Source organism: Streptomyces sp. DH24 (assembly GCF_029813775.1).
In the GTDB taxonomy this organism is placed as follows: domain Bacteria; phylum Actinomycetota; class Actinomycetes; order Streptomycetales; family Streptomycetaceae; genus Streptomyces.
In genome coordinates, this window is sequence record NZ_JARVKW010000016.1 from 1 (window position 1) to 111,912 (window position 111,912).

108 protein-coding genes and 2 pseudogenes (1 of these 110 only partly in view) are annotated in these 111,912 nt (G+C 73.5%); 60 read left to right on the top strand and 50 right to left on the bottom strand.

Annotated features, from left to right (window positions below):
* The 4 genes from QC282_RS15055 to QC282_RS15070 all read left to right on the top strand — a co-directional run.
* On the top strand, positions 1-296 hold a 296-nt coding region (locus tag QC282_RS15055), incomplete at its 5' end, for an alpha-glucosidase C-terminal domain-containing protein (RefSeq protein ID WP_279549863.1).
* A 29-nt stretch (positions 297-325) separates the two neighbouring features.
* Complete coding sequence (locus QC282_RS15060; RefSeq protein WP_279549864.1) at positions 326-1,687, top strand: maltokinase; 1,362 nt, start codon at positions 326-328, stop codon at positions 1,685-1,687.
* 3 nt (positions 1,688-1,690) lie between these two features.
* Positions 1,691-3,898, top strand: a complete 2,208-nt coding sequence (gene glgB, locus QC282_RS15065; protein ID WP_279549865.1) for a 1,4-alpha-glucan branching enzyme — start codon at positions 1,691-1,693, stop codon at positions 3,896-3,898.
* 112 nt (positions 3,899-4,010) lie between these two features.
* The gene (locus QC282_RS15070; protein WP_279549866.1) at positions 4,011-5,099 is read left to right on the top strand and encodes a glutamate--cysteine ligase; all 1,089 of its coding nucleotides are present in this window, start codon (positions 4,011-4,013) and stop codon (positions 5,097-5,099) included.
* 26 nt (positions 5,100-5,125) lie between these two features.
* Here QC282_RS15070 and QC282_RS15075 read toward each other — a convergent pair whose 3' ends face one another.
* Positions 5,126-5,359, bottom strand: a complete 234-nt coding sequence (locus tag QC282_RS15075) for a DUF6480 family protein (RefSeq protein WP_279549867.1) — start codon at positions 5,357-5,359, stop codon at positions 5,126-5,128.
* A gap of 153 nt (positions 5,360-5,512) precedes the next feature.
* Between QC282_RS15075 and QC282_RS15080 the strand changes: the two genes are divergently transcribed.
* Positions 5,513-7,426: an AMP-dependent synthetase/ligase gene (locus QC282_RS15080; protein ID WP_279549868.1), complete on the top strand. Its 1,914-nt coding sequence runs from the start codon at positions 5,513-5,515 to the stop codon at positions 7,424-7,426.
* A gap of 114 nt (positions 7,427-7,540) precedes the next feature.
* The gene (locus QC282_RS15085; RefSeq protein ID WP_279549869.1) at positions 7,541-7,975 is read left to right on the top strand and encodes an ATP-binding protein; all 435 of its coding nucleotides are present in this window, start codon (positions 7,541-7,543) and stop codon (positions 7,973-7,975) included.
* Positions 7,976-7,993: 18 nt separating this feature from the next.
* Here QC282_RS15085 and QC282_RS15090 read toward each other — a convergent pair whose 3' ends face one another.
* A complete protein-coding gene (locus QC282_RS15090; RefSeq protein WP_336621072.1) occupies positions 7,994-8,464 on the bottom strand; it encodes an ATP-binding protein in 471 nt (156 codons plus the stop codon).
* A 375-nt stretch (positions 8,465-8,839) separates the two neighbouring features.
* Between QC282_RS15090 and QC282_RS15095 the strand changes: the two genes are divergently transcribed.
* The 6 genes from QC282_RS15095 to QC282_RS15120 all read left to right on the top strand — a co-directional run bounded on the left by QC282_RS15095 (position 8,840) and on the right by QC282_RS15120 (position 13,956).
* Positions 8,840-9,247: an STAS domain-containing protein gene (locus QC282_RS15095; protein ID WP_279549870.1), complete on the top strand. Its 408-nt coding sequence runs from the start codon at positions 8,840-8,842 to the stop codon at positions 9,245-9,247.
* Between the two features lie 165 nt (positions 9,248-9,412).
* On the top strand, positions 9,413-10,312 hold the full coding sequence (locus QC282_RS15100; RefSeq protein WP_279549871.1) for an STAS domain-containing protein: 900 nt from the start codon (positions 9,413-9,415) through the stop codon (positions 10,310-10,312).
* Positions 10,309-10,734, top strand: coding sequence for an STAS domain-containing protein (locus QC282_RS15105; protein WP_279549872.1), 426 nt, complete (start codon positions 10,309-10,311; stop codon positions 10,732-10,734). Before QC282_RS15100 ends, QC282_RS15105 begins: the two co-directional genes overlap by 4 nt.
* On the top strand, positions 10,734-11,174 hold the full coding sequence (locus tag QC282_RS15110; RefSeq protein WP_279550022.1) for an anti-sigma regulatory factor: 441 nt from the start codon (positions 10,734-10,736) through the stop codon (positions 11,172-11,174). The genes QC282_RS15105 and QC282_RS15110 overlap by 1 nt, the downstream gene beginning before the upstream one ends.
* A complete protein-coding gene (locus QC282_RS15115; RefSeq protein ID WP_279549873.1) occupies positions 11,174-12,235 on the top strand; it encodes an ATP-binding protein/SpoIIE family protein phosphatase in 1,062 nt (353 codons plus the stop codon). Before QC282_RS15110 ends, QC282_RS15115 begins: the two co-directional genes overlap by 1 nt.
* Positions 12,232-13,956 (top strand): PP2C family protein-serine/threonine phosphatase, encoded by a 1,725-nt coding sequence (locus tag QC282_RS15120; RefSeq protein WP_279549874.1) that lies wholly within the window; start codon positions 12,232-12,234, stop codon positions 13,954-13,956. The genes QC282_RS15115 and QC282_RS15120 overlap by 4 nt, the downstream gene beginning before the upstream one ends.
* A 9-nt stretch (positions 13,957-13,965) precedes the next feature.
* On the opposite strand, the gene QC282_RS15125 is transcribed toward QC282_RS15120, so the two are convergent.
* Positions 13,966-14,664 (bottom strand): fibronectin type III domain-containing protein, encoded by a 699-nt coding sequence (locus QC282_RS15125; protein ID WP_279549875.1) that lies wholly within the window; start codon positions 14,662-14,664, stop codon positions 13,966-13,968.
* 10 nt (positions 14,665-14,674) lie between these two features.
* Positions 14,675-15,277 (bottom strand): hypothetical protein, encoded by a 603-nt coding sequence (locus QC282_RS15130; RefSeq protein WP_279549876.1) that lies wholly within the window; start codon positions 15,275-15,277, stop codon positions 14,675-14,677.
* 323 nt (positions 15,278-15,600) lie between these two features.
* On the opposite strand from QC282_RS15130, the gene QC282_RS15135 reads away from it, so the two are divergent.
* A complete protein-coding gene (locus QC282_RS15135) occupies positions 15,601-16,980 on the top strand; it encodes an NAD(P)/FAD-dependent oxidoreductase (RefSeq protein ID WP_279550023.1) in 1,380 nt (459 codons plus the stop codon).
* 107 nt (positions 16,981-17,087) lie between these two features.
* On the top strand, positions 17,088-19,334 hold the full coding sequence (locus QC282_RS15140; protein WP_279549877.1) for an FUSC family protein: 2,247 nt from the start codon (positions 17,088-17,090) through the stop codon (positions 19,332-19,334).
* A gap of 56 nt (positions 19,335-19,390) precedes the next feature.
* On the opposite strand, the gene QC282_RS15145 is transcribed toward QC282_RS15140, so the two are convergent.
* The 4 genes from QC282_RS15145 to QC282_RS15160 form a co-directional block, all read right to left on the bottom strand.
* Complete coding sequence (locus QC282_RS15145) at positions 19,391-19,825, bottom strand: hypothetical protein (protein WP_279549878.1); 435 nt, start codon at positions 19,823-19,825, stop codon at positions 19,391-19,393.
* A gap of 44 nt (positions 19,826-19,869) precedes the next feature.
* Positions 19,870-20,718 (bottom strand): DUF1206 domain-containing protein, encoded by an 849-nt coding sequence (locus QC282_RS15150; RefSeq protein ID WP_279549879.1) that lies wholly within the window; start codon positions 20,716-20,718, stop codon positions 19,870-19,872.
* 85 nt (positions 20,719-20,803) lie between these two features.
* Positions 20,804-21,691, bottom strand: a complete 888-nt coding sequence (locus QC282_RS15155) for an RNA polymerase sigma factor SigF (protein WP_279549880.1) — start codon at positions 21,689-21,691, stop codon at positions 20,804-20,806.
* Positions 21,692-21,862: 171 nt separating this feature from the next.
* Complete coding sequence (locus tag QC282_RS15160) at positions 21,863-22,306, bottom strand: ATP-binding protein (protein WP_279549881.1); 444 nt, start codon at positions 22,304-22,306, stop codon at positions 21,863-21,865.
* A gap of 222 nt (positions 22,307-22,528) precedes the next feature.
* Here QC282_RS15160 and QC282_RS15165 point away from each other — a divergent pair, with 222 nt between their 5' ends.
* The 3 genes from QC282_RS15165 (at position 22,529) to QC282_RS15175 (ending at position 25,336) form a co-directional block, all read left to right on the top strand.
* Positions 22,529-22,750: a hypothetical protein gene (locus tag QC282_RS15165; protein ID WP_279549882.1), complete on the top strand. Its 222-nt coding sequence runs from the start codon at positions 22,529-22,531 to the stop codon at positions 22,748-22,750.
* A 347-nt stretch (positions 22,751-23,097) separates the two neighbouring features.
* Positions 23,098-24,576 (top strand): ornithine decarboxylase, encoded by a 1,479-nt coding sequence (locus tag QC282_RS15170; RefSeq protein ID WP_279549883.1) that lies wholly within the window; start codon positions 23,098-23,100, stop codon positions 24,574-24,576.
* A gap of 304 nt (positions 24,577-24,880) precedes the next feature.
* Complete coding sequence (locus tag QC282_RS15175; protein WP_279549884.1) at positions 24,881-25,336, top strand: cyclic nucleotide-binding domain-containing protein; 456 nt, start codon at positions 24,881-24,883, stop codon at positions 25,334-25,336.
* Positions 25,337-25,438: 102 nt separating this feature from the next.
* Here QC282_RS15175 and QC282_RS15180 read toward each other — a convergent pair.
* Together QC282_RS15180 and QC282_RS15185 are read right to left on the bottom strand one after the other, a co-directional pair.
* Positions 25,439-25,711, bottom strand: a pseudogene (locus tag QC282_RS15180) (MFS transporter); the annotation flags it as partial.
* Between the two features lie 80 nt (positions 25,712-25,791).
* Positions 25,792-26,406: a LysE/ArgO family amino acid transporter gene (locus QC282_RS15185; protein WP_279549885.1), complete on the bottom strand. Its 615-nt coding sequence runs from the start codon at positions 26,404-26,406 to the stop codon at positions 25,792-25,794.
* A 69-nt stretch (positions 26,407-26,475) separates the two neighbouring features.
* On the opposite strand from QC282_RS15185, the gene QC282_RS15190 reads away from it, so the two are divergent.
* Positions 26,476-27,378 (top strand): LysR family transcriptional regulator ArgP, encoded by a 903-nt coding sequence (locus QC282_RS15190; RefSeq protein WP_279549886.1) that lies wholly within the window; start codon positions 26,476-26,478, stop codon positions 27,376-27,378.
* A gap of 15 nt (positions 27,379-27,393) precedes the next feature.
* Here the strand turns inward: QC282_RS15190 and QC282_RS15195 are convergent, their stop codons facing one another.
* Positions 27,394-28,110, bottom strand: a complete 717-nt coding sequence (locus tag QC282_RS15195) for a TetR/AcrR family transcriptional regulator (protein ID WP_279549887.1) — start codon at positions 28,108-28,110, stop codon at positions 27,394-27,396.
* 131 nt (positions 28,111-28,241) lie between these two features.
* Between QC282_RS15195 and QC282_RS15200 the strand changes: the two genes are divergently transcribed.
* Positions 28,242-29,462, top strand: a complete 1,221-nt coding sequence (locus tag QC282_RS15200) for a saccharopine dehydrogenase family protein (RefSeq protein WP_279549888.1) — start codon at positions 28,242-28,244, stop codon at positions 29,460-29,462.
* Positions 29,463-29,621: 159 nt separating this feature from the next.
* Positions 29,622-32,015 carry an excinuclease ABC subunit UvrA gene (locus tag QC282_RS15205; RefSeq protein ID WP_279549889.1) on the top strand — a complete coding sequence of 798 codons (2,394 nt, stop codon included), beginning with the start codon at positions 29,622-29,624 and terminating at the stop codon, positions 32,013-32,015.
* A gap of 52 nt (positions 32,016-32,067) precedes the next feature.
* Here QC282_RS15205 and QC282_RS15210 read toward each other — a convergent pair whose 3' ends face one another.
* A complete protein-coding gene (locus QC282_RS15210; RefSeq protein WP_279549890.1) occupies positions 32,068-32,517 on the bottom strand; it encodes a DUF6098 family protein in 450 nt (149 codons plus the stop codon).
* Between the two features lie 174 nt (positions 32,518-32,691).
* Between QC282_RS15210 and QC282_RS15215 the strand changes: the two genes are divergently transcribed.
* A complete protein-coding gene (locus QC282_RS15215; RefSeq protein ID WP_279549891.1) occupies positions 32,692-33,042 on the top strand; it encodes a DUF488 domain-containing protein in 351 nt (116 codons plus the stop codon).
* Positions 33,043-33,061: 19 nt separating this feature from the next.
* Here the strand turns inward: QC282_RS15215 and QC282_RS15220 are convergent, their stop codons facing one another.
* Entirely contained in the window at positions 33,062-34,735 is a 1,674-nt protein-coding gene (locus QC282_RS15220) for an FAD-binding dehydrogenase (RefSeq protein ID WP_279549892.1), read from the bottom strand.
* A gap of 16 nt (positions 34,736-34,751) precedes the next feature.
* Entirely contained in the window at positions 34,752-35,378 is a 627-nt protein-coding gene (locus tag QC282_RS15225; protein WP_279549893.1) for a TetR/AcrR family transcriptional regulator, read from the bottom strand.
* Positions 35,379-35,501: 123 nt separating this feature from the next.
* Here QC282_RS15225 and QC282_RS15230 point away from each other — a divergent pair, with 123 nt between their 5' ends.
* From QC282_RS15230 to QC282_RS15240, 3 genes are all read left to right on the top strand, one after another.
* Positions 35,502-36,128, top strand: a complete 627-nt coding sequence (locus QC282_RS15230) for an alpha-ketoglutarate-dependent dioxygenase AlkB (protein ID WP_279549894.1) — start codon at positions 35,502-35,504, stop codon at positions 36,126-36,128.
* Between the two features lie 89 nt (positions 36,129-36,217).
* A complete protein-coding gene (locus QC282_RS15235) occupies positions 36,218-36,979 on the top strand; it encodes an MBL fold metallo-hydrolase (protein WP_279549896.1) in 762 nt (253 codons plus the stop codon).
* A gap of 37 nt (positions 36,980-37,016) precedes the next feature.
* Positions 37,017-38,252, top strand: coding sequence for a DUF4032 domain-containing protein (locus QC282_RS15240; RefSeq protein ID WP_279549897.1), 1,236 nt, complete (start codon positions 37,017-37,019; stop codon positions 38,250-38,252).
* Positions 38,253-38,285: 33 nt separating this feature from the next.
* On the opposite strand, the gene QC282_RS15245 is transcribed toward QC282_RS15240, so the two are convergent.
* Positions 38,286-39,161, bottom strand: a complete 876-nt coding sequence (locus QC282_RS15245; RefSeq protein WP_279549898.1) for a universal stress protein — start codon at positions 39,159-39,161, stop codon at positions 38,286-38,288.
* Positions 39,162-39,220: 59 nt separating this feature from the next.
* Here QC282_RS15245 and QC282_RS15250 point away from each other — a divergent pair, with 59 nt between their 5' ends.
* Positions 39,221-39,577, top strand: coding sequence for a VOC family protein (locus tag QC282_RS15250; RefSeq protein ID WP_279549899.1), 357 nt, complete (start codon positions 39,221-39,223; stop codon positions 39,575-39,577).
* A gap of 263 nt (positions 39,578-39,840) precedes the next feature.
* Here QC282_RS15250 and QC282_RS15255 read toward each other — a convergent pair whose 3' ends face one another.
* Positions 39,841-41,037, bottom strand: a complete 1,197-nt coding sequence (locus QC282_RS15255; protein ID WP_279549900.1) for an SGNH/GDSL hydrolase family protein — start codon at positions 41,035-41,037, stop codon at positions 39,841-39,843.
* A 347-nt stretch (positions 41,038-41,384) separates the two neighbouring features.
* Here QC282_RS15255 and QC282_RS15260 point away from each other — a divergent pair, with 347 nt between their 5' ends.
* The 9 genes and pseudogenes from QC282_RS15260 (at position 41,385) to QC282_RS15300 (ending at position 49,576) form a co-directional block, all read left to right on the top strand.
* Entirely contained in the window at positions 41,385-42,740 is a 1,356-nt protein-coding gene (locus QC282_RS15260) for a CAP domain-containing protein (protein ID WP_279549901.1), read from the top strand.
* A gap of 59 nt (positions 42,741-42,799) precedes the next feature.
* The gene (locus QC282_RS15265) at positions 42,800-43,477 is read left to right on the top strand and encodes an AIM24 family protein (RefSeq protein ID WP_279549902.1); all 678 of its coding nucleotides are present in this window, start codon (positions 42,800-42,802) and stop codon (positions 43,475-43,477) included.
* 219 nt (positions 43,478-43,696) lie between these two features.
* Entirely contained in the window at positions 43,697-44,872 is a 1,176-nt protein-coding gene (locus QC282_RS15270) for a tetratricopeptide repeat protein (protein WP_279549903.1), read from the top strand.
* Positions 44,869-45,915, top strand: coding sequence for a polyprenyl synthetase family protein (locus QC282_RS15275; protein ID WP_279549904.1), 1,047 nt, complete (start codon positions 44,869-44,871; stop codon positions 45,913-45,915). Before QC282_RS15270 ends, QC282_RS15275 begins: the two co-directional genes overlap by 4 nt.
* Before the next feature lie 92 nt (positions 45,916-46,007).
* Complete coding sequence (locus QC282_RS15280) at positions 46,008-46,967, top strand: threonine/serine dehydratase (RefSeq protein WP_279549905.1); 960 nt, start codon at positions 46,008-46,010, stop codon at positions 46,965-46,967.
* 178 nt (positions 46,968-47,145) lie between these two features.
* Entirely contained in the window at positions 47,146-47,415 is a 270-nt protein-coding gene (locus QC282_RS15285) for a hypothetical protein (RefSeq protein ID WP_279549906.1), read from the top strand.
* A gap of 181 nt (positions 47,416-47,596) precedes the next feature.
* Positions 47,597-48,568 (top strand): LLM class F420-dependent oxidoreductase, encoded by a 972-nt coding sequence (locus QC282_RS15290; RefSeq protein ID WP_279549907.1) that lies wholly within the window; start codon positions 47,597-47,599, stop codon positions 48,566-48,568.
* Positions 48,569-48,893: 325 nt separating this feature from the next.
* Positions 48,894-49,088 (top strand): annotated as a pseudogene (locus QC282_RS15295) (hypothetical protein); the annotation flags it as partial.
* 62 nt (positions 49,089-49,150) lie between these two features.
* Positions 49,151-49,576, top strand: coding sequence for an SsgA family sporulation/cell division regulator (locus tag QC282_RS15300; protein WP_279549921.1), 426 nt, complete (start codon positions 49,151-49,153; stop codon positions 49,574-49,576).
* A gap of 41 nt (positions 49,577-49,617) precedes the next feature.
* On the opposite strand, the gene QC282_RS15305 is transcribed toward QC282_RS15300, so the two are convergent.
* Positions 49,618-50,088: a DUF6328 family protein gene (locus tag QC282_RS15305; protein ID WP_279549922.1), complete on the bottom strand. Its 471-nt coding sequence runs from the start codon at positions 50,086-50,088 to the stop codon at positions 49,618-49,620.
* 174 nt (positions 50,089-50,262) lie between these two features.
* On the opposite strand from QC282_RS15305, the gene QC282_RS15310 reads away from it, so the two are divergent.
* The gene (locus tag QC282_RS15310) at positions 50,263-50,622 is read left to right on the top strand and encodes a hypothetical protein (protein ID WP_279549923.1); all 360 of its coding nucleotides are present in this window, start codon (positions 50,263-50,265) and stop codon (positions 50,620-50,622) included.
* A gap of 69 nt (positions 50,623-50,691) precedes the next feature.
* Here the strand turns inward: QC282_RS15310 and QC282_RS15315 are convergent, their stop codons facing one another.
* Both QC282_RS15315 and QC282_RS15320 read right to left on the bottom strand, forming a co-directional pair.
* Positions 50,692-51,675, bottom strand: a complete 984-nt coding sequence (locus QC282_RS15315; protein WP_279549924.1) for an aldo/keto reductase — start codon at positions 51,673-51,675, stop codon at positions 50,692-50,694.
* A gap of 12 nt (positions 51,676-51,687) precedes the next feature.
* Complete coding sequence (locus QC282_RS15320; protein WP_279549926.1) at positions 51,688-52,941, bottom strand: FAD-dependent monooxygenase; 1,254 nt, start codon at positions 52,939-52,941, stop codon at positions 51,688-51,690.
* Between the two features lie 158 nt (positions 52,942-53,099).
* Between QC282_RS15320 and QC282_RS15325 the strand changes: the two genes are divergently transcribed.
* A complete protein-coding gene (locus QC282_RS15325; RefSeq protein ID WP_279549927.1) occupies positions 53,100-53,552 on the top strand; it encodes an SRPBCC family protein in 453 nt (150 codons plus the stop codon).
* A gap of 13 nt (positions 53,553-53,565) precedes the next feature.
* Here QC282_RS15325 and QC282_RS15330 read toward each other — a convergent pair whose 3' ends face one another.
* From QC282_RS15330 to QC282_RS15340, 3 genes are all read right to left on the bottom strand, one after another.
* Positions 53,566-54,258, bottom strand: coding sequence for a ribonuclease HI (locus QC282_RS15330; protein ID WP_279549928.1), 693 nt, complete (start codon positions 54,256-54,258; stop codon positions 53,566-53,568).
* Between the two features lie 42 nt (positions 54,259-54,300).
* Positions 54,301-55,098 carry a VOC family protein gene (locus QC282_RS15335; protein ID WP_279549929.1) on the bottom strand — a complete coding sequence of 266 codons (798 nt, stop codon included), beginning with the start codon at positions 55,096-55,098 and terminating at the stop codon, positions 54,301-54,303.
* A gap of 272 nt (positions 55,099-55,370) precedes the next feature.
* Positions 55,371-55,853 carry a VOC family protein gene (locus QC282_RS15340; protein ID WP_279549930.1) on the bottom strand — a complete coding sequence of 161 codons (483 nt, stop codon included), beginning with the start codon at positions 55,851-55,853 and terminating at the stop codon, positions 55,371-55,373.
* A 128-nt stretch (positions 55,854-55,981) separates the two neighbouring features.
* Between QC282_RS15340 and QC282_RS15345 the strand changes: the two genes are divergently transcribed.
* From QC282_RS15345 to QC282_RS15355, 3 genes are all read left to right on the top strand, one after another.
* Positions 55,982-57,187: an epoxide hydrolase gene (locus QC282_RS15345; protein WP_279549932.1), complete on the top strand. Its 1,206-nt coding sequence runs from the start codon at positions 55,982-55,984 to the stop codon at positions 57,185-57,187.
* A gap of 149 nt (positions 57,188-57,336) precedes the next feature.
* On the top strand, positions 57,337-57,990 hold the full coding sequence (locus QC282_RS15350) for an ATP-dependent Clp protease proteolytic subunit (RefSeq protein ID WP_279549933.1): 654 nt from the start codon (positions 57,337-57,339) through the stop codon (positions 57,988-57,990).
* Positions 57,991-57,992: 2 nt separating this feature from the next.
* On the top strand, positions 57,993-58,595 hold the full coding sequence (locus tag QC282_RS15355; protein WP_279549935.1) for an ATP-dependent Clp protease proteolytic subunit: 603 nt from the start codon (positions 57,993-57,995) through the stop codon (positions 58,593-58,595).
* 21 nt (positions 58,596-58,616) lie between these two features.
* On the opposite strand, the gene QC282_RS15360 is transcribed toward QC282_RS15355, so the two are convergent.
* On the bottom strand, positions 58,617-59,042 hold the full coding sequence (locus tag QC282_RS15360) for a helix-turn-helix transcriptional regulator (protein WP_279549937.1): 426 nt from the start codon (positions 59,040-59,042) through the stop codon (positions 58,617-58,619).
* A 194-nt stretch (positions 59,043-59,236) separates the two neighbouring features.
* Between QC282_RS15360 and QC282_RS15365 the strand changes: the two genes are divergently transcribed.
* Positions 59,237-60,124, top strand: coding sequence for an RNA polymerase sigma factor SigF (locus QC282_RS15365; RefSeq protein WP_279549938.1), 888 nt, complete (start codon positions 59,237-59,239; stop codon positions 60,122-60,124).
* 253 nt (positions 60,125-60,377) lie between these two features.
* On the opposite strand, the gene QC282_RS15370 is transcribed toward QC282_RS15365, so the two are convergent.
* Positions 60,378-60,830 (bottom strand): ATP-binding protein, encoded by a 453-nt coding sequence (locus QC282_RS15370; protein ID WP_279549939.1) that lies wholly within the window; start codon positions 60,828-60,830, stop codon positions 60,378-60,380.
* A 218-nt stretch (positions 60,831-61,048) separates the two neighbouring features.
* Here QC282_RS15370 and QC282_RS15375 point away from each other — a divergent pair, with 218 nt between their 5' ends.
* Entirely contained in the window at positions 61,049-61,633 is a 585-nt protein-coding gene (locus QC282_RS15375) for a PRC-barrel domain-containing protein (protein ID WP_279549940.1), read from the top strand.
* Entirely contained in the window at positions 61,633-62,043 is a 411-nt protein-coding gene (locus QC282_RS15380) for a PRC-barrel domain-containing protein (protein WP_336621073.1), read from the top strand. Before QC282_RS15375 ends, QC282_RS15380 begins: the two co-directional genes overlap by 1 nt.
* A 10-nt stretch (positions 62,044-62,053) precedes the next feature.
* On the opposite strand, the gene QC282_RS15385 is transcribed toward QC282_RS15380, so the two are convergent.
* Positions 62,054-63,268, bottom strand: coding sequence for a DUF6777 domain-containing protein (locus tag QC282_RS15385; RefSeq protein ID WP_279549942.1), 1,215 nt, complete (start codon positions 63,266-63,268; stop codon positions 62,054-62,056).
* Between the two features lie 205 nt (positions 63,269-63,473).
* Between QC282_RS15385 and QC282_RS15390 the strand changes: the two genes are divergently transcribed.
* Positions 63,474-64,754, top strand: coding sequence for a streptophobe family protein (locus tag QC282_RS15390; protein ID WP_279549943.1), 1,281 nt, complete (start codon positions 63,474-63,476; stop codon positions 64,752-64,754).
* 20 nt (positions 64,755-64,774) lie between these two features.
* Here the strand turns inward: QC282_RS15390 and QC282_RS15395 are convergent, their stop codons facing one another.
* From QC282_RS15395 to QC282_RS15410, 4 genes are read right to left on the bottom strand one after another with little or no spacing between them, the layout of a single operon-like run.
* Entirely contained in the window at positions 64,775-65,764 is a 990-nt protein-coding gene (locus tag QC282_RS15395) for a serine/threonine-protein kinase (protein ID WP_279549944.1), read from the bottom strand.
* On the bottom strand, positions 65,764-66,336 hold the full coding sequence (locus tag QC282_RS15400) for a hypothetical protein (RefSeq protein WP_279549945.1): 573 nt from the start codon (positions 66,334-66,336) through the stop codon (positions 65,764-65,766). Before QC282_RS15400 ends, QC282_RS15395 begins: the two co-directional genes overlap by 1 nt.
* A 6-nt stretch (positions 66,337-66,342) precedes the next feature.
* On the bottom strand, positions 66,343-68,682 hold the full coding sequence (locus QC282_RS15405) for an FHA domain-containing protein (protein ID WP_279549946.1): 2,340 nt from the start codon (positions 68,680-68,682) through the stop codon (positions 66,343-66,345).
* A 50-nt stretch (positions 68,683-68,732) separates the two neighbouring features.
* On the bottom strand, positions 68,733-69,143 hold the full coding sequence (locus QC282_RS15410; RefSeq protein ID WP_279549948.1) for a hypothetical protein: 411 nt from the start codon (positions 69,141-69,143) through the stop codon (positions 68,733-68,735).
* A 387-nt stretch (positions 69,144-69,530) separates the two neighbouring features.
* On the opposite strand from QC282_RS15410, the gene QC282_RS15415 reads away from it, so the two are divergent.
* Complete coding sequence (locus QC282_RS15415) at positions 69,531-69,914, top strand: nuclear transport factor 2 family protein (protein WP_279549949.1); 384 nt, start codon at positions 69,531-69,533, stop codon at positions 69,912-69,914.
* 84 nt (positions 69,915-69,998) lie between these two features.
* Entirely contained in the window at positions 69,999-70,283 is a 285-nt protein-coding gene (locus QC282_RS15420; RefSeq protein ID WP_279549950.1) for a DUF1905 domain-containing protein, read from the top strand.
* A gap of 98 nt (positions 70,284-70,381) precedes the next feature.
* Here the strand turns inward: QC282_RS15420 and mgrA are convergent, their stop codons facing one another.
* Positions 70,382-71,374, bottom strand: coding sequence for an L-glyceraldehyde 3-phosphate reductase (gene mgrA, locus QC282_RS15425; protein ID WP_279549951.1), 993 nt, complete (start codon positions 71,372-71,374; stop codon positions 70,382-70,384).
* 127 nt (positions 71,375-71,501) lie between these two features.
* Between mgrA and QC282_RS15430 the strand changes: the two genes are divergently transcribed.
* Both QC282_RS15430 and QC282_RS15435 read left to right on the top strand, forming a co-directional pair.
* Positions 71,502-72,386 (top strand): LysR substrate-binding domain-containing protein, encoded by an 885-nt coding sequence (locus tag QC282_RS15430; protein ID WP_279549952.1) that lies wholly within the window; start codon positions 71,502-71,504, stop codon positions 72,384-72,386.
* A gap of 26 nt (positions 72,387-72,412) precedes the next feature.
* Complete coding sequence (locus QC282_RS15435; RefSeq protein WP_279550024.1) at positions 72,413-72,928, top strand: DUF664 domain-containing protein; 516 nt, start codon at positions 72,413-72,415, stop codon at positions 72,926-72,928.
* Here QC282_RS15435 and QC282_RS15440 read toward each other — a convergent pair.
* From QC282_RS15440 to QC282_RS15460, 5 genes are all read right to left on the bottom strand, one after another.
* Positions 72,910-73,989, bottom strand: a complete 1,080-nt coding sequence (locus QC282_RS15440; protein WP_279549953.1) for an adenosine deaminase — start codon at positions 73,987-73,989, stop codon at positions 72,910-72,912. The two genes, QC282_RS15435 and QC282_RS15440, sit on opposite strands and share 19 nt — an antisense overlap.
* A 48-nt stretch (positions 73,990-74,037) precedes the next feature.
* A complete protein-coding gene (locus QC282_RS15445; RefSeq protein WP_279549954.1) occupies positions 74,038-74,430 on the bottom strand; it encodes a VOC family protein in 393 nt (130 codons plus the stop codon).
* Positions 74,431-74,603: 173 nt separating this feature from the next.
* On the bottom strand, positions 74,604-75,494 hold the full coding sequence (locus QC282_RS15450) for a glycoside hydrolase family 19 protein (protein WP_279549955.1): 891 nt from the start codon (positions 75,492-75,494) through the stop codon (positions 74,604-74,606).
* A gap of 238 nt (positions 75,495-75,732) precedes the next feature.
* Complete coding sequence (locus tag QC282_RS15455; protein WP_279549956.1) at positions 75,733-76,920, bottom strand: RNA polymerase sigma factor; 1,188 nt, start codon at positions 76,918-76,920, stop codon at positions 75,733-75,735.
* A complete protein-coding gene (locus QC282_RS15460) occupies positions 76,920-77,276 on the bottom strand; it encodes a YciI family protein (protein ID WP_279549957.1) in 357 nt (118 codons plus the stop codon). Before QC282_RS15460 ends, QC282_RS15455 begins: the two co-directional genes overlap by 1 nt.
* 253 nt (positions 77,277-77,529) lie before the next feature.
* Here QC282_RS15460 and QC282_RS15465 point away from each other — a divergent pair, with 253 nt between their 5' ends.
* Positions 77,530-77,970 (top strand): SPW repeat protein, encoded by a 441-nt coding sequence (locus QC282_RS15465; protein WP_279549958.1) that lies wholly within the window; start codon positions 77,530-77,532, stop codon positions 77,968-77,970.
* 329 nt (positions 77,971-78,299) lie between these two features.
* On the opposite strand, the gene QC282_RS15470 is transcribed toward QC282_RS15465, so the two are convergent.
* Positions 78,300-79,259 (bottom strand): NAD-dependent epimerase/dehydratase family protein, encoded by a 960-nt coding sequence (locus tag QC282_RS15470; RefSeq protein ID WP_279549959.1) that lies wholly within the window; start codon positions 79,257-79,259, stop codon positions 78,300-78,302.
* A 137-nt stretch (positions 79,260-79,396) separates the two neighbouring features.
* Here QC282_RS15470 and QC282_RS15475 point away from each other — a divergent pair, with 137 nt between their 5' ends.
* Complete coding sequence (locus QC282_RS15475) at positions 79,397-80,104, top strand: TetR/AcrR family transcriptional regulator (protein WP_279549960.1); 708 nt, start codon at positions 79,397-79,399, stop codon at positions 80,102-80,104.
* A 9-nt stretch (positions 80,105-80,113) separates the two neighbouring features.
* Here the strand turns inward: QC282_RS15475 and QC282_RS15480 are convergent, their stop codons facing one another.
* Positions 80,114-80,890 (bottom strand): GNAT family N-acetyltransferase, encoded by a 777-nt coding sequence (locus QC282_RS15480; protein ID WP_279549961.1) that lies wholly within the window; start codon positions 80,888-80,890, stop codon positions 80,114-80,116.
* 143 nt (positions 80,891-81,033) lie between these two features.
* Here QC282_RS15480 and QC282_RS15485 point away from each other — a divergent pair, with 143 nt between their 5' ends.
* From QC282_RS15485 to QC282_RS15500, 4 genes are all read left to right on the top strand, one after another.
* Positions 81,034-81,519, top strand: a complete 486-nt coding sequence (locus QC282_RS15485) for a nucleoside deaminase (protein ID WP_279549962.1) — start codon at positions 81,034-81,036, stop codon at positions 81,517-81,519.
* Positions 81,520-81,884: 365 nt separating this feature from the next.
* Positions 81,885-83,552, top strand: coding sequence for an alpha/beta hydrolase (locus tag QC282_RS15490; protein WP_279549963.1), 1,668 nt, complete (start codon positions 81,885-81,887; stop codon positions 83,550-83,552).
* 115 nt (positions 83,553-83,667) lie between these two features.
* Positions 83,668-84,681, top strand: a complete 1,014-nt coding sequence (locus QC282_RS15495) for a Gfo/Idh/MocA family oxidoreductase (protein WP_279549964.1) — start codon at positions 83,668-83,670, stop codon at positions 84,679-84,681.
* 289 nt (positions 84,682-84,970) lie between these two features.
* The gene (locus tag QC282_RS15500; RefSeq protein ID WP_279549965.1) at positions 84,971-86,362 is read left to right on the top strand and encodes a PP2C family protein-serine/threonine phosphatase; all 1,392 of its coding nucleotides are present in this window, start codon (positions 84,971-84,973) and stop codon (positions 86,360-86,362) included.
* A gap of 56 nt (positions 86,363-86,418) precedes the next feature.
* On the opposite strand, the gene QC282_RS15505 is transcribed toward QC282_RS15500, so the two are convergent.
* Positions 86,419-87,915, bottom strand: a complete 1,497-nt coding sequence (locus tag QC282_RS15505; RefSeq protein WP_279549966.1) for a hypothetical protein — start codon at positions 87,913-87,915, stop codon at positions 86,419-86,421.
* Between the two features lie 243 nt (positions 87,916-88,158).
* On the opposite strand from QC282_RS15505, the gene QC282_RS15510 reads away from it, so the two are divergent.
* Together QC282_RS15510 and QC282_RS15515 are read left to right on the top strand one after the other, a co-directional pair.
* Positions 88,159-89,298, top strand: coding sequence for an aminoglycoside phosphotransferase family protein (locus QC282_RS15510; RefSeq protein WP_279549967.1), 1,140 nt, complete (start codon positions 88,159-88,161; stop codon positions 89,296-89,298).
* Between the two features lie 285 nt (positions 89,299-89,583).
* Positions 89,584-91,548, top strand: coding sequence for an N-acetylmuramoyl-L-alanine amidase (locus QC282_RS15515; RefSeq protein WP_279549968.1), 1,965 nt, complete (start codon positions 89,584-89,586; stop codon positions 91,546-91,548).
* Positions 91,549-91,613: 65 nt separating this feature from the next.
* Here QC282_RS15515 and QC282_RS15520 read toward each other — a convergent pair whose 3' ends face one another.
* The 3 genes from QC282_RS15520 to QC282_RS15530 form a co-directional block, all read right to left on the bottom strand.
* Entirely contained in the window at positions 91,614-92,111 is a 498-nt protein-coding gene (locus QC282_RS15520; RefSeq protein ID WP_279549969.1) for a hypothetical protein, read from the bottom strand.
* A gap of 168 nt (positions 92,112-92,279) precedes the next feature.
* Positions 92,280-93,182, bottom strand: a complete 903-nt coding sequence (locus QC282_RS15525; protein WP_279549970.1) for a universal stress protein — start codon at positions 93,180-93,182, stop codon at positions 92,280-92,282.
* 161 nt (positions 93,183-93,343) lie between these two features.
* Positions 93,344-93,586 carry a DUF397 domain-containing protein gene (locus QC282_RS15530; RefSeq protein ID WP_279549971.1) on the bottom strand — a complete coding sequence of 81 codons (243 nt, stop codon included), beginning with the start codon at positions 93,584-93,586 and terminating at the stop codon, positions 93,344-93,346.
* A 308-nt stretch (positions 93,587-93,894) separates the two neighbouring features.
* Between QC282_RS15530 and QC282_RS15535 the strand changes: the two genes are divergently transcribed.
* Positions 93,895-95,628 carry a sulfatase gene (locus QC282_RS15535; protein ID WP_279549972.1) on the top strand — a complete coding sequence of 578 codons (1,734 nt, stop codon included), beginning with the start codon at positions 93,895-93,897 and terminating at the stop codon, positions 95,626-95,628.
* A 42-nt stretch (positions 95,629-95,670) separates the two neighbouring features.
* Here the strand turns inward: QC282_RS15535 and QC282_RS15540 are convergent, their stop codons facing one another.
* The 6 genes from QC282_RS15540 to QC282_RS15565 all read right to left on the bottom strand — a co-directional run bounded on the left by QC282_RS15540 (position 95,671) and on the right by QC282_RS15565 (position 102,520).
* Positions 95,671-97,404 (bottom strand): ABC transporter ATP-binding protein, encoded by a 1,734-nt coding sequence (locus QC282_RS15540; protein WP_279550025.1) that lies wholly within the window; start codon positions 97,402-97,404, stop codon positions 95,671-95,673.
* A gap of 110 nt (positions 97,405-97,514) precedes the next feature.
* Positions 97,515-97,949, bottom strand: a complete 435-nt coding sequence (locus QC282_RS15545) for a lasso peptide biosynthesis B2 protein (RefSeq protein WP_279549973.1) — start codon at positions 97,947-97,949, stop codon at positions 97,515-97,517.
* Complete coding sequence (locus QC282_RS15550; RefSeq protein WP_279549974.1) at positions 97,946-98,200, bottom strand: lasso peptide biosynthesis PqqD family chaperone; 255 nt, start codon at positions 98,198-98,200, stop codon at positions 97,946-97,948. Before QC282_RS15550 ends, QC282_RS15545 begins: the two co-directional genes overlap by 4 nt.
* 109 nt (positions 98,201-98,309) lie before the next feature.
* Positions 98,310-100,166 (bottom strand): lasso peptide isopeptide bond-forming cyclase, encoded by a 1,857-nt coding sequence (locus QC282_RS15555; protein WP_279549975.1) that lies wholly within the window; start codon positions 100,164-100,166, stop codon positions 98,310-98,312.
* Positions 100,167-100,192: 26 nt separating this feature from the next.
* Positions 100,193-100,303: a keywimysin-related RiPP gene (locus QC282_RS15560; protein ID WP_107063896.1), complete on the bottom strand. Its 111-nt coding sequence runs from the start codon at positions 100,301-100,303 to the stop codon at positions 100,193-100,195.
* A gap of 699 nt (positions 100,304-101,002) precedes the next feature.
* Positions 101,003-102,520, bottom strand: coding sequence for an acyl-CoA synthetase (locus QC282_RS15565; protein ID WP_279549976.1), 1,518 nt, complete (start codon positions 102,518-102,520; stop codon positions 101,003-101,005).
* A 146-nt stretch (positions 102,521-102,666) separates the two neighbouring features.
* Here QC282_RS15565 and QC282_RS15570 point away from each other — a divergent pair, with 146 nt between their 5' ends.
* Together QC282_RS15570 and QC282_RS15575 are read left to right on the top strand one after the other, a co-directional pair.
* Positions 102,667-105,093, top strand: a complete 2,427-nt coding sequence (locus QC282_RS15570; protein ID WP_279549977.1) for a penicillin acylase family protein — start codon at positions 102,667-102,669, stop codon at positions 105,091-105,093.
* Between the two features lie 117 nt (positions 105,094-105,210).
* Positions 105,211-107,004, top strand: coding sequence for a serine hydrolase domain-containing protein (locus QC282_RS15575; RefSeq protein WP_279549978.1), 1,794 nt, complete (start codon positions 105,211-105,213; stop codon positions 107,002-107,004).
* A gap of 6 nt (positions 107,005-107,010) precedes the next feature.
* On the opposite strand, the gene QC282_RS15580 is transcribed toward QC282_RS15575, so the two are convergent.
* The 3 genes from QC282_RS15580 to QC282_RS15590 form a co-directional block, all read right to left on the bottom strand.
* On the bottom strand, positions 107,011-107,202 hold the full coding sequence (locus tag QC282_RS15580) for a DUF2795 domain-containing protein (protein WP_279549979.1): 192 nt from the start codon (positions 107,200-107,202) through the stop codon (positions 107,011-107,013).
* A gap of 80 nt (positions 107,203-107,282) precedes the next feature.
* Positions 107,283-108,854, bottom strand: a complete 1,572-nt coding sequence (locus tag QC282_RS15585; protein WP_279549980.1) for an NAD(P)/FAD-dependent oxidoreductase — start codon at positions 108,852-108,854, stop codon at positions 107,283-107,285.
* A 111-nt stretch (positions 108,855-108,965) separates the two neighbouring features.
* The gene (locus tag QC282_RS15590; RefSeq protein WP_279550026.1) at positions 108,966-109,823 is read right to left on the bottom strand and encodes an oxygenase MpaB family protein; all 858 of its coding nucleotides are present in this window, start codon (positions 109,821-109,823) and stop codon (positions 108,966-108,968) included.
* A gap of 265 nt (positions 109,824-110,088) precedes the next feature.
* On the opposite strand from QC282_RS15590, the gene QC282_RS15595 reads away from it, so the two are divergent.
* Both QC282_RS15595 and QC282_RS15600 read left to right on the top strand, forming a co-directional pair.
* Entirely contained in the window at positions 110,089-110,556 is a 468-nt protein-coding gene (locus QC282_RS15595) for a hypothetical protein (RefSeq protein ID WP_279549981.1), read from the top strand.
* Positions 110,526-111,912, top strand: partial view of a hypothetical protein gene (locus tag QC282_RS15600; protein ID WP_279549982.1) — the 5' portion only. The gene runs 32 nt beyond the window's last position; the window shows 1,387 of its 1,419 coding nt (coding positions 1-1,387); its start codon is at positions 110,526-110,528; its stop codon lies beyond the right edge, outside the window. Before QC282_RS15595 ends, QC282_RS15600 begins: the two co-directional genes overlap by 31 nt.

Genomic DNA, 111,912 nt, shown 5'->3' on the forward strand with positions numbered 1-111,912 from the left:
ACCCCGCCTTCGGCCTCGGCTCCTACACCGAACTCCCCTCCTCCAACCCCGCCGTCCTCGCCTTCCTGCGCGAATACGAGGACGACCTCGTGCTGTGCGTGCACAACTTCTCCCGCTTCGCACAGCCGACCGAACTGGACCTGCGGGAATTCGACGGACGCCACCCGGTCGAGCTGTTCGGCGGCGTCCGCTTCCCGGCCATCGGCGAACTGCCGTACCTGCTCACGCTCGGTGGTCACGGCTTCTACTGGTTCCGGCTCACCCGAGTCGCATCCCGCATCGGCCGTCGGCCGTGAGCACTGCGCCGACGAAAGGAGGCGTGACCATGCCGAAGACCGCATCCCTCCGCCCGAGCCGTACGCTCCTCGCGGAGCCCATGGCGTCCCTCGCCGGGCTCCTGCGGGAGTGGCTGCCGCGGCAGCGCTGGTTCGCGGGCAAGGACCGGCCCGTCACGGAGCTCGGCCTGCTGTCGATGACCGAGCTCTTCCCCGGCTGTCTGCACCTGCTCGTCCACGCCGGACACGGAGGCGTGCCCTCCCCCGGCGGCAGTCCCCCACCCGGGGACTGCTACCAACTGCTGCTCGGCGTGCGGGAACACCCCGCCCCGCGGCTCGCCCGGGCCCTGATCGGCCAGGTGCAGGAGGGCCCGCTGGCCGGACTGACGGTGTACGACGCGCTGCACGACCCGCGGTCGGCGCAGCTCCTCCTGGACCGGCTGCGGCACCCGGGCTCGGCCGGGCCCCTGTGCTTCGAGGCGGACCCGGCCCGGCAGGTGCCCGGCGGACTCGCACCGCGGCTGCTGGACGCCGAGCAGTCCAACTCCTCGCTGGTGTACGGCGACGAGTTCATCCTAAAGCTGTTCCGGCGCATCCAGCCCGGCGTCAACCCCGACCTGGAGGTGCCGGTCGCGCTGGCCCGGCAGGGCTGCCGCCGGGTGCCCGCGCCGGTGGCGTGGCTGCGCACGACCCACCCGCAGGAGGCGACGCTGGGCGTGCTCCAGCCGTTCCTGCGGGACGCCTCCGACGGCTGGACCCTCGCCCTGAACGCGCTCGCCGCCGGCGACGACTTCACGGCCGAGGCGCACCAGCTGGGCCGGGCGACGGCGGAGGTGCACCTCGCGCTGGCGTCTGCCTTCCCGGTCGGCGCCCCCGGGGAGATGGGCCGTACGGCGACGGCGATGACCGAGCGGCTGACCGCCGCCGCGCACTCCGTTCCGGCGCTGCGGCCGTTCGTGCCCGGCCTGCGCACCGCGTTCGCCGCGCTCACCAGCTGCGACCCGGGGCCGCCCGCCCAGCGCATCCACGGCGACCTGCACCTGGGGCAGGTGCTGCGGGCCGGCCGGGACTGGTTCGTCATCGACTTCGAGGGCGAGCCGTCCCGCCCGCTCGCGGAGCGCCGCAGTGCCCACTCCCCCGTACGGGACATCGCGGGCATGCTGCGTTCCTTCGACTACGCCGCCCGGCAGCGCCGCCCCTGGCGCCCGGAGTGGGCGCGCCGCTGCCGTGAGGCGTACTGCGCCGGCTACGCGGCGAGCGCCGGCTGGGATCCGCGCAAGAAGCACGGACTGCTGCGCGCCTATGAGACCGACAGGGCCGTGTACGAGGTGCTGTACGAGGCCCGGCACCGCCCCGACTGGCTGCCCGTGCCGATGGCGGCGATCGAGCGCCTCGCCGTGAGAGGAGACTGACCCGTGGCTCTGCGTGACACCTCGCTTCCCGAGCCGTCCGGCCCCGTTCCCTGTGGGGTCGCACCGCCGCTGGACGAGACCGACCGGGGGCGCCTGCTGGCGGGCTCCCACCACGACCCGCACGGGCTGCTGGGCGCCCATCCGGTGCCCGGCGGGGTCGCGTTCCGGGCGCTCAGGCCCTTCGCCCGGGCGGTGAGCGTGCTCGTCGGCGGCGAGCGCAGGACCCTCACCTCGGAGGGCGACGGTCTGTTCTCCGGCCTGCTGCCGCTCGACGCGATCCCCGAGTACACGCTGCTCGTGACGTACGCGGACGGGGAGCAGGAGACGCACGACCCGTACCGTTTCCTGCCGGCGCTCGGCGAGCTCGACCTGCATCTGATCCGGGAGGGCCGGCACGAGGAGCTGTGGAAGGCGCTCGGCGCGGAGCCGATGACGCACCAGGGCGTGGCGGGCACCCGCTTCACCGTGTGGGCGCCGAACGCGCAGGGCGTGCGGGTCGCCGGGGACTTCACGTTCTGGGACGGCACCGCGTTCCCGATGCGGTCCCTCGGCGCGTCCGGCGTGTGGGAGCTGTTCCTGCCGGGCATCGGGGAGGGCGCCCGGTACAAGTTCGAGATCACCTCCCGGTACGGCCACCGGTTCCTGAAGGCCGACCCGATGGCGCGCCGCGCCGAGGAGCCGCCCAACACGGCGTCGATCGTGACGGCCTCGCACTACGAGTGGGGCGACGCCGAGTGGATGGCGCACCGCGCGGACACACCCGTGCACGAGGCGCCGTTCTCCGTGTACGAGGTCCACCTCCCCTCCTGGCGCCCTGGTCTGACGTACCGTCAGCTCGCTGACGAACTGCCGGAGTACGTGAAGGATCTGAACTTCACGCATGTCGAGCTGATGCCCGTCGCCGAGCACCCCTTCGGCCCCTCCTGGGGTTACCAGGTCACGTCCTACTACGCCCCGACCGCACGTCTCGGCACACCTGACGACTTCCGGTACCTGGTCGACTCGCTGCACCGGGCCGGCATCGGCGTGATCATGGACTGGGTGCCGGCGCACTTCCCGAAGGACGACTGGGCGCTGGCCCGGTTCGACGGGGACCCGCTGTACGAGCCGGGAGACGCGCGGCGCGCGGAACATCCGGACTGGGGCACCTACGAGTTCGACTTCGGGCGCACCGAGGTCCGCAACTTCCTCGTCGCCAACGCCGTCTACTGGTGCGAGGAGTTCCACATCGACGGGCTTCGCGTGGACGCGGTCGCCTCGATGCTCTACCTCGACTACTCGCGCGACTCGGGGCAGTGGGCGCCGAACGTGTACGGCGGCCGGGAGGACCTGGACGCGATGGCGTTCCTCCAGGAGATGAACGCCACCGTCTACCGGCGCGCGCCGGGCGTGGTGACGATCGCCGAGGAGTCCACGGCCTGGGGCGGGGTCACCAAGCCCACCGACAGCGGCGGGCTCGGCTTCGGGCTGAAGTGGAACATGGGCTGGATGCACGACTCCCTGGAGTACATGTCCAAGGAGCCCGTGCACCGCAAGTACCACCACCACGACATGACCTTCGCGATGGTGTACGCCTACAGCGAGAACTACGTCCTGCCGATCTCCCACGACGAGGTCGTGCACGGCAAGGGCGCCCTCGTCTCCAAGATGCCGGGCGACTGGTGGCAGCAGCGCGCCAACCACCGCGCCTATCTCGCCTTCATGTGGGCCCACCCCGGCAAGCAACTGCTGTTCATGGGCCAGGAGTTCGCGCAGGGCTCCGAGTGGTCCGAGCGGAGCGGCCCGGACTGGTGGCTGCTCGACCCGGAGTACTCGGCCGCATCCGACCACCGCGGGGTGCGGGATCTGGTCCGCGACCTCAACACGCGGTACCGGGCGACCCCGGCGCTGTGGCAGCGCGACACCGACCCGGCCGGTTTCCGGTGGGTGGCGGTGGACGCCGCCGACGACAACGTCTACGCGTTCCTGCGGTACGACGCCGAGGGCGCCCCGCTGCTGGCCGTGTCGAACTTCTCGCCGGTCGTCCGGCAGGACTACGGGCTCTGGGTGGGTGACGACCACGTCGCCTGGCAGGAGGTCCTCAACACCGACGCCGTGCGGTACGGCGGCAGCGGTGTCGGCGAGTCCGGCCCGGTCAAACCCGAGAACGGCCAACTGCGGCTGACGCTGCCGCCGCTGGCCACGGTGTGGCTCAGGCCACTCCCGATGTGACGTCCGTCAGCGACGTGAGGTGTTCGAATCGCCCCCGCCGGGGCATTCGAGGTCGTACGCGTACGACCGAACATCCTCGTCGTCGCAGCGGACCACAGAAGGGGTGCATGCCGTGCGGACCGTCGGAGTGGAGGAGGAACTCCTCCTGGTCGATCCCGAGACGGGCGAGCCGCGGGCGATGTCCGCGGCCGTGCTCGCCCGCGCCGAGCGGGACGACGCGGACCAGGACGTGTTCGAGAAGGAGCTGCACGAGCAGATGCTCGAGTTCGCCACGCACCCGCAGTCGGACATGGCGGCGCTGCGGGCGGAGATCGGGCGGTGCCGCGCGGAGGCCGGCCGGCACGCCGGCGAGCTCGGCTGCGCGGTCGCCGCGCTCGCCACGTCGCCGCTGCCGGTGAGCCCGGCCGTCAGCATGAACCGGCGCTACCAGTGGATGGCGGAGCAGTACGGCATCGCGACGCGTGAGCAGCTCGTCCTGGGCTGCCACGTCCATGTGTCCGTCGAGTCCGACGAGGAGGGCGTCGCGGTCGTGGACCGGCTGCGTCCGTGGCTGTCGGTGCTGTCGGCGATCAGTGCCAACTCCCCGTTCTGGCAGGGCAGTGACACCGGGTACAGCAGTTATCGCAGCCGGGTCTGGCAGCGCTGGCCGTCGGCCGGACCGACCGAGATGTTCGGTTCGGCCGAGCGCTACCACCGGCGGGTCGCGGACATGGTGGCCACCGGGGCCATCCTCGACGAGGGGATGATCTACTTCGACGCGCGGTTGTCGCAGCGGTACCCGACGGTGGAGATCCGGGTGTCCGACGTGTGTCTTCGGGCCGACACGGCGGTGCTGATCGCGACGCTGGCCCGCGGCCTGGTGGAGACCGCCGCCCGCGAGTGGCGGGAGGGACGTGAGCCGGTCGACCACAGCGTGAGCCTGCTGCGGCTGGCCGCCTGGCGGGCCGCCCGGTCGGGGCTGGCCGACAAGTTGCTGCACCCGGTGACCATGCGGCGGATGCCCGCGGAAAGCGTGGTCCAGGCGCTGCTGGAGCACGTGGAGGACGCGCTCGGCGAGAGCGGTGACCTCGACGAGGTCCGCAAGGCCGCCGCCGAGCTGCTGCGGAACGGCACGGGCGCGGACGCGCAGCGCGAAGCGCTGCGGCGCACGGAGAGTCTCAGGGACGTCGTCACGGAGTGCGTGCGCCACACGCAGGAGTGACCGGCCCCCTTGCTGGTCGGGCCCGGTCAGAACATCAGGATCAGGGCGTACGCCAGGAAGAACGCCGCGACGAGAGCGCACAGCACGAGGATCACCGTCAGAGGTGCCTTGCCCCAGCCCTTGGGCGGGTTGTGGGTCTCCTGCGGGCCCGCCTCGGGCATGCTGCTCTCGGCCGGCGGTGTCTCCCCGGGCGGCACGCCACCGCCTGGTTCGAGGCCGGTGGTGCGGTCGGGATCGGGATCGGGATTCGTGTAACTCATGACCCCCGAGTCCCCCCGATAACGCCGAGGTCACCAAACGCGTCCACTTCCGGGTTCGCGACCCCGTGTGCTTTTGCGCTCCGCTAGATTCGGGCTCCGGCGATGACGCTACACGTCGGCCACGTCACAGCCCGTACATGTCAGGAGCAGCGCATGCGCGACTTCGCCATCGCTCCGTCGGCGCCCACGCCCCTGACCGGCGGGCTCGCCGACAGCGTCTTCGCGAGGGCTGCCGAGACTCCCGCCCTGCCGGTGCTGGCCCGCCGGGCCCACCCGGACTCCCAGGCGTGGGAGACGGTCACGGCGGTGGAGTTCCGCGACGAGGTGGTGGACCTGGCCCGCGGCCTGATCGCGTCGGGGATCTCGCCGGGGCGGCGCGTCGCGGTCATGGCGCGCACCCGGTACGAGTGGACGGTGCTCAGCTACGCGCTGTGGGCGGTGGGCGCGGAGGTCGTCCCGATCTATCCGACGTCGTCGCGGGACCAGGTGGAGTGGATCCTGCGGGACGCCGCTTGCGTGGCCGTGGTGGTCGAGGACGAGCAGGGCGTGATGACGGTCGGCTCGGTGTGCGCGACCCTGCCGCATCTGCGGCACGTGTGGCAGCTGGACGCGGGGGCGCTGCGGGACCTGGCGGCGCGCGGCGCGTTCATCCCGCCCGCCGCGGTGGACGCGATGCGCCGCATCGTGCCGCCGGACTCCACGGCGGTCGTCGCCTACACCTCGGGCACGACCGGCCGTGCCATGGGCTGCGCGCTGAGTCACCGCGGTCTCGCCGCGCCGTGCGACACGCTGCTGGCCGGCTGGGGTCACACGGCCGCGCCCCCGGGCGAGCAGGGCGCCGTCCTCGCGTTCCTGCCGTTCTCCCACGTGTACGGGCTGATGATCCAGGGCATGTGCGTGCGCGGCGGCGTGCTCATGGGGCACGAGCCGGATCTGAGCGAGCCCGTGCTGCTCGCGGCGCTGCGCTCCTTCCGGCCCACGTATCTGTACGCGGTGCCGTCGCTGTTCGAGAAGATCTACAAGACGTTTCTGCGCAGGTCCCGTGAGTCGGGGCGCGGCGCGCTGTTCGAGCGGGCCGCACAGACGGCACGGGACTACGCCGTCGCCCAGGAACGGCAGCGGCTCGGGCGGGGGCCGGGGCCGGGCTTCGACCTGCGGCTCCGGCACGCGCTGTACGAGCGGATCGTGTACCGCCGGCTGCGGGCCGCGCTGGGCGGCCGGGTGCGTCGGGCCACCTCGGGCGGATCGCCGCTGAGCCGGGAGCTGTCACTGTTCTTCGAGGGCATCGGCATCTTCGTGCACGACGGCTACGGCCTGACGGAGACCAGCGGCGGTGTGACCATGCAGCCGCTGGGCCGGGAGAAGTCCGGCACCGTCGGGCAGGCGCTGCCGGGCACGGAGATCCGGATCGCCGACGACGGGGAGATCCTGGTGCGCGGGCCGGCGGTGTTCCAGGGCTACGTCAACGACGTGCGGGCGACCCGAGCGGCGCTGCGCGGCGGCTGGCTGGCCACCGGCGACCTCGGGCACCTCGACGACGAGGGCTATCTGACGATCACCGGCCGCAAGAAGGACGTGATCATCACCAGCGGCGGCAAGAGCGTGTCGCCGGCCGCGCTGGAGCAGCGGCTGCGGATGCATCCGCTCATCCACCAGGCGGTGGTGGTGGGCGACAACCGGCCGTGCGTCGGGGCGTTGATCACGCTCGATCCGGACTTCCTGGCGCACTGGCGGGCCGCGCTGGCGTGGCAGACCGACGGGTCGGGCCGGGAGGCGCGGGAGGAGAACGCGCTGCGCGAGGAGGTCGCGCGGGCCGTGGCCGCGGCCAACAGCGCGGTGTCGCGTTCGGAGTCGATCCGGGTCTTCCGGGTGCTGCCGGAGCCGTTCGACGTGGCCAACGGGCTGCTGACACCGTCGATGAAGCTGCGCCGCGACGAGGTCGTACGGCGCTACGCGCTGGAGATCGACGCGATGTACCGGGCCCGGTCCCGGTCCGGTCCGCGCGACTCGGCGGAGGAGCCCTCGTCCTGGGACGAACCCGATATCTCGGACAACGTCTTCCGCTGACGGGGCCCCACCCCGGCGTCGGCGGGCGCGTAGGACCCCGCCGACTGGGAACTAGCCAACGAAAGGACGCAGAGAAAGGCCGACACCGCGCTGACGTCGGGCCGGAAAGGCGACATGGCAACCGAGCCGCGTTGGGACAGGACACTGGCTGCCAAGGAGATCCCGAGCCGCACCGCGAGCTTCGCGGGGGCGCTGCACAACGTCACGGACGCACGCCTCGTCGCGGAGGAGTTCCTGCACGAGCTGTCGAGCGTGTCACCGCCGTCGGCTCCGGAGCACTGGGACGACATCCTGCTGGTGGTGACGGAGCTGGCGGCCAATGCGGTGCAGTACGCTCCGGGACCGTTCGAGCTGCGGTTGCGCCGCACCTTCGACGGTGTCCACGTCGTGCTGCACGACACCAACACCACACCGCCCGCGCCGCGTCCGTTCCATCCGAGCCGCGGGGGCGGCGGGATCGGCTGGCACCTGATCCACACGCTGTGCGACCAGGTCAGTGTGGTGCCGAACGACCACGGCAAGGACATACACGTCTTCCTGCCGTGGTGACCGGCGCGCGCAGCCGGTTCAGCGCCCGCCCGACGCGGTGCGCACCGGCACGAAGACGGTGATGGTCTTCCCGCCCCCCGGGCGCCGGTCGATGACGATCTCCCGCGCGAGGCGGATGATGAGGGGCCAGCCGTAACCACTGCCGCGGTGCCCCGGCGGCAGGGAACCGGGGCCGTAGGCGACCGGGGGGACGATGTCGCTGCGGTCGTGCACGGCGACCCGCACGCCGTCCTCGACGGCCCAGGTGTCGAAGCCGGCCAGTCCGCCGCCGTGCCGTATCGCGTTGGTGACCAGTTCGGACACGACGAGCAGCAGGTCGATCACGTCCTGGTCGCGCGGCCCGCGGCCCGCGGCGGCGTCCCAGGTGCGGCGCACCACCGATTCCGCGTACGCGCGTGCCGTGGCGGCGCTGGTCACGTCGTCCCGTGTCGGCGCTCCGGGCGGCGGACCGCCGTGCGCGGTGGGACTGATTCCGTCGGTCAGCTCCATGCGTGTCGAGTCCCCGTCATTCACTCGTTCCGTTCCGGCGCCGCGCCCGCGTGCCCGGACCCGTCGAGTTCTGGTCCTCGACAGGTCCGGCGTCCGGCGCGTACGACCCGATTCTGCCCGTGAGCACCGTCGCTCCCTTCTCACGGGTCCCTGACATGCTCCGGCCCGGCAGGCGTCGCGCCCGCCGGGACGGCTCCACAGCAGCGGATACCCCGCTCGGGCATTCGCATGTCCCCGTGACGGTCCCCTGCATGTCCTGGCGATTACGGGGTAAGCGCGGGGGCGCGGTGCCCTTGCCCGTCGGGGGTCGGCACTCGCACCGCGGACGTTCACAGGGTGGCCCGTCCCGGCCGTCAGGACTCGTTGGAGGTATTCGTGCCCATTGCCCAGAACCCGTTGTCCGTCGAGGTGACCCTGCCCCGGGAGGACGTCGCGCTGCTCAGGGTGCAGGGGTACCTGGACGTCGACACCGCGACCGAGTTCCAGCACCATCTGGCGAACCAGCTGCACCACGGCCGACGGCACTTCCTGCTCGATCTGTCGGCGGTGCCGTTCATGGACTCGTCCGGCATGAACATCATCCTGCGCGTCTACCAGGAGGTGCGGGAGATGCCGGGCAGCGTCCACGTCATCTCCCCCGCCCCGGCCGTGCGCCGGATCCTGGACCTGACGGGCGTGAGCATCACGGTCCCGGTGTCGCAGAGCGCGGAGGAGGCGCTGGAGCTCGTCGATCGGGGCCCACAGGATCCGGACGGCGGTTCCGAGCCACAGTCGGCCGGGTAGATCTGACACCTCCTCCGGGGCGGCGTCGGTCGTACCGGACGCGGTGTCGCCCGTGGTCGGACGGTGGTTAAAGTTGTCGTCCGGCAGAAGTGGCGTCGTCCCTCACCTGGCCCGGAAGGGGTGTGGTGCGGCTCGACGCGGAACAGCTATCGAGGAGTGAAGCACGTGCCGGAACACGAAGCGGAGGGAACGCTCGCATCGCCGGCGCAGGAGGTCGGGGACTTCCTGCGCCGCCGCCGTGAGCAGATCGCCCAGCGGTGGGCGGACGAGCCCCTCTTCCGGACCGTCTTCACCGTCTCGCGGGACGAAGCGGTGGAAGCGGGCAAGGCCGTGGTCGACGCGCTGGCCCAGGTGGCCGACGCCGAGCGCGTGGAGGACCCGGACGCCGCCGGATTCACCATGATCCGCGAGCAGTTGGCGCGCATGGGAGAGGCCCGCTCCCGGGCCGGGCTGACCACCGCGCAGGTGTCGACCGAGCTGGACACCCTGCGGTCCCCCGTCGAGAACCTGCTGGCCAGTGACCTCCCGGACGCGCCGGCCGACCATGTGCGGGCGTGCACGACGACGCTGACCGTGCTGCTGGGCACGCTGCGCGTCGTGGTCATGCAGACGGCGCTCAGTGAGGGGCAGGCCCTCATCGACCGTCAGCGGCTCCAGCTGATGGAGGTGGCCACGCCCGTCATCAAGCTGTGGGACGGCATCGTGGCGGTCCCGCTGATCGGGACGCTGGACAGCGCCCGCAGCCAGGTGGTGATGGAGACGCTGCTGGAGTCGGTCGTCGAGCAGCACGCCCGGTTCGCCATTCTCGACATCACCGGCGTGCCGACGGTGGACTCGCTGGTGGCCCAGCATCTGATGAAGACCGTCGCCGCCGCCCGGCTGATGGGCGCGGAGTGCATCGTCTCCGGCATCCGCCCGGCCATCGCGCAGACCATCGTGCACCTCGGCCTGGACCTGGGTTCGGTGGTCACGCGGGCGGGCCTCGCCGACGCGCTGGCGTACGCCCTGCACGAGCTCGGCGCGGGCATTGTGGGCCCGGCGTCCAATGGTGCGGATTTCCGGTGAGCGAAGCGTTTCCGGGGCCGGTCACCGGACATGTCCCGGTCCTGCGGCTCGGTGACGTCCTCCTGGTCACCCTCCAGGGGGACCTGCACGACAGCACGGCACAGCAGCTCCAGCAGGACATCGCGGAGACCATCGCGCGCAGCCGCGTGACCGGCGTGCTGCTCGACCTGTCGGGGGTGGAGATCGTCGACTCCTTCCTCGGCCGGGTGCTCGCGGAGATCGCGGCGCAGGCCGAACTGCTGGCCGCGCAGACCGTGGTGGCCGGCATGCGCCCGGCCGTCGCCATCACGCTTGTCGAACTCGGCCTGACCCTGCCGGGGTTGCGCACCGCCCTCAGTACCGAGGCGGGTCTGGAACTGCTGCGGCGGGACGCCCGGACCGCGGCGCCCCGCGCCGGTGGCAGACGCCGGGAGAGTCGGTGATGCGGACGGGCGCGGGCGTGGAGGCCCGCCTGCCGATCCGCTCGGACATGGACCTGGTGTGGGTGCGCCAGCACGTGCGGCAGGCCGCGGCACAGCTCGGTTTCGGGCTGGTGGCCCAGACGAAGCTGGTCACCGCGGCCAGCGAGCTGGCGCGCAACACGCTGGTGCACGGCGGCGGTGGCCACATGGAGGTCGAGCACGTCGTCCAGGGGTCGGTCGACGGACTGCGGTTGACGTTCGTGGACGAAGGGCCGGGCATCCCGGACCTGAAGCTGGCGCTCAGCGACGGCTACACCTCCGGCGACGGACTCGGAATGGGGCTGGGCGGCTCCCGGCGCCTGGTGCACGAGTTCGTGGTGGACAGCACCCCCGGCGCGGGCACGTCGGTGCGGGTGACGTCGTGGGCGGGGCTGCCGCCGCGACCGCGTGAGGAGGTCTGATGCCGCGCGTGTGGGACGTCCCGGTGCGCGACTCGACGCGGGTCCGGGACGCTCGGGTGGCCGCCGAGCAGGCCGCCGCGCTGGCCGGGCTGGACGAGCGGCGCACCGCCTCCGCCGCGCTGGTGGCGACCGAGCTCGCCACCAACCTCCTCAAGCACGCGGAGGGCGGCCAGGTGCTCATCGACGTGGTGGCGCCGCCGGTCCTGCCGGCCGGCCGGGACGCGCTGCGGGTGGTGCAGATCGCGGCGGTCGACCACGGCCCGGGAATCGCCGACGTGGTGGCCGCCCGGCGCGACGGGTTCTCCACGGCCGGCTCCCTCGGCGCCGGGCTCGGCACGTGTCAGCGGATCGCCGACGACTTCGACCTGCACAGCACGCCCGGCCGGGGCACCGTGGCGCTGGCCCGGATCGGCGCTGCGGTCACGGCCCGGGGGAGCCTGTCCGGGCCGCCCTGCGGGGTGCGGGCCGGCGGTGTGAACGTGCCGTTCGACGCGGCCGACTACTCGGGCGACGCCTGGGCGTGGGTGCGCTCGGAGGACCGGCTGACGCTGATGCTGGCCGACGGCCTGGGGCACGGTCCGGAGGCCGCCCGTGCCTCGACCGCGGCGGTGTCGGCGCTGCGGGAGGCGGCCGCTCTCCCGCCGGGCGAGATGCTGCGGCGGCTCGACACCGCGCTGTCCGGCACCCGCGGCGCGGCCGTGGCGGTGGCCCAGGTAGACACCCGTGCCGAACGGCTGCGGTTCGCCGGCATCGGGAACGTGGGCGCGCGGCTGTGCCGGGACGGCGCCTGGCGCCATCTGACGTCCCGGCCCGGCATCATCGGCGTCCACCGGCACGCGACGATGCGTGAGGAGGAGACGGAGTGGGGGCCCGGCCGACTGCTGATCATGCACTCCGACGGTCTGCCCAGCCGCTGGACGCCGCCGTCGGACGCGCGGCTGTGGGAGACGGACCCGGCGGTGACGGCGGCCGTGACGATGCGGGACGCCAGCAGTTCCGCGCGGCCCGTGCGGGACGACACCGCCGTGGCCGTGCTGACCTCGGGACCGGTCGCCGCATGACGCGCACCTGGGAGATCTCCTCGGTCACCGACGCCGCCGAGGCGCGGGTCGCCACCGCCCGGCTGGCCGCCGCGTACGGCGTGCCCGCCCTGGAGCGCACCCGGCTGACGGCGGCGCTCAGCACGCACCTGCGGCAGTGCCTCACCAAGGGCGGCACCTGGCGGCTCGGCGTGGAGGCGCCGGCGGCCGGTGCCGGTGTCCTGCACGTGGTGGTGACGCCGTCGCGGGAGGCGGCCGCCGCCGGGGAGACCCCGTGGAGCACGTCCGTCGCCTGCCCGGGTGCGGTGGAGCCGGCCGGGATGCCGGGCGGTGCGGACGTCGCGGACAGCGGCTTCGCCGAGGCGCTGCTCGGCGCCGACGAGGACACCGCGCTGGTGCTGGAGAAGCTCTCCGCGCAGGAGGAATTGGTCGCCTTCCACCGGGAGGAGCTGCACCAGACCAACCAGGGCGTGCTGGCCCTGCACGCGGAGCTGGACGCGGCCGGGCGGGCGCAGCGGGAGGCGTTCGCGGCGGAGCACCAGGCACGCCGGGAGGCGGAGGCGGCCCGCCGCAGGCTGACGTTCCTCGCGGACGCCAGTGCCGTCCTGACGTCGTCGCTCAACCACGACGAGATCGTGCGGCTGCTGCCCGGTCTGCTCGTGCCCGAGTACGCCCACAGTGTCGACGTGTGGCTGTTCGACAACGACAACGGCTCCGACCGGCAGGGCCCGGTGTCGCATCCGGCGGCGGCCGTGCGCGCGGCGCGCACCGGGCGTCCGCAGTACGCGGCCCATCATCCGGGCGGCCTGCCCGGCGTGGACGACCAGCCGCCCTCGGTCCTGGAGCCGAACCGGCCGCTGCTGTGCATCCCGCTGGTGACCCGGCAGGCGCCGCTGGGCGTGCTGACCCTGTCGCCGCCCGGTGCGCGCTGGGACCCGGACGACGCCGTGATGCTGATCGAGCTGACGCGGCGGGCCAGCATCGCCATCGACAACGCCCGGCGCTTCGAGCACAACCGGGACATCGCCGAGACGCTCCAGCGCGCCCTGCTCACGGACCTTCCCGAGACGCCGGGCCTCGGTCTCGCGGCGCGCTATCTGCCGGCGACCCACGGACTGAACATCGGCGGCGACTGGTACGACGCGTTCCGGCAGCGCGACGGCAGCCTGATCACGATCGTCGGGGACGTCACCGGGCACGGGCTGCGCGCGGCCGTGATGATGAGCCAGCTGCGCACCGCGCTGCGCGCCTACGCCGTGGACGGCGGCAGCCCGGGACGGCTGCTGACGCGGCTGCACCAGTTCCTGCACCACCTCCAGCCCGATCTGTACGCCACCGCTGTCATCGCGCGTTTCCACCCGGACGACCCCACCCTGACGTGGGCCGCCGCGGGTCACCCCCCGCCGGTGCTGCGGACCCCGGACGGGCGGGTGCACACCCTGGACGCCCGGCCGGGTGCCATGCTCGGCATTCCGTTGCGGCAGGAGATCGCCGACCACACGGTGCGGCTGTCGCCCGGGTCGACGCTTGCCCTGTACACGGACGGTCTGGTCGAGCGGCGGGCGCACGGCATAGACCCGGGCATCGAACGTCTCGCGGCGGCGCTCGGCGGGTTCGGCACCGAGGAGCTGGACACGGACCTGTACGGCTCGGCGGACCGGATCCTGCGGCCGTTGCTGAGCGACTCCGAGCGGGACGACGACGTGTGTCTGCTGCTGTGTCACTTCCGCGGCACGCGCTGACCGGAGCGGCTACCCGCCGGTCGTCAGCCGGACCACGTTCGACCGCTCGCCGAGGGTGAAGCCGCGGACCCGGTAGGAGGCGTGCTCCTCTCCGGGCAGGGTGATCAGGCCGGTGGAGTTGACGTCCGGGTCGAGGACGGCGACGGGTTCGAAGGGGGTGCCCCTCGTCCGGCGGATCTCCAGCAGGAAACCGTCCTCGTCGGTGGAGTTGTCGGTCCAGCGGAACCGGATCCCGTCCGCCGCCCTGACGTCCGCGGTGAACCCCGAGGGCACCCCGGCCGGGTGGGTGAGCGGGCGTCCGGCTCCCTGGCGGCCGGGTTCGGTCCGCGGGGCGAGCCAGGCCTCGTCGTCGGCGGCCGGCGCGCCGCGGCCGGGGAGGTCGACGCGGACCGGCTCGGAGGCGGGGCCCCGGTAGGCCCGCAGCCGGTAGTGGAAGGTGGTGCGGGGCATGAGGTCGGGGTGCCGGTGGCCGGTCACGCCGGCCGGCAGGTACCGCAGGACGGTGTACGGTCCGGCCTCGTCGGTGGCGAACTCCAGCACGTGGCCCGCGTGGTCGTCCTCCCAGGTCAGGTCGATGTCGGTGGGGGTGGTCAGGGTCGCTCGCAGCGGCCGGTCCGGCTCGGCCGGCGCGCCGGTCTGCGGTGTGGTGCAGGCCGGCAGTGCGAGGAGCAGCACGGCCGGCGCTGCGAGACGTGCGGTGCGGCGCATGTGCCGGCCGCTACTTCTTCCAGAAGCGGATGTCGCTCCACTCCACGGTGGCGGGCCCGTTGCCGCTGTTGGTGCGGTAGGCGCCGAACTTGTCGTAGAAGCTGCCGCCGGGGCTGGCGTAGGTGTGCACGCGGGAGCCGTTGATGTAGGTGCGGTGTTCCGTGCCGACCTCGTGGACGGTGTTCACGCGGACGGTGGCCCCGACGGTGCCGGCGTGGGACAGTGTGGTTCCGCCGTGCACGGCGTAGAGGCGTCCGCCGCGTTCGACGGCGAGCATGAAGTACGGGCCGGAGCCCGATTCGTGGAAGGTCTGCTTCAGGCTGATGCGGGTGCCGCTGAGGCTCGTGATGCGGAAGTGGCCCTCGAACTGGTGGGTGCCGCCGGTGTAGGTGGCGTAGCGGCGTTCAGCGCGCTGGTCGCCGCTCGCGGTGGAGCAGGTGAGCCGGAACGTCAGGCCGTCGACCTGTCCGCAGCCGCGTTCCTGAACGGTGTGGGTGGGCGACACCGGCTGCCAGCCGCCCGGCTCGACTTCGGCGAAGGCGTGCGGGGCGGCCAGGAGTGACGTGGCGCACACGGCCGTGGTGACGGTGAGCGTTCGCAGGCGTGCGTACATCCTGTCTCCTGAGGGCGTGGGGGGACCGCTGCCCACCCACAGATGTTCATGTGAGTGAACGACGTGCCGGTCGTTGAGCAGGCTTCTCGGACGGTAGGACTAGACCTTTACGGCGTCAAGATGTCGTGCTCGCACGGTCGTTCACTCCCGACCGGTGCGTTTCGGCCACCCAGGGGGCATGGTGGTGACCTGCGCCTTCGTCTGCCTGCCCCGCCCGGCTGGCGGAACGGGCGCGGACACGGTGGGATCGATGAGGTGCGAAGCAGCGATCCAGGGGCATGCGAATGGCGTTCGTGGCAGACCGCCTGGAGCCGCAGAAAGGGATGAACACCGTGACACGACCCAGGATCCTGGTGGTCGGCGCAGGCTTCGCCGGCGTGGAGTGCGTCCGCCGCCTGGAGCGCAAGCTCTCCCCCGACGAGGCGGACGTCACCCTGGTGACGCCGTTCGCCTACCAGCTCTACCTGCCCCTGCTGCCCCAGGTCGCCTCCGGCGTGCTGACGCCCCAGTCGATCGCCGTGTCCCTGCGCCGCAGCAAGAAGTACCGCACCCGGATCATCCCGGGCGGCGCCATCGGCGTGGACCTCAAGTCCAAGGTCTGCGTCATCCGCACCATCACCGACCAGGTCGTCAACGAGCCGTACGACTACATCGTGCTGGCGCCCGGCAGCGTCACCCGCACCTTCGACATCCCGGGCCTGACGGACAACGCGTTCGGCATGAAGACCCTCGCGGAGGCCGCCTACATCCGCGACCACGTCATCTCCCAGCTCGACCTCGCCGACGCCAGCCAGGACCCGGCCGAGCGGGCCTCCCGGCTGCAGTTCGTGGTCGTCGGCGGCGGCTACGCGGGCACCGAGACCGCCGCCTGCCTCCAGCGCCTGACGCACGCCGCCGTCCGGCGCTACCCGCGCCTGGACCCGCGCCTGATCAAGTGGCACCTCATCGACATCGCGCCGAAGCTCATGCCGGAGCTGGGCGAGAAGCTCGGCCGCAGCGCGCAGGAGATCCTGCGCAGGCGCGGCATCGAGATCTCCCTCGGCGTCTCCATCGAGAAGGCCGGCCCGGAGGAGGTCACCTTCACCGACGGCCGGGTCGTCCCGACGCGCACCCTGATCTGGACCGCCGGTGTCGTCGCCAGCCCGCTCATCGCCACACTCGGCGCGGAGACGGTCCGCGGGCGGCTCGCCGTCAACGCCGAGCTGAACCTGCCCGGCAACGACGGGGTGTTCGCGCTCGGCGACGCGGCGGCGGTGCCCGACCTGGCCAAGGGCGAGGACGCCGTCTGCCCGCCCACCGCGCAGCACGCCCAGCGGCAGGGCAAGCACGTCGCCGACAACGTCATCGCGACCCTGCGCAACCAGCCGTTGCAGCCCTACGTCCACAAGGACCTCGGTCTGGTCGTCGACCTCGGCGGCCGGGACGCCGTCTCCAAGCCGCTCGGTGTGGAGCTGCGCGGCACGCCCGCCCAGGCCGTGGCGCGCGGCTACCACTGGTCGGCGCTGCGCACCAACGTCGCGAAGACGCGCGTGATGACCAACTGGCTGCTCAACGCGGTCGCCGGCGACGACTTCGTCCGCACCGGGTTCCAGGCCCGCAAGCCCGCCAAGCTGAAGGACTTCGAGTACACCGACTCGTATCTGACACCGGAACAGGTGCGGGCCCAGGTCGAGGGGGCCGGTGACTCGGACGGCCTGACGTGAGGCGCCGGGCACGGCCCGAGTGCGGCGTGCCATGCTGGAGTCCGATCATCGGCCCGAGCCCGGCACACGGGCCGGGCCCGGCATGACGCGGGAGAGAGTGCGGCGCAGTGAGGGCAGCGGGACGGTCGGCGCGGGCACGGCTGCGGGATCGCTTCGCGGCGTCCGACCCCGGACTGCTGCGGCTGGCGGCGGGGCTGCGCACCGTGGGCGCCATCGCCCTCACGCTGGCCGTGCTCGCCCCGCTGCGGACCGACGTCACCCATCTGGTGGCCGGCGCGATGGCGGCGATGGTCGCCACCTTCTCCATCCAGGAGAAGCAGCGGCCCCAGCAGGCCGTCACGCTCGCCCTCGGCCTGCCCGTCGCCCTCGTCTCGGTGTCGCTGGGTGCGCTGCTGCACTCCCGTGTCCTGGCCGGTGACGCCTTCTTCGTCGCCCTGATCTTCGCGGCCGTGTACGGCCGCAGATTCGGCGACCGGGGCACCGCGCTCGGTCTGATCGGCTTCCAGGTCTACTTCCTGTCCCTGTTCGTCGGCGCCGAGGCGTCCGACCTGCCGCGGCTGTACCCCGTCATCTGCGTCGCGTTCGCGTGCAGTGCCGTGGTGCGCTTCGGGATCGTGCCGCAGACCCCGGCCGGAATCCTGGAGCGGCTGCGGCAGGCGTTCCGGGCCCGCCTCGCCCAGCTGGTGTCCGCCCAGCTCGACCTGCTCGACGCCGGTCCCGACGACATCGACAAGGCCCTGGAGGCCGTACGCGACGGCACCGCCCGGCTGCACGAGTCGGCGCTGCTGATCCAGTCACGGCTGGAGGAGGGCACCCCGGACGAGTCCGGGGCGCGTCTGGTGCAGCGCCGCATCGCGGACGCCGAGATCGCGGCCGAGCGGCTGGGCCTGCAGTTGCTGACCGCGCGCAGCGCCGAGCGGACGGACACGCTCACCCTGCATCTGCCGGGCGCGCCCGCCCCGGAGGCCGGGCGGCTGCCGGTTCGGGACGAGGCGATCGACACCGTACGACGGGACCTGGAGGCGTTGCGGCTGCTCGTGCTGCGACCGCCCGCCGAGCACTCGGGGACGGCGCTCGCCCATGTGCGCAACCGGCTGCTCGGCTATCGCGACGAGGAGAACCTGCCGACGGCGTCGCCCGCCGTGCAGGACGTCTTCCGGGGCATCGGCGAGGCCGCCCGCGCCGTGCTGGGACTGCGGCTCGCCTTCGAGGGGCCGCAGGACGAGTCGGACGACTCCCCCGCCACGGCCCGCTCCCGCGAGGAGCTCGACGCGGAGGACGCCGCGATCGACGCCGGGGAGGAGGCGGCCGAGGAGGCGGAGCCGGGCGGTCTCGACCGGCCCACGACGCGCGCCGCGGTGCAGGTTGCGGTGGGGTCGGCGCTGGCCATCGTGGGCGGCGAGCTCATGTCCAGCCACCGCTGGTACTGGGCGGTGCTCACCTGCTGGATCGTTTTCCTGAACACCTCCTCGACCGGCGAGATCGTGGTCAAGGGCTACCGGCGGCTGCTGGGCACGGTGCTCGGCGTGGTGGCCGGCATCGCGCTGGCCGGCCTGGTCGGCCCGCACACGTGGGTCGCGTTCGCGCTCGTGATGGTGTTCATCTTCGCGATGTTCTACACGGCGCCGCTGTCCTACACCCTGATGTCGTTCTTCGTGACGGCGATGCTGGGGCTGCTGTACACCCTGCTGCACACCTACAGCCTGTCGGTGCTGCTGCTGCGGGTGGCGGAGACGGCGCTCGGCGCGGCCTGCGGGGTGTTCGCGGCGGCGTTCGTGCTGCCGGTGCGGACCGACCGGCGGACCAACGAACTGCTCGGCACCGTGCTGGAGCGGCTCGCCGACGTCACCGAGGACGCCGTCGACCAGCTCAGCGGCGGACCCGCGGCCGACCTGCTCGACAAGGCGCGCGATCTGGACCAGGCGCTGTCCGACCTCCGGGGCGCCACGCAGCCGCTCACGCATCCGATCACGCCGCTGCGGGCCCGCCGGGACACCGCCCGGTATGTCGTCGCGATGCTGGAGACCTGCGCGTATCACGCGCGTTCACTGGCGGCGACGGCCGAGTTGCTGCCCACGCATCCGTCCATCGCGGCCGATCCGCGGCTGCGCGGGGCGGTGCGGCGCACCGTGCGCAACATCGGGGCGATCGCCGCGCGCGTGGCCGACGAGCACGCCGACGTCGAGGTCGAGACCGGGCCGAGCATCGCGTCGCTGCTGGAGCCCGGCCGGGCCGGCGCGGAGCGGTACGGGCGCGTCACCGGCCGTGTGCTGCGGCACCTGGAGCGCCTGGACGAGGCGGTCGCCGGACTGGCCCGGCCGCTGCGGGTGCCCGTGGCGCGGCCGAAGCGCTGACCGCACCGGCGGACACGGCCGTGCGCGGCCCCGGGGCCCGGCCGTTTCCCCGCCCGTCAGAAGTCGGTGGGAAGGCCGCTGGCCTCGGCGATGCCGCGCAGTTCCTCGTTCTGCCGGTGCCGTTCGCGGATGTGCTCGGCGATCTCGCCGAGCCGCTCGGGGTCCGAGGCGGTGTCCGCGTCGGTGACGACCCGCACGGGGCCCGTGTCGTCGACGGTGATCTCGACGACCTCGTTGTCCAGGCGTCCGGTGACGGCGGTGGCGATGACCAGCGCGGCCTCGTCCCGCACCTCCTGCGGCAGGTCCTGGGTGTCGTCGCCGTCCAGCGCGAAGTCGAGGGTGGACAGTTCCTGCCGGTCGATGGCCCGCAGCACGGGCTCGACCACTCTGAGCAGCAGTTGGTAGTCCTCGGCGGCCATCCTGATCCGCAGGAGATCGAGGTACATCTCCACGGGCCGGCCGTCCTCCGGAGGGATCTCGGATTCGCTCATGCCCTACGGGTTCCCCACGGCGCGCCGCTCAGACGCCGCGCGGTTCAGACTCTGCGCCAGCGGGCCATGGCGAAGGAGAACAACCCGAACAGCACCAGGCCGGCCGCCACGCAGACCAGCAGCCACGGCCCGAGCGGGGTGCCGGTGAACGAGCGGAGCGTGTCGTCCAGGCCCTTCGCCCGATCGGGCTCGTACGCGGCGGCGGCCCGTACGGCGAAGCCCCCCGCCACCGCGAACACCAAGCCGCGTGTCACGCCGCCGCCCACGCCCGCCACGTCGACCAGTCGCCTGGTCCGCGGCGGCAGCTCGCCGTGGTTCAGCTTGTCGTGGTCGCGGCGCCGGACCGCCGTCACGCCCATCCACACGCCGGCCACGACGACCGCGATCCCGGCGGCGGCCATGAGCCACTGCCCGGCGGGCAGGTCGAGGATCCTGGCCGTGGCGTCGCGGGACTGCCGGTCGCTGGAGTCGCTGCCGGAGCCTGACGCGTCGGCACCGCCGGCCGCGAACGCCAGCACGGAGTAGGCGACGAAGGCGTAGAAGCCGAACCGGGCGACGGCGAGCAGTCGCTTGCGGGGCTTGCGGCCGTCGGGTCCGACCGCGCCGAACAGCGCCTCGGTCAACCGCCACAGGGCCATGCCGACGAGTCCGGCGCCCAGGGCCCACAGCATCACGGCGCCGAACGGCTGGTCGGCGACCGCGGCGAGCGCACCGCCGCGGTCCGCCTGCCGTTTCGTGTCGCCGAACGCGACCTGGAGGGCGATCCCGCCCACCAGTAGGTAGATCACGCCGCGCGCGGCGAATCCCGCCCGCGCGGCGCCCTCCGCGACCGATCCCCTGGGCCGGTTCCGGAGCCCGAGCAGGCCGCTGCCGGTCGTCACACCTGTCTTCATCCGCGCCTCCGGGGTTGCGGATGCCCCGGCAGGGGGTCCTCACACCCCGGAGGCGGACAGGCCCTTCAGGGCCGGGCGGCGCCGTTCAGGGCGCCGTCGTCCGGTCGGAACCCAGCACCTCGTCGCGCACCCGGGCGCAGCTGCGGCTGATGAGGCGGGACACGTGCATCTGGGAGATCCCGAGCCGGTCGGCGATGCGGCTCTGCGTCATGTCCTCGAAGAACCGCATGTAGAGGATCGCCCGCTCACGCTCCGGCAGCCGACGCAGGCCCTCCTTGGCGGACTCGCGGTCGACGACGACGTCGTACGAGGTGTCCGACGCGCCGAGGGTGTCCGAGAGGCTGTAGCCGTCGTCGCCGGCCGACAGCTCGGCGTCCAGCGACAGGGTGCTGAAGCTTTCGAGGGCCTCAAGACCTGCGCCGACCTCCTCCTCGGTCAGCCCGGTGTGCGCGGCGATGTCGGCGACGGAGGGTTCGGGGCTGCCCGGGTTCTGGGTGAGCTCCCGGCGCGCGACGCGCACCTTGTTGCGCAGTTCCTGGACTCGGCGGGGCACCCGGAGCGCCCACATGCGGTCCCGGAAGTGCCGCTTGACCTCACCGGTGATGGTCGGCACCGCGTAGCTCTCGAAGGCGCCGCGCGAGGGGTCGAACCGGTCGACGGCCTTCACCAGGCCGAGGGCGGCGACCTGCCGCAGGTCCTCTATGGACTCGCCGCGGTCGCGGAACCGGCCGGCGATGCGGTGGGCCATGGGCAGCCAGGCCGTCACGAGTTCGTCGCGGATCGCGTCCCGCTCGGGGCCGTCCGGCAGGGCGGCCAGCCTGGCGAAGAGTTCCGCCGTGTCGGGTGCGTCGTCGTGCCGCCGCCGGGTGGAGGGCGGGGACGGCTCGGCGGGCGAGCCGGCCGGGGGCGTGGCGCTGTTCGTCGTCGTAAGGGTGTCCGTGCCGGGACGGCTGGTCGGCGTATCCATCAGCATGCGGAATCGCTCCTGAACGGTCGTGTCAGGGTGTACCGCGGGACGGTCGCTGTCCGGATCACCTGGAGGGCCCGGAGCCGTACCGCTCCCGCTGGCGCGCCTCCGGTCCGAAGCACGAGTGTGCACTTGCCCGGTCATGAGGAGGACAAACACCTCATGACAGAAAAATACTCAGAAAAGCGGCACGACGGCCGTGATGCACTTGCCTCCGGAGGGCAGGCAGGAGACGTGGACGTCGCAGGCCAGCCGGCACACGATGGGCCAGCCGTGCCCGCCGGGGCGGCGGCGTCCCTGCCGGTCGGTCGGGGGCACCACCACCGGTGGTTCGGCGCTGCGGTCGCTGACCGAGACGCGGACGTCATGACCGACGACGTCGACGCGGAAGTCGGTGACACCGCCCCCGTGCAGCAACGCGTTGGTGGTCAGCTCCGAGGCGACGAGTACGGCGTCCGAGAGGGCGTCGGCGTCGCAGGGACGGTGGGCGGCTCGGCAGCGTTCGGCCACCGCGCGCTCCACGGCCCGGCGCGCCTCGGCGGGCTTGCTCGGCCTCGGCCGCCCGGCCTCCCGGGCGCCCGGCGGTTCGACGACAGGTTCCATGGTGTGCTCCTCGCACATCGCTGAACTCCCTGGTCACTGGATGAGAAGCGGAGCGGGCGGCGGCGCGGCCGGCGCGTACGCGGACCGCGCGCCGGACGCCCTCGCCGGTGGGGCCTCGGCGGCCTGTTCCGTACGGGTCCGCGGGCCTCCCCTTCCGGCTGACCTGTGCGGGCGCCGTCAAACATCCGCCTCGTCCGGTGGAGGGGCGGTCATTCCGCCGTCTGGGGGTACCTGGACGGCATGACCGATGTGGTGGACTCGGACGAACTGCTGCGGCGCATCCGGCGCGCGAGGGCCTGCGCGGCGGCGGAGCGGCGGACCTGGCGGACCAGGCGCGACGAACTCGGACGCACCGACCCGGCCGGGGCCGGCGACGCGGCCGTACGGGAGCTGGCCTACGAGGCCGTGCTGCGGGTGCTGGACGAGATCCTGACCCCCGGCAGGCACCCGGAGCCGGACTGACCCGGCGCCGGGCCGAGGGTCCGGGGGCCGGGCCCCGTGGCCGGGTCGGACCGTGCCCTGCGCGGAGTCGGCCCGGCCGTCAGAGGACTCCCGGGTGCTGCGTCAGCCTCGTCCGGAGGCACCCTGTCCCGGTACTGCCCCGGCTCGCCGGCCGACCGGCACAGCACCGGCTACGGACCCGGCACCGGGCTCGCGCTGAGCCGGAAGAGGGACCCGCCGGGCAGCGTCGACGGTGAGGGCCGAACAGGGCGCCGACCAGCGGTTCCGGCCGTGCCGGGCGGTGGGCCGGCCGGTTCCCTCACGGGTGCCGGCGATTGCGGGGTGCCGCGCCGGGCACCCGAGGCGGCATGACTGCTGACCACACGCGGGCACCGGTACTCGAAGCGCTGGCCGACTATCACCGTGAGGGGCGGCTCGGCTTCACCCCGCCCGGGCACAAGCAGGCCCGCGGCGCCGATCCGGCGGTGCGGGAGGTGCTGGGCGACGCGGTGTTCCTCGGTGACGTGCTGGCGTCCGGCGGACTCGACGACCGGCTGGTCCGGGGGCGGGTGCTGCAACGGGCGCAGGAGCTGATGGCGGACGCGGTGCACGCCGAGCACACGTTCTTCAGCACGTGCGGCAGCTCCCTGTCCGTGAAGGCGGCGATGCTGGCCGTCGCGGGCCCGCACGAGAAGCTGCTGATCGGCCGGGACGCCCACAAGTCCGTCGTGGCGGGCCTGATCCTGTCCGGCATCGAACCCGTCTGGGTCGAGCCGCGGTGGGACGCCGAACGGCACCTCGCGCACCCGCCGTCCGCCGACGACTTCGCGGCGGCGTTCGACGCCCGTCCCGACGCCAAGGGCGCGCTGGTCACCAGCCCCACGCCGTACGGCGCGTGCGCCGACCTGCGGGCCGTGGCCGACGTGTGCCACGGCCGCTCCGTGCCCTTGATCGTGGACGAGGCGTGGGGCGCGCACCTGCCCTTCCACCCGGACCTGCCGTCGTGGGCGATGGACGCGGGCGCCGACATCTGCGTCACCAGCATCCACAAGATGGGCAGCGGACTGGAGCAGGGCTCGGTCTTCCATCTGCGCGGCGACCTCGTGCCGCCGAAGCTGCTGGGGATGCGCGCGGACCTGCTCGGCACGACCAGCCCGTCGGTGCTGATCCTCGCCGGAATGGACGGCTGGCGGCGGCAGATGGCCCTGCATGGCGAGGAGTTGATGGGCGGCGCGCTGGATCTCGCGGCCGAGGTCCGTGCCGCCGTCGAGAACATCGACGGCATGCACGTCAACGACCGTGCCGACTTCTGCGGCCCCGGCCTCGCCGACGACTTCGACCCGCTGCCCGTCGTCATCGACCTCGCCGGGCTCGGGGTCACCGGGTTCCGCGCGGCGGACTGGCTGCGCGAGCACCGCGGCGTGGACGCGCATCTCGTCGACCACCGCCGCATCGGCATGCAGATCACGCACGGGGACGACCGGGAGACGGCCGGGGAACTGCTCGCCGCGCTCAAGGACCTGGCGCACGCCGCACCGGAGTTGCGTCCGGCCCCGCAGGTCGACGTGCCGTCGCCGGACGGGCTGCGCATGGAGCAGGCGATGCTGCCCCGCGACGCCTTCTTCGGGCCCACCGAGGACGTGCCCGTGGACCGGGCGCCGGGCCGGGTCGCCGCCGAGATGGTGACGCCGTATCCGCCCGGGATTCCGGCGGTGCTGCCCGGCGAGCGGCTGACCGAGCCCGTACTGCGGTATGTGCGCACCGGGTTGGCGGCCGGCATGCATCTGCCGGACCCGACCGATCCCGGGTTGGAGACGATCCGGGTGGTGGCCCGCGACGCCGACTGAGAGCCGGGGCCCTCGTCAGCGACCGGAAAAGTGAAACCGGTCACGTGACCCGGTTCCGGTTGCGTGCGGCGCCCCGCGTTGGTTTATCGTTCATGCACGTGGCGACGGGGTCGACGCATCCGTCCCCCGCACGTCACCTTGCTGCCCTGGCTGGTTTCCCCCGTCCAGCCAGGGCACTTTTCTGCCCTCCTGCCGCGCTCTCACGGAAAAGCGTCATCCGCCGAGGTGCCCCGGGCGTGCGCAGCGGCTGAAATGGGCGTAGGGAAAGCACCCGGACCGAACCGCCGGTGAGGAGCCCCGCCTCATGACCAAAGCGATCAAACTGCTCACCGCCCTGCCGTCGCCCCAGCGACAGCGACTGATGACGCTGGCCCGGGAGGTCTCCTTCCCGGAGGACTGCCGCATCTTCGAGGCGGGTGGCCGGGCCGACCGCTTCTGGGTGATCCGCTCGGGCGCCGTCAGCCTCGACCAGCGCGTGAACTCCCTGCACCGGGTGACCGTCGCCAGCCTGGGCGCGGGCGACCTGCTCGGCTGGTCCTGGCTGTTCCCGCCGTACGAGTGGGACTTCGGCGCGGAGGCCTTCAGCCCGGTGCGCGCCTACGAGTTCGACGCGGCGGCGGTGCTCGGGGCGTGCGAGGAGGACCCCCAGCTCGGGCTCACGCTGGTGCGCGGCGTGGCGGAGATCCTCGCGCACCGCCTGGAGATGACCCGGGGCAAGCTCATGGAGCAGTACTCGATGCACCGGCGCGGCGTTCTCTGAGGCCCCGGTGCGCGGCACGGGCGGCGCCGTGCCGGACGGCTTCCGCGGTTCAGACCCGGTAGCGCCGCAGGGCGGGTACCGCGGCGGCCAGGGCCAGCATCACAGCGCGAACACCACCAGCGGCAGCAGTCCGGCGAGGCTCGCGGCGCCGACCCACGCCGAGGAGCCGGTGATGTCGTAGATCTGCTTGGGTACGGCGACCGCGGTGAGCTGGCTGCCGACCGCCGTGACGACGGTCGACGACCACAGCCTGCGGTAGGCGGGGATGCGCAGGGGGCGGGTGTCCATGGCCCAGCGGCGCCACCCCCGGCGGGGCGCTCGCGCCGCCCGCCCGGTCTCCGGTCGCGGTGCGGCGCCGCTCTCGCTGGTGTCCACGTACGTCGCCCTGGTTGCTCGTTACATCTTTCTGGTCGGGATCACTATGGCACCCCCGCCGACGCGGCCCGCACGCCGTCTCAGGCTCCGGCGATCAGGCTCACGCCGAGCACGGCCATCGTGAGGGCGACCAGTCCGTCCAGGACCCGCCAGGCGGCGGGGCGGGCCAGGAAACGGCTCAGCAGCCGGGCCCCGAAGCCGAGCGCGGCGAACCAGCAGAGGCTGGCCAGCACGGCACCCAGGCCGAAGGTCCAGCGCAGCGGGCCGCGGTCGGCGGCGACGGAGCCGAGCAGGAACACGGTGTCGAGGTAGACGTGCGGGTTCAGCCACGTCATCGCCAGGCAGGTCAGCACCGCCCGCCTGCGTGAGCCGGTCGTCTCCCCCTCCGCCGTGAGCCCTTCGGCGGGGCGGAACACGCGGCGGGCCGCCAGGGCGCCGTAGCAGAGCAGGAAGGCGCCGCCGATCCAGCCGACCGCCGTCAGCGCGCCGGGCCACGCCACCACGATCGCGCCGACCCCGGCGACGCCGAGGGCGATGAGGAGGGCGTCGGACAGGGCGCAGATGCCGACGACGGCGAGGACCGCGTGGCGGCGGACGCCCTGGCGCAGGACGAAGGCGTTCTGGGCGCCGATGGCGACGATGAGGGACAGGCCGGTGCCGAATCCCGCGGCGGTGGCGGTCAGAGCTGGGGTCATGGCCTCGACGCTAGGGAAAGGACCACTCGCCGTACAGCTAAAGATTTTTACGTACCATTAGCCACTGTGATGGGAGAGCTTCCGCTGGACCAGGTGCGGACGCTGCTGGCGGTGGTCGACGAGGGCACCTTCGACGCGGCCGCCGCCGCGCTGCACGTGACGCCGTCGGCGGTGAGCCAGCGGGTGAAGGCGCTGGAGCAGCGCACCGGCCGGGTGCTGCTGATGCGGACCAAGCCGGTGCGGCCGACCGAGTCCGGCGCGGTGGTCGTACGGCTGGCCAGACAGCTGGCCCGTCTCGAACACGACGCGTACGCCGAGCTGGGGCTGAGCGGCGCCGGGGAGCCGACGCGGGTGCCGGTGGCGGTGAACGCGGACTCGCTGGCGACGTGGTTCCTCGCCGCGCTCACGCGGGTGCCCGAGGAGCCGGCGCTCTCCTTCGAGCTGCGCCGCGAGGACGAGGACCACACGGCGGCGCTGCTGCGGGAAGGGCTCGTCATGGCGGCGGTGACGTCCTCGTCCGACCCGGTGCCGGGGTGCTCGGTGCGGGCCCTCGGCCGGATGCGGTATCTGCCGGTGGCGAACCCGGAGTTCGCCGCGCGCCATCTGCGGGACGCGCCGCTGGTGGAGGCGCTCGGCGCGGCGCCCGTGGTGACCTTCGACCGGCGGGACGACCTCCAGGACGGCTTCGTGCGCCGGCTCGGCGGGCCGGGCGCCACCGGCGGCAGGCGGCACTTCGTGCCCACGTCGGAGGGGTTCGCGGAGGCGGTCGCGGCCGGCCTCGGCTGGGGGCTGCTGCCCGAGGCGCAGGCGGACCCGCTGCTGCGCGCCGGGCGCCTGGTCGAGCTGGCCCCGGACCACTGGGTCGACGTGCCGCTGTACTGGCAGCAGTGGAAGCTCGACTCCCCGGCGCTGGCGGCGGTCGCGGAGGCGGTGGTGTCGGCGGCGGCGCAGGCGCTGCGCGGGCCCGGCTGAGCCGTAGCCGACGCGCTAGCGTCTTCTGCCGCCCACCGCCGCCAGCCGCGCCGCCGCGCTCTCCAGCAGCATCTCCAGTGCCGTCGGGTACGCGCTGGTGACCATGCGCGTCGCGAGCAGCGGCGCGGCCTCGGCGATCCGGGGGTGGGTCCGGGCGGGCAGCCGGGCGTAGGTGGACAGCCACATGTCCTCGTCGGCGCGCAGGGTGTCCGGCGGCAGGGCCAGCGAGGCGGCGTCGAGAGCGGCGAAGGCCAGGGTCTGGTCGATGAAGGCGTGGTAGACGCGCACGGTGTCGGACAGCGGGAACCCGGCCGTGCGCAGGACGTCGAGGACCGCCTCGTCGGCCGCCAGCTCGTTCGCGCGGCCCGTGACCCGGCTCGCCGTGAGCAGCGCGGCCTGCGGGTGGGCCACGTAGGCGGCGTGGATGCGCAGTCCGACGGTCCTGAGGTCCGCCCGCCACTCCCCCGTGCGTTCCCAGCCGCGCAGGGCCTGTCCGATGAGGGCGTCGCCGATGGCGAGGGTCAGGTCGTCCATGCCGCGGAAGTACCGGTAGAGCGTGCTGGGGTCGCAGTCGAGGGCGAGGCCGAGCCGACGGGCGGTCAGGCCGCCGCTGCCGTGTTCGCGCAGCATCCGCAGCGCGGTCTCGACGATCAGCTCCTCGGACAGCACCGTGCCGCTTCTCGTGGGCCGGCGCCGCCGCCGTTTCTCCTCGGACACCACCCGCTTGGCCATGGCCGCCTTCCTCTCCCCGGTCTTATGCCAACGCCATTGACCTTAAAGGACGGTCCGGCGAACCATCTCCGTCCGGGGCCCCACCTCGTCCGTGTTCCTTTCCCGTTCCTCGACCCGGAGGGAGTTCCGTCATGCGTGTTCTGCTCGTGGGAGCCGGTGGTGTGGGCACCGCCGTCACCCGGATCGCGGCCCGCCGTTCGTTCTTCGAGCTGATGGTGGTGGCCGACCACGACCCGGCCCGCGGCGAGGCCGCCGTGTCGGCGCTCGGCGACGGGGCGTGCCGGTTCCGCGCCGAGCGGGTGGACGCCGGGGACGAGGCGGCGGTGGCGGAGCTGCTGCGCCGGCACGCCTGCGACGTGCTGTTCAACGCCACCGACCCGCGGTTCGTGATGCCGCTGTTCCGGGCCGCGCGGGCGGCGGGCGCCACGTATCTCGACATGGCGATGTCGCTGTCCCGGCCGCACCCGGAGCGCCCGTACCAGGAGTGCGGGGTGAAGCTGGGCGACGAGCAGTTCGCGGCGGCGGCCGACTGGGAGGCGGCGGGCGTCCTCGCGCTCGTCGGCATGGGCGTGGAGCCGGGCCTGTCGGACGTGTTCGCCCGGTACGCGGCCGACGAACTGTTCGACGACATCGAGGAGATCGGCGTCCGGGACGGCGCGAACCTCACCGTCGACGGGTACGGCTTCGCCCCGTCGTTCAGCATCTGGACCACGATCGAGGAGTGCCTCAACCCGCCGGTCGTCTACGAGGCCGACCGCGGCTGGTTCACGACCGAGCCGTTCAGCGAACCCGAGGTGTTCGACTTCCCGGCGGGCATCGGCCCGGTGGAGTGCGTGAACGTGGAGCACGAGGAGGTGCTGCTCGTACCGCGCTGGGTCGGCGCGCGCCGCGTCACCTTCAAGTACGGCCTGGGCGAGGAGTTCGTGAACACGCTCAGGACGCTGCACCTGCTCGGCCTCGACCGCACCGAGCCGGTCACCGTGCCGGGCCCGGCGGGGCCGGTGGCGGTCTCGCCCCGGGACGTCGTCGCCGCCTGCCTGCCCGACCCGGCGACGCTGGGCGGGCGGATGCGGGGCAGGACCTGCGCGGGCACCTGGGTGCGGGGCGTGAAGGACGGTGCGCCGCGCGAGGTGTACCTCTACCACGTCGTCGACAACGAGTGGTCCATGACGGAGTACGGCTGCCAGGCGGTGGTGTGGCAGACCGCCGTCAACCCGGTCGTCGCGCTCGAACTGCTCGCCACCGGCGCCTGGTCGGGCACCGGGGTGCTCGGTCCGGAGGCCTTCCCGGCCCGCCCGTTCCTCGACCTGCTGACCGCCTACGGCTCCCCCTGGGGCCTGCGGGAGCAGTGACCGGCGGCGGCACGGCGGATCGATCAGTATGCGAGAAGCGCCGGACCCCCCGCCCGCTCTAGCGTTGCGGCAGACGGACCGCCCGATGCCTGGTTGGATCGGGCCAGGGGACGCCGACGGGGCCGCGCAGGAGCCCCGCGCGACGGATGGAGACTGAGAATGAGCACGTCCAAGAGGTCGGACACGAAGTCGGGCGCACCGCACGCCGCCGACAGCCACGACATGATCCGCGTGCACGGCGCGCGCGTGAACAACCTCAAGGACCTCAGCATCGAGATCCCGAAGCGCCGCCTGACGGTGTTCACCGGCGTCTCCGGCTCGGGCAAGAGCTCGCTGGTGTTCGACACGATCGCGGCGGAGTCGCAGCGGCTGATCAACGAGACGTACAGCGCCTTCGTGCAGGGCTTCATGCCGACGCTGGCGCGGCCCGAGGTCGACGTGCTGGACGGGCTGACGACCGCGATCAGCGTCGACCAGCAGCGGATGGGCGGAGATCCGCGCTCCACGGTCGGCACCGTCACCGACGCCAACGCGATGCTGCGCATCCTCTTCAGCCGGCTCGGCGAGCCGCACATCGGCCCGCCGAGCGCGTACTCCTTCAACACCGCCTCGGTCCGGGCGAGCGGCGCGATCACCGTCGAGCGCGGCGCCAGGACCAAGGCGGAGAAGGCGACGTACGAGCGCGTCGGCGGCATGTGCAACCGCTGCGAGGGCCGCGGCAAGGTCTCCGACATCGACCTGACCCAGCTCTACGACGACTCCAAGTCGCTGTCCCAGGGCGCGTTCACCATCCCCGGCTGGAAGTCGGACAGCCAGTGGACGGTGCAGTTGTACGCCCAGTCCGGCTTCGTGGACCCGGACAAGCCGATCCGCGAGTACACCAAGAAGGAGATGCACGCCTTCCTCTACGGGGAGCCGACCAAGATCAAGGTCAACGGCATCAACCTCACCTACGAGGGACTGATCCCGAAGATCCAGAAGTCGTTCCTGTCCAAGGACAAGGAGGCGATGCAGCCGCACATCCGGGCGTTCGTGGAGCGCGCGGTCACCTTCACCACCTGCCCCGAGTGCGACGGCACGCGGCTCAGCGAGGGCGCCCGGTCGTCGAAGATCAAGAAGGTGTCCATCGCCGACGCCTGCGCCATGGAGATCCGTGACCTGGCCGCATGGGTCCGGGACCTGGACGAGCCGTCGGTGGCGCCGCTGCTGACCGCGCTGCGGCAGACCCTCGACTCGTTCGTGGAGATCGGCCTCGGCTATCTCTCGCTCGACCGGCCCGCGGGCACGCTGTCGGGCGGTGAGGCGCAGCGCGTCAAGATGATCCGCCACCTCGGCTCCTCGCTGACCGACGTCACGTACGTCTTCGACGAGCCGACCATCGGCCTGCACCCGCACGACATCCAGCGGATGAACGACCTGCTGCTGCGGCTGCGGGACAAGGGCAACACGGTGCTCGTCGTGGAGCACAAGCCGGAGGCCATCGCGATCGCCGACCATGTCGTGGACCTCGGCCCGGGTGCCGGTTCGGCGGGCGGCACCGTCTGCTTCGAGGGCACGGTCGAAGGGCTGCGGGCGAGCGACACCGTCACCGGCCGCCACCTGGACGACCGGGCCACGCTCAGGGAGACGGTGCGCAAGCCCACCGGCACGCTGGAGATCCGCGGCGCGTCCACGAACAACCTGCGCGACGTGGACGTCGACATCCCGCTCGGCGTGCTGTGCGTCGTCACCGGCGTCGCGGGCTCCGGCAAGAGCTCGCTCATCCACGGTTCCCTCCCCGCCCCGGGGGGCGTGGTGTCGGTGGACCAGGCGCCGATCCGCGGTTCGCGGCGCAGCAATCCGGCGACGTACACCGGACTGCTCGACCCGATCCGCAAGGCGTTCGCCAAGGCCAACGGCGTGAAGCCCGCGCTGTTCAGCGCCAATTCGGAGGGTGCCTGCCCCACCTGCAACGGCGCGGGCGTCGTCTACGTCGACCTGGGGATGATGGCCGGCGTCGACACGCCCTGTGAGGACTGCGAGGGCAAGCGGTTCCAGGCGTCGGTGCTGGAGTACCGCTTCGGCGGCCGTGACATCAGCGAGGTGCTCGCGATGTCGGTGACCGAGGCCGAGGAGTTCTTCGGCACCGGCGAGGCCGCCACCCCCGCCGCGCACCGGATCCTGGAGCGGATGGCGGACGTCGGTCTCGGCTACCTCACGCTCGGCCAGCCGCTCACCACGCTGTCCGGCGGCGAGCGGCAGCGGCTGAAGCTGGCCACGCACATGGGCGACAAGGGCGGGGTGTACGTCCTGGACGAGCCGACCACCGGCCTGCACCTCGCCGACGTCGAGCAGCTGCTCGGCCTGCTCGACCGGCTCGTCGACTCCGGCAAGTCGGTCGTCGTGATCGAGCACCACCAGGCGGTCATGGCGCACGCCGACTGGATCATCGACCTGGGTCCGGGCGCCGGCCACGACGGCGGGCGGATCGTCTTCGAGGGCACGCCCGCCGACCTGGTCGCCGCCCGCTCCACCCTCACCGGCGAGCACCTGGCGGCCTACGTCGGCGCCTGACCGCGACCCGCTGCCCGTGTCCCCGTCCGCTCCGGCCGGGGGCACGGCGGCGTCAGCGGCCGGAGCGGCGCAGAGGGCCCCAGGGGTGCTCCTGCCGTTCCACGACGTCCCGCGCCTCCTCGATCACGCCGTCGTCGATCCAGCACATCGGCCGGGCGTCGGTGACCAGCGGCTCGTTGTCGGGGCCGCGGCCGTTCTCCCGTCCGGTCAGCACCCACGGGCGTACGCCGGGGCCCTTCTCGTGCGGCAGGTGGGCGTAGTCGTGCAGCCGGCGGGCCACCCACACGTGCACGGAACGGTCCTCCCACCAGTCCTCGACGTCCAGGGGATTGGCGGACAGGCCGGGCATGGACACACCGGTGAGCTCGTCCTTGCTGGACACCTCGGAGAGGTCCGCCTCGGGGCCGCGCGACCAACGGACGTACAGGCCCCGGTCGCGTTCGACCAGGCCGGTGAGTTCGGCGAGTGTGCGCACGCTGGGCAGGTCGTCCGATGCGCTCATGTCGCGTCCTCCCTCGTCGCCGTCGGTCCGGATCCGTCAGGCGGTCGGAGTACCCGCAGAAGGCGGCCGCAACCAGGCAGCTTCTCCCCCGGCCGGATCGCGCCGGGCCGCGCCGCCCGTGCGGCGGCAGTAGCCTCGCGGCACCAGCGTCCCGACCGCCGAGGAGGCCCGACCGTGAGCGTTCGCGTGCGCCGCGTCTACGAACCGCCCGAGTCCGGTGACGGCGTCCGGGTGCTGGTCGACCGGCTGTGGCCGCGCGGCCTGGCCAAGGACGCGGCCCGGGTCGACGAGTGGCCGAAGGCCATGACGCCGTCGACGGAGCTGCGCCGCTGGTACCACGCCGGCGAGGGCTCGTACGAGGAGTTCGCCGGGCGGTACGAGGCGGAGCTCGCCGAGCCCGAGGCGGCCGGACTCCTCGACCACGTGCGGGACCTGGCCCGCGAGGGGACGGTGACGCTGCTGACCGCGTCGAAGGACCCGGAGAGCAGCCACGCGGCGGTGCTGGCCCGGCTCCTGCGGGACTGAGGAGCCGGGCCGGCCCGGTTCAGGCGGTCTGCTGTGCGGCGGCCCGGCCCGCCGCCCGGCCCGAGAACAGGCAGCCGCCGAGGAAGGTGCCCTCCAGCGCGTTGTAGCCGTGCACACCGCCGCCACCGAACCCGGCGACCTCACCGGCCGCGTACAGGCCCTCGACCGGCGTGCCGTCGGCGCCCAGGGCGCGGGAGCCGAGGTCGGTCTGGATGCCGCCGAGCGTCTTGCGGGTGAGGATGTGCAGCTTGACGCCGATCAGGGGCCCGGCGGACGGGTCGAGGATGCGGTGCGGGGTGGCGACCCGGCCGAGGCGGTCGCCGATGTAGCGGCGGGCGTTGCGGATGCCCTGCACCTGGGCGTCCTTGCTGTAGGCGTGGGCGAGCTGGAGGTCGCGGGCCGCTATCTGGCGGCGGAGGTGCGCCGCGTCGAGCAGCGGCCGGTCGGTCAGGCCGTTCATCTTCTCCACGAGCCCTTCCAGGGTGGGCGCGGTGACGAAGTCGGCGCCCTTGCGCAGGAACGCGTCCACGGGTCCGGGCGCTCCCTTGCCGAGGATGCGTTCGCGTAGGAAGGCCCCGCGGTCCTTGGCGGTGATGTCGGGGTTCTGCTCGGAGCCCGACAGCGCGAACTCCTTCTCGATGATCTTCTGCGTGAGCACGAACCAGGAGTGGTCGTGGCCCGCGAGGTCCTCGGTGGTGCGCAGGTGCTTGAGGGTGTTCAGCGTGTCGTATCCGGGCAGGCACGGCTCGGGCAGCCGGCGGCCGAGGGCGTCGAACCACATCGGGGACGGTCCGGGCAGGATGCGGATGCCGTGGCCGGGCCAGACCGGGTCCCAGTTCCGCAGGCCCTCGGTGTAGTGCCACATGCGGTCGCGGTTGACCAGGCGGGCGCCGGCCGCGGCACTGATGCCGAGCATGCGGCCGTCGACGTGGGCGGGGACGCCGGTGACCATCTCCTTGGGGGGTGTGCCGAGGCGCTCGGGCCAGTGGGCGCGCACGATGTCGTGGTTGGCACCGATGCCGCCGCTGGTGACGATCACGGCCTGCGCGGTGAGCTCGAAGTCGCCGACGCGGTCGCGGTTGGAGGCGACGCCGCGGGGCGAGGAGTCGTCCGCCAGGACCGTGCCGCGCACGCCGCGGGCGGCGCCCGACTCCACGACGAGTTCGTCCACGCGGTGGCGGTGGTGGAAGGTGAGCAGCCGGTCCCGCTCGGCCTGCCGGGCGTGCCGGACGAACGGCTCCACGACGCCCGTGCCGGTGCCCCACGCGATGTGGAAGCGGGGTACGGAGTTGCCGTGCCCGTGCGCGGTGAGGTCGCCGCGCTCGGCCCAGCCGACGGTCGGCAGGAAGGTGATGCCGTGCCCGGCGAGCCAGGACCGCTTCTCGCCGGCCGCGAACTCGACGTAGGCGCGTGCCCAGCGCACCGCCCAGGAGTCCTCGTCCTCGGTCCGGTCGAAGCCGGCGCTGCCCTGCCAGTCGCTCCAGGCGAGGTCGAAGGAGTCCCTGATGCCCAGGCGCCGCTGCTGGGGCGAGTCCACGAGGAACAGCCCGCCGAAGGACCAGAAGGCCTGGCCGCCGAGGTTGGCGGCGTTCTCCTGTTCCACGAGCGCGACTCTGCGGCCCCGGCCGGTCAGTTCGTGGGCCGCGACGAGCCCGGCGAGTCCCGCTCCGACGACGATGACGTCGGCGTCCATGGCGACGTTCCCTTCTTCATCCGGGGGTGCCGCTGCCGTCGGTCAGCAGGGCGGTGAGCAGTTGCTTGAGCCAGGTGCGGGCGCGCTCGACGTCCTTGTCCAGCAGCAGTTGGACGGTCACTCCGTCGTACGCGGCGACGACCGCGTGGGCGGCGCCGTCGGCGTCGCCCAGTACGGCGGGCAGTTCCTGGTGTCCGGCGGCGCGGGCGAGGCGGTCGGCGATCGCCCGCCGCAGCCGCTCGCGGTGTTCGAGCAGGCTCCGCGCGACGGCGGGGTCGCGGGCGGCGTGCACCAGGAAGTCCGTCTTCACCAGCAGCCAGTCCACGTCGAGGAGGAGCACCTCGGTGACCCGGTCGACGGACGCCGGCACGTCGAGGTCCGCGCCGTCCACGGCGAGGGCCCCGGCGACCTGCTCCGCGATGAGGTCCGCCCGCTGCCGGTACAGGGCGAAGAACAGCTCGTCCAGGCTGGCGAAGTTCGAGTAGAAGGCGCCGCGGCTGTAGCCGGCGGCCTCGCAGACCTCCTCGATCGACACCCGGCCGAAGCCCTTGGCGGCGAACACGGCGAACGCCGCGTCGAGCAGCCTGGCCCGCGTCCGCACCCGGCGCCTGGTCACGCGCCCGGTCGTGCCCTCCACCGCCATGCCGGACCTCCGTTCGATACGCGAATGTATCCGATACCCCGATGCATCGAACAGCCCCGCGCCGCACCGGGTCCCGACGATCTCTATGGGAACGCATTTTCGATTAAGAGGTACGCTGGCGGTATGACCACGTACCTCCAGGGCTCGCTCTTCGACCAGACCGACGAGCTGCGGCTCGGCGGTCTCGGCGGGATGCGCCGCACCGAACTGGGGTCCGGCGCCTGGATCGACGTACTGCCCGGCTGGCTCGGCGGGTCCGACGCGCTGTTCGAACAGCTCGCCGCCGAGGTGCCGTGGCGGGCCGAGCGCCGCCAGATGTACGACCACGTCGTGGACGTCCCCCGGCTGCTGGCGTTCTACGGCGCCGACGACCCGCTGCCGCACCCGGTGCTGACCGAGGCGCGCCGGACGCTCAGCGACCACTACGCCGGCGAACTGCGCGAACCGTTCACCACGGCCGGGCTGTGCTACTACCGCGACGGCCGGGACAGCGTGGCCTGGCACGGCGACCGGATCGGCCGGGGCGCCCGCGAGGACACGATGGTCGCCATCGTCTCCGTCGGCACGCCCCGCGATCTGCTGCTGCGCTCGGTGGGCGGCGGCCGCACCGTGCGCCGGCCGCTCGGCCACGGCGACCTGATCGTGATGGGCGGCTCCTGCCAGCGGACCTGGGAGCACTGCGTACCGAAGTCCGCGCGGGCCGCCGGGCCGCGCATCAGCATCCAGTTCCGGCCGCACGGCGTGCGCTGACCTCCCTTCCGCCCGCCGTTCTGTTTTGCTGGTGCCCGTCGGATTTGCCGGTGCCCGTCGGACGGGGGCCTCGAAGCGGCGGGACGGTCATGCGGGCGGACGTGCGGCACGTGGCGGACGGCATCTGTCTGGTGCACGGCAGCGACACCAACTGGGTCGTCCTCACGGACGGGGACGCGGTGACGCTGATCGACACCGGCTATCCGCGCGACCGGAAGCTGCTGCTGGACTCCCTGGCGGCGGTGGGCGGTTCGCCGGAGGCCGTCACGGCCGTCCTCGTCACGCACGCCCACAACGACCACCTGGGCTCCGCCGAGTACCTGGCCGCCCGGTACGGCACGCCGGTGCTGCTGCACGAGGCCGAAGTGCCGCACGCCCGCCGCGAGTTCCTGCACCAGGTGTCCGTCGGACAGGTGCTGCGCAACAGTTGGCGGCCCGGTGTCCTGCCCTGGGCGCTGCGCGCGCTGCGCTCCGGCGGCACGGCGCACGTTCCGGTCACCGCCCCGCGCCCGTTCCCGTCCGCCGGTCCTCTCGACCTGCCGGGGCGGCCCGTGCCCGTGCACACTCCCGGCCACACGGGCGGGCACTGCGCCTTCCACCTGCCCGAGGCCGGCGTGGTCGTCTCGGGCGACGCGCTGGTGAGCGGCCACCCCACCTCGCGGACGGCGGGACCGCAGCTGCTGCCCGGCATGTTCCACCACGAACGGGGCCGTGCCACCGCCTCGCTGGACGTGCTCGCCGCGCTGGACGCCGACCTGCTGCTGCCCGGTCACGGGCCCGCACTGCGCGGACCGGTGCGGGAGGCCGCCCGACGGGCCCGGGAAGCAGCAGAACCGGTTCCTCTAGGGTGAGGTGACGATCACCGGCCGAGACAAGGACACTCGACCCATGGCTCTGCAGATCAGCGCGACCAACCCGGAGCACCCGGCGCTCCTGCTGGAACTGCCGTGGCACCTTCCCCTGGAGCAGTGGCCGGACGAGTACCTGGTGCCGCTGCCGCGCGGCATCTCCCGCCACGTCGTGCGCTACTCCCGCGCCGGCGACGAGGTGATCGCCGTCAAGGAGCTCGCCCAGCGCCCCGCCCTGCGCGAGTACGAGCTGCTGCGCGACCTGGACCGCCTCGGCATCCCGGCCGTGGACCCGCTGGCCGTCGTCACCGGCCGCACCGACGGCGACGGGGAGCCGCTGGAGCCGGTGCTGATCACCCGGCATCTGGGCGGCTCGATGCCGTACCGGTCGATGTTCGAGACGACGCTGCGCCCGGCGACCATGCACCGGCTGATGGACGCGCTGGCCGTGCTGCTGGTGCGGCTGCACCTGGCCGGCTTCGCGTGGGGCGACTGCTCGCTGTCCAACACGCTGTTCCGGCGCGACGCGGGCGCCTTCGCCGCCTATCTGGTCGACGCCGAGACCGGCGAGCTGCACCCGCGGCTCAGCCCCGGCCAGCGCGACTACGACCTCGACCTCGCGCGCGTCAACATCAGCGGCGAACTCCTCGACCTGGAGGCGTCCGGGGCGCTGCACCCGTCCGTCGACGCGGTCGAGTTCGGCACGGAGATCTGCGCCCGCTACCGGGACCTGTGGCAGGAGCTGACCCGCACCTCGGTGTACCCGGCGGGCAAGTACCACTACATAGAACGCCGGATACGCCGCCTGAACGACCTCGGTTTCGACGTGGCCGAGATGCAGATCGAGCACTCCTCCAACGGCGACACGGTGACCTTCGTGCCCAAGGTCGTCGACGCGGGACACCACCAGCGCCAGCTGCTGCGCCTGACCGGGCTGGACGCCGAGGAGAACCAGGCCAGGCGGCTGCTGAACGACCTGGAGAGCTGGATGGCCACCCAGGACGACTACGCCCCCGGCGACCCGCTCGCCGCCCGCCCCGAGGTGCTGGCGCACCGGTGGGTGCGGGACGTGTTCCGGCCCACGGTGCGGGCCGTCCCGGTCGAGCTGCGCGGCGCCATGGACCCGGCCGAGATCTACCACGAGCTGCTGGAACACCGCTGGTACCTGTCCGAGCGCGCGCAGCACGACATCGGCCTGGACACGGCCGTCGAGGACTACATCCGGAACGTGCTGCCCAAGGCGCGCGAGACGCTCCAGCCGGCCGTGCCGGACTGAGGCCGGGGGCGTCCGCCGCGTGACCGCGCGAGGTCAGCTGGTGTGCGGGACGACCGCCACCGGGCACTCCGCGTGGTGCAGCATGCCGTGCGTGACCGAGCCGACCCGGGCGCCGACGGCCGTGCGGTGCGCGCGGCGTCCGACGACCATCAGCTGCGCGGTGCCCGCCACCGACAGCAGTACCTGCCCGGCGCTGCCCATCTCCACGTGCTCCACGACGGGCACGTCCGGGAAGCGTTCCCGCCACGGCCGCACCGCCTCGGCCAGCGCCGACTTCTCGTACGGTTCGAGACCCCCGGCCTCGTCGAGGAGTTTCAGCGAGGACGGGCTGTAGGCGAACAGCGGCGGCAGGGTCCAGGCCCGCACCACGCGCACGGTGGCGCTGCGGACGGCGGCCGTCTCGAACGCGAACCGCAGGACGGCGTGGCTGTCGTCCGGCCCGCCCTGCTGTCCCACGACGATCTCCCGGCCGGCGGCCTCGGTGCTCGCCCGGTCCCCGGCCCGCACCAGCACCACGGGCACGTCCGTCTCGGCGACGACCTGCCGGCCGACCGAGCCGAGCAGGAAGCCGACGACGGGCCCGTGGCCGCGCGAGCCGAGCGCCAGCATCTCGCTGTCCGCCGCGGCCCGGGCCAGCGTGTCGGCGATCCCGCCCTCGGGCACGGCGGTGCTCACGTCCAGCCCCGGGTGCCGTTCGGCGACGGTCCGGGCTGCCTCGTCGGCGAGGGCCCGCGCGCCCTGCCCCTGGCTTTCGCGGTCCACGGAGCCGATCGTGTCGTACTGCTGGAACCGCCAGGCGTGCACGATGCGCAGTGCCAGGCCGCGCCGGACCGCTTCCCTGGCGGCCCAGTCCAGTGCCGCGAGGGACTCCGCCGTGCCGTCGACCCCTGCCGTGATCGCGCCTGTCATGCCGCTGCCTCCCTGTTGTGCGGTCGCGTGCTCCGGTCAGTCTTCACTACCCTGCCCGCATGTCCTCGGAGTGGGAGCAGGTCGTGATCGACGCCGCCGATCCCGTCGCGCTGGGCCGCTGGTGGGCCGAGGCGCTCGGCTGGGTGGTGGTCGACGAGGAGCCCGGGGTGTTCGAGATCCGGCCCGAGCGGGACCGGCTGCCGGGCCTGCTGTTCGGGACGGTGCCGGAGGGCAAGACGATCAAGAACAGGCTGCACCTCGACTTCCGTCCCGTCGACCAGGCGGCGGAGGTGGAGCGGCTGCTGGCGCTCGGCGCGCGCCCCGCGGACGTCGGCCAGGACGGCGACGAGCCGTGGGTCGTGCTCCAGGACCCGGAGGGCAACGAGTTCTGCGTGCTGGGCCCGCGCCGGGCCTGACCCTCGGGGCGCGCTCGGCGCCCCGGGGGCGGACGCGGCGATCGACCCTGCGGTGGCCGAGGGCCGACGCGGTCCTGGCGAAGTCGCCGTGCCGTGACCGGTGCACCGCCCGACGGCCTGTGCGTACGTCCTCCACCGGGACGACGACCCGGGGGTGTCCGCGCCGTCGCCCAAGACCTCGGACGCCGCTACGGGGCCTCCGGGCGAAGACGCTGCGCCGAGCGCGGCCGGGCTCGGCCGCCGCGGAACGGTTACAGCCGGGGTCAGCCCGCATCGGGCCGGTCGCGGCAGGCGAGGGTCTCAAGGCCGACGGCGTCGGCCATCGCGCGCATGCCCCGGTCGTTGGGGTGCAGGTGGTCGCCGCTGTCGTAGGCGGGCCGCAGCCGCCCCGGTCGGCGGGGGTCGCGCAGGGCGCGGTCGAAGTCGGTGACCGCGTCGAACAGCCCGCCGTCGCGGATCGTGCGGTTGACGTCCTGGCGTACGGCCTCCGCCTGCGGGCTCCACTCCGACCAGCCCTTGAAGGGGGCGAGGGTGGCGCCGACGACGCACTTGCCGGCCGCGTGCGCGCGCGTGACGATCTCCCGGTAGCCGGCGATCAGTTCGGGTGCCGTGACGCCAGGGCGGTACTTGATGTCGTTGATCCCCGCGAAGAGGAACACGGTGCGGACGCCGGGCCGGCCCAGCGCGTCGCTCCCCAGCCGGTTCAGGGCCGAGGGTCCGGCGCCGTCCGACAGGACCTTGCCGCCGGCGATCCCCGCGTTGGCCACGCCCCGCACCTCGGAGCCCGCGCGCCGCAGCCGTTCGGCGAGGAGGTCCGGCCAGCGGCGGTTGGCGTCGGTCGTGGAGCGCCAGCCGTCGGTGAGGGAGTCGCCGAGTACGGCCACGGCGCCGGTCCGGCGGGCGGGGCGCACGGACACGGCGTCGAGGTGGAACCAGGAGCCGGTCGTCCGCCTCCATCGGGCGCCGCTCTCCTCGGCGGTGTGGCCGCCGTGGGTCACGTACGAGGTCTGCATGGCCAGCCAGTGCCCGGTCGCCGGGCCTGCCGCGTCCGCCGAGCGGAAACTGACCACGAGGTCGGCCGAGGCGGGCACGGTCAGGCGCGCCGGGTCGCTCAGGGCGGCCCCGCCGGCCGGCACGGTGACGGAGGGTTCGCCGTCGAAGGTGAGGCGCCGGTTGGTGCCGCGGACCAGTGCGGCACCCCGCTCGCGCAGGCCCGCGTACACGCCGTCGAAGGTCACCGGCCGGTCCCCGTGGGCGTTGGAGAGCCTGATCCGCGGGGCGGTCCCGCCGACGCTGGTGCGCACGACGAGCCGGTAGCCGCGTCCGGCCACGCCCTCGTCGAGGCGCTGGGCGCCCGCCGCCCACGTGACCACGTCCCGGGGGTGGGCGGAGCCCTTGGTGTGGCCCTCGGCCGGGGCGCACTGCACGGTGGCGGCCGCCAGCAGGACGCCGGCGGCCACCGCCCGGCCTCCTCGTGCGATCCGCGCGGTCCGTGCGCCCGGGGTGCTCGGGCGGGGCTCCGCGGCCGCCACTGGGTCGGTCATCCGTTCTTCTCCCACTGTCTCTCGCTGTCGACGACGAGGCCCCGCTCGCGGGACGATGCCACAGACCGGTTGCGCGCCGTCGACGCGCGGGTCACGGCACGAGAACGTCGCACCGGCCTTCACCCGTCACGGGCGCGGCGCCCCGTCCGTCTCCCCTGGTCCCCAGGTGCGCGGCATGGAACCCTCGCTCACGGGTGCGCGTTCTCGGAGGACGGGGAGCGGGGACGAACCGCGCGCGGGGTGACTTCGAGGGGGGCGGCGGGATGCGGGAGTTGGTGCCTGGGGGCAATGTGGCCCTGCCCGGGGGTGTCGTGACCGTCCGGGTGCCGGGGCCGTTCGACGTGTCGGCGCTCGTCACGGACGACGGCGGCAAGGTCCGGGACGACGGCGACTTCGTGTTCTACAACCAGCCGTCCGCACCGGGTCTCGCCCTGCGCGGCGACGCGCTCACCCTCGACCCGGCGCGGCTGCGCCCCGGTGCCACGCGGGTCACCGTGGCGGTCAGCCCCGCCGAGCCGGACACGCCGCTCAGTGCCCTGCCCCCGCCCGTCGCGCGGGTGACCGACGCCGGGGGCCGGCCGGTCGCCCGGTTCGCCGCACCCCGGCCGGGCGAGGAAACGGTGCTGCTGCTGGCGGAGTTGTACCGGCGCGGCGACCGCTGGAAGCTGCGGGCCCTGGGCCAGGGGTACGCCGACGGTCTCGCGGGCCTCGCCCGGGACTTCGGCGTGGACGTCACCGACGACGCACCACCGCCGCCCGGCGCGGCTGCCTCCGGCGGGCCCGGCACCGGCGCGGCGAGTCCGGACGGCGGTCACGGGGCTCACCCGCCGGTGCCCGTCCCGGACCACGACGGCTTCCTGGCCGCCGTCAACTCCGCCCGCGCCTCGGCCGGTTCGCCGGCCGTCACGCTCGACGCCCGCCTGACGTCCGCCGCCCGGGCCCACGCCGGGGCGATGGCCGCCGCCGGTCGGCTGAGCATTGAGAGCCGGGACGGCGTCTCCGTCCACCAGCGTGTCGTCACCGCCGGATACGCGTATCTCACCGTCGGCGAGCATCTGGTGTCGGGGCCGCGCAGCCCCGCGGACTTCGTGGCGTACTGCCTGCGCACCGACCGGGCCCGGCGCACCCTGCACGACCCCGCGTACCTCCACGCGGGAGTGGCGCACGTGGCGCAGGGGCCGTCCGGCGACATGTTCTGGACCGCGCTGTGGGCGGTGCCCCTCACGCCGGACGGCCTGCGCCGGACCGTGACCGACGTCGTCGGCCTCACCAACCGGGAGCGTGCCGCCGCCGGTCTGCCGCCCCTGGCCGTGGACCCGCTCCTCACCGCGGCCGCGCAGGCGCACAGCGCCGACATGGTGGCCCGTGACTTCTACTCCCACACCTCGCCCGACGGGGCCAGACCCTGGGACCGGGCCGCCACCGCGGGCTCCTCGCGGCGCACCGTCGGGGAGAACATCGCCTGCGGTCAGCGCTCCCCCGCCGAGGTGGTGCGCGGCTGGATGAACAGCCCGGGGCACCGCGCGAACATCCTCGGGCCCGGCTTCACCCACATCGGCGTCGGTTTCGCCGGCGGCGGCCGTTCGGGCACGTACTGGACGCAACTCTTCGGTGCCTGAGGCCGACCCGCCCGGCCGGGGGCGTGACGGAGCGGGGTCGTCCGGGACACCATGCCCGCATGAAGGGTGACCTCTTTTCCAGTGCGCACATGGTTCAGCCGGCGTCCGCGCCCGGCATGACCGTCGAGAACTCCAAGTGCATCAGGTACGTGGTGAACGGGGAGATGCTGGCCAGGCAGGGCGCGATGGTCGCGCACCGCGGCAGTCTCCAGTTCGAACGCAAGGGCCAGGGCGTGGGCGGGATGCTCAAGCGCGCGGTCACCGGCGAGGGGCTGCCGCTGATGGCGGTCCGCGGGCAGGGCGAGGCGTGGTTCGCGCACGAGGCGCAGAACTGCTTCGTCGTCGACGTCGAAGCCGGTGACGAGTTCACCGTCAACGGCCGCAACGTCCTGTGTTTCGACGCCTCGTTGTCGTACCGGATCTCGACGGTGAAGGGTGCCGGAATCACCGGGGGCGGGCTGTTCAACAGCGTGTTCAGCGGGCACGGCAGGCTGGGCCTGGTGTGCGACGGCAGTCCGCTGGTCATGCCGGTGTCGGCGCAGTACCCGGTGTACGTCGACACGGACGCGGTGGTCGGCTGGACGGCGGGGCTGCAGACCTCGCTGCACCGGTCTCAGTCCATCGGGTCGATGCTGCGCGGCGGTTCCGGGGAGGCTGTGCAGTTGATGCTGTCCGGCGAGGGCCACGTGGTGGTGCGACCGAGCGAGGTCACACCGCAGAAGGCGCAGCAGCACTAGACACACCGGGGCGCCGGCCACTCCGGCACGTGATCTGCGCCTCACAGGCAACCCGGTCGGCCACCGTGACGTCTTGACCGGCAACAGGCGACGCCCTGGCCCCTCGACGGGGGCCGGGGCGGATTTTCGACGCTCTATACACGCCGTGTATACGTAGCGTGTATACGCGAGGCGTATGCACGCGCGGGTCACGGTGTCGATACGGACCGAAAGGCATCGATGTACGGCAAGGCATTCGCCCCCGAGTACCAGGGCGCCCTCACCTCCCTGTCCGTGAACTCCTCACTGACCGACGTACTGGCCGCCGGCACCGAGCAGTTGAGGGCCGCGGAGCGGGCCGGGCGGCACGCCGAGGCGGCGCGCTGCGGTCTCGCGGTGGCCGAGGCGCACCGCCGTCTGGGCCGGATCGAGGAGGCGGACCGGGCGTGGAAGGCGAGCTACCGGGCCGCCCGCACGGCCGGGGACGAGGCCGGGATGGCGTGGGCGCTGTGGAGCGGCGGCACGCTCGCACGGCAGCGCGGCGCGTTCGCGCTGGCCCGGCGGCTGCTCGGGCTCGCCGCCGGCCTCGGCGAGCGCGGCGGCGACGTCGTGGTGCGCGGCTACTCACTGGCGGGCCTGGCCGAGACCGGGCGCATCCAGGGCGACTACGAGGCCGTCGGCCGCCTGCACGAGCAACTGCTCGCCGAGGCGCGGCGCCGCGGGGAGGCCCGGCACACGGTGTGGGCGCTGGAGGGCATCGCGCAGATGCACCGCAACACGGGCGCGTACGACACCGCGTACGCGCTGTTCGAGGAGGCGGCCGGGATCGCGGCGCGGGCGGACGACCGGCGCGGTCACGCGTGGGCGCTGCGCGGGCTGGCCGACGTCGTGTCCGTGCGGGACGGTGACACCGGGCGGGCGCTGGAGCTGCTGTCCGAGGCGGAGGAGACGTGCCGGGCCATGCGGCTGTCGAGCGCGCTGGCCTACAACCACAAGATGCGGGGCAACGTCCTGTACCGGGCCGGGCGGTACGCCGAGGCATGGGATCTGTACGCGCTGGCGCTCGACGAGTTCCGCGCGATGAGCGAGCCACGCGGTGAGGCGCTGTCCCGCCTGGGCCTGGCCAAGTCCCGCGCCCGGCTGGGCCACGACCGTACGGAGACCGCCGTCGAACTGGCCGACCTGGCCCGGACGCTGGAGCGGATCGGGCTGCGCCACGCGCGGGAGATGGTGGCGCGGGCGCAGGAGGAGTTCGGCGTGGCGGAGACACCGGACGCCGCGGACGCGGAGCCCCGGCACGACCGCCCGGCGCCCGCCGGGACCCTCCCTGCGGAACCGGGCCGCGTCCACCCCGCGCAGGCGGGACCGGCGCAGCCGGGCACCGCCGGCACCGTCGTGGCGGAGGCCGGCCGATGACCGCCCGTGCCGTCGTCGCGCCGCCCTCCCCGGTGCGGGCGCACGCCCCCGGTGTCCTGTCCCGTTGCCGCGGACTCGTGCGGCCCGCGCTGGAGGAGGCCGTCGGGCGGCTGCATCCGTGGGTCGGGGAGATGGCCGCCTACTCCTTCGGCTGGTGCGAGGTCGGCGGGGCGCCCACCGACGCGCCGGGCGGCAAGGGCGTGCGGCAGGCGCTCGCCGTGCTCGGCGCCGAGGCGGCCGGCGCCCCCGCCCGGACCGGGGTCCCCGCCGCCGTGGCCGTGGAACTCGTGCACGCCTTCTCGCTGCTGCACGACGACATCATGGACGGCGACGCGCACCGGCGCCGCCGCCCGGCGGTGTGGCAGGCCTACGGCACCGGCCCCGCCGTCCTGGCGGGCGACGCGCTGTTCGCGCTGGCCGTCGAGACCCTCGCCGCGACGCAGGGCGGCCCGCACGCCGTCCGGCTGCTGTCGGCGGCCCTCGGCGACCTGGTGCGCGGGCAGGCCGACGACCTGCTGTTCGCCACCCGGCCCTGGACGGGACCGGAGCGGGTACGGCCGGACGAGTACCGGACGACGGCCGAACACAAGACGGGCGCGCTCCTGGGCTGCGCGGCGGCGCTCGGCGCGGTGCTCGGCGGCGCGCCGCCCGCGACCGCGGACGCCCTCGACCGGGCCGGACGGCATCTCGGCGTCGCCTTCCAGCTCGTCGACGACGTCCTCGGCATCTGGGGCGACCCGGCCGTCACCGGCAAGCCCGTGCACGGCGATCTGCGGGAGCGCAAGAAGACGTTCCCGGTGCTGGTGGCGCTCGACTCCTCCGGCGCCGCGCCACGCCGCGTCACCGCGCTCCTGGACGCCGGCACCGGGTTCGAGGAGGCGGCCGCGCTGATCGAGGAGGCGGGTGGCCGGGCGGCGGCCCTGGCCGAGGCGCGCCGCCGGGTCGACGCCGTGGAGGCCGCGCTCGACGGGGTGCCGCTGCCGGCGGGCCCCGCGGGCGAGCTGCGGGAACTGCTGGGCTACCTGCTGCGGCGCGACCTGTGAACGCCGCCCGCACCGGAGTTGACCTGGGCCGCGCCACAGGTCAGGGTGCGAAGCGGCGCGTACGCCCGCTCCGCGCCGGAAAGGTGACTGTCTTGATCGGCATTACGGACGTCGAGGCCGCGGCCGAGCGGATCTCCGGACACGTCGTGCGCACCCCGACCGTGCCCAGCCCGGGGCTGTCCGCGCTGCTCGGCGTCCCGGTCACGACGAAGCTGGAACTGCTCCAGCGGACCGGCTCGTTCAAGTCCCGCGGCGCGACGGCGAAGCTGCTGTCGCTGAGCGAGGCGGAGCGCGCCGCCGGTGTCGTGGCGGTCAGCGGCGGCAACCACGGCATCGCCGTCGCGGAGATGGCCGCCGCGCTGCACGTGAAGGCCACGGTGGTCATGCCGCGTTCGGCGCCCGCCCGTGCCGTGCGGATCGCGGAGTCCGCGGGCGCGTCGGTGCGGCTGACCGACGGCATGGACAGCGCGTTCGCCCTCATGACGCGGCTGCGCGACGAGGGCCTCACCCTGGTCCACCCCTTCGACGACCCCGTGGTGATCGCGGGCCAGGGCACCGTCGGGCTGGAGTTCGCCGAGGACGCCGGTGAGCTCACCGACGTCCTGGTCAGCATCGGGGGCGGCGGGCTGATCGCCGGTGTCGCGGCGGCGCTGCGCGCCCGTCGGCCCAACCTGCGGGTCTGGGGTGTGGAGACCGAGGGCGCGGAGGCGATGTCGCAGGCGCTGAGGGCGGGCGGGCCCGTGCCGGTCGAGCTGTCGTCCATCGTGTCGACGCTCAGTGCGCCGGCGGTCTCCCAGCTGACGTACGACCATGTGGCCGCGCTGGTCACCGAGGTGCTGGTGGTGCCGGACCGGGAGGCCGTGCGGGGCTCCTTGGACCTGGCCGAGCACGCCAAGGTGTGGACCGAGCCTGCCGCCGGCTGTCTGCTGCCCGCCGCGCGGCGGGTGGTGGAGCGGGTGGGCGACGAGGCCCGGATCGGGTTGGTGGTGTGCGGCGGCAACGTGTCCACCGCCGACATGGCCGCCTGGGCGGAGCGCTTCGGCCTCCACTGAGGGCATCGCCGCCGAGGCTGCACCGCTGAAGTCTTGACCGCTGCAGGCACGACCGCCGAGGGCGCGGCCATTCCAGGCACCGCCGCCGAGATCGCCGCCGCCCGGGACTGCGGCGGCGAATTCGGAGGGGTTCTCCGTGGCCCTGCCCGAGGGCTGAGGGCCGGTCAGCACGGCGCGGGTGGCCGACGTGGCCCACCGCGTCGTCCTCGGCGCCGAGGACGATCCCCGCGTCCTCGCCGTCACCCACGGCGAATGGGTCGGCCCGGACCCGGTGGCCCTGTGGCGCGACGACGTGGAGCCCGGCCTGCGGAACACGGGCGACTACCGGCGCATCGGCGACATCCGCGCGACGAGCCACCAGCGCTGCGAGGCGGCCGACATCCAGTGGCTCGCGGGCGGCGGCGGGGACCGGGCGCACGCCTTCGGCCCGGGGCCTCCCGCTCGGTGACGGGCGCGGCGTCTCGCTGCGCCGGACCACGCCCGCGGCCGACTGGGACGACGCTGCCAACCGGCGGGCGCTGGCCACGGCGCTGCGGACCTTCCGCCCGCTGCCCGGTGAGCTGCGGGCCCGGTGAGCTGCGGGCCCGGCGGGCCGTTTTCCCCGGCCGGGGTCCGGGGACTCGGCACCCATGGTGCAAATCGGATACACGATGATGACCGAGCAGGCCGGTCCCCGTGAGCTCGTCGACCATGTGGTGCGGGCCGAGGACGTGGGCTTCGACTTCTCCGTGACCTCGGACCACTACTTCCCGTGGCTGCGTTCCCAGGGCCACTCGCCGTACGCGTGGAGCGTGCTGGGCGCCGCGGCCCAGGCCACCTCGCGCATCCCGCTGATGACCTACGTGACGTGCCCGACGATCCGCTACCACCCGGCGGTCGTGGCGCAGAAGGCGGCGACGACGCAGTTGCTGTCCGAGGGGCGGTTCCGGCTGGGGCTCGGCTCCGGCGAGAACCTCAACGAGCACGTGGTCGGTGGCGGCTGGCCCTCCGTCGACGTGCGGCACGAGATGCTCGAGGAGGCCGTGGAGATCATCCGCGCCCTGTTCGAGGGCGGGCACGTCAATCACCGCGGCCCGCACTTCGACGTGGAGTCGGCCCGGCTGTGGGACCTGCCGGACCAGCCGCCGCCCATCGGCATCGCCGTGTCCGGGGAGCGCTCCTGCGCCCTCGCGGGCCGGCTCGCGGACCTGGTGATCGCGACCGAGCCCAAGCCGGGCCTGCTGGAGACGTTCGACCGGCACGGCGGCGAGGGCAAGCCGCGCGTCGGCCAGCTGCCCGTCTGCTACGACCCCGACCGCGACGCGGCGATCAAGCGCGCCCACTCCCAGTTCCGCTGGTTCGGCAGCGGCTGGAAGGTCAACTCCGAGCTGCCGCACCCGGATTCGTTCGAGGCCGCCACGCAGTTCGTCACCGAGGACGACGTCGCCGCCTCGATCCCGTGCGGCGACGACCCGGAGGCCTTCGTGGAAGCGGTGCGCCCGTACGTCGAGGCCGGGTTCACGGAGATCGCGCTGGTGCAGATCGGCGGCGAGTCGCAGCCAGCGTTCCTGGACTGGTCGGAGAAGACGCTGCTGCCCGCGCTGCGGGACGCCTTCGCCTGACGCGGGCGCCCGGCCGGGGCCGCGAACCGCCGGGCCGTGCGGCTGCGAAGACCCGCTGAAGGGCATGTACAGGCTGCCCGGCGGCGCGGACGGCCGCGCCCCGCGTGCTGCACGGCCCGCAACAGGAGAGTCACCCGTGACCCTGGCGGTCGACCCCGCCGAGACGTCCCCCTCCCCCGCGCCCCTGTCCGACCTGGTGGCGCGGACGCCCGCGAGTTCGGCGGCTACGCGCGGACCGGGGCTGGGCCGTCGGTCTGCTGGTGGCGCGCAGCGTGCGGCCGGGCGGGCAGCCCGCCGGGCCCTGCTGGACCGGGTCCGCGAGGAGAGGGTGCACGAGAGGCGGACCAGGTTCTCCAGCAGTCTCCAGCGGGCGACGAAGGTGTTCGAGGAGCTCACCCTCGACGACGCCCAGGCGTTCTACGAGGACGACATGGTCCAGCGCCTCGAGGAACTCCAGCAGGCCATCGGCACGTGCCTGGAGTCGCTGCGCGGCGCCCGGGGAAATCCGGTGCGCGAGTGAGCATTTCCGGGCCGTAGCGGGTACTGGGTTGGTCCGAGTCCGTACTCCGGGGAGGGCCCGCTATGAACTCCTACGTGCACAAGACCCTGGTGGCTCAGCTCCAGGCGGGCGAGACGGACCGTTTTCCGGTGCTCGCCCACCTGACCTACGACGCCGCCGACCCGTTCGCCGTCACGGCCGTGTTCAGTCACGACGGCCGGGTGCTCGCCGACTGGCGGCTGGACCGGGAGATGCTCTCGGAGGGCCTGCGGCGGCCGGTCGGGGTGGGCGACGTGCGGCTGCGTCCCGTCTCGCAGGGCGTGTGGGAGGAGGTCTGCATGGAGCTCCTCGGCGATGCCCGGTCGGACGGCAGCCGGCAGCACGCCCTGGTGTTCTGGTGGGCTCCGGCGCTCTCGGCGTTCCTGAGCCGTACGCACGAGATCGTCCCGCCGGGGCGGGAGAAGGTCCGGATCGACGACTTCCTCGCGGACCTGCTCGCGGGCAGCTGAGAACGGGCGCGGCCGACGCGGTGGCCGGCCGCGCCCCCGGGTCACCGCGTCGTGTACCGGTGGCGGGTCCACAGCGGCAGGGCGAACCAGCACAGCAGGTACCACAGCACCACGGCGGTGACGAGCCAGGGCACCGCGCCGTCGTCGGTGGCGACCCGCAGTATCAGCAGCAGCGAGGCCGTCGTCGTGGCCAGCAGCAGCACCAGCCCCACGAACGTCAGCCGCGAGGCCCAGGTGACGGCCTGGGGTTTCACACGGCGCCCCGAGACGAGGCGGTGCAGCGACACCGGTCCGATCAGCGCGCCGGTGGCCGCCGCGCCCAGCACGACGGTGACGATGTAGATCGTCTGCTCCGTGCCGTCCAGCGTCGCGTACTTCGGGGTGAACACCACGGTGAGCAGAAAACCGAACAGAATCTGCACGCCCATCTGTGCAACGCGGACCTCCTGGATGAGCTCCTGCCACATCCGGTCCGCCCGCTCCTCCTCGGTCTCGTTGCGGCCCCTGCGCATAGTCCCGCCCCCTTGCGTGTCCGACACGTTGCCTCCCGGTTCCGGCGAACTGTTTGCCTTCCCGCGAGTTCCCCGTCGGCGCGGAAGGTGTCCTGCCCACGGCCGGTTTGATTCCCCGGGCCCGGGTTACACGGGCGCGGACGCGAGGACGCCGATCCGAGGAGGTCATGGGCGATGCCCGGCACCCAGCTCACCGTGACGCTGAGCCCGCAGGGCGGGGCCGCCGACGCGCAGACGGTCGTCAGGGCCCTGGAGAGCGCCTTCGGTGCTCCGGACGAGGTGCCGGCCGACGACGGTGCGACGGTCCACACCGCCACGTTCGCCGCCGACCCGGAGGGCCGGAGGCCCGGCGGTGCCGAGGGCACGCCCGTCGGCGCGGACCGGCTGTCGGCGCCCGTGACGGTCACCGTGCAGGGCACCCCCGACGCCGTGCGCAGGGCGAGCGAGACGCTGGCCGGCGCGTTCACGGCGCACGACCAGGGAGCCGCGTCCGGCGACCAGGAGCAGGAGCGGCAGCTGCTTCTGGAGCCGTGACGCATTACGGGCCCGCGGCAATGTGCCGCGGGCCCGTAATGCGAGCGGCCGGGTGACCCGGCGCCGTGTCTACCAGCGGCTCTCCACCTGGGCCCTGATCCGCCGCTCGTACAGGTCGCGGATCGCGGTGAGCGTCTCCTCCGAAAGCTCCGGCAGCTTCGCGGCGGTCGCGTTGGCGCGGGCCTGCTCGGGCGAGCGGGCGCCCGGGATGACGGTGGTCACGCCGGGCTGTTCGACGATCCACCGCAGCGCCAGCTGGGCCGGGGTGCAGCCCTCCGGTGCGAGCGCGGCGAACTCGGCGGCGGCCTCGACGCCGGTCGCGTAGTCGACGCCGGAGAAGGTCTCGCCCTGGTCGAAGGCCTCGCCGTGCCGGTTGTAGGTGCGGTGGTCGTTCGCGGCGAAGACGGTGTCCTTGGTGTACTTGCCCGACAGCAGGCCCGAGGCCAGCGGCACCCGCGCGATGATGCCGACGCCCGCCTCGCGGGCGGCCGGGAGCACCTCGCGCAGCGGCTTCATGCGGAACGGGTTGAGGATGATCTGCACGCTCGCCACGTTGGGCCGGGCGATGGCGGTCAGCGCCTCGGCGCAGGTCTCGACACTGACGCCGTAGGCCGCGATGCGCTCCTCCTCGACCAGGGTGTCGAGGGCGTCGAACACCTCGTCCGTGGAGTACACGGGGGTGGGCGGGCAGTGCAGCTGCACCAGGTCGATGCGGTCGACGCCGAGGTTGCGCCGTGAACGGTCGTTCCAGGCGCGGAAGTTGTCCAGGACGTAGTTCTCGGGGATCTGGTCGACGCGGCGGCCCATCTTGGTGGCGACCATCACGTGCAGGTCGGGCCTGCCGCTCAGGAACGCGGCGATGGTCTGCTCGCTGCGGCCGTCGCCGTAGACGTCGGCGGTGTCGAAGAAGGTGACGCCCGACTCGGCCGCGGCCTCCAGTACCGCCAGTGCTTCCTTGTCGTCGACGTCTCCCCAGTCGGCTCCCAGTTGCCAGGTGCCGAGTCCGATCACGGAGGCGTGCTGACCTGACCTGTCGAATGTGCGCTCGTCCATGGCGTCAGTCTGTCATCCGGGGCGGGACGGCGTGGAACCGCTCCCGCCCGCGTGCCGGTCGCCGGACGCGAGGGTGCGGGCGTGCACGGTCCGGGCGAGCCGGGGCCCCAGCCACCGTTTGGCGCGCCGCAGGATCTCCAGCCGTCCGGCGGCGCGGTCGACGCGGTAGTACAGCTGGGGCGGCACGTACGGCAGCAGCGGTGAGTGGCGCTGGCCGAGGAGGGCGAACATGCGCTCCGGGGGCAGGTCGATGTACCGCGTGAGGTTCTCGTACCACTGGGCGCTGTAGCGGGCGGCGCTCTGCACGGGCAGCAGGGCCTGCGCGCGTTCCCGTTCGTAGGCGGCGAGGGCCCGCGGCAGCGCGGGGTGGGCGCGGAGCGCGCCGGCGAGGGCGGCGGCGTCCTCCAGGGCGAGGGTGGTGCCGGCGCCGACGGAGTAGTGCGTGGTGTGGGCGGCGTCGCCGATCAGGACGAGGTTGCCGCGGTGCCAGGTGCGGTTGGTCAGGGTGCGGAAGTTCAGCCACTGGGCGCGGATGTCGCCGGAGCGGGCGATGAGCGGGTGGCCGTCGAGGACGTCGGCGAACAGCTTCTCCAGCAGGGCGAGTCCGTCGGCCTCGGGGGCGCGGTCCAGTCCGAGGCCGGTCCAGGTCTCGGGGGCGCATTCGACCACGCAGGTGCTGCGGTCGGGTCCGTAGCCGTAGCCGTAGCACCAGATCCAGCCGTGCTCGGTCTCCGTGAAGGCGAAGGTGAAGGCGTCGAAGACCTTGCTGGTGCCGAGCCAGATGTAGCGGTTGCGGCCGGTGGTGATCCGGGTGCCGAAGTGGTCGGCGTGGCGGGTGCGCAGCGCGCTGTGCACCCCGTCGGCGGCGACCACGAGGTCCGCGTCGGCGGGCAGGTCGTCGGGGCCGGTCTCGCGCTCGTACTCCAGGTGGACGCCGAGCGCGCGGGCCCGCGCGGCGAGGAGTTCGAGGAGCCGGTGGCGGCCGATGCCGAAGCCTTCGTCGCCGCGGTGACGGGTGGTCAGGTCCCGTACGTGGGCGACGCCGTCGCTCCAGCGGACGGACGAACCGGCGAGCGCGCGGGCCGATTCGGGGTCGTGGGTGTGGAGCCGGTCGAGCAGTCCGCGCCAGTAGGTGACGCCCCAGCCGTAGGTGGAGCCCTCCGGGTCGCGTTCGCGGACGGTGATGTCGTGGGACGGGTCCTGCCGTTTGAGCAGGATGGCCAGGTACAGCCCGGCGGGCCCGCCTCCGACGCAGACGACCTTCACAGAAACCCCCGAAATACCCTCAAAATGGTCATTTGGCACCGCAGGTTACCGCAGAGGGGGTCCGGCGACCGGCAGCCGGTGACGGCGATTCGAGGCACTGGTCACGGGTACTCGCGCCGGGTCCGTTCGCAGGACATCGACGAAGGAGGAGAAGCGCTGTGTCGCAGGTCGAGGAATCCATCGAGGTCGGCGTGCCGGTGCACACCGCCTACAACCAGTGGACCCAGTTCGAGACGTTCCCCGAGTTCATGGAGGGCGTCGAGCGCATCGAGCAGCGTGGCGACACTCTCACGCACTGGGTGACGAACGTGAACGGCGTCCACCGGGAGTTCGACGCGGAGATCACGGAGCAGATCCCGGACGAGCGGGTCGCCTGGACGACGGTCTCCGGAGAGGCGAAGCAGGCGGGGGTGGTCACCTTCCACCGCCTCGACGACAGCCACACCAAGGTGATGCTGCAGATGGACTTCCAGCCCGACAGCGTCACCGAGAAGGTCGGTGACAAGCTCGGGTTCGTGAAGCGGCAGACCAAGGGTGACCTGGAGCGCTTCAAGCGGTTCATCGAGCAGCGCGGTCAGGAGACCGGTGGCTGGCGCGGCGTGGTCGTCTGACCGGCCCGGTCCCTCAGGCGTCCGCCGTCCGGCATTCCGGGTGGCCCCAGCCCTGTGCGTTCTTGGCGATGGGCTCACCGGCGGCGTAGCCCCGGCCGCACAGACAGCGGCCGGGGAACTTCGCCTTGATGGTGCGTGAGGAACCGCCGCCGCGCGGCTTGGCCGCGGCCGGCCGGCGGCGCGGACTCTTCGCGGGGGCGTCCGGGGCGGGCGGCGGCTCCGGGGAGCCGAGGGCGCTGCCCGCGGGTTCCTGGACGGTCGCCGCCCGGCTCGCGGCGCGGTCGGCGAAGTCGTTGAGCCGGTCGCCGTCGACCTGGTGGGCGGGCACGTAACGGAACTCCACCGACCGCCCGTCGAGCAGTTCGTCGATGCGCACCACGAGGTCCTGGTTGGCGACCGGCTTTCCGGCGGAGGTCTTCCAGCCGTTGCGCTTCCAGCCGGGCAGCCAGGTGGTGACCGCCTTCATGGCGTACTGGGAGTCCATCCGGATCTCCAGCGGCACCGCCGGGTCGGTCGCCGCGAGCAGCCGCTCCAGGGCGGTGAGTTCCGCGACGTTGTTGGTGGCCCGGCCGAGCGGTCCCGCCTCCCAGCGCTCCGGGGTCTCCGTACTGTCGGCGACGACCCAGGCCCAGCCCGCCGGGCCCGGATTTCCCTTCGAAGCCCCGTCGCACGCGGCCACCAAACGTTCACGCATGACCCCGATCATGCCATGGGCGCGCGGGGTCTCCGGCCTCGGGCGGGAGGGCTCTCAGCCCACGTCGGTCGTCTGCGGCATCTCGCCCTCGGTCCTGGTGATGTCGATGACCGAGAAGTTCGCGCCCTGCGGGTCGCTCAGGGCGGCGAACCGCCCGAACGGTGTGTCCATCGGCCCGAACCGCAGTACGCCGCCGAGCTCCGTGGCCCGCGAGACGGCCACGTCGCAGTCCTCGACGGTGAAGTACACGTTCATGTAGGGGTCCACCTCGGGCGGGAACTCGTCCCCCATCTTCATCCGGCCCAGCACGCTGCGGTCGTCCAGGTCGAAGATCCGGAAGTCGACGGCGTCGTCCTGCATCTGCTTCGCCCGGTACGGGAACAGCGCGGGCCAGAACGCGTCGGACTTCTCGGGTGCGCGGGTGAAGACCTCCGCCCAGCAGTACGCGCCGGGTTCGGCCATCGCCTCGAAGCCCTCGTGCCGGCCGGCCTGCCACAGGCCGAAGACGACGCCGCCGGGGTCGCGGGCCAGGCACATGGTGCCGTAGTCGCCGACCTGCATGGGCTCCATCAGCACCTCGCCGCCCGCCGACCGGACGCGCGCGGCCGTGGCGGCGGCGTCCTGCGTCGCGAAGTACAGGCACCACTGCGAGTGACCTTCGTTGCCGGACATCGGCGGCACGACGGCCGCGACCGCCTTGCCGTCGGCGTAGGCCTCGGTGTAGTTGCCGTGCTCCGACGACGCCTCGCCGAAGGTCCAGCCGAGGACGCCGCCGTAGAACCGCTTGGCTCCCTCGACGTCACCGAACATCGCGTCGGCCCAGCAAGGGGCCCCCTCAGGTTGTACCGCCATGACCGCGGCCTTTCGGGATTCGATTGGTTGGTCCGTTTTTTCACGCTAGTCACCCTCGGTCCGGGTCGCGCGCCGAACGTGCCCGGACGCGCGGGACGGCACGGCGGCCGGCCACCGGGCCGGGGCCCGTGCATGCCCTGGGGACGGGGGCGGGCGGGGTCCGGATCGATGCCTCGCCGGCCCTCGGCGAGGATCTCCTCCACCGGCCGCCCGGCAGGGAACTGTCCGGCCGGGCGGCCGGCCGAGGACCGGTGAACGGCCCTCTCCCGGCCCTACTCCCCCGCGTACGCCTTCTCCAGTTCGGCGATGTCGAGCTTGCCCATCGACATCATCGCCTTGGTCGCGCGGCCCGCCTTCTCCGGGTCCGGGCCGCCGATCATTTCCGTCAGCCGGACCGGCACGACCTGCCAGGACAGTCCGTACTTGTCCTTGAGCCAGCCGCACGGGCCGGGCGTGCCGCCGTCCTCGGTGAGCCGGTCCCAGTAGAAGTCGACCTCCTTCTGGTCCGCGCAGAGGATCTGGAAGGAGACGGCCTCGTTGAAGGTGAATTCCGGGCCCCCGTTCAGCGCGACGAACCGCTGGCCGTTCGCCGTGAAGTCCACGGTCAGCACGCTGCCCGCGGGGCGCGGGGCCCCCTCGCCGTAGTGGGTGACGCCGGTGACGGCGGAGTTCTCGAACAGGGACACGTAGTACTGAGCGGCTTCCTCGGCCTGGTCGTCGAACCAGAGACACGTGGTGAATCCGTCGGTGGTCATGTCTGCCTCCCGAAGGCTTGGCATGGAGAACGGTCATCTGTGTCGACCGGTCGGCGCCGCGGAACTCATCGGTCGGCGGGCCGGACAATTCACGCGTACAGCCATACACCGGAACTAACATCACGTTCATGAACTCACCGCAGCCGGCGTCCGTCCGGCCCTTCCGTCTCGACGTCCCGCAGCGCGACCTCGACGACCTGCACGACCGCCTCGACCGGACCCGCTGGCCCGAGGGGCTGACCGGGACGGGATGGGCGTACGGCGTGCCGCCGGAGTATCTGCGCGAGCTGGTGCGCCACTGGCGGCACGAGTACGACTGGCGCGCCGCCGAGGCACGGCTCAACGAGTGGCCGCAGTTCACCACCACGATCGACGGCGCGAACATCCACTTCGCGCACGTCCGGTCGGCCGAGCCGAACGCCACGCCGCTGATCGTCACCCATGGCTGGCCCGGTTCGATCGTGGAGTTCCTCGACGTGGTGGGCCCGTTGGCGGACCCGGCCGCGCACGGCGGCGACCCGGCCGACGCCTTCCACGTGGTGGTGCCGAGCATTCCCGGCTTCGGGCTGTCGGGGCCGACCACGGAGCCGGGCTGGGAGGGCGGCCGGGTGGCGGACGCCTGGGCCGAGCTGATGCGGCGGCTCGGTTACGAGCGGTTCGGCGCGCAGGGCGGCGACTGGGGAGCGGCGATCTCCCGCGAACTGGGCCGCGCCCACCCGGACCGGGTGATCGGCGTCCACCTCAATCTGCTGCCGGGCGCGCACGCGGCCACCGAGCCGACCGAGGAGGAGCTGGCCGCGCTCGGCCCCGAGGAGCGGGAGCGCACGCTCGCCTCCTGGCGCCGCTGGGCCGCCTGGACGAGCGAGGGCACCGGCTACTCCGTCCAGCAGGCCACCCGGCCGCAGACCCTGGCGTACGGCCTGACGGACTCGCCCGTCGGTCAACTCGCCTGGATCGTGGAGAAGTTCCGCGAGTGGACGGACTCGCGGGAGCTGCCCGAGGAGGCGGTCGACCGGGACCGGCTGCTCACCAACGTGATGCTGTACTGGCTGACCGGCACGGCGGGTTCGTCGGCGCGCATCTACTACGAACGCGCGCACGCCACCGGCCGGGCCGCGCGGCCCGCGGAGCCGTCCACCGCGCCGACCGCGCTCGCCCTCTTCCCGGCCGAGCCGCAGATGCCGCTGCGGTACAAGGCGGAGCGCACCGAGAACCTGGTGCGCTGGACGGAGTTCGACCGGGGCGGGCACTTCGCCGCGATGGAGGAACCCGACCTGCTGGTCGACGACGTACGGGCGTTCTTCCGGCAGCTGCGCGAGAAGGACGGCGACTGACCGCGCGCGAGGGCCCTTTGGCCGCTCTGCTCGTGGCGAATCTGCTGCGGGCCTATACCTCCCCGGAGAGGGCCGCGCCGGGCCGAGAGTGGAGAGGCGGCGCCGAGCACGGCGCCGCGACCGCCGCCACGACTCGACAAGGAGCGCCGATGTCTCCGTTCGCCGCCGGCCCGGTGCCGGCCCCGCTGCCCCGGGCGGAGGAGGGCGACACCCCTCCGACCCGGTTCGACGACCACCTCGCGGCCCAACTGCTCGCGCAGCGCATCGTGCTGCTGGGCACGCAGGTGGACGAGGTGTCCGCCAACCGGGTCTGCGCCCAGCTGCTGATCCTGTCGGCCGAAGACCCGCGCACCGACATCGCCCTGTACATCAACAGCCCCGGCGGCTCGGTGCACGCCGGTCTGGCCATCTACGACACGATGCGGCTCATCCCGAACGACGTCTCGACGCTCGCCATGGGATTCGCCGCCAGCATGGGCCAGTTCCTGCTCGCCGTCGGCGCGCCCGGCAAGCGGTACGCCCTGCCCAACGCGCGGATCATGATGCACCAGCCGTCCGCGGGCATCGGCGGCACCACGGCCGACGTCGAGATCCAGGCGGAGAACCTGGAGTTCACCAAGCGGACCATCGAGCGGATCACCGCCGAGCACACCGGGCAGAGCGTGGAGACCATCTCCCGGGACGGCGACCGGGACCGCTGGTTCACGGCCGAGGAGGCCAGGGAGTACGGCATGGTGGACCGGGTCGTGGAGTCCCTCGCGGACGTCCGCCCGGCCTCCTCACGACGCAGGACGGGGCTGTAGCCATGGGGACGTACACGATTCCGAACGTCGTCGAGCGCACCCCGCAGGGCGAGCGGTCGTACGACGTGTTCAGCCGGCTGCTGTCGGAGCGGATCATCTTTCTCGGCACCGAGATCGACGACGGCGTCGCCAACGTCGTCATCGCGCAGCTCCTGCACCTGGAGTCGGCGGCGCCGGAGAACGAGATCGCGCTCTACATCAACTCTCCCGGCGGCTCGTTCACTTCGCTCATGGCGATCTACGACACGATGACGTTCGTGCAGGCGCCGATCTCGACGTTCTGCGTCGGGCAGGCGGCGTCGACGGCGGCGGTGCTGCTGGCCGGCGGGGACCCGGGGCGGCGGTTCGTGCTGGAGCACGCGCGCGTGCTGCTCGGGCAGCCGGCCAGCGGCGGCCGGCAGGGCACGGTGTCCGACCTGACGCTCCAGGCCAAGGAGTTGGTGCGGATCCGCTCCCAGGTGGAGGAAGTGCTGTCGCGGCACACGCACCACGACGTGGCGACGCTGCGCGCGGACATGGACCGCGACAAGGTGTTCACCGCCCAGGAGGCGGTGGCCTACGGGCTGGCCGACGAGGTGCTGAGCCGGCGCCTGATGACGGTCTGAGACGCCGGCCCGGGGGCGCCGTCAGGCGGCCAGGCACAGCCCGCCGTGCCGCGAGGCGGACGTGGCGCGGCCACCGGTCGCCTGCCGTGAGGTGATCCGGGCGAGTTCGCCGTGGGCCCGGGACAGCAGGTCGCCCAGGCCCAGGCCGAGGGCGTGGGCGGCGGCCGCGAGGACCTCCGACGAGGCCTCCTTGCGGCCCCGCTCCACCTCCGACAGGTACGGCATGGAGATGCGGGCGGCGTCGGCGACGTCCTTGAGCGTGCGTTCCTGGGCCAGGCGTTCCTGGCGCAGGACGTCGCCCACCAGATCGCGCCACAGGGGTTCCTTCGGGGCGGGGGCCGACGGCAGGGAGCGCGGCGCGGGTGTCCTCTGCTCGGGGGAGGCCGGCTCGGAGGAGGCCGGGCGCAGCCGGATGACACGGGCGTGGTTCGTCGCTTGGATACTCACCCCTCAAGCCTAGGAGTCCTGGTCCCGGAGGGAAGGGATGGGCGTTCCGCCCTGGGTGAATCACGGGGGCGCGCGGGACGCCCTTCGCGCCGCCCGCGAAAATAGGGGGGCATGCACGGCCGACCCCGGGGTACGCGCTCTTGGGGAAGCACCCAGGCAGACGTCATCGCCAAGACTTTTTGTGGGGAGAGGCAATGGACACCGCCGTGATCCGGCCGGAGGTACAGGGCTCCGAGGAGACCGCCGAGACCAGGATGCAGGACGGGAACCTGCCGGGAGTAGAGGACCCGAAGACCGTGGCGCCGCGTGACGCCCGGGAGTTGTCCCGTCAGTTCTTCCGTCGGCTGACGGAGCTCGAAGAGGGCACGCACGAATACCAGTACGCGCGCAACACCCTGATCGAGATGAACATGTCCCTGGTGCGGTTCGCGGCGGGCCGGTTCCGGGGCCGCGGCGACGACATGGAGGACATCGTCCAGACCGGCATGATCGGTCTGATCAAGGCGATCGACCGGTTCGACTTGTCGCGCGAGGTGGAGTTCACGTCGTTCGCGCTCCCGTACATCGTCGGTGAGATCAAGCGCTTCTTCCGTGACACCACATGGGCCGTGCACGTGCCGCGCCGGCTTCAGGAGCTGCGTGTCGAGCTCGCCAAGGCCCGCGAGGAACTCGCCAGCCGGCTGGACCGCGAACCGACGGTCAACGAGCTGGCCACGCTGCTCAACATCTCCGAGAAGGAGGTCGTGGAGGCGCAGATCGCCGCCAACGGCTACAACTCCTCGTCGCTGGACGCCGCGCTGACGGGCGACGGGCCGGAGAACGGCGAGGCCGTTCTCGCCGACTTCATCGGCGTGGAGGAGGACGGGCTGCGGCTGGTGGAGGACTTCCAGTCGCTGGCGCCGCTGATGGCCGAGCTGAGCGAGCGGGACCGGCAGATCATCCATATGCGGTTCGTGGAGGAGGCGACCCAGGCGGAGATCGGCGAACGGCTCGGCTGCTCGCAGATGCATGTCTCGCGCCTGATCAAGCGCCTGATCACACGCTTGCGTGAGGGGATGCTGGGCGAGCTGGGCTGCGCCTGAGCGAGGACCGCGTCGGGCGGGGCCGCTGTCGGCGTGCGGCTGCGCCCGGCGCTCCCGCATGTCCGGCGGCCCTCGGCGTCGTATACGTGGCCCACGTCGGGCGGCAGTGAACCGCCGTGGAGTCGGACGCCGTCCGGCGACTTCGCGCGGCTCACGCTCCCCGGCGGTTTCGGACGACTTCACACGTGACCACACACACATGACCGGCCTCGCCCGTACGCGATCGGCCGGTCGTTTCCGCTGAGCGCGTGCCTCAGCCGGCCAACTCCAGGGTGGCCCGCACTCGCTTGCCCACCGGCACCCGCTCGACGACGATCTGCTTCGTCAGCGCGTGGACGATCTCCAGGCCGTGCATGCCGACCCGCTCCGGGTCACGCGGGAACCGCCGTGGCAGCGCGGCGCTGCTGTCGTAGACGAGGACGGTCACCGACGCGTCGGTGCCCTCCAGCTCCAGGATGTACGGGCCGTTGCTGTGCCGGTCCGCGTTGGTGACCAGTTCGCTCACCACCAGGAGCACCGCTCCCTCGGTGCGCCCGTCGATCTCGGCGCACCACTCGTTCCTGAGCTGCTCCAGGAACTGCGCCGCGAAGGCCCGGGCCTCGGCGATGCATCCGGGCTCGCCGGTGTAGTGCGCCGCCCGCCGAAGCGGTTCCACGGGCACGTCGAAACCAGTCGGTATCACTGTCCCGCCCACGTACTGGGTCATGCGTTTCTCTCTCGGAAGCCGGCCTGGCCGGACACTGCTGCAACTGTGCTCGTACCCCGTGCGGGCCCGCGCAGTCCCCTCCGCGGGGCCGAGCCTGACACCGGGGACATCTTCCCATCCGTGCGGGGCACCCGGGCAGGGAACCGGGGACCGGGGCCGCAACCGCGCCGTCGTGGTGATCCCGCGGGGGTACGCCGGCCCGGCGGGAAGGGCGTGCGATGAACGAGCTCATGGCCGCGCGGAGCCTGACGACCCGCCCGGCGGTCACGCTGGGCGGAGACGCCGTCGGCCAGATCAAGGAAGCGGTCTTCGACGGGCGCGCCGAGCGGATCGCCGGCTTCACGCTGAGCGGTCTGGGGCTTTTGTCGGGTTCCCTGCAGCACGGCCTGCCGTGGCCGGCGGTGCACTCCCTCGGCCACGACGCGGTGATGATCCGCGATCCCCGGCGGCTGGTGCGCTCGGACGTCGTCGCCGCGTACGGCGGGCCGCTGCGGGGACGGCTCATCGGCGCACGGGTCCGTACGGACGACGGCGACGAGGTCGGCACGGTGCTCGACGTGATCGTGGTGGGCGGCGCGAGCGGCCGGGTCGTGGGGTTCCGGATCGCCGGGCCGCGGACGCTGACGCCGCTGACCGGGCGCCGCCGCCGTCCGGTGTACCTGCCGCGGGGCGAAGCGGTCGCCGTCTCCGGCCGGACCCTGGTGGTGGAGTCCGACGTGACCCGTTTCACGGCGGAGGACCTGCCGGCCTTCGCGGTGCGGGCCGGGGCGTTCCACCACTCCCGGAAGGGCTCGCCGTCGTGATGCTGTTCACGCAGGTGCGCGGCCTGCCGGTGAGGGGAGCGGGTATCGGCGCCGAGGTGGGCGTCCTGCAGTCGCTGACCGTCGACGTTGCCGCCGGCACGGTCACGCAGCTGCGCGTCCGCACGGGCCGGCTCGGCAAGGCGGTCCTGCCGTGGTCGGCGCTGCGGTCCTTCGGGCCCGGCGGCGTGATCGTCGACGCGCCGCACTCCCCCGGCCCGGTGCCGCCGCACCACGACGTCCTGGACCGGCGGATCCTCACCGACGCGGGCGAGCTGCGCGGCACGGTGCTGGACGTCGCGTTCGACCAGGACACCGGCCGGATCGAGGCGGTCTTCACGACGCTCGGCGAGGTGCCGCCGCGCCGGCTGCTCGGGCTCGGCGACTACGCCCTGGTCGTCCTCGCGGGCTGAGCCGGACCGCTCACATCGCCGGGGAGCTGTCCGGCTGCTGCTCGCCGGAGCCGGGCGCCGACTGCGGCGGCGTGCCGGGCGCGGGCTCGGACGCCGGCGGCGAGTCCTCGGGCGAGGGCTCCTCGGAGGTCGGCGGGTCCGGCGACTCCGGCTCCGGCTCGGGGGTGGTGCCGTTCTCGCGCGGGGAGGACTCCTCGTCCGGCTCGGCCGGCGTCGACGGTGTCGTGACGCTCGCCGACGGGGTGGGCCGGTCGGCCGGGGGCTCCGTCTCGCGGTCCTTCCCGCCGGTGTCGCCCTTGGCGCGGGTGAACCAGGTGCCCTCCTCGGGGTCGTAGACGACGAAGGACTTGACCGGTTGCTTCGCGGGCGAGACCGCGACGACGCCCGCCGGGTCGTACGACGGCCAGGAGTCGCCGGTCCGGCGCGGGGTGCCCTGCTGGGCGACGGGCGCGGTCAGCGGGTTGCCGCAGGCGCACCGCACGCGGGGCTCGCCGCGGTCGTCGATCAGGACGGCGGTGCCCGCCTGGAGGACGGCCTGGTAGCTGGTGGCGGCGCCGTCGCGGTAGCCGTGGTTGGTGACGCGGGTGTCCATGCGCAGTTGCACGGGGGTGAGGGAGCGCAGATGGGCCGGGACGCCGGACGGCGCGACCCGGGCGACCGAGGCGAACGCCCTGTTCTTCGCCGGGTCCGCCGCCAGGGCCTTGATCTGCTTCTCGACGTCGCAGCTGGCGACGTTGCGCGTGCCGCCGTAGAGGCCGGGCGCGCCGCCGTCCACGCCGCGCACCGCGTTCGCGGACGGCGACTGGGTCGTCGGGGACGGGGTGACGGGCGGGGCCGAGTCGTCCTTCGCCGTCGACTCGGTGAACGGGTCGGGGCCGGACTTGCCCGCGGCCTGGAGGAAGATCTCGCCGCCGGCCTCCGAGCCGCCGTCGGGGCGGCTGAAAACCAGAGCGACGATCACGGCGGCGGCGACGACCGCGGCGATGGTCGCCACCCTGGGCACGGACCGCCACCAGGGTCTGCCCGGTTCGGACGGATCCCGGTGGGCACCGCCCGACGAGGGCGGCGGCGGCGGTCCGGAGGGCGGCTGTGACGGCGGGCCGGACGACGGAGGCTGCGACGAGGGCGGTCCGGACGACTGCCGGGTGGGGCCCTCGGAAGGACCGGACAGCGGGCCGGAGGGCGGCCCAGTGGGGCGGCCGGATGACGGCGGTTCGGCGCTCATCGAGCTCTTCTTCCCGCGTGGGTCCGTGCGGCTTCTTGTGCGTCCTCAAGCGCCTCAGGCGTTCTGATGCACTCTCACGCGCAGGAAATGTGCCGCTTTGTTCACAACATTCTCATTGTGTGCCCGTGTCCCGGGTCGCCCGCAAGCCGACGCGGACGGCCGAGCCCGGCGGGCGCACCCGACGGTGGCTGCCTAGCGTGGCAGCGTGAGCTCACGGACCCCCTCCGATCAGGCCGTCGTCGCCCGCCACGGCTGGGTGCAGGCCGGCGCCACCGTGCTGGCCGGCCTGATCGCCATGGCCGTGGTCGCCGCGCTGGGGCTGTGGGCCGCCGGTGCCACCGGCCTGCCGGACAACGCGTTCTGGCGGGTCGTGGCCGCGACCCTCGTCACGGCGGTAGGCGGCGTCGTCGAGATGTCGGGGGACGCCGGCGGACTGGCCGACACGGACGCCGGGCTGACCGTGATCCCGCTGTCCGTCACGCTGACCGGCGCGCTCGTGGTCGCCGCCGGTTTCCTGCGTCCGCTGCGGCACCGGGCGGTCGCGGGCGCCCGGGAGCTGGCCGGCTGGGCCGGGCGGATCGCCGCCCTGTGGCTCCTGGCGCTCCTGGCGCTGGTCCTCGCCGCGCGCAAGACCTTCGAGGTGTCCCTCGGCGAAGGGGCGCCGGCCGACATCGGCGAGCTGTTCGGGGTGTCGCCGAGGGTCGGCTTCCGCGCCGACGCGCCGCTGACGCTGCTGTTCGGCCTGTTGTGGCTGGCCGGTGTGCTGGTGCTGGCCATGCTGGTGGCGGCCGGTGCGCCACTGCCCGGCCGGCTGCTGCGCTTCGCGGCGGCGGTGCGTCCGGCGGCGTACGCGATGGTGGTGCTGCTGCTGGTGTACGTGGCGCTGGGTGTCGTGATCGGCCTGGTCGTCGCGGTGACGCGGGAGCACCCGGCGGAGACCTTCGCGGTGCTGCTCCTCGGTCTGCCGAACCTGGCGTGGCTCGCGCTCACGCTCGGTCTGGGCGCCGCCTGGGAGGGCCGGGCGGAAGGGCCGTTCGGGCTGCCGATGCCGCAGGCGCTGGACGAGGTGCTGCGGGCGCCCGGCGGGGCCACGCTCGACGTCGGCACGCTCGCCGAGCAGGACGGCCGGGTGTGGTGGCTGGTGGTCGCCGCCGCGGTGCTCGTGCCGGCCGCCGGGTTCCTGATGGCGACGCGGTCCCCGGCCCGGACGCGTCTGTGGCAGCACGCGGTGCACATGGCCGTGGCGCTCGCCCTCACGGTGCTCATGATCTGCCTCGTCGCCCGGCTCACCGCGCACTACGGCCTGTCCGTGCTCGGCATCGGCGATCTGGGCGGCGACCTGGCCGGGGAGCTGTTCCTGCGGCCCCGGCTGTGGACGGCCGTCGGACTGGCCCTGCTGTGGGGCCTGGCCGCCGGTTTCCTGGGCGGTCTGCTGGCGCGTCCGGTGCGCCGCCGGGGCGAGGCCGCGGCCGACCGCGGGCGGTGAGCGGCGCGGCTCCGGGGACGCTACGGGCCGGGGCGGAACACCGGCTCGGCCCAGCGCGGCGGCCGGGCGGGCCGGTCCGCCGCCGCCGCGACCCGCAGGTCGACCTGCGTCGCGGGACGGTCCGTCGCGACGGCGCCGGTCAGGGCCGTGCGCAGGGCGGCGACGAAGGCCAGGCAGGAGTCGTGGCGGTCGCCGGGGCTCTTGGCCAGGGCCCTGGCGAAGACGGCGTCGACCTGCCGGGCGAGCTCGGGCCGGGCGCCGGTCAGCGGCGGCGGCTCGTCGTACTGGTGGGCCCACAGCAGGGCCATGTCGTCGTCGCGGCGGAACGGCGGGTGCCCGGCGAGGGTCTCGTACACGACGCAGGCGAAGCCGTACACGTCGCAGCGGGCGTCGACCGGGCGGCCCGAGATCTGCTCGGGTGCCACGTAGTCGAGGGTGCCGACGAACTGGCCGACCGTGGTGAACCCGGTCAGCGACAGGGACTTCTTGGTCAGGCCGAAATCGGTGAGGTACACGTGCTCGGGGTGGTCGCTGTCGGTGCCGCGCGACACGAGGATGTTGCCCGGCTTCACGTCCCGGTGCACCAGGCCGTGGGCATGGGCGGCGTCGAGCGCCGAGGCGACCTGCGCGGCGATGCGTACGGCGGTGGCGGGCGGCAGCGGGCCCTGCCGGTCGAGGAGATGGCGCAGGTCGCTGCCGGCGACGTAGCGCATGGCGATGTACAGCACGCCGTCCGTCTCGCCCGCCTCGAAGACCGGCACGATGTGCGGGTGGTCGATGGCGGCGGCGACCCGGGACTCGTGAGTGAAGCGGCGCCGGAAGGTGTCGTTGCGGGCGAGTTCCGGCGCGAGCAGCTTGAGGGCGACCGTGCGGTCCAGCCGGAGGTCCCGGGCGCGGTAGACGACGGCCATGCCGCCGCGGCCGATCTCGTCCTCGATGCGGTAGGCCGCGATCTGCCGGCCGACGAGTTCGGAGGGGCGGCCGGAGGAGGGGCCGGTGCCGCCGGGCATCAGCGGTCACCGTCGGGCGTCACGACCCGGGTGGGGGCGTGGCCCTGGTCGGCGGCGGCCACCGGAGCGGGGTCCGGGGCGCCGGCGCGGGGCTTCTCGTCGGCGGCGTACGTGGTGAGGCGGGTGCCGTCGGCGTAGACCCAGCGGCCGTGGTCGCTGTCGTACAGCCACACGGACTCCCCGTCGACGACCGCCCCGATGCGCAGCCCGCGGGTGCGGTCGCGGAAGGTCTCCCCGTCCAGAGCGCCGGAGGAGAGTTCCTCGACGGCGCCGAGGTAGCGGGCCAGGGCCTGTTGGGCACGGGCGAGGAGCGGGCGCGGGTCGGCGGTGCGGGTGAGCGGGCCCTCGGCGGCGGGCGGGTCCTGGGGCACGGCGATCAGCAAGCGGCCGTCGACCCACGCCGACCAGCCGTTGGAGCACAGTACCCGCGCCCAGTCGCCGCTCCGTTCCAGGAGCTGGACGGGCAGCAGCGCGTCGAGGGGCACGGTGGGCCGGGCCGGGTCGGGCGCGTCCCAGGCGGTCATGCCGTCCTGCGGGACGACGTGCGTGGGCCGGAAGCCGGGGGTCGTCATGGGCGCCTACTTCCGCATCACGGCGGGTTCGTGCCGCCGCAGCAGCCGGGAGACCAGGAAGGCGAGGACGGCCGACAGCACGACCAGCATGCCGACGTTCAGCAGCCACACCCCGGCGGAGTGCTGGAAGAGCGGGTCGGCGGTCAGGTCGCCTGGCACGATCCGCGCGAGGCCCACGGTGCCGGCCATGGCGCCGAGCGCCCACCGCGACGGAACCAGCCACGACAGCTGTTCGAGGCCCGGCACGCCGTCCAGCTTCAGCAGGGCGCCGCAGAACACGACCTGGACGATGGCGAGGAGGACGAGCAGCGGCATCGTGACCTCCTCCTTGCGCACCAGCGCGGACACGAGCAGGCCCAGCATCATGGCCGTGAACGCGAGCAGCGCGACGGCGACGATGATCTCCACGAGCGGTGGCAGCAGCACGCCCTTGCCGCCGGGCGCGTTGAGGTCGACGCCGAGCAGGGCGACGAGGGTGAGCACCACGGCCTGGAGGACGGTGATGGCGCCGAGGACGACGATCTTGGACAGCAGGTACGCGGATCTGGACAGGCCGACGGCTCTCTCCCGCTGGTAGATCACCCGTTCCTTGACGAGTTCCCGGACGGCGTTGGCCGCGCCCGTGAGCACGCCGCCGACGCAGAGGATCAGCAGCGCGTTCATCGCCGTCTCCCGCGTCAGGGTGCCGCCCGCCAGGGCCCGGGCCATGGCGCCCATGACGAACGGCAGCGCGATCATGATGGCGAGGAAGGTGCGGTCGGCGCTCAGGGCGGCGGCGTACCGGCGGACCAGGGTGCCGAGCTGGGCGGTGCGGCTGCGGGGGCGGGGCGGCGGGGTGATGACGACGGGTCCGGAGCGCGGCAGCGCGGGCTGCGCGGAGGCGTCGGCGACGTACCGGCGGTGTTCCGGCGCGTGGTGGAAGTCGCCCGCCCAGTCGCGGTCGGCGTCCCTCTCGAAGGCCTCGAAGGCCTCCGGCCACTGCTCGAATCCGAAGAACTCCAGCGCCTCGTCGGGCGGGCCGTAGTAGGCGACCTTGCCGCCGGGTGCCAGGACGAGGAGGCGGTCGCACACGTCGAGGCTGAGGACGCTGTGGGTGACCACGATGACGGTGCGGCCGTCGTCGGCGAGGCCGCGCAGCATGTGCATCACCGAGCGGTCCATGCCGGGGTCGAGGCCGGAGGTCGGCTCGTCCAGGAACAGCAGTGACGGCTTGGTGAGCAGTTCCAGGGCGACGCTGACCCGCTTGCGCTGCCCGCCGGACAGGCTGTGCACGGGCTGTCCGGCGCGCTGTTCCAGGCCGAGTTCGCGGATCACCTCGTCGACGCGGGCGCGGCGCTCGGCCCTGGCGGTGTCCTGGGGGAAGCGCAGCTCGGCGGCGTAGGTGAGGGCGGCGCGGACGGTGAGCTGGGCGTGCAGGATGTCGTCCTGCGGGACGAGTCCGATGCGCTGGCGCAGCTCGGCGTAGTCGCGGTAGAGGTCGCGGCCGTCGTAGACGACGGTGCCGTGGTCGGCGGGCCGCTGGCCGGTGAGGGCGCCGAGCAGGGTGGACTTGCCGGCGCCGCTCGGGCCGACCACGGCGAGCAGGCACTTCTCCCCCACCGGGAACGACACGTGGTCGAGCAGTGTCTTGCGCCCGCGGTCCACGGCGACGGTGAGGTCCTGGACGTCGAGGGAGATCTCGCCGGTGTCGACGTACTCCTGGAGGGTGTCGCCGACGAGGCAGAACGCCGAGTGGCCGATGCCGACGATGTCGCCGGGGCCGATGGGGGCGGCGGTGACGGGCCGGCCGTTGAGGTAGGTGCCGTTGTGGCTGCCGAGGTCGGCGATCTCGTAGGTGCCGTCCGGCAGGGCGCGCAGTTCGGCGTGGCGGCGGGAGACGACCAGGTCGGCCACGACGAGGTCGTTGTCGGGGGCGCGGCCGATGCGGACGGTGCGGGTGGGCAGCGGCCGTACGGTGGTGGGCTGCCGGTAGGTTCCGGTGCCCGCCGGGTTGGCCACGGCGGACGGGCGTTCCGGCGGCGGCCGGGTCCGGCCGAGGAGGACGGCACGGGGGCCGTCGGCGGGGCTGCCGAAGCGGATGACGCTGCCGGGTCCGACGTTCCCGAAGTCCACGCGGCGGCCGTCGGCGTAGGTGCCGTTGGTGCTGTGCTCGTCCTCGATCGTCCAGTGGCCGTCCTCGGGGCGCAGCACGGCGTGGTGCCACGAGACCCGGGCGTCGTCGATGACGATGTCGCTCGACGGGTCGCGTCCGACGTGGTAGTCGCGGCCCGGAGTCATCACCGTGGAGCCCGTTTCGGTCTCCACGACGAGTTCGGGCGCGATCGGCGCGAACGGCCGCTCTGCCATGACTGGATTCTACCGATTCGACCAGATGTGCGCCTGATCTGCGGGCGGGGTCAGGCGACGGGGACGACCAGCGCCGGGATGGTCCGCTGCATGCGCAGGGCGTCCACGGACTCGGCGAGCAGTTCGTACTCGGTGGTGTCGTCGCCGGTGGCGATGCGAACCAGCCGTCCGGCGGCCAACTCCTCGGCGATCAGCTCCTGTTGGGCGACGTCGCCGCACCAGGCGCGGAGCACGGCGGGCACGTCGGGCACCGTGGCGGCGACGGGGACGAGCGCGCCCGGCGGTAAGTGCTCGGCGTCGGGCCGCGGGTCGAGGCGGTCGGCGATCCAGCAGGCGCGGTCCCGCAGCCACCACAGGGCGAGGGCCAGCGTGGGCGCACGGTACGTGCCCAGCGGGACGCCGATGCGTCTGCCGTCGCAGACCCCGTACGCGGTGACGTGGCACAGGAATTCGTCGTGCACGGTGGCCTCCCCCGTCGCAGCGCTCACCTGCCGGGCGGGCCTGGCTGTCCGTGCGGCCGGCGTGCTGCCTGTTCTCGTACCGTGGGCTCGTGTGCTGTGCGTGAGGGCGCTGTCGCGCGGCGTGAAGCGCTCCCGCAGTTGAGTATGTTCACTGCTGAATCACTGTCACCATGCCTTTCCGGCCAGTCTCCTGGCATATTCACCGCGCGAACTGGCCGGAATCCGGCGGCGTCCGGACGGACCGGGCGCAGGACCGGGAGGTGCCGGCGCATGACCTGGGAGGTAATCGACGGTCCGGCCGGGCGCGGGCATCGTGGGAACCGCCGGGCCGACCCGCGGACCCGGCTCCCGACCAGCGGATACGACCTCGATGGAGGCTGATCGCCCATGCCCGCACACCCGAACCGCTACGAGGACGCCGTCGCCCGGTATTTCGCCGCCTGGAACGCCGGTGATTCCGGCGCCCGCGCGAAGGCGGTGGCCGCGGCCTGGACGGAGGACGGCGCCTACACCGACCCGCTGGCCGACGTCCGGGGACACGACGCGATAGCCGCGGTGATCGCGGCGGCCCGGGAGCAGTTCCCGGGGTTCGCCTTCCGGCTCTCCGGCGCCGTGGACGGGCATCACGACACGGCCCGGTTCTCCTGGGAGCTGGTGAGCGAGGCGGACGGCTCCGCGCCGGTGGCCGGCTCGGACGTGATCACCCTGGACGCCGCCGGACGCATCAGGTCGGTGCTGGGCTTCCTGGACCGGGTGCCGGCCCAGGGGTGACGGCCGTCCGCGATGAGTTCCCGGGCTTCCGGGGGTCTGTGGTGTGAGAGACCACGGGAACACCGCCGGAAGCCGGAGGACATCATGGGCACGACCGGAACACTGGACGCGGAATTCACCGCCGTCCTGCGCAAGAGCCCCGCCGAGGGCGGCTGGACGTATCTCGTCTGGCCCGGGTCCGTGGAGTTCTTCGGCACCCGGGGGCTGGTCAAGGTCCGCGGGACGATCGACGGGCATCCGTTCCGCAGTGCGTTCATGGCGCTGGGGGACGGCACCCACAAGCTGCCCGTGAAGGCCGGTCTCCGCAAAGCGATCGGCAAGGGGGAGGGCGACCCGGTCACCGTCCGCCTGGAGGAGCGGCTCGGCTAGGAGCCGCTCCCCCGGCACGGACCGCGCGCCCGGACCGCCGCGCCGGTGCGGCCCGTCCCTGCACCCGGACCGCCGCGCCGGTGCGGTCCGGTCCGTCCCTACGCCCGGACGACCGCGTCGATGCGGGCGGTCTCGTCCGCGTCGAACTCCAGGTTCCCGATCGCGGCGACGCTGTCCTCCAGCTGCTGCGGGCTGCTCGCGCCGACCAGGGCGGAGGTCACCCGGCCGCCGCGCAGCACCCAGGCCAGCGCCATCTGCGCCAGGGACTGGCCGCGGGACTTCGCCACGTCGTTCAGGGTGCGCAGCCGGCCCACCAGTTCCTCGGTGACGGCGTCGGAGTTCAGGAAGGGGCTGTCGCTCGCGGCGCGGGAGTCCTCGGGGATGCCGTTCAGGTAGCGGCCGGTGAGCAGGCCCTGCTCCAGCGGCGAGTAGGCGATGGAGCCGACCTGGAGCTCGTCCAGCGCGTCGAGCAGGCCCTCGTCCTCGGGGCGCCGGTCGAGCATCGAGTAGCGCGGCTGGTGGATGAGGAGCGGGGTGCCCAGCTCGCCGAGGATGCGGGCGGCCTCGCGGGTCTGCTCGGCGGAGTAGTTCGAGACGCCGACGTAGAGGGCCTTGCCCTGCTGCACCGCGGAGTGCAGGGCGCCCATCGTCTCCTCCAGGGGAGTCTCCGGGTCCGGGCGGTGCGAGTAGAAGATGTCGACGTAGTCCAGGCCCATGCGCGTCAGGCTCTGGTCGAGCGACGACAGCAGGTACTTGCGCGAACCCCATTCGCCGTACGGGCCCGGCCACATCAGGTAGCCGGCCTTGGTGGAGATCACCAGCTCGTCCCGGTAGGAGGCGAAGTCGGCCCGCAGCGCCTCGCCGAAGGCGGACTCGGCGGCGCCGGGCGGCGGCCCGTAGTTGTTGGCCAGGTCGAAGTGCGTGACGCCCAGGTCGAAGGCGCGGCGCAGGATGGCGCGCTGGGTCTCGACCGGACGGTCCGGGCCGAAGTTGTGCCACAGGCCGAGCGAGAGCGCGGGGAGCTTGAGGCCGCTGCGTCCGGTGCGCCGGTAGGGCATGTCCGCGTAGCGGTCGGGGTGTGCGGTGTACAACGCGACTCCAGAGGGGTTGGCACGGGGTGCCGGGGCTTGTCGGAAACCGGGTCCCACTCTCGCGCGGCCTGCGGGCAGTGGTCCAACAGAAGAATCCGATGGGATTCAGCGGCTACGCTTCTCAATCATGGAACTGCGCCATCTCCAGCACTTCGTGGCGGTCGCCGAGGACCAGCATTTCACCCGCGCGGCGGAACGGCTGCTGGTCTCCCAGTCCGGCCTGTCGGCGTCCATCCGTGCCCTGGAGCGGGAGCTGCAGACACCGCTGTTCGTGCGGACGACCCGCCGGGTGACCCTCACGGAGGCCGGACGGGCGCTGCTGGGCGAGGCCCAGCGGATCCTCGCGCAGGTACGGGCGGCGCACGAGGCGGTCGCCGCGGTGCAGGGCGTACTGCGCGGCACCCTGTCGCTGGGCACCGAGCAGTGCATCGCCGGAGTCGATGTGGCGGGGCTGCTGGCCGCGTTCCGACGCCGCCACCCGGACGTGGAGATCCGGCTGCGGCAGGCCGGCTCCGGGGAACTGGCGGAGGAGGTCGCGGCCGGCCGTCTCGACCTGGCCTTCGCCTACCGGACCCAGGCGGACACCGACCAGTTGCGCTCCGCCTCGCTGACCAGTGAGCCGATGACCGTGCTGTGCCACTCCGGCCACCGCCTGGCGGCCGGCGGGACGGCGCTGACCCCGCAGGACCTCGCCGACGAGGTGTTCGTCGACTTCCACCCCGACTGGGGGCCGCGCCGCGTCACCGACACGGCGTTCGCCGCGGCCGGGGTGCGGCGGACGGTCGCGCTGGAGGTGAACGACGTGCACGGCCTGCTCGACCTGATCGGCGAGGGCCTCGGCGTCGCCGTCGTGCCGCGGCACTTCCGCGCCAAGCGGGCCTCCCTCGTCTCGCTGCCGCTGAAGGGCACCGGCGAGGCCGCCTACGAGACGATCGCGCTGCTGCCGCCGCCGCAGGCCACCAGTCCGGCGGCCCGGGCGCTGATGGCATTGCTGGAGACGGGGAGCGCGTGAGCCCGGACTGGGCGATGGTGGACGGTATGCATGCCAAGGACATCCTCATCGAGGCCTACGGCCGCATCCGGGAAGAAGTCCACGCCACCGTCGAGGACCTCGGCCCCGACGACCTCAACGCCCGCCCCGCCGACGACACGAACTCGATCGCCTGGCTCGTCTGGCATCTCACCCGCGTCCAGGACGACCACATCGCCGACGCCTTCGCACTCGACCAGGTGTGGCTGACCCGGGACTGGGCCAAGCGGTTCGGGCTGGACCTGCCCCGCCACGACACCGGGTACGGGCACAGCGCGGCGAAGGTGGCGAAGGTGCGGGTCGACTCCGCCGACCTGCTGACCGGGTATTACGACGCCGTGCACGAGCAGACCCTCGGAGCCCTGCGCGAGCTGACCGCCAGGGACCTGGAGCGTGTCGTGGACGAGCGCTGGGACCCGCCGGTCACCCTCGGCGTCCGGCTGGTCAGCGTCCTGTCCGACGATCTCCAGCACGTCGGACAGGCCGCCTACGTCCGGGGGCTGCTTCAGAGCACGTCCGCGTAGCCCGGCAGGACGACGTCCTCGATGAGGGCGCCCCGCTCGTCGAACGGGATGAACGCGCTCTTGAGTGCGTTCACCGTGACCGTGCGCAGGTCCTCGGCCGTCCAGCCCGCCTGCTCGACCAGCAGGGACATCTCACGGGTCATCGTCGTGCCGGACACCAGCCGGTTGTCCGTGTTGAGGGTGACGCGGAAGCCGAGGTCCTTCAGCGCGGTGATCGGGTGCTCGGCGATCGAGGTGGCCGCGCCGGTCTGGAGGTTGGACGTCGGGCACATCTCCAGCGCGATCCGGCGGTCGCGCACCCAGCCGGCGAGGCGGCCGAGCTTGCCGGCGGCGAGGTCGGGGATGTCGTCGGTGATGCGCACACCGTGCCCGATGCGCTGGGCGCCGCACACCTGGAGGGCCTGGTGGATGCTGGGCAGGCCGTGGGCCTCGCCGGCGTGGATGGTGAACGGCACGTTCTCGCGGCGCAGGTGCTCGAAGGCGGCGAGGTGGTCGGCGGGCGGGAAGCCGTCCTCGGCGCCGGCGATGTCGAAGCCGACGACCCCGGCGTCCCGGAAGGCGACGGCCAGGTCGGCGGCCTCGCGGACGCGGTCGAACATCCGCATGCCGCACAGCAGGGTGCCGACGCGGACCGGGGTGCCCGCTGCCGCCGCCCTGGCCATGCCGGCGGCCAGGCCCTCCTGGACGGTCTCCACGACCTCGGGCAGGGTCAGGCCGCCCTTCAGCATCAGCTCGGGGGCGTAGCGCACCTCGCCGTAGACGACGCCGTCGGCGGCCAGGTCGAGGACGTACTCCTCGGCGGCGCGCAGCAGGCCCTCGCGGGTCTGCATGACGGCGAGGGTGTGCTCGAAGGTGGCGATGTAGCGGACCAGGTCGCCGGAGTCGGCGGCCTCGACGTACCACGCGGCCAGCTCGTCGGGGTCGGTGGTGGGCAGGGTGTGGCCGACCGCTTCGGCGAGTTCCACGACGGTGGCGGGGCGCAGGCCGCCGTCGAGGTGGTCGTGCAGGACCGCCTTGGGCAGGCGGCGGAGGACGGCGGCGTCTATGCGCGTAGAGTTCATGGGCGGTGTTTCCTCGGTGCGGGGCGTTCGGGTGGGGCCGCGGGGGTGCTAGGCGGCGGGCTGGAGCAGGTCCCAGCGGTTGCCGTACAGGTCCTGGAAGACGGCGACCGTGCCGTACGGCTCGTGGCGCGGCTCCTCCAGGAAGGTGACGCCGGCGGCGAGCATGCGGGCGTGGTCGCGGGCGAAGTCGTCGGTGTGCAGGAAGAAGCCGACGCGTCCCCCGGTCTGGTCGCCGGTCCGGGCCCGCTGCGCCTCACCCTTGGCGCGGGCGAGCAGCAGGTCGGTGCCGGGCCCGTCGGCGCCGGCCCGGACGACGACCCAGCGCGAGCCGTCGGGGCGCGGGGTGTCCTCGACCAGCCGGAATCCGAGGGCCTCGGTGTAGAAGCGGATCGCCTCGTCGTAGTCGCCGACGACGAGGGTGACCAGGGCGATGCGTCTCATGCGGACCTTCCGGGCGGTGCGATTGACGGGTGAGGTTATACGTAAAACCCGGTGGACGCCAGTCCATGGCGGTCCGCTTCCGGCGGGGCCGGCGGGAAAGCGGAAGGCAGCAAAGCGGAAGGCGGCGCCCCCCGCCGTTCGCACAGGAGGGGCGCCGCCTTCGCGGTGCGGGGTCAGCAGTACAGGTTGCCGCCCGGGGACACTCCGAGGATCTGCGTGAAGCGCTGGTAGTTGTTCACGCGGCTCTGCACCTGCGCCGGGTTCTTGCCGTCGCACTCCAGTGAGCCGTTGATGGAGCGGATGGTCTGGCCGAAGCCCGCGCCGTTGACCATGGCGTTGTGGGGCGTCATGGTGCCGGGCCCGGTCTGGGTGTTCCAGTACCACAGCGCGGTCTTCCAGGCGACGGCCGAGTCCCGTTCCACGAGCCAGGGATTGCCCAGCAGATCGATGCCGAGCGCGTCGCCCGCGGCCTTGTAGTTGAAGTTCCAGCTGAGCTGGATCGGACCGCGCCCGTAGTAGGCCGCCTGCCCGGCCGGACAGCCGTAGGGCCGACTCCAGTCGCAGTAGTGCGGGTAGTTGGCCTGGTTCTGCTCGACCACGTGCACCAGACCGCCGGTCTCGTGACTGACGTTGGCGAGGAAGGCCGCGGCCTCCTGCTTCTTGGTGGTGTCGCCGCCGGTGTTCGCGAAGCCGGGGTAGGCGCTGAGCGCGGCCGTGAGCCCGCTGTAGCTGTAGAACGAATTCCGGTTCGGGAACATCTGGTTGAACTGGGCCTCGGTCACCACGAAGCTGCCGACCGGCGTCCCGGAACCGCTGTCGCAGGCGTACGGCTCCCAGTACCAGGTGCTGATGGTCGGGTCGTAGCCCGGGTTGGCGTGCTCGGCGATGTACGCCTTGCCGTCGGTGTAGCGGACGATGTCGCCGGCGTTGTACGACTTGCCGGCCACCCAGCTCGGATAGCTCGAACAGGCCGCTGCGGAAGCCGGGGTGGCCGGCAGGAGCACCGGCGCGGCGCTCGAGATGACCAGCGCGGCCAGGAGGGCGGATGTGCGGCGCCTCGACACAGGATCAACTCCCTTGCGGAGCAGGGCCGTTCCGGGCACGGGGCAGCCCGCGGCGGAGCCTGTGCGGGCTCGCCGGCGAACCGCCCCGGCGTGGGGGGCGGCCGGGGTGGGGGGTGTGGAGGCACACTCAACCGCTTTGGTCTGTACCAGTCAAGGGTGTAGACCAGTCACCATGCCAACGGCCGTTTCCGCGCGCGGTGTCGCCGAGGCCCACGCACCCTCGCGGGCGGCGTGGCGCTCAGCCCGCGAGGGTGCGTCGACGGCGCTCCAGCCAGGCGCGTTCCGCGGGGTTCCGGGTGAGGGCGGCGGCCGTCCCGTAGGCTTCCACGGCCTCGGTGTCGCGGCCCAGGCGGTGCAGCAGGTCGGCGCGGACGGCGTGGAAGACGTGGTAGCCGGCGAGGTCCAGCCCGTCGACGAGGTCGAGGGCCTGCCGCGGGCCCCGGGTCTCGGCCACGGCGACCGCGCGGTTCAGGGCCACCACCGGGCCGGGCGAGACGGCCATGAGGTGGTCGTACAGCTGGAGGATCTGCGCCCAGTCGGTGGCGTCGGCGGTCGGGGCGTCGCTGTGGACGGCCTGGACGGCGGCCTGGATCTGGTACGGGCCCGGCCGGTTGCGGCGCAGGCAGCGGCGGACGAGCGCCTGCCCTTCCGCGATCAGCTCCCGGTCCCAACGGTCGCGGTCCTGCTCGGGCAGCGGCACGAGCTCGCCGTGGTCGTCCTGGCGCGCCGTGCGGCGGGACTCCACGAGGAGCATCAGCGCGAGCAGGCCGGTGACCTCGGGCTCGTCGGGCATGAGCTCGACGAGGACCCGCCCGAGCCGCACGGCTTCGGCGCACAGCTCCGGCGCGCCGCCGTACCCCTCGTTGAAGATCAGGTACACGACGGCGAGAACCCCTTGGAGCCGGTCGGGGAGGTCGGCGTCGCGGGGCACGCGGTACGGGATGCCCGCGTCGCGGATCTTGGCCTTGGCCCGGACGAGCCGCTGGGCCATCGTCGGCTCGGGCACCAGGAAGGCCCGGGCGATCTGAGCGGTGGTGAGCCCGCCGAGCAGGCGCAGGGTGAGGGCGACCCGCGCCCGGGGCGCGAGCGCGGGGTGGCAGCAGGTGAAGATGAGGCGGAGGCGTTCGTCGCGCACGGGGCCCTCCTCGGGCGGCGCGCCGGGGGCGTGCAGCAGGGCCGCCTCGGCGTGGCGGGCCTCGCGGGAGGACTCGCGGCGCAGCCGGTCGAGGGCGCGGTTGCGGGCGGTGGTGATGATCCACCCGGCCGGGCCGGGCGGCACGCCGGTCTCCGGCCAGCGCCGTACGGCGGTGGTGAAGGCGTCCTGGACGGCTTCCTCGGCGAGATCGATGTCGCCGAGGAAGCGGACGAGGACGGAGACCGCGCGGCCGTACTCCGCGCGGAAGACCTCCTCGACGTCGGCGCCCATCAGTCCTCGGCTTCCCCCATGAAGGGCCGCACCTCGATCGGCAGGGTGGTCGCCCGGGCCGCCCTGCGGCCCCATTCCAGGGCGGCGTCCAGGTCGGGCGCCTTGACCACGCAGATGCCGCCGAGCTGTTCCTTGCCCTCGGCGTACGGCCCGTCGGTGATCAGCACGTCGCCGTCCCGGGGCCGCAGCACGGTGGAGGACTCCGGGCCGTGCAGGCCGCCGGCGAAGACCCAGGCGCCCGCCTCGCGCAGTTCCTGGTGGAAGGCGTCGAGGTTCCTGCCGATCTCGGCCAGTACCTCCGGGGCGGGCAGTTCGTCCCAGCCGGGCTGCATCACGTTCAACAGGTAGTGCTTCATGACGGCCTCCTCGCCATCGCGGGTGTCGTGTCACCTCCTACACGAACGGCACACCCCCGGATCGACAGCGGGCGGGGCGGCACCGGAAGAAATTCCGGCGGGAATCGCACCGCCGGCACCGCCCACCCCGCCCGCCGCAGGAGCAACTCCTCCAAGCTCTACACGTAAAAGCGATATAAGCGCACAATTCAGATAGGCGGCTTCCCTCACTACGCCAGCCGCGGTCCGGCCTGCTAGTCAAAGGAGACGACTCATGGCCAACGTCTCGCCCACCAGAGGTGACATCACCAGCCACCCCGACGCCTCGGAAATGCGGGCACGGTACGCCCGTATGCTCGGCGGTCGCGATGTGGCGCTCGTGGACGGACCGGTGTTCCTGCTCGGCCTGTACTGCGCCGTGTCCCCGTGGATACTCCACTACACGACGAGCCAGCCCTCGCTCGTGACCCACAACCTGATCATGGGCGTCGCGATCGGCCTGCTGGCCCTCGGGTTCACCCGCGCACCGGAACGGATGTACGGCCTGAGCTGGGCGTTCTGCGTCATGGGCATATGGATGATCGTCTCGCCGTGGATCGTCGGCGAGAACCCGGACGCGGGCGTCGTGTGGAACAACATCATCATCGGCGCCCTGGCCCTGATCCTCGGCCTGGTGTGCGCCGTCACGGCGGCCAAGAGGGCGCCGAGGCCCTAGCGACACCCGCAGGAGACGGGAAAGCGGGGCAGGACGGAAAGGAGTCCGACCCAAGGGCCGGCCCGCGTCGCGCGGACCGGCCTCCTCGCGTTCCGGCGGACCGTCAGGCGCTGAACCGACCAGGGCCCCTGCGACAGCGGGCTCCCGGTCTCCGGCAGCGACGTGAGGTGGGACAGCACCGCGGGCCGGCCCGCGGCCACGTCGGCGCGGTCGCGCCCGTCGGCGAGGTCCTCGTGGGTGACGGTCAGGCGGACGATGCCGCCGTGCGGCCGGATGCCGAAGGGGAGCCGGCGGGCGGGGCCGCCGATTCACACGCCGCCGGGCCGCGGTCACCGGTTCGCGAGCCACGCCCCGTACCAGGCCAGCGTCGCGTCGAGGGTGTCGGCCAGCGGTGTCGGCGTCACGCCGAAGGCGCGCTCGAAGGCCGAGGAGTCCATGACCTGGGGCTCGGTGTGCTGGTAGAACATCTCGGCGTACTCGGCCATGAACTGCTCGTCGAACGGGCCGAACGGGCGCGGCTCGGCCAGCACGACGACGTCCAGCGGCCCGCCGACCCGCTTCTCGATCATGGCGTGTATCTCGCGGGTGCTGACGGCGGGCGCGGTCGGCAGGTGCCAGACGCGGCCGTCGCCGTCGGGCCGCTCACCGAGCGTGGCGAGACCGGCGGCCACGTCAGCGATGTCCGTGTGGCTGTGCGGCAGGTCGATGTCGCCGAGGCCCAGCACCCGACCGCCGGTCAGGGCGCCCGGGAACACGGCCGCGCCGAGGGAGGAGTTGAGCACGCCGGGCCCGACGAAGTCGGCGGAGCGGCCGAGGACCACGCGGGCGCGGCCGGCGCGGTGCGCGTCGAGGTACCGGGTGTCGAGCTCCGCGCGCATCCGGCCCTTGCGGCTCGTGGCCCGCCACGGGGTGTCCTCGGTCATCACCGCTCCCCCGGTCTCGCCGTACGGGTAGAGCGTGTCCAGCACGACCAGCCGGGCGCCGGAGGCCTCCACGGCACCGAGAACGGCCTCCTGGACGCGGGGCATCACCTCGACCTGGAGGTGATAGCCGACGTTGACGCAGTGGTACACGACGGCCGCTGCGGCGGTGGCGGTCCGGGCACCCTCGGCCGTGCCGACGTCGGCGGCGCACCGCTCGACGCCCTCGATCGCCGGACCCTCGCCCTTGCGGTCGACGAGCCGGACGGGGTGGCCGCGGCGGACCAGTTCGCGGGCCAGGGCGGTACCGGCGGGGCCGGCACCGAGGACGGCGTGCAGAGGGCGGGGGTGACGGTCGGTGCTGGTCATGGCGGGTCCTCGCGATCGAAGTTTGTTATTGCTCAACGCTTTAGTTAGAGACTGTAACTCCAGAGACTGTCCATAGCAAGAGTGGCACTCCTGGGCCTTCGTTAAGGTGTGTCGCGACATCGAGAGAGGAGCCGTCCGTGACCGGCAGGACGCAGAGCCCGAGAGCCCGTTACCGCGAGCAGACGCGCGCGGAGATCAAGGAGATCGCGCTCCGGCAGCTCGCCGAGGGCGGCACCGCCGCCGTGGCGCTGACCCGCATCGCCAAGGAGGTCGGCCTCTCGGGGCCCGCCCTCTACCGGTACTTCGACAGCCGGGACGCCCTGCTGACGGACCTGATCCGGGACGCGTACGGCGACCTCTCCGGGGCCGTCACGGCAGCCGCCGGGGCACTGCCGCCGGAGACCCCGCCGCGTGCCCGGCTGCGCGCGCTGGCGGCGGCGAGCCGGGACTGGGCGGTCGCGCAGCCGCACCGGTACCTGCTGATCCAGGGCACTCCGGTCCCCGGGTACAGCGCCCCTCCGGACACCCTCGACAGCGCCCGGACGGTGCTCGGGCCGTTCCTGCCGGCCTTCGCCACGGGGTCACCGTCGGCGGCGGTACGGCCGGTGGTGGAGCAGATGTCGGCGTGGGCGGCCGGGGACGCGGCCGTCGCCGAGTGGGCGGCCGGCCACGCGCCCGGCGCCGACGCGGGGACGGTGCTGGCCGGTGCGGTGCTCAGCTGGGCCCAACTGCACGGCGCGGTCGGCCTGGAGGTCGCCGGCCAGTTCGCGGGCATGGGCCACGCCGGGGGCACCCTGCTGACCGCCCAGCTCGACGCGCTGGCGGACGCGTTCGCCCTGGACTGAGCGGCGCGGCTACGGCGTGTACACGTACGGCGTCGTCGTGGTCAGCGGCGCGAAGCCGAGGCGCTGCAGGATCGGGCGGGACTGGGCAGACGCGTCGACCTGGAGGTGAACGTAGCCGCGTCGCACGGCGGCGCGGGCCCGGTGGGCCACCAGGGCGCGGTAGATGCCGCGCCCGCGCCAGGCCCGTACGGTGCCACCGCCCCACAGGCCCGCGAAGGACGTGCCGGGCACGAGTTCCATGCGGGCGGCGCTCACCGGCGCCTCGTCGGCCAGCGCCACGACGGCGACGACCGTGTCCGGGTCGGCGGCCAGCCGGGCGAGCAACTGGTCGCGCAGCCACGCGCTGTCCGCGTCGAACGCCTCGCGGTGCACCTCGGCCACCAGCTCGACGCCCGACGCGTCGGTGACGGGCAGGACGCGGACGCCGTCGGGCAGGTCCGGATCGAGATCCAGGCGCGCGGCCTCGGCGACCATCAGCGTCTCCTCGGGGCCGGGCACGAAGCCGGCCGCCACCAGCCGTCGTCCGAGGTCGGCGGGGCGGTCGTGGCCGTACACCTTCCACTCGAACGCGCGGCCGAGGCGGGTGAAGTGCGCGATCTGCCCGGCGATCGCCGCGTCGGCGCGCGCCTCGTCCAGGCGGGACCACAGCACGCCGTTCCAGCCGTGCGCGGGAGCGGTCTGGCGCACCACGTGCCCGCAGCGTTCCACGTGGGCGTCGGGGGCGTCGGGCCGTGCCTCCTCGCGCAGCTCACGGTCGACGAGGGCGAGGACGGCGGTGTGATCCATCGGCTCAGTGCAGCAGGCGCGTGCGGTGCGCGGCAACGGGGTTTCCCGGGTGGTGACGACGCGGGGCACGGCGACGGACGTAGGGTTCCCCCGCGACTGTCGATTCGAGCGCGATCAAGCGATTGACGAGGAGGTCCGTGGCCATGGTGGTGAAGGACACCGAACTGCCGTACCTGCGCCGCTGCGTGGAGCTGGCGGCCCAGGCGCTGGAGGCCGGCGACGAGCCGTTCGGGTCCGTGCTGGTCGGCGCGGACGGCACGGTGCTCGCCGAGGACCACAACCGGGTGGCCTCCGGGGACCGCACCCGGCACCCCGAGTTCGAGCTGGCGCGCTGGTCGGCGGCCCACATGACACCCGAGGAGCGCGCGGCGGCGACCGTCTACACCTCCGGTGAACACTGCCCGATGTGCGCGGCGGCGCACGCCTGGGTGGGCCTCGGCCGCATCGTGTACGTCGCCTCGTCCGAACAGCTGGGCGCCTGGCTCGCCGAACTGGACGTGCCCGCGCCACCGGTGCGGACACTGCCCGTCAACGAGGTCGCGCCCGGCGTGGCCGTGGCCGGCCCGGTGCCCCAACTCACGGACGAGGTACGGGAGCTGCACCGCCGCTTCCATCGCGGTCGCGGCTGACGGGGGCACCGCGCCGGGCGGTCGCCGCCGAGATGCGGCGGGCGCGGCGCGGTGCCCGCGACGGCGCGGTCGAGGCGATCGCGGCGGAACCGGACCGGGCGGACCGCCCGGCCCCCTCCGACCTGCCGGACCTGTCCTGCCTCTCCCGTCTGCCCGGCCTGCCCGGTCTGACCGGCTCGCCCGTTCACACCGCGGCTCCGGTGCTGCCGGTCGGGGTGTCCTCCCTGACGCCGCCCGGACGCGGGGCGCGAAGGTTAGGGCATCCCCGGCCGTCCCGCTTGTCCGGAGGCGGGCCTTCCGGGGGCCGCTTATGGTGATCGAGGGCGCCGCGCTCCCGGTCCCCGGGGCGCCCCCTGGAGGCATCCATGCCGGCAAAGCTGACATCGCGGTCCTCGATCCGGCGCTGCGCGGTCACCGGTGCGGTCGGCCTGGCCCTGCTGGGCGCGGGCCTGCCGGCCGCGGTGGCGGACGACGCCGGGACCGACCTGTCCCGGTTCTACCGCCAGAAGGTGAAGTGGGCGGCGTGCGAGGGCCAGGACGCACCGCGGGATCTGCAGTGCGGAAAGGTCACCGTCCCGCTGGACTACGCCAGACCGAAGGGCGGCACCCTCGACCTGGCGGTGGCCCGCTACCGTGCGACGGGCGAGCCACGCGGCTCGGTGGTGCTGAACTTCGGCGGCCCGGGCGGCTCCGGCGTCAGCGAACTCGCCGCAGGCGGCAAGGACTTCATGGAGCTGACGGACGGCTACGACGTGGTGTCCTTCGACCCGCGCGGCGTCGGCCGGTCCTCCCCCGTCAGCTGCGGCGAGGGCTTCGAGGACCTCGCGGAGGCGACCGACGGGGACGGCGACGTCAACGATCCGCACCCCGAACTGGCCCAGCTGCGCAAGGCGGCCGAGGAGTGCGAGAAGAACTCGGGCCCGGTCCTGCCGCACATCGGCACGGTGAACTCCTCCCGGGACCTGGACGTGATCCGCGCGGCACTCGGCGACGACAAGCTCAACTACCTGGGCTTCTCGTACGGGACACGGCTCGGCGCGGTGTACGCGGCCCAGTTCCCCGACCGGGTGGGCCGGTTGGCGCTGGACGGCGTGGACACCCTGACGGAACCGCTGGCGGAGCAGGCGCGGGTGGGCGCGCTGGGCCAGCAGACGGCGCTGGAGAACTTCCTCGACTGGTGCGTGGAGGACATCGCCTGCCCGTTCGGCCAGGACGCGCGTGACGCCCGCGTACAGGTCGTGCAGCTCGTCGAGTCGCTCGACCGGGACCCGGTGCCGACGGGCTTCGGAGCCCCGTTCTCCGGCCAGGACCTGGTGGGCGCGATCGGCCAGGGGCTCTACAGCAAGGAGATGTGGCCGCTGCTGGAGCGGGCCCTCGCGCAACTGGTCGAGGACGGCGACACACGCGGTGTGGAGGCCTTCACCTCGGGCGGCTTCGCGGTCCCCCGGCGGGCCGGGACTGGCCCCGGGGGCAAGGAAGGCACGGACAGCAGGGGCAGCAAGGACGACCGCCGGGTGAAGGCGGGCGGCCGGGAAAGGGACCGCAGTACGCACCGCGGTCTCGTGGACGAGGAGGAGGTCCCGCTCGACAACGTGCCGGCGGCGCTGATGGCCATCAACTGCGCGGACGATCCCGACCGTCCCGCCCCGGGCAAGGTCGCGGAGAACCTGCGCCGGCTGCGCGGCCGGTACGAGCAGGCCTCGCCCGTGTTCGGCCGCTACCGGCTCACGCAGGTGCTGATGTGCCACGGTCGTCCCAAGGGCACCGACTTCATCCGTGAGAAGGTCAAGGACGTCGACACGCCGAAGATGCTGCTGGTCGGCACCCGCGGTGACCCGGCCACGCCGTACCGCTGGACGGAGCAGACGGCGCAGCGGCTCGGCCCGTCCGCCGTGGTGCTGGACAACAAGGGCGAGGGCCACACCGGTTACGCGTCCTCCAAGTGCGTGCACGGCAAGATCGACGCGTTCCTGCTGTACGGCACGCTGCCGCCGGACGGCAGCTCCTGCGGCCCGGACGGGGACGACGACTGAGCGGGCCCGAGCCGGACCGTGACCGCCGCCGCGGGCTTGACGACCATGAAACGCTGATCGTCGCGCAGGCCGCTGCCCGGCCCGCGCGGCGGACCGGGAGAGGAGTCGACGGAGCATGGCCGATCTGCTGGGTGTGGCGGTCCTGGGCGCGGGACACATGGGCGCCGACCACGTACGCCGTCTCGACCGGGTGGTGAGCGGAGCCAGGGTCGCCGCCGTGGCCGATCCCGACGCCGAGCGGGCCCGGGACTCCGTGGCCGGCATCGACGGCGTCCCGGTGCACACGGACGTCGAGGCCGCGCTCGACGCGCCGGGCGTGGACGCCGTACTGATCGCCTCGCCGGGCCCGGCGCACGAGGAGGCGTTGCTGGCCGCGTTCGCCCGGGGGCTGCCGGTGCTGTGCGAGAAGCCGATGACGCCCGACTCGGCGGGCGCGCTGCGCGTGATGGCGGCGGAGGCGCGGCTGGGCAGGCGGCTGGTGCAGATCGGGTTCATGCGGCGGTACGACGCCGAGTACGAAGATCTCAAGGCACTGCTGGACAGCGGACGCCTTGGCCGGCCGCTGATGCTGCACTGCACCCACCGCAACGTCTCCTCCCCGCCCGGCTTCACCAGCGAGATGCTGATCAACAGTTCCGTCTCGCACGAGATCGACGCGGCCCGCTGGCTGCTCGGGCAGGAGCTGACCGCGGTGACGGTGCTGCGGCCCGCCCCCTCCTCGGGCGCGCCCTCCGGCCTGCTGGACCCGCAGTTCGTGCTGTTCGAGACCGCGGGCGGCGCCCTGGTCGACGTGGAGGTGTTCGTCAACTGCGGCTTCGGCTACCAGGTGCGCTGCGAGGCGGTCTGCGAGCGGGGCAGCGCGCGGATCGGCGAGGAGCGGGCGATGACGGTGACGGCCGGGGGCGGCGCCCGCGCGGAGGTGCCGCAGGACTATCTCGTCCGGTTCGCGGACGCCTACGACCGCGAGGTGCAGTCCTGGGTGGACGCCGTCCGGCGGGGCACGGTCACCGGCCCGAGCGCCTGGGACGGCTACGCGGCGGCCGCGGTCGCCGAGGCGGGAGTGTTGTCGCTGGAGACGGGCGCCCGCACACGGGTCGACCTCGCCCCGCGACCAGACCTGTACGCGTGACTCTCCGTGACGCCGCCTTGAGGGGAACACACGACCACCGAACACCTGAGCCAGCGTCGGGTGCGTCTTCGATCGCGCCCGCCAAGTGCCGTATATTGCCTACGACTTGGGGCCGGGTCGGCATACGGTACGCGCGTTCCGACGTCGCTCCGCGAAGACTGTGGCATATGCCGGAAGCACCACCGCATCGTGTCTTGCCAAATCCCTTACAGGGCGTCGCGGCCTGTGCGACAGTCGTAACGCTCTCCCCTTCAGCCCTGGCCGTACCGTCCCCTCACCGGAGTGCGTCATGCCGTCCCATCAGCCTGCGGGCCGTTCTGCCGCCCAGCCGCCGGGGCGCGGCCCGGTGGACGCGCTGATATCGCAGACGCGACGGCTCAAGGGCGACGTGGACGCCGTGCGACGCGACACGCCGGCCGACGGATCGGACCCGCGGGGCCGGTGGCAGCGCGCCCTGTACGACCTGGCGCTGTACCAACTGGACGACCTCGACGAGCACTTGGCACAACTGCGGGACGGCCCACTGCCGGTCCCGGCCGACTCCGAAGCCGCCTGGGACACACCGTCGCCCGGCTCGCTGCTGAGCCGGGTCGGCAGCGCCGAGTGGAATCTGCGCACGGACGAGGCCCGCTGGTCCGCCGAGTTCTACGACATCCTGGGCCGGGACCCGGCCGCTCCCCCGCTCACCCTGGACGAACTGCCCTCCGTGGTGCCCGACACGGACCGGCCGAAGCTGACGACGATGGTCACCGGCTGCCTCGTCGACGCCCGGCCCATCGACGGGGAGTTCCGCGTGGTGCGCCCGGACGGGGACGTCCGGACCGTGCACATGATGGGCGAGCCCGTGCTCGCCGCCGACGGCAGCACCGTCTCCATGTGGGCCGTGCTGCGGGACGTCAGCGAACTGCGCCGCCGCCGGCGGGCGGTGAGCGAGACCCGTGACTCGCTCCCGCCGAGGGGCAACCGCGCAGACGCCGGGCACGGGTTCGCGGTCGAGCCGCGGGGAGCGGTGCCGAAACACGGCTCCCCGCGGCTCCCGCACCGGGACACGCCGGGGCTGGACCTGGCGGCCCACCGTCTGCCGGCGACCACGAGCGGACTCGCCGGCGGCGACTGGTGCGACACGCTCGGCCTGCCCGACGGCGAGACGTTGCTCGGCGTCGGCGACCTGGCCGGGCACGGCGTCGCCGTCACATCGGGCGTGACGATGCTGCTGGGCGCCGTACGCGGCATGGCGATGGCCGGCACCCGTCCCGGCCGACTGCTGGAGCTGGCCGAGGAGTTACTGCTGTCCTCCGCGCAGCCCGACCTGGCCGGCGCCGTGTGCTGCCGCTACCGGCCCTCGACCCGCACGCTGGTGTGGGCGCACGCCGGACGCCCCGCCCCGCTGCTGTTCCGCGCCGGGACCGGAAGGGCGCTGACCGCACCCGGCAGCGGCGCTTCCCCCGCCCGGGCGGAGGCCGAAGAGACCCTCCAGGCGGGCGATCTGCTGCTCCTGCACACCGAAGGGCTGCTGCCACCGGGCAGCGCGACGGCCGCGGCGGACCGTCTCCTCGGCCTCGCCCCGCTCCTGACCCGGGCCGACAACGCCCAGGACTGCGTGCGCATGGTCGCGGAGGAGTTCGCCGGCACCGAACGCGAGACCGGTGCCTGGGTGCTCGCCGCCCGGGTGCCGGCGTGACACCGTCGCCGCAGTGACCGACGCCGCGACGGGCAGAGGCGTGTGACCCCACCGGCCTACGCCCGGGCGTTGTCGCCCCCGGGCCTGCCCTTCTGCTTCGGCAGGGCCAGCTTGATCTCCTCCCGCAGCTCCTGGATCTTCGGGTAGCCGGAGTACTGGGCGGTCAGCCGGTACATCTCGCGCAGCCGGTCCCAGGTGCGGCGCGACGAGTTCGAGCCCATCGACATCAGCGCCAGCCGCGCGTAACGGTCCGCCTGTTCGGGATCGTCCGCGATGAAGCAGGCCGACGCCATCGACAGATGGTCGAAGATCTTCGACCGCTCGCGTCCGTCGTTGCGCAGCGACAGGGCCTTCTCCGCGTAGTACTGCGCGTGCGCCGCCGCGCCCGGCTCGAACTCCGCCAGGGTGCGGTAGGCCAGGGCCTGCATGCCGTACAGGTCCTCGTCCTTGAAGGTCTGCATCCAGTCCGGCGGTTCGACGTCGCCCTTGTCGGAGACGAAGAGGTCCTCCGCCTGCCCGAGGGTGCGGCGCATCGCCTGCCCCTTGCCCATCGACGCCTGCGCCCAGGCCTCGATGGTGTGGAACATCGCCCGGGTGCGGGGCATCACGCGCTCCCCGGAACCGGACTGGGCGAGCTTCATCAGGTCCAGCGCGTCGTCGGGCCGGCCGAGGTGCACCATCTGGCGGGCCGCCCGGGAGAGCGCTTCCCCGGCACGCGGCCGGTCGCCGCCCTCCCGGGCCGCGTGGGCGGCGATCACGAAGTACTTCTGTGCCGTGGGCTCCAGGCCGACGTCGTGCGACATCCAGCCCGCGAGGACGGCGAGGTTGGCGGCGACGCCCCACAGGCGGCGCTGCAGATGGGGTGGGTGGTGGTAGGCGAGCATGCCGCCCACCTCGTTGAGCTGGCCCACGACGGCCTTGCGCTGGAGCCCGCCGCCGCGTGCGGCGTCCCAGGCCCGGAACACCTCGACCGAGCGCTCCAGTTCCTCGATCTCCTGCGACCCGATGGGGGCGGCCTCGTAACGGTCGAACCCAGCGGGGTCGGCGTGCAGGGGGTGGTCGAGGTCGGGAGCGTCGGCGGCCAGCGCCGGGTCGGTGTGCAGCCAGTTGTGCATGGCACTGCTGAGTGCGGATCCCGCGGCGAGCGCGGCACCCGCGCCCACCAAACCGCGTCGGTTGAGCATGAGGTCCATTCCCGTGAATTCGGTGAGGACCGCGGCGGTCCGTTCGGGCGCCCACGGCACTCCGTCGGGACGTTCCTCGCTCCCGCCGCCCTGCCGTTTCCCCGTACGCCCGTGCCGGACCAGACCGAGGTCCTCAATGGTCACGACACGGCCGAGACGCTCGGTGAACAGGGCCGCCAGCACCCGCGGCACCGGATCGCGCGGGATCTCTCCCATGTCGATCCACCGCCGCACCCTGGAGGTGTCGGTCGCCAGCTGGGGGTGGCCCATGGCCGCCGCCTGCCGGTTGACCAGCCTCGCGAGTTCGCCCTTGGACCAGCCGGCCAGGCCGAACAGATCCGCGAGCCGGGTGTTGGGTTGTCCGCTCACGTCAAGCCCCCAGGTTCTCGGCTGAGTTGACAGTAGCCCCGGCAGACTTGCCGGGCGACTATTCGCCACGGTTCGCCAGGGTGCGCCAGATGGTGTGCCAGTGGACGCCGGGTGTCAGGTAGTAATGCGCCACCCCGCCCCGGTCACCGCCGGGCATTCCCCAGGGTGCATCCGTGGGACCGGGCCGGGACGGCGTGCACGCAAGGCAGGCACAGCAGGCACACGAAGGGATCTGTATCGCCCATGTACGCAGCATCGTCCTCCGTGTCCGCCCCGCCCCGGTCGCTGCACGCCCGTCCGGCGGGGAGCGGCCCCTATCTGGCCCCCGCGCGAACGGCGGCCCCCGGCCTCGGGACGGGCAGGGCGCGGCGCCCCGCGGGGCCCGGCACCCAGCCGCTCAGCGGGAGGCTCGACCTGTCCGGTCCGCAGGGCGCCCAGTTGCGCACGGCGATCGCGTCGGTGCACCGCATCTGCCCGGAGTTCGCCCCGGTGCAGGTGCTGCGCCGCACCGGCCGGTCCGTGCTCCTGATCGGAACGACCGGACGCAGCACGGCCGTCGCCAAGTGCTTACTGGACCACTCCCCCGCGTGGGCCGAGCGCATCCGGCACGAAATAGCGGCATACCGCTCGTTCGTCCGGCACCGTCCGCCTGTGCGGGCGCCCCGGCTGATCGCGGCGGACCCGGACAACTGCACCCTCGTCATCGAGCGGCTGCCGGGACGGACGGCGTCCCTGCAGCGCCACCCGGTGGAGGCGCCGCCGCGGGCCGACATCAGGGCGGCGCTCGGCGCGATCTGCCGGCTCAACGCCTGGCGTCCGCCGGCGGGCCTGTTCGACGCGCCGCTGGACTACGCGGCCCGGATCTCCCGGTACCACGAGCTGGGGCTGCTCACCGACCGGGACCTCGGTGACCTGCAGAAGCTGCTGCACGGCATCGCGCACTCGGCGGGCCGCCAGGGCATGGGCCAGTTCTGCCACGGCGACGCGCTGCTCTCCAACGTCCTGCTGTCGCCCGCCGGTCCGGTCCTCGTGGACTGGGAGCACGCGGGCTGGTACCTGCCGGGCTACGACCTGGCGACGCTGTGGTCGGTCCTCGGGGACGCGCCCGTGGCGCGGCGCCAGATCAGCCAGGTCGCGCAGTCGGCCGGACCGGCGTCGCGCGACGCGTTCCTGGTGAACCTGATGCTGGTGCTGACCCGCGAGATCCGTACCTACGAGAGTGCCGTGCAGCGTTCGATGCACGACCCGGCCCCGGCGTCACCCGGCACGGCTCAGCCGGGTGCCGTGCCGTCCGGCGAGGAACAGCGGCTGCTGCTGCGGCGGCTGCACGACGACGTCCAGATGGCCCGACGGGCCGTGCGGGCGGCGGTCGGAACCCGCTGACGCGGACGAAAGGCCCGCGGCGCGTCCGGAACAGGGACGCGCCGCGGGCCTTTGGCGTGCGCCGGTTCCCCAGGGTTCGGGGAGCCCTCCCTGCGCAGCCACTGGTGTACTCCACTGACGCCCCGCAGGCCCGGGACGGGTCGGCGCGAAACTCCCGGGCACAGCGATTGACATGGGAAAACGCCTGACTCTGGGCATGATTGACGGATCGTCGGCGAGCCGATACCACTGACGCACGCCCGGCTCCGCACGGCTCATCGCGCTCATCCGTCCCAGGAGGCTGCATTGCGAGAATCTGCCACCGAACCGAACCGAGCGGCCGGGCGCACACGCACCCGTGGCGCGGCGAGCGCCGTCGCCGTGGCGGCGCTGCTGCTGCCGCTGCTCGGCGCCACCCCGTCCGGCGCCGAGCCGTCGGAGCAAGGGCTGCAGCGGGCGTTCGCGTCCGCCGCGGCCGAGTACCGGGTGCCGCAGAGCGTGCTGCTGGGCGTCTCCTACCTCCAGTCCCGCTGGGACGCGCACGCCGGCGCCCCGAGCGTGACCGGCGGCTACGGCCCGATGCACCTCACCGACGCGCGCACCGCGCTCGCCTCGGCCCCGCACCACAGCGAGGGCACCGAGGACCCGCGCGGCGACAGCGCCCGCCCGCCGCTGTACCCCGAGGCGGAGCTGCCGGACACCACGGACCTCCCGGCCCGGCTGCGGACCCTGCCGAAGGCGGCCGAGCTGACGGGACTGAGCCCCGAGCGGCTGCGCACCGATCCGGCGGCCAACGTGGCGGGCGGTGCCGCGCTGCTGGCCGCCGCGCAGCAGGAGCTGGGCGAGCCGCTGAGCGACGACCCGGCGGACTGGTACGGGGCGGTGGCCCGTTTCGCGGGCGCCGGCGACGCCGCGACGGCCACGGCGTACGCGAACGACGTCTTCGACCTGATCCGGACGGGCGAGCAGCGCACCACCGACGCCGGGCAGCGGGTCGCGCTGGCCGCGCGTCCGGGCCTGGAGCCCGACGCCGGGCAGCTCGCCGACGCGAGCCCGCGCCGCGTCCCCAACGCCGGGACCGAGTGCCCGACGACGGTGTCCTGCGAGTGGATTCCCGCGCCGTACGAGGAGCTCGGGGAGGGCGACTACGGCAATCACGACCTGGGGAACCGGCCGGAGTCGCAGTCCATCGACTACATCATCGTGCACGACACGGAGGGCGCCTGGGAGGGCGTCCTCAAGATGGTGCAGGACCCCACCTATGTGTCCTGGCAGTACTCGCTGCGCTCCACGGACGGGCACATCGCCCAGCACGTCAAGGCCAAGGACGTGGCCTGGCACGCGGGCAACTGGTTCGTCAACGCCAAGTCGATCGGCCTGGAGCACGAGGGCTTCCTGGCGAACCCGGACTCCTGGTACACGGAGGCGATGTACCGGTCGTCGGCCCGCCTGGTGAAGTACCTGGCGGCGAAGCACGACATCCCGCTGGACCGGCAGCACATCCTCGGCCACGACAACGTGCCGGGTCCGACCGCCTCGACCGTGGCGGGCATGCACACCGACCCCGGGCCGTACTGGGACTGGGCGCACTACTTCACCCTGCTCGGCCGCCCGTTCGAGCCGACGGCCGGCAAGAGCGGCGGGCTGGTGACGATCCGGCCCGACTACGCCAAGAACCGGCCGGTGTTCACGGGCTGCGCCACCGCCGGTGAACCGTGTGCGACGCACGGCTCCAGCGCGGTGCGGCTGTACTCCGACCACGACGAGAATTCCCCGCTGATCAGGGACATCGGCCGGGGCACGGCTCCGACCAAGGGCGTGAACGACATCTCCTCGCGGGTGTCGACCGGCCAGCAGTACGCGGTCGCCGACAGCTGGGGCGACTGGACGGCGATCTGGTACCTGGGGCAGAAGGCCTGGTTCCGCAACCCGCCGAAGGAGCCCACGGCGGTGCCCGCCAAGGGCCAGGTCGTGACGCCGAAGGCGGGCCTGGAGAGCGTGCCGGTGTACGGGCGCGCGTACCCGGAGAAGGAGGCGTACCCGGAGGGGGTGCCCGCGCAGGCCGTGTCGCCGCTGCAGTACAAGCTGCCGGCGGGGCAGAAGTACGTCGTCGGTGACAAGGTGCCGGGCCAGTACTACTACGCGGTGGCCTTCGACGGGGCGTCCCACAAGGTCGTCACCGGCAAGGACCAGTACTACGAGATCCAGTTCGGTCACCGGGTGGCGTTCGTCCGGGCGGCGGACGTGGACCTGCTGCCGTCCGCGGGTTAGCCGCCCACGGACCACGGGCCGGGACCCCTCGGGGGTCCCGGCCCGCGGTGTGCCGTCCGGTGGGCTCAGCCCTGCTGGAAGAGCTCGGCGGGCAGCGGCTTGAGCAGCGCGTACAGGTCGTCGGTGATGGGGCGGTCCCAGGCGGCGATGGTCACCAGGACGTTGTCGCTGCGGTCGAACTGGACGCAGGAGATCCGGCTCTCGGAGAGCTTGACGCGCCGCACGATCAGGAGGTTGTCGCCCTGCATCACCGGCACGTCCTCGGTGCCGGTGACGGTGATCTCCTCGTCGTTCTCCAGGGCGAGCAGCAGCTGGGCGACCTCGAAGGGGACCTGGCCCTCGGGGACCTCGCGGGCCGGGGAGCCCTCCGGCAGGTTGCCGATGATCATCGCGGGGCCGCGGCCGCCGAACAGGTCGTAGCGCAGGAAGACGCCCTGGCAGGTGCCGTCGGGGGCGGGCAGCAGCCCGGCGCCCAGGTTTCCGGGCCAGTCGCCCGGGTCCATGGCCAGTACGTCGAAGTCGGGCCCGGCGGGCGTTGCGCTGCGGCGGCGGAGGAACGACATGCCGCCATGGTACGTGCACGAGGCCGCCCGGTGTCGCCCGGGCGGACCGTGAACAGCAGGTCCGGCACGGTCCGCGGGCCGGCCGGGCCGCGCCGTGCGGCCGGGCCGGCCCGCCGCCGTCCGGCGCCGTGCCGTTCCCCGGTGCCGTCTCCCGCGGGCTCGCGCGCGTCACTCCTCCGGCGGTGTCGGCGGCACGACCGCGACGGGGCTCGCCGCGTGCAGCAGGACGGCGTGCGTGACCGAGCCCATCATGCGGGCCGGGGCCAGCAGGCGGCGCCGGTGGCGTCCCACGACGACCAGGTCGGCGCCCCGGGACGCGGCGACGAGCGCGCCGGCCGCGTCGCCGGGCACCACGTACGCGTCGGCCCGCACCTCGGGGTGGCGGGCGCGGTGCGGGGCGAGGAAGCCCTCGGCGAGGGCGCGGGTCTCGCTCTCGATGGCCGTCTGGTCGATCAGCGGGGGCGCGAGTTCGCCGGGGACCAGCCAGGCCGGCGGCGGCCACGGGTAGGCGACGGCCGCCCGGAGGCGGGCGCCGCGCAGGGCGGCCTCGGCGAAGGCGAACGCGAGGGTGGCCTCGTCGGGGCTGTCCATGTTCAGGCCGGCCACCACCTGGGGGCCGGGTGCGTCGGGCTCGTCGCCGTGCACCTCGCGGCCCGGGCGGGGCACCACGACGACGGGGCACTCGGCGTCGCGGGCGGCGGCCATGCCGTTGGAGCCGAGCAGCAGGCTCGCGAAGCCGCCTCGGCCGCGGGAGCCGAGCACCAACAGCTGGGCGCTCGTGCCCAGTTCGGGCAGCACCGCGCTCGGGGCGCCCTCCAGCAGCACGTACTCCGTGGCCGGGGCGTCCGAACGGTCCGCCAGCCGGCCGCGTGCCTGGTCGAGGACCGGGTCGGCGCCGGCGTCGGGCGGTGCGGTGACCAGGGTGTCGAGCTGCGCCCAGGCGGCGTACTGCCGGACGTGGGCCACGCGCAGCGGGGCGCCGCGCCGGCGGGCGGCGTCGGCGGCCCAGTCCAGGGCGCGCAGGCTGTCGTCCGAACCGTCGACCGCCGCGACGACCGGCAGAGTGCTCATGGTTCTCACCTCCGGGTCACGCTGTTCCGCTCCTGGGGCCAGCCTCGCTCAGGCATGCCCCGGGGACCGTGCGCGAGGTCGCGTGTCCGGAAAATCGCCGGTGACACCCCCGGTTCGGCCGGTCCGTGCGGGCCGGTGCCGCCGGTGCGGGGCGTGCCGGGTCAGGTGAGGTCGAACTCCCCTTCCCGGGCGCCCGACACGAAGGCGCCCCACTCCGCCGGGGTGAAGATCAGGGAAGGGCTCTCCGGGCGGGCGCTGTTCCGCATGGCGATGAAGCCCTCGACGAAGGCGATCTGGACGTCCCCCAGGCCCCGGCTGCTCGACTGCCACTGCGCGTTGCTGAGGTCCAGCTCCGGCTTGTCCCAGCCCGTGAGCGGGCGCTGCTGAGTGATGCTCTCCGCCACGTCCGTGCTCCTCCCGTTTCGTCGTCCGCGGTCAGCCTAGCGACCGGTGCGTGACGCCAACAGGCCACGTGAGGGGTACCTTTCCGAACCCTTCGTGAAGGCCTGCCGGAAGGCCCGCGTCCGGTCTCCCGCGTCCCGTGAGCCGTCACGCGCCTCACGTGTCCCGTCGGTGGGGGCGGCCGGGCGAGCGGGTGAACCGGCGGCTGCGGTGATTGAACGGGAGGCGGTGCGCCGACGTACTGGTGGTGGCGGGCCCGGGCGAGCGGGCCTGTTCGTCGTGCCGTCGCCGGGCAGGGGAAGGACATCGGGTGTCGCGTTCGCAAACCGGTCTCGTGGAGACGTCGGACAGTCCCCCCGCCCCCGCCGCGCGGGACGTGGAGCCGGTGGGCCGGTTCGACCTGCGGCGCAGGTGTCCGCGCGTGGCCAGGGGCGCCCGGGTGGCGACCACGGTCCTGGCAGGCGCGCTCGTGCTCTTCGCGCTGCTGCTGCCCAACCGTCTGGGACGGCTCGGCGTCGGCGCGTTCCTGCGCGTCCCCGCCGAGGGCGTCCTGCTCGCCGGGCTGCTGCTGGCGCTGCCGCCGAAGCCCCGGCGGATCACGGCCGTGCTCTCGGGGGTCCTCCTCGGTCTGCTCACCGTCCTGAAGTTCGTGGACATGGGCTTCTACCAGGTGCTGGCGCGGCCCTTCGACCTGGTGCTGGACTGGGTCCTGCTCGACGACGCGACGGACTTCCTGCGGGAGTCGTCCGGGCGCACCGGCCAGGTGCTGGCCGTGACCGGGGTGCTCGTGCTGTTCGTCGCGCTGCTCGTGCTCACGACGCTCGCCGTGGTGCGGCTGACCAGCCTGATGGCCCGTCACCGCGCCGTGGCGGGCCGTACGACGCTGGTCCTCGGTACGGCCTGGATCACCTGCGTCACGCTGGGCGTGCAGGTCGCGGGGGTGCCGGTCGCGACCAAGGGCAACGCGGAGTTCCTCGGCAACCGGGTGGCGCAGGTGCGGGCGGGGCTCAGGGACGCCCGGGTCTTCGAGCGGCAGGCGGCGGTGGACGCGTTCGCCGGCACGCCGCCGGACCGGCTGCTGACGGGACTGCGCGGCAAGGACGTGCTGTTCACGTTCATCGAGTCCTACGGCCGTACGGCGATCGACGACCCGGCGATGGCGGAGCGGACCGACGCGGTGCTGCGGGAGGGCACCGCGTCGCTGCGGGCGGCCGGGTTCGCGTCGCGCAGCGGCTGGCTCACGTCGCCGGTGACGGGCGCCGGAAGCTGGCTCGCGCACTCGACGTTCCTGTCCGGCCTGTGGATCAAGAACGAGCAGCGGTACCGGACCCTGACCACCAGTGACCGCATGACCCTCACCAGCTACTTCCGCAGGACGGGGGCGTGGCGCACGGTCGGTATCGTCCCCGGGGTCCGGCGGGCCTGGCCGGAGGGCCGGTACTTCGGCCTGGAGCACATCTACGACTCGGAGCGACTCGGCTACCGGGGGCCGCACTTCAGCTGGACGCCGGTGCCCGACCAGTTCAGCATGGAGGCCTTCGAGCGGCTCGAACACGGCAGGAAGAACCGCGACCCGGTCATGGCGGAGATCATCCTGGCCTCCAGCCACAACCCGTGGGCGCCGATGGCCCGGATGGTCGACTGGGAGGACCTGGGTGACGGGTCGGTGTTCCACCGGATCAAGAAGGAGGGCAAGGACCCGAAGGAGGTCTGGAAGGACGCCGGGAGCGTGCGCGTGGAGTACCGGAAGGCGATCGAGTACTCGCTGCGCAGCCTGACCGGGTGGATGGAGCGCTACGGCGACGAGGACACGGTCCTGGTCTTCCTCGGCGACCACCAGCCGGTGCCCACGGTCACCGCGGGCAGCACCAGCCGGGACGTGCCGGTCACCATCGTCGCCAAGGACCCGAAGGTGCTGGACCGTGTCTCCGGCTGGGGCTGGACGGAGGGCCTCAAACCGGCGCCGGACGCGCCGCGTTGGGGCATGGACCGCTTCCGGGACCGCTTCATGACGGCGTACGGACCGCGGCGGCCGGCCCGCTGAGCGGGACGGCCGCCGTCGCCGGACGTGCGCCTGCCCGGTGGATCACCGCTCGCCGGTGTCCGGCGCACCCCCGCGCAGGACGTGTGTGGTGGCCAGTTCGCGGTAGGCCGGGCTGGTCGCGAGGAGTTCGTCGTGGCGGCCGGAGGCCACCGTGCGGCCGTCTTCGAGGACGACGATCCGGTCGGCGTGCTGCACGGTGGAGAGCCGGTGGGCGATGACGAGGACCGCGCAGTCCCGGCTGACGTCGCTCAACGCCCGGGTCAGTGCCGTCTCGTTGACGGCGTCCAGGTGCGAGGTGTGCTCGTCGAGAAGGAGCAGCCGGGGCCGGGCGAGCAGGGCGCGGGCCAGGGCGACGCGCTGGCGTTCTCCCGCGGAGAGGGTGCCGCCGTGGTCGCCCAGTCTGCCGTCCAGGCCGCCGGGCAGCCGCCGCACCACGTGGTCGAGCCGGGTCAGCCGTACGACGCGGAGGATGTCGTCGTCGGTGGCGTCGAGGGCGGCGTAGGTGATGTTCTCCCGGAGTGTGCCCTCCAGCACGTGGGTGTTCTGGTCCACGAGGGCGATGCCCGCGCGGCTCTCCCGGCGGCTCAGGGCCGTTGCCGGGCGGCCGTCGAACCGGATGGTCCCGGCGTCGGGGTCGTAGAGACGCGCGATCAGTGAGAAGAGTGTGCTCTTGCCGGCTCCCGAGCGGCCGACGAGGGCCACGAGTCCGCGCCGCGGCACGGTGAAGGTCGCCCCGCGCAGCACCGGCCGGTCCGGGACGTAGGCGAAGCGGACGTCCGTCAGTTCCAGCGCGGGGGCCGCGGTCGGCGGTGTGCCGGGGGCCGTGCGGCCGGGCTGCTGTGCGGGTTCCTCGGGAAGGGCGAGGGCTTCGTCGATCCTCAGGTACGCCCCCGTGCCGCGCTGGATCAGGCCGATGGCGCGGAACACCGACGACAGGGGCATCACCAGGTACGACGCGTACAGCAGGAAGGCGACCAGGTCTCCGAGGGAGTCCGCTCCCCCGTTCCCGACCCGCATGCCGCCGACGACCAGGACGAGCAGGAAGGAGCCCTGGACGGCGAGTTCGACGGCGCTGCTCATGACCGCGGCCAGCTTCGCCGCCCGTACGCCCGAGCGGTAGGCCGAGTCCACCCGCTCGCCGATGCGGCGCGCCTCTCGCTCCTCGGCGCGGTACACCCGCACCACCGGCAGCGCGGCGAGGGCGCGTTCCAGTTCCGCGGCGACGGCGCCCACGGAGGACTGCATGTGCTCCGACGCCACCCGCATTCCCTTCAGGAGCGTGGCGACGACGGCTGCGGCGAGGGCGACCGTCGCCACGACGAGGAGCAGCAGCAGCGGGTCCAGCCACAGCATCAGCAGCAGCGCACCGGCCGAGACGAGGCAGCCGGTGAGGAGGTCGACCAGGGCCTGCGACACGACGTCCCGCAGCAGGGTGGTGTCGGCGGTGACGCGGGAGACCAGGTCGCCGCGGCGGCGCCGGTCCACCTCCCGCATCTCCAGCCGCAGCAGCCGCGAGACGAGTCCGTGGCGCACCATGCGGACCACGCCCTCACCCATGCGGTCCAGCAGGAACCGGCCGGTCGCCCCCGCGGCGGCCTCGGCGACGAAGAGGCCGGACAGGAGCAGCAGGAACGGCCACAGCACCTCACCGCGGGCGCTGGAGTCCACGACGTGCTTGGCGACGAGCGGCTGGGCGAGCCCGACGGCCGACGCGGCCAGGGTCAGCCCGGTCGCCACGGCGATGCCTGGCCGGTGACCGGACGTCAGACGGAACAGGGAGGCGACCGAACCTCCCGTCGTCCGGCCCGCGCTCGACTCCCGCCCCCGCGCCGCGCAGTCGTCCGGGCCGGTACCGACCGGGGCCTCGTCCGCTACGGCGGTGTCGGTCACGTCCCCGCCCGCCGCGCCGGGGCCACCGTCACCAGCCGCGCGAAGTAGTCGTCCGGGACGCCTTCTCCGACGGGACGGCCGTCGGCCTCGATCCAGGCGTGGGCGGAGAACGGCGGCACCTTGCGGACCCCGGTGCACCAGGTGGGCCAGGCGCCGTACATCCGGCACAGCAGGGCGGCGCCCAGTGAGCGCGGCAGGCAGCCGCGGGGTCCCGCGCAGCGCAGGCTCACGGCGCACAGTGCCTCGCGGGCCGCCGCGGCCTGTGCGGGAGTGGCGGGGCGCGCGCCCCGGCGTGCCTGCTGGAGCACGGCGCGGATGTGGCGCGGCGGCAGGAACGACAGCACCAGCGCGGGCACCAGGACGAGGCGGGCGGCCAGTCGCCGGGCGAGAGGGACGCCGGTGGGCCGGTCCAGGGCGCTGGGTGTGGTCATGAGGCCAGCCCCGCGTTCCGGAGGTCGCGCACCAGTGCCGTCACGTCCTGTTCCGCGCGGTCGTGGTCGATGTCGAACTGCGCGACGAGCGCCGTGATCGCGGCCGTCTCGTCGCCGTCGTCCATGAGTGTCCGCACCACCAGCGCGCCCGTGGGGTTGAGTTCCCAGTACTCACCGGTGCGCTGGTCGAGGAGGACCGTGCCGTACTGGGTCTCGGCGGTGGAGACGTCGGTGTGGAATCGGAGCGTCATGTGGTCGGCGCCTTTCTGCTGTCTTCGGTCGTCCGACGGTGCATTCGGTCGTCCGGCGGTGTCGTCCGTCATCCGTCATCCCTCATCCGTCATCCGACGGTGTCGTCCGTCATCCGACGGTGGATTCCGGACGTGGTGCGCGGTCCCGGGCGCGCAGCCACACCTCGCACGCGATGGTGGAGTAGAGGATGGCGTCGCGCAGGCCCGGCGCGTTGGGCCGCTGTGCGAGCCGGCGCAGTTCCTCGCCGTCCACCAGGCCGAGGCGTTCCAGCCGGGAGTCGGTCCACAGGGTCATCAGGTCGCCCCGGTGGCGGCGCAGCCCGTCCGACGCGTCCATCGACGCCTCGGCCTTGTTGGCACGCCGCAGGCACTCGTCCGGGACGACACCGCGCATCGCCTCGGTGAGCACGGGTTTGTACTGCCAGGGCGTGACGCGGTCGTCCGGCCGGACCGCCAGGCACGCCTCGATCACGCGGTCGTCCAGGTAGGGGGACGCCATCGGAAGTCCCGCTCGGGTGGCCATCCGTTCCCACTGGCGGATGATGCGGGTGCAGGTGCGGATCAGTTCCAGGTCGGTGTGCAGGCCACGGTCCGGGTGCAGCGGGCGGGCCTGCGCGGCCGAGGCGAGCAGGGCCTGCCGCGCCAGCCGTTCCGTCTCGGAGGTCATCCAGGGGAACAGGCGGGGCGACATCCCCCAGCCGAGGCTGCCGGTCACGGAGGACTCCGGCATGAGGGCGCGCAGGTGGCGGACGGAGTCGGCCAGCCAGCCCGGGTACGTGCGGGAGTCGGCGAGGGCGCGCGCCGTCGCGCCGAGCGGCCAGGTCCACAGGGCGCGGAAGCCGCGCAGTTGGCGCAGCGCGAACAGCGGGCGGGTGCGCAGCAGCCGGTGGTAGTACGCCTCCGAGCACCAGGCGACGTGGTCGCCGCCGATGCCGGTGAGGTGCGCCCGGCTGCCGCGTTCGGCCAGCCACGGCAGCTGTTGCAGGACGCGTGAGCGGTCCATCACGCCGATGGTCGGCTCGTCGAGCAGGTCGTCGATGCCGAGCAGGTCCGAGTAGACCAGGGCCGACGCGTCCGCGTCCCAGACGACGTGGTCGACCTTCGGCAGGTGGTCCGCCGCCTGCCTGGCCCAGGCCAGGTCGGTGTCCGCGGGGTCCCGTCCGGGCCAGGTCGCGGCCACCACGGAGGCGGTGGAGCGGGCGGCCAGGAAGCAGACGGAGGTGGAGTCCAGGCCGCCGGACAGGTCGCAGCTGACCACGCCGCCCGGCCGGGTCCGGAGGTCCACGGCCTCGGCCAGCGCCTCGCGGACGGCCGGCGCGCCCTGCGTGAGGGTGCGGGTCGGCTCGGGTGGGTGCCACCAGCGTGATCTGCGGACCCGCTGTCCGTCGGCGGAGACGATCAGGGCGTCCTCGGGGGAGACCGCGTCGACGCCCTGCCAGACCGAGGTCTCGTACAGCGGGTGCGGGACGGGCCACAGGAGCCGGGTGGCCAGCTGGCCGGTGTCGGGCCTGCTGTCCAGGGCCGTGGCGAGCAGGTCCGCGCTCGTGGCGGCCACCTGGACGCCGCCGACGCGCGCGTGGAAGACCAGCCGCAGCCCGGAGGCGCTGCCCTGCACCCTGAGCTGCCCCTCGTGGGTGGCGATCAGGTGGAAGCTGCCCGGCAGGGACCGGGCCAGGGCGTCGAGTTCGGTGAGGTCACGCAGCCGCGCCGCCCGGCGTTCGAGCTGCTGCGGGTCGGCCGCGCACCATCCGACGGCGGCGAGGGCCGTGCCGCCGGCGCGGGCCGTGATGATCTCCGTGCCGGACCAGTGGCCGATCAGCCAGGGCCGGCCCGAGGCGTGGGCCAGGACGCGGGTACCGGGGTGGCGGAAGAAGCGGGCCGCGGCGGCCGCCTCCTCGCAGTCGGGGAAGACCACGAAGTGGGCGTCGCCGCGGTCCCGTTCCGCACTCTCGTGCATGTCGGACATGGAGTCCCGTTACGTGCCGGTCGCCGTCAGTTCTTGCTGAGGATCAGACGGTCGTTGCCGTTGCGCTGCAGCAGCCCGGTCTTCTCGCGGAAGGATCCCAGCCGGACGAGCGTGGGGGCCTCGTACGCCTTCTTCATGCCATCACCTCGATGTGAGCGGTACCGTCGGCCTACTGTGCGGCCGGCGGCTGTGACACCAGCTAGCGGGGCGGCACATGGCACGGGCAAGACGCACGCCACAAGTCATATCAGCGGACCCCAAAGGGTCTTCTCCGGGCGTCGTTCCCCCCTCCCGCAGGCCCGGCCGCGTCCGCAGGGGGGTGGCGGGGGGCGGCTGTTGAGCGGCACGGGCCTGCTGACCTGGACGGTTCGGTCGGCGTACCGGGCGAAGTGGCGGCCGGACCGTGCACGCGGAGTGCGGGGGCGCCGCCCGGCGCACTGCGTACCGGGAACGCAACCGCTCACGGGACGCGTGCGGTCCACCGACCTGGTGCCGCGAAGACCGGCAGGGCCGTGGCCTACGGCCCTGCGGGCTCACGCCGCCGGCGATCTCCGTCCCGTCCGCCCCGTCGGCGCCCCGGCAGGGCAGCAGCAGGACGGGCGCCGCGTCCTCGGGCCCCCCGACCCGGTACGCGAGGGTGATGCCGTTGGCGTGAACGGTCCGCGGTTCGGTGTCCATGCCGGGGACCGTGTCCTGCGAGAGGACGCCGCCAAGTCCCGCTCTGCCGCGGGCAGATCGCCGCCCCGCCCGTCGAGGAATGCGGCGACACGGCGCACGAACCACTCCGGGTCGTCGAGCCGGGGGAAGTGGGCGTGCCGGGTGTCGCGCGGCAGGTGTTACTTCGCGGACACGGCCCGGCCCTGCGCGAAGCGGTCCCGCAGTTCCCGTTTGAGGATCTTGCCGCTGGCGTTGCGGGGCAGTCCCGGGACGAACAGGACGCGCTTGGGGGCCTTGAAGGAGGGGAGTTTCTCGCGGGCGTGGGCGATCAGTTCCGCCTCCGTGACCTCGCCGCGCGGCACGACGACGGCCGTGACCGCCTCGATCCAGTGGTCGTCGGGCAGGCCGACGACCGCGACCTCGGCGACCGACTCGTGGGTGTAGAGGGCGTCCTCGACCTGGCGCGAGGCGACCAGCACACCGCCGGAGTTGATGACGTCCTTCACGCGGTCCACGATCGTGAGGTAGCCGTCCGCGTCGCGCACCGCGAGGTCGCCGGAGTGGAACCAGCCGTCCCGGAAGGCCTCGGCGGTCTCCTCGGGCTTGTCCCAGTAGCCCTCGCACAACTGCGGTGACCGGTAGACGACTTCGCCCGGTGTGCCGTCGGGCGCGTCCTTGCCGTCCTCGTCGACCACGCGCGCCTCGACGAACAGGACGGGACGGCCGCAGGAGTCCATGCGTCCCTCGTGCTCGTCGGGCCCGAGGACGGTGGCCAGGGGGCCGATCTCGCTCTGGCCGAAGCAGTTGTAGAACGCCAGCCGAGGGAGCCGTTCCCGCAGCCGCTCCAGCACGGGCACCGGCATGATGGACGCGCCGTAGTACGCCTTGCGCAGGCCGTCGAGGTCACGGGTGGCGAAGTCGGGCCGGTTGGCGAGGGCGATCCATACGGTGGGCGGCGCGAACAGGCTGTCCACGCGGCCCTGTTCGACCAGGTCGAGGATGCGGTCGCCGTCGGGCGCGTCGAGGACGATGCTGGTCGCGCCGACCGCGAGGTACGGCAGCAGGAACACGTGCATCTGCGCCGAGTGGTACAGCGGCAGCGCGTGCACGGGCCGGTCGCCGGCGCGCAGGTCGAGGGCGGTGACGGCGCTCAGGTACTCGTGCACCAGCGCGCGGTGCGTCATCATCGCGCCCTTCGGCAGGGCGGTGGTGCCCGAGGTGTAGAGCAGCTGCACCAGGTCCTCGCCGCCCGGCTCGGGCCCGTCGTACGGCGTCGCCGTCGCCAGCCGCGTCAGCAGGGCGTCGTCGGTGTCGCGCAGCGGCAGCACGGGCACGCCGTCGGGGAGCCGGTCCGCGAGGTCGGGGTCGGCGAGCACCAGCGAACTGCCGGACTGGCCGACGATGTAGGCGAGGTCGTCGCCGGTGAGGTTCTGGTTGACCGGCACGTGCACGAGCCCGGCGCGGGCGCACGCGAGGAAGGCGATGAGGTAGGCGTCGGAGTTGTGGCCGTAGGCGCCGACCCGGTCGCCCGGGGACAGTCCCCGCGCGCGGAGCAGGCCCGCCGCGCGGGAGACGGCGGTGTCGAGTTCGCCGTAGGTCCAGGTGCGTTCCCCGTACTCCACCGCCACGCGGGCGGGAGTGCGCCGGGCGCTGCGCCGCAGCACCCCGTCGACCGTGCTGCCGTGTCCGGACGTCATGTCAGCCGATCCTGCGTGGGCCGCCCGGGGAGGTCAAGACGCCGCGCGTGGCCGGTGCCTGCCACAGACGGCTCCGGAGCGCTGACGTGCCGGATACCCGCTGTTACGCTCAACCGCTCCTTCCCCCGATGACGTTGGGAGGCACCATGCGCACCCGCCTGGGACGAGCCGGGGTCGTGGCCGCGGCTCTGCTCACCGCCGTGTCCGTACTGCCCGCGGCCGCCGCCGACGGGCAGGACCGGCAGGAGCGCCCGGCCCGCGGCGGTCTGTCGGCCGTCGTCCGCTACACCGAGTTCGGCATCCCGCACATCGTCGCCGAGGACTTCGCGGACCTCGGCTTCGGCACCGGGTGGGCGCAGGCCGCCGACCAGGTGTGCACGCTCGCCGACGGGTTCGTGACCGTGCGCGGGGAACGTTCGCGCTACTTCGGGCACGACGCCCGCGCGGACTCGGCGCTCTCGTCGGCCTCCACGAACCTGGCGAGCGACCTGTACTTCCGGGGCGTTCGGCAGGCGGGCACGGTCGAGAGGCTGCTGGGCGAGCCGGCGCCGCGCGGCCCGAGCCGGGCGGCGAAGGACCTGATGCGGGGGTTCGCGGCGGGCTACAACGCCTGGCTCGCGCAGAACCGCGTCACCGACCCGGCGTGCCGGGGCGCGGCGTGGGTGCGGCCGGTGACGACGCTGGACGTGGCGGCGCGCGGGTACGCGCTCGCCGTGCTCGGCGGTCAGGGCCGGGCCGTCGACGGCATCACGGCCGCGCAGCCGCCGGCCACGCGGGCCGGGCGCAGCGAGGCGGCCGCGGGAGACGAGGGGACCGACCCGGCGTCGGCGGCCCGCGCGGCGCGGGAGCTGTTCGCGGCCGACTCCTCCGGAATGGGCTCCAACGCGGTCGCGTTCAGCGGCGCGACCACGGCGGACGGCCGCGGTCTGCTGCTCGGCAACCCGCACTACCCGTGGCAGGGCGGCCGTCGCTTCTGGCAGTCGCAGCAGACCATTCCGGGCCGGCTGAACGTCGCGGGCGGTTCGCTGCTCGGCTCGGCCACCGTCTCCATAGGCCACAACGCGCACGTCGCGTGGAGCCACACCGTCGCCACCGGCGTCACCCTCAACCTCCACCAGCTGACGCTCGATCCGGCCGACCCGACGGCGTATCTGGTGGACGGCGTGCGCGAGCGCATGACGAAGCGGACCGTGACCGTCGCCGTGAACAACGGCTCGCCGGTGACGCGCACCCAGTGGTGGACCCGGTACGGCCCCGTCGTCACCTCCCTCGGCGCCTCGCTGCCGCTGCCCTGGACCGGTACGACGGCGTACGCGCTGGGTGATCCCAACGCGGCCAACCTGCGCGCCTCGGACACGGCGCTGGGCTTCGCCGCCGCCCGCGACACGAAGGACGTCCTGGGCGCGCTGCGGCGCACGCAGGGCCTGCCGTGGGTGAACACGATCGCCGCGGACTCGCGCGGCGGCACCCTCTTCACGCAGTCGCAGGTGCTGCCCCGCATCACCGACGAACTGGCGCGGCGCTGCTCCACCCCGCTCGGCAGGGCCACCTACCCCGCGTCCGGTGTCGCGGTCCTGGACGGCTCGCGCGGCGACTGCGCGCTCGGCAGCGACCCGGACGCCGTGCAGTCGGGCATCTTCGGTCCGTCCCGCATGCCGACGCTGACGGACGCGCCGTACGCGGAGAACTCCAACGACAGTGCCTGGCTGGCCAACGCGGACCGTCCGCTCACGGGCTACGAGCGGGTCTTCGGCACGGTCGGCACCGCCCGCTCGATGCGGACGCGCGGCGCCCTGCAGGACGTGGCGGCGATGGCGGACCGGGGCGCTCTGACCGTGCGGGACCTGCAGCGGCTGCAGTTCGCCAACCGGGTGCCCGCCGGTGACCTGGCCGCCGACGACGCGGCGAAGGCGTGTGCCGCGCTGCCGGGCGGGACGGCGACCGGCAGTGACCGCCGGACCGTGGACGTGTCCGAGGCGTGTGCCGTGCTCGCCTCCTGGGACCGCACGATGAACACCGGCAGCCGGGGCGCCCTGCTGTTCGACCGGTTCTGGCGCGGGCTGACCGCGACCGTGCCGGCGGCGCAGCTGTGGAAGGTGCCGTTCTCGGCGGCCGACCCGGTCGGCACGCCGCACACGCTCGACACGGCCGCGCCGGGCTTCCCGACGGCTCTCGCGGACGCGGTCGCCGAACTGCGGGCGGCGGGCGTTCCGCTCGACTCCCCGCTCGGGGAGCACCAGTTCGTGGTGCGCGACGGCGCGCGGGTCCCGGTGCCCGGCGGCACCGAGTCGCTGGGCGTGTGGAACAAGATCGAGCCGGTGTGGGACACGGCGCGCGGCCACACGGAGGTGACGACGGGCTCCAGCTACATCCAGGCCGTGGGCTGGGACGGGAGCCGCTGCCCGGTCGCCCGGACGCTGCTGACGTACTCCCAGTCCTCGAACCCGGCGTCGCCCCACGTCAGCGACCAGACGCGGCTGTTCTCGGCGGGGCGTTGGGTGACGTCCCGGTTCTGCGAGAAGGACGTTCTGTCCTCCCCGGAGCTGAGGGTGGTCCGGGTGCGCGAACGCTGAGGCGCGAACAACGGGACCCGCACGCACCATTGACACACCTCACCGCTGACACGAAAGTTTCATCGCGCGACACAGATCCGAAAGATACTTTCAGCCAGGTGTGACGGGAGGCTCTCGATGACCGAGGACGCGGTGAGCGGCAGAGCGGACGGCGGCGGTCTGACCCGGCGTCAACTGGGCGGGGCGGCCGTGGCGCTGGGCGGCGCGGTGGCCTTCGCCGCGCTCCCGGCCGGACCGGCCGCGGCGGCGGAGGCGGCGGGCCGGGCCACCGTGCTGCGGCGCGGCTCCGCCGAGGACGCCGGGCTGCTCCCGGACCATCTGCGTCAACTGGTCACCGACGCCGAGACGTTCCTCGGCCCCTCCCCCAAGCACCCCTGGTACGCGGGTGCCGTCCTGCTCGCCGGGCGGGGCGGCACCGTCGCGCTGCACGAGCCGATCGGCACGGCGGTGCGCTACAAGGCGTACGACGAGAAGACCGACACCGGCGTCGAGTTCCCGGCCGACGAGCAGATCCCCATGGCCGAGGACACGGTGTTCGACCTCGCGTCGGTGTCCAAACTGTTCACCTCGATCCTCGCCGTCCAGCAGATCGAGCGCGGCGCACTGCGCCTGGAGGCGCCCGTCGCCTCGTACCTCCCGGAGTTCGGCCGGGCCGGCAAGCAGGACATCACGATCCGTCAGCTCCTCACCCACACCTCGGGCTTCCGCGCGTGGATCCCGCTCTACAGCGCGCCGACGTACGAGCAGAGGATCCAGCGCGTCTACGACGAGGCGCCGCTGAACCCGCCGGGCACCGTGTACCTGTACTCGGACCTGAACCTGATCTCCCTGCAACTGGTCCTGGAGCGCGTCACCGGCCGCGCCCTGGACGCACTGCTGCACGACGAGATCACCGGCCCGCTCGACATGGCCGGCACCCGCTTCAACCCGCCCGCCTCCTGGAAGCCGCGCATCGCCGCGACCGAGGACGCGCGCAAGCCGTGGTCGGGCCTGGACCGAGGGCTCGTGTGGGGCGAGGTGCACGACGAGAACGCCTTCAGCCTGGGCGGCGTCGCGGGCCACGCCGGAGTGTTCTCCCGGGCGTGGGACCTCGCGGTGCTGGGCCGGACGCTGCTCAACGGCGGTGCCTACGGCCGGGCGCGCATCCTGCGGCCGGAGTCGGTGGAGCTGATGTTCACCGACTTCAACACCGCCTTCCCCGGCGACGAACACGGTCTCGGCTTCGAGCTCTACCAGCACTGGTACATGGGCGCGATGGCCACGCCGCGCACGGCCGGGCACACCGGCTTCACCGGCACCGCCCTGGTCCTCGATCCGACGACCGACTCGTTCCTGGTGGTGCTCGGCAACTCGGTGCACCCGGTACGCAGCTGGCGTTCCGGGTCGGCGCCCCGGATGGTGGCGGCGAACAACCTGGCACGGGCGGTTCCGGTCCGTCCGGCGCACGGGCGGTCGGCCTGGTTCTCCGGCATGGCGAGCGCCACGGCCGCGACGCTCACGCTGCCCGCCCTGGACACCTCGGCGGGCGACGCACGGCTGGTGTGCGCCCTGTGGTGGGACACCGAGCCGCGTGCGGACACGCTCGTGCTGGAGGCCGCCACGGAGGGCGACGACGCCTGGCGACCGGTGCCGTTCACGACGTCGCGCCGGGGCGGAGAGGCGCGGGAGCATCCGGCCGGTTCGGTCACCGGCTGGTCGGGCCGCGTGTGGCACCGGCTCACCGCCGACCTGCCGGCCGCCCGCCGCCTCACCCTGCGCTGGCGGTACGCGACGGACCGGCTGTACGTGGGGCGCGGGGTCTACGTCGACAGGGTGCGCGTCGAGTCGGCCGGCGACGTCCTGTTCGCCGACGCGCGCCCGGCGGACGCGGCGCGTGTCGAGACGGTGGGGTGGACGGCGTCGGCCGACTGAGTGGCGCTACTGGTGGAAGACCGCCTTCTGCACCTCGTTCGGGCCGTCGAAGCTGTTCTCCTTCAGGCTGTCGAGGCGGCTGACGATCTTGTCGTCCGCCTTGTTCCTGCGGGCGCACTCGACCAGCGACTTCTTGTCGGTCGGGTAGTCCATGCCGCTGAGCGCCTTCTGCAGGTCGATGGGGCTGAGCTCGGCCATGGCACCTGCCTCACTTCACATCGTGATGTACGTGATGTCCGTTGTGTCGCAGTACCCAGCCGTGGCCGGGCCACACAGCTTCACGCGTCCGGTGTCGCCTCCAGCACCGCCATGGCCGCGTTGTGCCCGGGGACGCCGCTCACGCCACCGCCGCGTACCGCGCCCGCGCCGCACAGCAGCACGTTCGGGTGCCGGGTCTCGACGCCCCAGCGGCCGGTGCCGTCCTGGGCATGCGGCCAGGACAGTTCCCGGTGGAAGATGTTGCCGCCGGGCAGTCCGAGGTCGCGCTCCAGGTCGAGCGGGGTCTTCGCCTCGATGCAGGGCCGCCCGTCCGCGTCGGTCGCCAGGCAGTCGGCGAGGGGTTCGGCCAGGTGGGTGTCGAGCTGGGCGAGCGTCGACGTCAGCAGTTCCTCGCGCACGGCGTCGTTGTCCTGGTCGAACAGCCGGGCCGGGGTGTGCAGCCCGAACAGGGTGAGCGTGTGACAGCCCCGTTCCGCCAGGTCGGGGCCGAGGATCGTCGGGTCGGTGAGCGAGTGGCAGTAGATCTCGGAGGGCGGCGCGTCGGGCAGCCGGCCGGCCGAGGCCTGGGCGTGCGCGACGGCCAGCTGCTCGTAGCCCTCGGCGATGTGGAAGGTGCCGGCGAACGCCTCGCGCGGGTCGACGGACTCGTCGCGCAGCCGGGGCAGCCGCTTCAGCAGCATGTTCACCTTCAGCTGGGCGCCCTCGGCGGGCGGCGGGGGTGTGTCGCCGGTCAGGGCGGCCAGTTCGCTCGGCGCGGCGTTCACCAGGACGTGCCGCGCGGTGACGGTGCCCTCCGCGTCGGCGGTCCGGTAGGTGACCTCGGCCGAGCGGCCGTCCGTGTCGATCCGTACGGCCTCGTGGCCGGTGGCGATCACGGCGCCCGCCGTGCGCGCCGCGGCGGCCAGCGCGTCGGTGAGGGCGCCCATGCCGCCGACCGGCACGTCCCAGGCGCCGGTGCCGCCGCCGATGACGTGGTAGAGGAAGCACCGGTTCTGCGCCAGTGACGGATCGTGCGCGTCGGCGAACGTGCCGATCAGGGCGTCGGTGAGGACCACGCCCCGGACCAGGTCGTCGGCGAAGCGCTCCTCGATCACGGCACCGATCGGCTCCTCGAAGATCGCCCGCCAGGCGTCCCCGTCGTCGACGCGGCGGCGCAGCTCGTCCCGGGTGGGCAGCGGCTCCGTGAAGGTCGGGAAGACCCGCCGGGCGACATGGCCGGTCATGGCGTAGAAGCGCTGCCAGGCCTCGTACTCGCGGTCGGAGCCGGTGAGCCGGGCGAACGCCTCCCGGGTCCGCCGCTCGCCGCCGCCGACGAGCAGCCCGGTCGGCCGCCCGTCCCGTTCGGCGGGGGTGTACGAGGAGACCGTGCGGGTGCGCAGCCGGAAGTCCAGGCCCAGGTCGCGCACGATCTTGGCGGGGAGCAGGCTGACCAGGTACGAGTACCGGGACAGGCGGGCGTCGACGCCGGCGAAGGGCTTGGTCGACACGGCGGCCCCGCCGGTGTGGTCCAGCCGTTCCAGCACCAGCACCGACCGTCCGGCGCGGGCCAGGTAGGCGGCGGCGACGAGGCCGTTGTGGCCGCCGCCGACGATCACGGCGTCAAAGGTGCGGTGTGCTGCGTGTGCGGTCATGGCTCTTGCTAACACGTGGTGATCCACGTCGGCCAGGGGTGGACCCCGCCCGGGCCGGTGGCCGGCGTGCGGGACGCCCCGCCGCCGGGAGACCGGAGGCGGGCACGACGGTCACCCCGCGGTGCCGGCGCGGTCCGCGTCGCTCTGCCCCGGCACGTCAGGTACGGCGTGCGCCCGCCCGAGTCTGTGCGGTGCCGGACGGGCCTCGGGGCCGAGCCTGGCCACGGCGCGCAGGATGTGCTTCGGCGGGAGCTGCCAGCGCACCTGCGCCGGGACCCGGCGCAACAGGGCCCCCGCTGCGCGCAGTCGGAGGGTCACCGTGACCGGGCCGGGGGCCGGCCTGCCGTACAGCTGGTGGGCGAACGGTGGCAGGGCGTCGTACGCCAGGCGCGCCACGCGCCGCCACAGCAGCTCGCGCGCCGGTACGAGGAGGGGGTGCACCGGCGGGCGGAGGAGGAAGTCGTAGACCTCGCGGGCCTCGGGTCCGGCGGCGAGTTCGGGGCGGGTCCTCGTGAAGTAGGCGGCCAGTCCGGCCCGGTCGGCGGGCACGGTGCCGGGGTCGAGGCCCACCAGGCGGGCGCTTTGCAGGTGTTCGGCGACGTAGCGGTCGGCCTCGGCGTCGGTGAGGCGGAAGCCGGAGCGGCGCAGCACGTTCAGGTAGGAGTCGATCTCCGCGCAGTGCACCCAGAGCAGCAGCTCCGGTTCGTCGATCCGGTACGCCTCGCCGGTGTCCGGGTCGGTGGCCCGGAGCGTGTCGTGGATCTTCCGGACCCGGGCACCGGCCCGCTCGGCGGCCTCGGTGGTGCCGTAGGTCGCGGTGCCGACGAAGTTCGCGGTGCGCAGCAGGCGGCCCCAGGCGTCGCGCCGGAAGTCGGAGTTCTGCAGCACGCCGCGTACCGCGCGCGGGTGCAGGGCCTGGAGGTAGAGCGCGCGGATTCCGGCGATCCACATCACCGGGTCGCCGTGCATCTGCCAGGTCACGGACTGCGGGCCGAACAGGCCCGGGTCGCCCGGGTGGTCAGCCGTCACACCACCCAGGTTAGGCCGCTGACGGCGGATTCCCCAGAGCGTGCGCCGGGCGATGTCGTCGCGGGCACACCGTGATCGTCGCGTTGTCAGTGGGTGCCGCTAGGTTCATGGGTGTCCCGCCGCTCTGGCGTGGATTTCCTTTCGTGCTGCGCTTTTGGGAGATGGTGCGTTGTCAGGCTGGGAGAGGTCGAGCACGGCGCGGGTGATGTCGCCCGCCAGGCCGCGGAAGCTCGCCAAGGTCCCGTTCGTCGAGCTGGCCGACGGACGTCTGCAGGGAGTGGTGTCCAGCGGCTCGGACATCGAGCGGGTCTACGTCTCGTCGGTCGCGGCGGGGTCGTACGCGTTCGCGTGCAGCACCAACAACAACCGGCCGTGCGGGGGCGCCCGGGGGTCGTTCTGCAATCACATACGGGCGCTGGTCAACGAGGCGGTGCTGCAGTACGGCGCCGAGCGCGTGGCCCGCTACCTGCGCGTGGAGACCGGGGACCAGGAGCCGAGCGCCCCGGTGCTCACGACGGCCATGACGAGCACGAGCCCGCCCCAGGGCGACACCGCGGCGGCGGCGCCGGTGTTCAGCCGGTTCCTGCGCCACCTGGCCTATCTCGAACTGGCCCCGGCGACCGCCCCGTTGCCGGAGATGCAGTGGTTCCCGCCGACCAGGGCGGTGGCGTGATGCGTACCGACCTGCTGGCCGAACCCGTCGACGGGCTGGACGAGGCGCTCGCGGCCGTGGACGCCTTCGACGGTGCCCTCGCCGCCGGGCTGCTGCGGCCCCAGCCGGCGCAGGCCGCCGCGCTGGGCGGGCTCGCCGACGCCGTCGCGGGCGCACCGCTGGCCGCCCGGGCCGCCGAGGCGGCCGAGAAGGCGGCGGCCGGGGCCGCGGGCGAGGACCACTTCCTGGCCCTCGCCGCCGCCCGTACCGCCCTGCTGGGTTCCGTGCACGACGCCCTGACCGCTCGGGTCGAGGAGGCGACCGGCCGGGCACGGGGTGAGGCGCCGGGCCCGTCCGCCGGCGAGCCGCACGGGGCGAACCTGCTGGCCGCCGCCCGGTCCTGGCTGGCCGATCTGGCGCGCGCCGGATGGCGGGGCATGGACCACGACGTGGTGTCCGGCGCGGCCCGGATCGTCTCCGCGATGCTGCCGGACCCGGCGCTGCGCCGCCCGGCCACGCTCCTGGACGGCTTCGCGGCGGAACTCGCCGCGTCCTGCCCGGGCGCCGCCCTGGACCGGGTGCCGGAGCGCCGCTGGGCCGACCTGTGGTCCCACGCGATGCTGCTGACGGTGCCGGGCGCGGCAGCCATGCCGGAGGCCGGCCCGGTCACCGGCCGGCTCCTGCCGCTCGGCGTCGACCTGCACGAACACGCCACGGCCGTTCAGGCCCAGGTCCACGCGGTGTTCGAGCCCGCGGACGGCGGCACGCCCCGGCTGGTCCGGGCGAGCGTGTCCGCGCCGAAGCCGGACTCCGTCGTCGGCGCCGGACTGTGGCAGTTGCTGCGCCCGCACATGTCGCTGCTGGCCGCCGTGAGCGAGGGCCGGGCCATGGAGCTCACCGGCATGCCGCTGACCGCCGGGGGCGACCTCCTCTGGAGCGACGAGCTCGCCCGCGCGGGCGAGAGCGCCGACGCCTTCGCCACCGCCCGCGTGGCCCTGCCCACCGCGGCCACCGCGCCGACCGCGCCCCTGGACCGGCATCCGGCGCGCATCGCGGTGCCCGTCTTCCTGGAGGGCTACGCCGCCCGGCAGGACGACGACGGCCTCACCTTCGGCCTCGCCGGGCACGCCGTCGCCGTGGACACCGACCGCATCCCGGCCGCCGGTCCGCTCACGCCGGAGGCCGTCGCCAAGTCGGGCGCGTGCATCGGGCTGCTGCGCTGGGACGCCGGGGAGTTCGTCGTGCAGCCGCTGGCGGTGGAGACGACGGTCCGCAAGAAGGCCGTCACGGTGCACGCGGGGGCGTGGGCCGGCGGCACCACCGACAAGGCCGGCGTCAAGGCCGAGAAGGCCGCCACCGACGCCGTGGCCGTGCTGC

Coding starts and splice junctions, on each gene's coding strand:
- QC282_RS15060 (WP_279549864.1), top strand. CDS start 326: ATGCCGAAGACCGCATCCCTCCGCCCGAGCCGTACGCTCCTCGCGGAG.
- QC282_RS15075 (WP_279549867.1), bottom strand. CDS start 5,359: ATGAGTTACACGAATCCCGATCCCGATCCCGACCGCACCACCGGCCTC.
- QC282_RS15080 (WP_279549868.1), top strand. CDS start 5,513: ATGCGCGACTTCGCCATCGCTCCGTCGGCGCCCACGCCCCTGACCGGC.
- QC282_RS15085 (WP_279549869.1), top strand. CDS start 7,541: ATGGCAACCGAGCCGCGTTGGGACAGGACACTGGCTGCCAAGGAGATC.
- QC282_RS15090 (WP_336621072.1), bottom strand. CDS start 8,464: ATGGAGCTGACCGACGGAATCAGTCCCACCGCGCACGGCGGTCCGCCG.
- QC282_RS15110 (WP_279550022.1), top strand. CDS start 10,734: ATGCGGACGGGCGCGGGCGTGGAGGCCCGCCTGCCGATCCGCTCGGAC.
- QC282_RS15115 (WP_279549873.1), top strand. CDS start 11,174: ATGCCGCGCGTGTGGGACGTCCCGGTGCGCGACTCGACGCGGGTCCGG.
- QC282_RS15120 (WP_279549874.1), top strand. CDS start 12,232: ATGACGCGCACCTGGGAGATCTCCTCGGTCACCGACGCCGCCGAGGCG.
- QC282_RS15125 (WP_279549875.1), bottom strand. CDS start 14,664: ATGCGCCGCACCGCACGTCTCGCAGCGCCGGCCGTGCTGCTCCTCGCA.
- QC282_RS15130 (WP_279549876.1), bottom strand. CDS start 15,277: ATGTACGCACGCCTGCGAACGCTCACCGTCACCACGGCCGTGTGCGCC.
- QC282_RS15135 (WP_279550023.1), top strand. CDS start 15,601: ATGAACACCGTGACACGACCCAGGATCCTGGTGGTCGGCGCAGGCTTC.
- QC282_RS15145 (WP_279549878.1), bottom strand. CDS start 19,825: ATGAGCGAATCCGAGATCCCTCCGGAGGACGGCCGGCCCGTGGAGATG.
- QC282_RS15150 (WP_279549879.1), bottom strand. CDS start 20,718: ATGAAGACAGGTGTGACGACCGGCAGCGGCCTGCTCGGGCTCCGGAAC.
- QC282_RS15155 (WP_279549880.1), bottom strand. CDS start 21,691: ATGCTGATGGATACGCCGACCAGCCGTCCCGGCACGGACACCCTTACG.
- QC282_RS15160 (WP_279549881.1), bottom strand. CDS start 22,306: ATGTGCGAGGAGCACACCATGGAACCTGTCGTCGAACCGCCGGGCGCC.
- QC282_RS15165 (WP_279549882.1), top strand. CDS start 22,529: ATGACCGATGTGGTGGACTCGGACGAACTGCTGCGGCGCATCCGGCGC.
- QC282_RS15170 (WP_279549883.1), top strand. CDS start 23,098: ATGACTGCTGACCACACGCGGGCACCGGTACTCGAAGCGCTGGCCGAC.
- QC282_RS15175 (WP_279549884.1), top strand. CDS start 24,881: ATGACCAAAGCGATCAAACTGCTCACCGCCCTGCCGTCGCCCCAGCGA.
- QC282_RS15185 (WP_279549885.1), bottom strand. CDS start 26,406: ATGACCCCAGCTCTGACCGCCACCGCCGCGGGATTCGGCACCGGCCTG.
- QC282_RS15190 (WP_279549886.1), top strand. CDS start 26,476: ATGGGAGAGCTTCCGCTGGACCAGGTGCGGACGCTGCTGGCGGTGGTC.
- QC282_RS15195 (WP_279549887.1), bottom strand. CDS start 28,110: ATGGCCAAGCGGGTGGTGTCCGAGGAGAAACGGCGGCGGCGCCGGCCC.
- QC282_RS15200 (WP_279549888.1), top strand. CDS start 28,242: ATGCGTGTTCTGCTCGTGGGAGCCGGTGGTGTGGGCACCGCCGTCACC.
- QC282_RS15205 (WP_279549889.1), top strand. CDS start 29,622: ATGAGCACGTCCAAGAGGTCGGACACGAAGTCGGGCGCACCGCACGCC.
- QC282_RS15210 (WP_279549890.1), bottom strand. CDS start 32,517: ATGAGCGCATCGGACGACCTGCCCAGCGTGCGCACACTCGCCGAACTC.
- QC282_RS15220 (WP_279549892.1), bottom strand. CDS start 34,735: ATGGACGCCGACGTCATCGTCGTCGGAGCGGGACTCGCCGGGCTCGTC.
- QC282_RS15225 (WP_279549893.1), bottom strand. CDS start 35,378: ATGGCGGTGGAGGGCACGACCGGGCGCGTGACCAGGCGCCGGGTGCGG.
- QC282_RS15230 (WP_279549894.1), top strand. CDS start 35,502: ATGACCACGTACCTCCAGGGCTCGCTCTTCGACCAGACCGACGAGCTG.
- QC282_RS15235 (WP_279549896.1), top strand. CDS start 36,218: ATGCGGGCGGACGTGCGGCACGTGGCGGACGGCATCTGTCTGGTGCAC.
- QC282_RS15240 (WP_279549897.1), top strand. CDS start 37,017: ATGGCTCTGCAGATCAGCGCGACCAACCCGGAGCACCCGGCGCTCCTG.
- QC282_RS15245 (WP_279549898.1), bottom strand. CDS start 39,161: ATGACAGGCGCGATCACGGCAGGGGTCGACGGCACGGCGGAGTCCCTC.
- QC282_RS15250 (WP_279549899.1), top strand. CDS start 39,221: ATGTCCTCGGAGTGGGAGCAGGTCGTGATCGACGCCGCCGATCCCGTC.
- QC282_RS15260 (WP_279549901.1), top strand. CDS start 41,385: ATGCGGGAGTTGGTGCCTGGGGGCAATGTGGCCCTGCCCGGGGGTGTC.
- QC282_RS15265 (WP_279549902.1), top strand. CDS start 42,800: ATGAAGGGTGACCTCTTTTCCAGTGCGCACATGGTTCAGCCGGCGTCC.
- QC282_RS15270 (WP_279549903.1), top strand. CDS start 43,697: ATGTACGGCAAGGCATTCGCCCCCGAGTACCAGGGCGCCCTCACCTCC.
- QC282_RS15275 (WP_279549904.1), top strand. CDS start 44,869: ATGACCGCCCGTGCCGTCGTCGCGCCGCCCTCCCCGGTGCGGGCGCAC.
- QC282_RS15290 (WP_279549907.1), top strand. CDS start 47,597: ATGGTGCAAATCGGATACACGATGATGACCGAGCAGGCCGGTCCCCGT.
- QC282_RS15300 (WP_279549921.1), top strand. CDS start 49,151: ATGAACTCCTACGTGCACAAGACCCTGGTGGCTCAGCTCCAGGCGGGC.
- QC282_RS15305 (WP_279549922.1), bottom strand. CDS start 50,088: ATGCGCAGGGGCCGCAACGAGACCGAGGAGGAGCGGGCGGACCGGATG.
- QC282_RS15310 (WP_279549923.1), top strand. CDS start 50,263: ATGCCCGGCACCCAGCTCACCGTGACGCTGAGCCCGCAGGGCGGGGCC.
- QC282_RS15315 (WP_279549924.1), bottom strand. CDS start 51,675: ATGGACGAGCGCACATTCGACAGGTCAGGTCAGCACGCCTCCGTGATC.
- QC282_RS15330 (WP_279549928.1), bottom strand. CDS start 54,258: ATGATCGGGGTCATGCGTGAACGTTTGGTGGCCGCGTGCGACGGGGCT.
- QC282_RS15335 (WP_279549929.1), bottom strand. CDS start 55,098: ATGGCGGTACAACCTGAGGGGGCCCCTTGCTGGGCCGACGCGATGTTC.
- QC282_RS15340 (WP_279549930.1), bottom strand. CDS start 55,853: ATGACCACCGACGGATTCACCACGTGTCTCTGGTTCGACGACCAGGCC.
- QC282_RS15345 (WP_279549932.1), top strand. CDS start 55,982: ATGAACTCACCGCAGCCGGCGTCCGTCCGGCCCTTCCGTCTCGACGTC.
- QC282_RS15350 (WP_279549933.1), top strand. CDS start 57,337: ATGTCTCCGTTCGCCGCCGGCCCGGTGCCGGCCCCGCTGCCCCGGGCG.
- QC282_RS15355 (WP_279549935.1), top strand. CDS start 57,993: ATGGGGACGTACACGATTCCGAACGTCGTCGAGCGCACCCCGCAGGGC.
- QC282_RS15365 (WP_279549938.1), top strand. CDS start 59,237: ATGGACACCGCCGTGATCCGGCCGGAGGTACAGGGCTCCGAGGAGACC.
- QC282_RS15370 (WP_279549939.1), bottom strand. CDS start 60,830: ATGACCCAGTACGTGGGCGGGACAGTGATACCGACTGGTTTCGACGTG.
- QC282_RS15375 (WP_279549940.1), top strand. CDS start 61,049: ATGAACGAGCTCATGGCCGCGCGGAGCCTGACGACCCGCCCGGCGGTC.
- QC282_RS15380 (WP_336621073.1), top strand. CDS start 61,633: ATGCTGTTCACGCAGGTGCGCGGCCTGCCGGTGAGGGGAGCGGGTATC.
- QC282_RS15385 (WP_279549942.1), bottom strand. CDS start 63,268: ATGAGCGCCGAACCGCCGTCATCCGGCCGCCCCACTGGGCCGCCCTCC.
- QC282_RS15395 (WP_279549944.1), bottom strand. CDS start 65,764: ATGCCCGGCGGCACCGGCCCCTCCTCCGGCCGCCCCTCCGAACTCGTC.
- QC282_RS15400 (WP_279549945.1), bottom strand. CDS start 66,336: ATGACGACCCCCGGCTTCCGGCCCACGCACGTCGTCCCGCAGGACGGC.
- QC282_RS15405 (WP_279549946.1), bottom strand. CDS start 68,682: ATGGCAGAGCGGCCGTTCGCGCCGATCGCGCCCGAACTCGTCGTGGAG.
- QC282_RS15415 (WP_279549949.1), top strand. CDS start 69,531: ATGCCCGCACACCCGAACCGCTACGAGGACGCCGTCGCCCGGTATTTC.
- QC282_RS15420 (WP_279549950.1), top strand. CDS start 69,999: ATGGGCACGACCGGAACACTGGACGCGGAATTCACCGCCGTCCTGCGC.
- QC282_RS15430 (WP_279549952.1), top strand. CDS start 71,502: ATGGAACTGCGCCATCTCCAGCACTTCGTGGCGGTCGCCGAGGACCAG.
- QC282_RS15435 (WP_279550024.1), top strand. CDS start 72,413: ATGCATGCCAAGGACATCCTCATCGAGGCCTACGGCCGCATCCGGGAA.
- QC282_RS15440 (WP_279549953.1), bottom strand. CDS start 73,989: ATGAACTCTACGCGCATAGACGCCGCCGTCCTCCGCCGCCTGCCCAAG.
- QC282_RS15445 (WP_279549954.1), bottom strand. CDS start 74,430: ATGAGACGCATCGCCCTGGTCACCCTCGTCGTCGGCGACTACGACGAG.
- QC282_RS15455 (WP_279549956.1), bottom strand. CDS start 76,920: ATGGGCGCCGACGTCGAGGAGGTCTTCCGCGCGGAGTACGGCCGCGCG.
- QC282_RS15460 (WP_279549957.1), bottom strand. CDS start 77,276: ATGAAGCACTACCTGTTGAACGTGATGCAGCCCGGCTGGGACGAACTG.
- QC282_RS15465 (WP_279549958.1), top strand. CDS start 77,530: ATGGCCAACGTCTCGCCCACCAGAGGTGACATCACCAGCCACCCCGAC.
- QC282_RS15470 (WP_279549959.1), bottom strand. CDS start 79,259: ATGACCAGCACCGACCGTCACCCCCGCCCTCTGCACGCCGTCCTCGGT.
- QC282_RS15480 (WP_279549961.1), bottom strand. CDS start 80,890: ATGGATCACACCGCCGTCCTCGCCCTCGTCGACCGTGAGCTGCGCGAG.
- QC282_RS15485 (WP_279549962.1), top strand. CDS start 81,034: ATGGTGGTGAAGGACACCGAACTGCCGTACCTGCGCCGCTGCGTGGAG.
- QC282_RS15490 (WP_279549963.1), top strand. CDS start 81,885: ATGCCGGCAAAGCTGACATCGCGGTCCTCGATCCGGCGCTGCGCGGTC.
- QC282_RS15495 (WP_279549964.1), top strand. CDS start 83,668: ATGGCCGATCTGCTGGGTGTGGCGGTCCTGGGCGCGGGACACATGGGC.
- QC282_RS15500 (WP_279549965.1), top strand. CDS start 84,971: ATGCCGTCCCATCAGCCTGCGGGCCGTTCTGCCGCCCAGCCGCCGGGG.
- QC282_RS15510 (WP_279549967.1), top strand. CDS start 88,159: ATGTACGCAGCATCGTCCTCCGTGTCCGCCCCGCCCCGGTCGCTGCAC.
- QC282_RS15520 (WP_279549969.1), bottom strand. CDS start 92,111: ATGTCGTTCCTCCGCCGCCGCAGCGCAACGCCCGCCGGGCCCGACTTC.
- QC282_RS15525 (WP_279549970.1), bottom strand. CDS start 93,182: ATGAGCACTCTGCCGGTCGTCGCGGCGGTCGACGGTTCGGACGACAGC.
- QC282_RS15545 (WP_279549973.1), bottom strand. CDS start 97,949: ATGACCACACCCAGCGCCCTGGACCGGCCCACCGGCGTCCCTCTCGCC.
- QC282_RS15550 (WP_279549974.1), bottom strand. CDS start 98,200: ATGACGCTCCGATTCCACACCGACGTCTCCACCGCCGAGACCCAGTAC.
- QC282_RS15555 (WP_279549975.1), bottom strand. CDS start 100,166: ATGTCCGACATGCACGAGAGTGCGGAACGGGACCGCGGCGACGCCCAC.
- QC282_RS15560 (WP_107063896.1), bottom strand. CDS start 100,303: ATGAAGAAGGCGTACGAGGCCCCCACGCTCGTCCGGCTGGGATCCTTC.
- QC282_RS15565 (WP_279549976.1), bottom strand. CDS start 102,520: ATGACGTCCGGACACGGCAGCACGGTCGACGGGGTGCTGCGGCGCAGC.
- QC282_RS15570 (WP_279549977.1), top strand. CDS start 102,667: ATGCGCACCCGCCTGGGACGAGCCGGGGTCGTGGCCGCGGCTCTGCTC.
- QC282_RS15575 (WP_279549978.1), top strand. CDS start 105,211: ATGACCGAGGACGCGGTGAGCGGCAGAGCGGACGGCGGCGGTCTGACC.
- QC282_RS15580 (WP_279549979.1), bottom strand. CDS start 107,202: ATGGCCGAGCTCAGCCCCATCGACCTGCAGAAGGCGCTCAGCGGCATG.
- QC282_RS15585 (WP_279549980.1), bottom strand. CDS start 108,854: ATGACCGCACACGCAGCACACCGCACCTTTGACGCCGTGATCGTCGGC.
- QC282_RS15590 (WP_279550026.1), bottom strand. CDS start 109,823: ATGCACGGCGACCCGGTGATGTGGATCGCCGGAATCCGCGCGCTCTAC.
- QC282_RS15595 (WP_279549981.1), top strand. CDS start 110,089: ATGTCGCCCGCCAGGCCGCGGAAGCTCGCCAAGGTCCCGTTCGTCGAG.